Annotated in this window: 78 protein-coding genes, 1 tRNA gene and 1 riboswitch; of the genes, 33 read left to right on the top strand and 46 right to left on the bottom strand. The window is 68.8% G+C overall.

The window, feature by feature from the left end:
- Positions 1-85: 85 nt before the first annotated feature.
- The 3 genes from AAIL17_RS09710 to AAIL17_RS09700 form a co-directional block, all read right to left on the bottom strand.
- Positions 86-871 (bottom strand): sulfite exporter TauE/SafE family protein, encoded by a 786-nt coding sequence (locus tag AAIL17_RS09710; RefSeq protein WP_424682631.1) that lies wholly within the window; start codon positions 869-871, stop codon positions 86-88.
- 39 nt (positions 872-910) lie between these two features.
- Positions 911-1,336 (bottom strand): TIGR01244 family sulfur transferase, encoded by a 426-nt coding sequence (locus AAIL17_RS09705; RefSeq protein ID WP_424682630.1) that lies wholly within the window; start codon positions 1,334-1,336, stop codon positions 911-913.
- A 273-nt stretch (positions 1,337-1,609) separates the two neighbouring features.
- A complete protein-coding gene (locus tag AAIL17_RS09700) occupies positions 1,610-2,863 on the bottom strand; it encodes a porin (RefSeq protein ID WP_424682629.1) in 1,254 nt (417 codons plus the stop codon).
- A gap of 192 nt (positions 2,864-3,055) precedes the next feature.
- Here AAIL17_RS09700 and rnt point away from each other — a divergent pair, with 192 nt between their 5' ends.
- The 6 genes from rnt (at position 3,056) to phoU (ending at position 8,488) form a co-directional block, all read left to right on the top strand.
- Entirely contained in the window at positions 3,056-3,715 is a 660-nt protein-coding gene (gene rnt, locus AAIL17_RS09695) for a ribonuclease T (protein WP_424682628.1), read from the top strand.
- Between the two features lie 129 nt (positions 3,716-3,844).
- A complete protein-coding gene (gene pstS / locus AAIL17_RS09690) occupies positions 3,845-4,882 on the top strand; it encodes a phosphate ABC transporter substrate-binding protein PstS (protein ID WP_424682627.1) in 1,038 nt (345 codons plus the stop codon).
- 94 nt (positions 4,883-4,976) lie between these two features.
- The gene (gene pstC / locus AAIL17_RS09685; protein ID WP_424682626.1) at positions 4,977-5,987 is read left to right on the top strand and encodes a phosphate ABC transporter permease subunit PstC; all 1,011 of its coding nucleotides are present in this window, start codon (positions 4,977-4,979) and stop codon (positions 5,985-5,987) included.
- Positions 5,987-6,853 (top strand): phosphate ABC transporter permease PstA, encoded by an 867-nt coding sequence (gene pstA / locus AAIL17_RS09680; protein WP_424682625.1) that lies wholly within the window; start codon positions 5,987-5,989, stop codon positions 6,851-6,853. Before pstC ends, pstA begins: the two co-directional genes overlap by 1 nt.
- Positions 6,846-7,670, top strand: a complete 825-nt coding sequence (pstB, locus tag AAIL17_RS09675; protein ID WP_424682624.1) for a phosphate ABC transporter ATP-binding protein PstB — start codon at positions 6,846-6,848, stop codon at positions 7,668-7,670. Before pstA ends, pstB begins: the two co-directional genes overlap by 8 nt.
- Positions 7,671-7,768: 98 nt before the next feature.
- Complete coding sequence (gene phoU, locus AAIL17_RS09670; protein ID WP_424682623.1) at positions 7,769-8,488, top strand: phosphate signaling complex protein PhoU; 720 nt, start codon at positions 7,769-7,771, stop codon at positions 8,486-8,488.
- 150 nt (positions 8,489-8,638) lie between these two features.
- On the opposite strand, the gene AAIL17_RS09665 is transcribed toward phoU, so the two are convergent.
- From AAIL17_RS09665 to rnr, 3 genes are read right to left on the bottom strand one after another with little or no spacing between them, the layout of a single operon-like run.
- On the bottom strand, positions 8,639-8,920 hold the full coding sequence (locus AAIL17_RS09665; protein WP_424682622.1) for a CBU_0592 family membrane protein: 282 nt from the start codon (positions 8,918-8,920) through the stop codon (positions 8,639-8,641).
- Positions 8,917-9,669 (bottom strand): 23S rRNA (guanosine(2251)-2'-O)-methyltransferase RlmB, encoded by a 753-nt coding sequence (gene rlmB, locus AAIL17_RS09660; protein WP_424682621.1) that lies wholly within the window; start codon positions 9,667-9,669, stop codon positions 8,917-8,919. The genes AAIL17_RS09665 and rlmB overlap by 4 nt, the downstream gene beginning before the upstream one ends.
- Entirely contained in the window at positions 9,666-12,470 is a 2,805-nt protein-coding gene (rnr, locus tag AAIL17_RS09655; RefSeq protein WP_424682620.1) for a ribonuclease R, read from the bottom strand. The genes rlmB and rnr overlap by 4 nt, the downstream gene beginning before the upstream one ends.
- A gap of 136 nt (positions 12,471-12,606) precedes the next feature.
- Here rnr and AAIL17_RS09650 point away from each other — a divergent pair.
- Positions 12,607-12,691 (top strand) — tRNA-Leu (locus tag AAIL17_RS09650).
- A gap of 198 nt (positions 12,692-12,889) precedes the next feature.
- Here AAIL17_RS09650 and AAIL17_RS09645 read toward each other — a convergent pair.
- Positions 12,890-13,309: a VOC family protein gene (locus AAIL17_RS09645; RefSeq protein ID WP_424682619.1), complete on the bottom strand. Its 420-nt coding sequence runs from the start codon at positions 13,307-13,309 to the stop codon at positions 12,890-12,892.
- A 190-nt stretch (positions 13,310-13,499) separates the two neighbouring features.
- Positions 13,500-13,608: riboswitch (glycine riboswitch) on the top strand.
- A gap of 38 nt (positions 13,609-13,646) precedes the next feature.
- On the opposite strand from AAIL17_RS09645, the gene gcvP reads away from it, so the two are divergent.
- Complete coding sequence (gene gcvP, locus AAIL17_RS09640) at positions 13,647-16,535, top strand: aminomethyl-transferring glycine dehydrogenase (RefSeq protein WP_424682618.1); 2,889 nt, start codon at positions 13,647-13,649, stop codon at positions 16,533-16,535.
- An 82-nt stretch (positions 16,536-16,617) separates the two neighbouring features.
- Here gcvP and AAIL17_RS09635 read toward each other — a convergent pair whose 3' ends face one another.
- The 7 genes from AAIL17_RS09635 to AAIL17_RS09605 all read right to left on the bottom strand — a co-directional run bounded on the left by AAIL17_RS09635 (position 16,618) and on the right by AAIL17_RS09605 (position 27,297).
- Complete coding sequence (locus AAIL17_RS09635; RefSeq protein ID WP_424682617.1) at positions 16,618-17,019, bottom strand: VOC family protein; 402 nt, start codon at positions 17,017-17,019, stop codon at positions 16,618-16,620.
- 37 nt (positions 17,020-17,056) lie between these two features.
- Complete coding sequence (locus tag AAIL17_RS09630; RefSeq protein ID WP_424682616.1) at positions 17,057-19,825, bottom strand: TIM-barrel domain-containing protein; 2,769 nt, start codon at positions 19,823-19,825, stop codon at positions 17,057-17,059.
- A gap of 133 nt (positions 19,826-19,958) precedes the next feature.
- Positions 19,959-20,657: a response regulator gene (locus AAIL17_RS09625; protein WP_424682615.1), complete on the bottom strand. Its 699-nt coding sequence runs from the start codon at positions 20,655-20,657 to the stop codon at positions 19,959-19,961.
- Positions 20,654-22,204 (bottom strand): ATP-binding protein, encoded by a 1,551-nt coding sequence (locus AAIL17_RS09620; protein ID WP_424682614.1) that lies wholly within the window; start codon positions 22,202-22,204, stop codon positions 20,654-20,656. The genes AAIL17_RS09625 and AAIL17_RS09620 overlap by 4 nt, the downstream gene beginning before the upstream one ends.
- Positions 22,205-22,241: 37 nt before the next feature.
- A complete protein-coding gene (locus tag AAIL17_RS09615; protein ID WP_424682613.1) occupies positions 22,242-24,185 on the bottom strand; it encodes a potassium transporter Kup in 1,944 nt (647 codons plus the stop codon).
- Positions 24,186-24,300: 115 nt separating this feature from the next.
- The gene (locus AAIL17_RS09610) at positions 24,301-26,379 is read right to left on the bottom strand and encodes a putative bifunctional diguanylate cyclase/phosphodiesterase (RefSeq protein ID WP_424682612.1); all 2,079 of its coding nucleotides are present in this window, start codon (positions 26,377-26,379) and stop codon (positions 24,301-24,303) included.
- A gap of 501 nt (positions 26,380-26,880) precedes the next feature.
- Complete coding sequence (locus tag AAIL17_RS09605) at positions 26,881-27,297, bottom strand: hypothetical protein (RefSeq protein WP_424682611.1); 417 nt, start codon at positions 27,295-27,297, stop codon at positions 26,881-26,883.
- A gap of 165 nt (positions 27,298-27,462) precedes the next feature.
- On the opposite strand from AAIL17_RS09605, the gene AAIL17_RS09600 reads away from it, so the two are divergent.
- Positions 27,463-27,972 (top strand): cupin domain-containing protein, encoded by a 510-nt coding sequence (locus AAIL17_RS09600; protein WP_424682610.1) that lies wholly within the window; start codon positions 27,463-27,465, stop codon positions 27,970-27,972.
- On the opposite strand, the gene AAIL17_RS09595 is transcribed toward AAIL17_RS09600, so the two are convergent.
- Both AAIL17_RS09595 and AAIL17_RS09590 read right to left on the bottom strand, forming a co-directional pair.
- Complete coding sequence (locus AAIL17_RS09595; RefSeq protein WP_424682609.1) at positions 27,969-28,856, bottom strand: NAD(P)H-hydrate dehydratase; 888 nt, start codon at positions 28,854-28,856, stop codon at positions 27,969-27,971. The two genes, AAIL17_RS09600 and AAIL17_RS09595, sit on opposite strands and share 4 nt — an antisense overlap.
- The gene (locus AAIL17_RS09590) at positions 28,853-29,623 is read right to left on the bottom strand and encodes a histidine phosphatase family protein (protein ID WP_424682608.1); all 771 of its coding nucleotides are present in this window, start codon (positions 29,621-29,623) and stop codon (positions 28,853-28,855) included. The genes AAIL17_RS09595 and AAIL17_RS09590 overlap by 4 nt, the downstream gene beginning before the upstream one ends.
- 246 nt (positions 29,624-29,869) lie before the next feature.
- On the opposite strand from AAIL17_RS09590, the gene AAIL17_RS09585 reads away from it, so the two are divergent.
- Complete coding sequence (locus AAIL17_RS09585) at positions 29,870-30,097, top strand: hypothetical protein (RefSeq protein WP_424682607.1); 228 nt, start codon at positions 29,870-29,872, stop codon at positions 30,095-30,097.
- Positions 30,098-30,179: 82 nt separating this feature from the next.
- Here the strand turns inward: AAIL17_RS09585 and AAIL17_RS09580 are convergent, their stop codons facing one another.
- From AAIL17_RS09580 to miaA, 7 genes are all read right to left on the bottom strand, one after another.
- Complete coding sequence (locus AAIL17_RS09580) at positions 30,180-31,472, bottom strand: adenylosuccinate synthase (RefSeq protein ID WP_424682606.1); 1,293 nt, start codon at positions 31,470-31,472, stop codon at positions 30,180-30,182.
- 61 nt (positions 31,473-31,533) lie between these two features.
- Positions 31,534-31,719, bottom strand: coding sequence for a DUF2065 domain-containing protein (locus AAIL17_RS09575; protein WP_424682605.1), 186 nt, complete (start codon positions 31,717-31,719; stop codon positions 31,534-31,536).
- A 4-nt stretch (positions 31,720-31,723) separates the two neighbouring features.
- The gene (gene hflC, locus AAIL17_RS09570; RefSeq protein ID WP_424682604.1) at positions 31,724-32,590 is read right to left on the bottom strand and encodes a protease modulator HflC; all 867 of its coding nucleotides are present in this window, start codon (positions 32,588-32,590) and stop codon (positions 31,724-31,726) included.
- A complete protein-coding gene (hflK, locus tag AAIL17_RS09565; RefSeq protein WP_424682603.1) occupies positions 32,587-33,627 on the bottom strand; it encodes an FtsH protease activity modulator HflK in 1,041 nt (346 codons plus the stop codon). Before hflK ends, hflC begins: the two co-directional genes overlap by 4 nt.
- 242 nt (positions 33,628-33,869) lie before the next feature.
- Positions 33,870-35,204: a ribosome rescue GTPase HflX gene (gene hflX, locus AAIL17_RS09560; protein ID WP_424682602.1), complete on the bottom strand. Its 1,335-nt coding sequence runs from the start codon at positions 35,202-35,204 to the stop codon at positions 33,870-33,872.
- Between the two features lie 165 nt (positions 35,205-35,369).
- Positions 35,370-35,639 (bottom strand): RNA chaperone Hfq, encoded by a 270-nt coding sequence (gene hfq, locus AAIL17_RS09555; protein ID WP_424682601.1) that lies wholly within the window; start codon positions 35,637-35,639, stop codon positions 35,370-35,372.
- A 148-nt stretch (positions 35,640-35,787) separates the two neighbouring features.
- Positions 35,788-36,726 carry a tRNA (adenosine(37)-N6)-dimethylallyltransferase MiaA gene (miaA, locus tag AAIL17_RS09550; protein WP_424682600.1) on the bottom strand — a complete coding sequence of 313 codons (939 nt, stop codon included), beginning with the start codon at positions 36,724-36,726 and terminating at the stop codon, positions 35,788-35,790.
- 162 nt (positions 36,727-36,888) lie between these two features.
- Between miaA and AAIL17_RS09545 the strand changes: the two genes are divergently transcribed.
- From AAIL17_RS09545 to kbl, 3 genes are all read left to right on the top strand, one after another.
- The gene (locus AAIL17_RS09545; RefSeq protein ID WP_424682599.1) at positions 36,889-37,140 is read left to right on the top strand and encodes a hypothetical protein; all 252 of its coding nucleotides are present in this window, start codon (positions 36,889-36,891) and stop codon (positions 37,138-37,140) included.
- Positions 37,141-37,218: 78 nt separating this feature from the next.
- Positions 37,219-38,253 carry an L-threonine 3-dehydrogenase gene (gene tdh / locus AAIL17_RS09540; protein ID WP_424682598.1) on the top strand — a complete coding sequence of 345 codons (1,035 nt, stop codon included), beginning with the start codon at positions 37,219-37,221 and terminating at the stop codon, positions 38,251-38,253.
- Between the two features lie 124 nt (positions 38,254-38,377).
- Positions 38,378-39,574, top strand: coding sequence for a glycine C-acetyltransferase (gene kbl / locus AAIL17_RS09535; RefSeq protein WP_424682597.1), 1,197 nt, complete (start codon positions 38,378-38,380; stop codon positions 39,572-39,574).
- Between the two features lie 70 nt (positions 39,575-39,644).
- Here the strand turns inward: kbl and AAIL17_RS09530 are convergent, their stop codons facing one another.
- Positions 39,645-40,397, bottom strand: coding sequence for a hypothetical protein (locus tag AAIL17_RS09530; protein ID WP_424682596.1), 753 nt, complete (start codon positions 40,395-40,397; stop codon positions 39,645-39,647).
- 105 nt (positions 40,398-40,502) lie between these two features.
- Between AAIL17_RS09530 and AAIL17_RS09525 the strand changes: the two genes are divergently transcribed.
- Positions 40,503-41,390: a LysR family transcriptional regulator gene (locus tag AAIL17_RS09525; RefSeq protein WP_424682595.1), complete on the top strand. Its 888-nt coding sequence runs from the start codon at positions 40,503-40,505 to the stop codon at positions 41,388-41,390.
- On the opposite strand, the gene AAIL17_RS09520 is transcribed toward AAIL17_RS09525, so the two are convergent.
- The 3 genes from AAIL17_RS09520 to AAIL17_RS09510 all read right to left on the bottom strand — a co-directional run bounded on the left by AAIL17_RS09520 (position 41,377) and on the right by AAIL17_RS09510 (position 45,216).
- Positions 41,377-42,129 (bottom strand): pseudouridine synthase, encoded by a 753-nt coding sequence (locus tag AAIL17_RS09520; protein ID WP_424682594.1) that lies wholly within the window; start codon positions 42,127-42,129, stop codon positions 41,377-41,379. The genes AAIL17_RS09525 and AAIL17_RS09520 overlap by 14 nt on opposite strands.
- Positions 42,130-42,283: 154 nt before the next feature.
- A complete protein-coding gene (locus AAIL17_RS09515) occupies positions 42,284-43,429 on the bottom strand; it encodes an OmpA family protein (protein ID WP_424682593.1) in 1,146 nt (381 codons plus the stop codon).
- Positions 43,430-43,764: 335 nt separating this feature from the next.
- Entirely contained in the window at positions 43,765-45,216 is a 1,452-nt protein-coding gene (locus tag AAIL17_RS09510; protein WP_424682592.1) for a bifunctional 2-methylcitrate dehydratase/aconitate hydratase, read from the bottom strand.
- A 315-nt stretch (positions 45,217-45,531) separates the two neighbouring features.
- Here AAIL17_RS09510 and AAIL17_RS09505 point away from each other — a divergent pair, with 315 nt between their 5' ends.
- Complete coding sequence (locus tag AAIL17_RS09505) at positions 45,532-46,209, top strand: TerC family protein (protein ID WP_424682591.1); 678 nt, start codon at positions 45,532-45,534, stop codon at positions 46,207-46,209.
- Between the two features lie 39 nt (positions 46,210-46,248).
- Here the strand turns inward: AAIL17_RS09505 and AAIL17_RS09500 are convergent, their stop codons facing one another.
- The 3 genes from AAIL17_RS09500 to prpB all read right to left on the bottom strand — a co-directional run bounded on the left by AAIL17_RS09500 (position 46,249) and on the right by prpB (position 49,458).
- On the bottom strand, positions 46,249-47,022 hold the full coding sequence (locus tag AAIL17_RS09500) for a hypothetical protein (RefSeq protein ID WP_424682590.1): 774 nt from the start codon (positions 47,020-47,022) through the stop codon (positions 46,249-46,251).
- Positions 47,023-47,332: 310 nt separating this feature from the next.
- A complete protein-coding gene (prpC, locus tag AAIL17_RS09495; RefSeq protein ID WP_424682589.1) occupies positions 47,333-48,478 on the bottom strand; it encodes a bifunctional 2-methylcitrate synthase/citrate synthase in 1,146 nt (381 codons plus the stop codon).
- Between the two features lie 92 nt (positions 48,479-48,570).
- Positions 48,571-49,458, bottom strand: a complete 888-nt coding sequence (gene prpB / locus AAIL17_RS09490; RefSeq protein WP_424682588.1) for a methylisocitrate lyase — start codon at positions 49,456-49,458, stop codon at positions 48,571-48,573.
- Positions 49,459-49,653: 195 nt separating this feature from the next.
- Between prpB and AAIL17_RS09485 the strand changes: the two genes are divergently transcribed.
- From AAIL17_RS09485 to AAIL17_RS09470, 4 genes are all read left to right on the top strand, one after another.
- Positions 49,654-50,970, top strand: coding sequence for a dicarboxylate/amino acid:cation symporter (locus tag AAIL17_RS09485; RefSeq protein ID WP_424682587.1), 1,317 nt, complete (start codon positions 49,654-49,656; stop codon positions 50,968-50,970).
- A 167-nt stretch (positions 50,971-51,137) separates the two neighbouring features.
- Positions 51,138-51,701, top strand: coding sequence for an alkyl hydroperoxide reductase subunit C (gene ahpC / locus AAIL17_RS09480; protein ID WP_424682586.1), 564 nt, complete (start codon positions 51,138-51,140; stop codon positions 51,699-51,701).
- Positions 51,702-51,883: 182 nt separating this feature from the next.
- Complete coding sequence (ahpF, locus tag AAIL17_RS09475) at positions 51,884-53,464, top strand: alkyl hydroperoxide reductase subunit F (RefSeq protein WP_424682585.1); 1,581 nt, start codon at positions 51,884-51,886, stop codon at positions 53,462-53,464.
- A 354-nt stretch (positions 53,465-53,818) separates the two neighbouring features.
- Entirely contained in the window at positions 53,819-54,835 is a 1,017-nt protein-coding gene (locus AAIL17_RS09470) for a MerR family transcriptional regulator (RefSeq protein WP_424682584.1), read from the top strand.
- A gap of 284 nt (positions 54,836-55,119) precedes the next feature.
- On the opposite strand, the gene AAIL17_RS09465 is transcribed toward AAIL17_RS09470, so the two are convergent.
- From AAIL17_RS09465 to AAIL17_RS09430, 8 genes are all read right to left on the bottom strand, one after another.
- Complete coding sequence (locus tag AAIL17_RS09465; protein ID WP_424682583.1) at positions 55,120-56,106, bottom strand: malate dehydrogenase; 987 nt, start codon at positions 56,104-56,106, stop codon at positions 55,120-55,122.
- A 103-nt stretch (positions 56,107-56,209) separates the two neighbouring features.
- Positions 56,210-57,409: a pyridoxal phosphate-dependent aminotransferase gene (locus AAIL17_RS09460; RefSeq protein WP_424682582.1), complete on the bottom strand. Its 1,200-nt coding sequence runs from the start codon at positions 57,407-57,409 to the stop codon at positions 56,210-56,212.
- Between the two features lie 158 nt (positions 57,410-57,567).
- Complete coding sequence (locus AAIL17_RS09455) at positions 57,568-58,077, bottom strand: peptidylprolyl isomerase (RefSeq protein ID WP_424682581.1); 510 nt, start codon at positions 58,075-58,077, stop codon at positions 57,568-57,570.
- 73 nt (positions 58,078-58,150) lie between these two features.
- Complete coding sequence (locus AAIL17_RS09450; RefSeq protein ID WP_424682580.1) at positions 58,151-59,830, bottom strand: trehalase family glycosidase; 1,680 nt, start codon at positions 59,828-59,830, stop codon at positions 58,151-58,153.
- Positions 59,827-60,906, bottom strand: a complete 1,080-nt coding sequence (locus tag AAIL17_RS09445; RefSeq protein WP_424682579.1) for an alpha/beta hydrolase — start codon at positions 60,904-60,906, stop codon at positions 59,827-59,829. The genes AAIL17_RS09450 and AAIL17_RS09445 overlap by 4 nt, the downstream gene beginning before the upstream one ends.
- Complete coding sequence (locus AAIL17_RS09440) at positions 60,903-63,140, bottom strand: glycoside hydrolase family 65 protein (RefSeq protein ID WP_424682578.1); 2,238 nt, start codon at positions 63,138-63,140, stop codon at positions 60,903-60,905. The genes AAIL17_RS09445 and AAIL17_RS09440 overlap by 4 nt, the downstream gene beginning before the upstream one ends.
- A gap of 113 nt (positions 63,141-63,253) precedes the next feature.
- Entirely contained in the window at positions 63,254-65,509 is a 2,256-nt protein-coding gene (locus tag AAIL17_RS09435) for a glycosyl hydrolase family 95 catalytic domain-containing protein (protein ID WP_424682577.1), read from the bottom strand.
- Between the two features lie 77 nt (positions 65,510-65,586).
- A complete protein-coding gene (locus AAIL17_RS09430; protein WP_424682576.1) occupies positions 65,587-68,172 on the bottom strand; it encodes a TonB-dependent receptor in 2,586 nt (861 codons plus the stop codon).
- Positions 68,173-68,534: 362 nt separating this feature from the next.
- Between AAIL17_RS09430 and AAIL17_RS09425 the strand changes: the two genes are divergently transcribed.
- From AAIL17_RS09425 to AAIL17_RS09415, 3 genes are read left to right on the top strand one after another with little or no spacing between them, the layout of a single operon-like run.
- Complete coding sequence (locus AAIL17_RS09425; protein WP_424682575.1) at positions 68,535-68,834, top strand: hypothetical protein; 300 nt, start codon at positions 68,535-68,537, stop codon at positions 68,832-68,834.
- Between the two features lie 47 nt (positions 68,835-68,881).
- Positions 68,882-69,289, top strand: coding sequence for a VOC family protein (locus AAIL17_RS09420; protein WP_424682573.1), 408 nt, complete (start codon positions 68,882-68,884; stop codon positions 69,287-69,289).
- The gene (locus tag AAIL17_RS09415; RefSeq protein WP_424682572.1) at positions 69,286-70,419 is read left to right on the top strand and encodes a serine hydrolase domain-containing protein; all 1,134 of its coding nucleotides are present in this window, start codon (positions 69,286-69,288) and stop codon (positions 70,417-70,419) included. Before AAIL17_RS09420 ends, AAIL17_RS09415 begins: the two co-directional genes overlap by 4 nt.
- Before the next feature lie 47 nt (positions 70,420-70,466).
- Here the strand turns inward: AAIL17_RS09415 and AAIL17_RS09410 are convergent, their stop codons facing one another.
- Complete coding sequence (locus AAIL17_RS09410) at positions 70,467-71,345, bottom strand: pseudouridine synthase (protein WP_424682570.1); 879 nt, start codon at positions 71,343-71,345, stop codon at positions 70,467-70,469.
- A 75-nt stretch (positions 71,346-71,420) separates the two neighbouring features.
- Here AAIL17_RS09410 and AAIL17_RS09405 point away from each other — a divergent pair, with 75 nt between their 5' ends.
- Both AAIL17_RS09405 and AAIL17_RS09400 read left to right on the top strand, forming a co-directional pair.
- On the top strand, positions 71,421-71,975 hold the full coding sequence (locus AAIL17_RS09405; RefSeq protein ID WP_424682569.1) for a YaeQ family protein: 555 nt from the start codon (positions 71,421-71,423) through the stop codon (positions 71,973-71,975).
- A 13-nt stretch (positions 71,976-71,988) separates the two neighbouring features.
- Positions 71,989-72,561, top strand: coding sequence for a cysteine hydrolase family protein (locus AAIL17_RS09400; protein WP_424682568.1), 573 nt, complete (start codon positions 71,989-71,991; stop codon positions 72,559-72,561).
- Between the two features lie 12 nt (positions 72,562-72,573).
- Here the strand turns inward: AAIL17_RS09400 and AAIL17_RS09395 are convergent, their stop codons facing one another.
- Positions 72,574-73,233: a DUF899 domain-containing protein gene (locus AAIL17_RS09395; protein WP_424682567.1), complete on the bottom strand. Its 660-nt coding sequence runs from the start codon at positions 73,231-73,233 to the stop codon at positions 72,574-72,576.
- A 195-nt stretch (positions 73,234-73,428) separates the two neighbouring features.
- On the opposite strand from AAIL17_RS09395, the gene typA reads away from it, so the two are divergent.
- Together typA and AAIL17_RS09385 are read left to right on the top strand one after the other, a co-directional pair.
- Positions 73,429-75,258, top strand: coding sequence for a translational GTPase TypA (typA, locus tag AAIL17_RS09390; RefSeq protein ID WP_424682566.1), 1,830 nt, complete (start codon positions 73,429-73,431; stop codon positions 75,256-75,258).
- Between the two features lie 137 nt (positions 75,259-75,395).
- Entirely contained in the window at positions 75,396-75,710 is a 315-nt protein-coding gene (locus AAIL17_RS09385; protein WP_424682565.1) for a hypothetical protein, read from the top strand.
- A 76-nt stretch (positions 75,711-75,786) separates the two neighbouring features.
- Here AAIL17_RS09385 and AAIL17_RS09380 read toward each other — a convergent pair whose 3' ends face one another.
- Positions 75,787-76,839, bottom strand: a complete 1,053-nt coding sequence (locus tag AAIL17_RS09380) for a mechanosensitive ion channel family protein (RefSeq protein WP_424682564.1) — start codon at positions 76,837-76,839, stop codon at positions 75,787-75,789.
- Positions 76,840-77,052: 213 nt separating this feature from the next.
- Here AAIL17_RS09380 and AAIL17_RS09375 point away from each other — a divergent pair, with 213 nt between their 5' ends.
- The 4 genes from AAIL17_RS09375 to AAIL17_RS09360 all read left to right on the top strand — a co-directional run bounded on the left by AAIL17_RS09375 (position 77,053) and on the right by AAIL17_RS09360 (position 82,690).
- Positions 77,053-78,315 carry a phospholipase D-like domain-containing protein gene (locus AAIL17_RS09375; protein ID WP_424682632.1) on the top strand — a complete coding sequence of 421 codons (1,263 nt, stop codon included), beginning with the start codon at positions 77,053-77,055 and terminating at the stop codon, positions 78,313-78,315.
- Positions 78,316-78,325: 10 nt separating this feature from the next.
- Positions 78,326-79,129, top strand: coding sequence for an exodeoxyribonuclease III (gene xth / locus AAIL17_RS09370; RefSeq protein ID WP_424682563.1), 804 nt, complete (start codon positions 78,326-78,328; stop codon positions 79,127-79,129).
- 157 nt (positions 79,130-79,286) lie between these two features.
- The gene (locus tag AAIL17_RS09365) at positions 79,287-82,007 is read left to right on the top strand and encodes a M14 family zinc carboxypeptidase (protein ID WP_424682562.1); all 2,721 of its coding nucleotides are present in this window, start codon (positions 79,287-79,289) and stop codon (positions 82,005-82,007) included.
- A 263-nt stretch (positions 82,008-82,270) separates the two neighbouring features.
- Positions 82,271-82,690 (top strand): PepSY domain-containing protein, encoded by a 420-nt coding sequence (locus AAIL17_RS09360; RefSeq protein WP_424682561.1) that lies wholly within the window; start codon positions 82,271-82,273, stop codon positions 82,688-82,690.
- 4 nt (positions 82,691-82,694) lie between these two features.
- Here AAIL17_RS09360 and AAIL17_RS09355 read toward each other — a convergent pair whose 3' ends face one another.
- Entirely contained in the window at positions 82,695-82,850 is a 156-nt protein-coding gene (locus tag AAIL17_RS09355; RefSeq protein ID WP_424682560.1) for a hypothetical protein, read from the bottom strand.
- 48 nt (positions 82,851-82,898) lie between these two features.
- Complete coding sequence (gene thpR / locus AAIL17_RS09350) at positions 82,899-83,474, bottom strand: RNA 2',3'-cyclic phosphodiesterase (protein WP_424682559.1); 576 nt, start codon at positions 83,472-83,474, stop codon at positions 82,899-82,901.
- Positions 83,475-83,560: 86 nt separating this feature from the next.
- Here thpR and AAIL17_RS09345 point away from each other — a divergent pair, with 86 nt between their 5' ends.
- Positions 83,561-84,010 (top strand): cupin domain-containing protein, encoded by a 450-nt coding sequence (locus AAIL17_RS09345; RefSeq protein ID WP_424682558.1) that lies wholly within the window; start codon positions 83,561-83,563, stop codon positions 84,008-84,010.
- Positions 84,011-84,354: 344 nt separating this feature from the next.
- On the opposite strand, the gene AAIL17_RS09340 is transcribed toward AAIL17_RS09345, so the two are convergent.
- A complete protein-coding gene (locus AAIL17_RS09340) occupies positions 84,355-84,945 on the bottom strand; it encodes a YceI family protein (RefSeq protein WP_424682557.1) in 591 nt (196 codons plus the stop codon).
- Positions 84,946-85,134: 189 nt separating this feature from the next.
- On the opposite strand from AAIL17_RS09340, the gene AAIL17_RS09335 reads away from it, so the two are divergent.
- Positions 85,135-88,050, top strand: a complete 2,916-nt coding sequence (locus AAIL17_RS09335; RefSeq protein ID WP_424682556.1) for a PAS domain-containing protein — start codon at positions 85,135-85,137, stop codon at positions 88,048-88,050.
- 100 nt (positions 88,051-88,150) lie between these two features.
- Positions 88,151-90,361 carry a putative bifunctional diguanylate cyclase/phosphodiesterase gene (locus AAIL17_RS09330; protein WP_424682555.1) on the top strand — a complete coding sequence of 737 codons (2,211 nt, stop codon included), beginning with the start codon at positions 88,151-88,153 and terminating at the stop codon, positions 90,359-90,361.
- Between the two features lie 49 nt (positions 90,362-90,410).
- Here the strand turns inward: AAIL17_RS09330 and AAIL17_RS09325 are convergent, their stop codons facing one another.
- Both AAIL17_RS09325 and AAIL17_RS09320 read right to left on the bottom strand, forming a co-directional pair.
- A complete protein-coding gene (locus AAIL17_RS09325; RefSeq protein ID WP_424682554.1) occupies positions 90,411-91,682 on the bottom strand; it encodes a diguanylate cyclase domain-containing protein in 1,272 nt (423 codons plus the stop codon).
- A gap of 189 nt (positions 91,683-91,871) precedes the next feature.
- Positions 91,872-94,217, bottom strand: a complete 2,346-nt coding sequence (locus AAIL17_RS09320) for a response regulator (protein WP_424682553.1) — start codon at positions 94,215-94,217, stop codon at positions 91,872-91,874.
- Positions 94,218-94,250: the final 33 nt, after the last annotated feature.

Below are 94,250 nucleotides of genomic sequence, written 5' to 3'. Positions count from 1 at the left end.
GGCAGCGTGAAACGTAGGGTGGGCTTCAGCCCACCGCTCTCGGGTGCCGTCGAAGCGGTGGGCTGAAGCCCACCCTACGGTTCGCTCAGGCAATCTGCCCCAGCGACCGGTAAAGCATGTAGATCGCCACCAGCACGATCACGCCGGCGAACACCAGGTTGAGCGCGCCGCGCGTCCCCGCCAGGCGGTGCGCACCCATCGCCCCCAGCCAGCCGCCGACCACGCCGCCGCCGATGAACTCGGCGGCGATGCGCCAGTCGACCAGGCCGGATGCCGCATAGTTGCCGGCGGTGGTCAGCGCAAAGGTGCCGACGGAGAACAGCGAGGTGCCGATCGCGTTGATGATTTCCATGCCGCTGGCGAACATCAGCCCGGGCACGATCAGGAATCCGCCGCCGATGCCGAAGAAGCCGGCCAGGCCACCGGCGCCGACGCCCACCGCACCCAACCGCGGCAGCGTGTTCGGCAAGGGATAGCGATCCGGCCCGCCACCGCGGCGTCCACGCAGCATCAGGAAGGCGACCACCAGCATCAGCATCGCGAACAGCGCCAGCAGGTGGTGGCCATCGATCGCCTTGCCCACGCTCGAGCCCAGCCAGGCGCCGAGCACGCCGGCCGCGGCAAACACGAACGCCGCGCGCCAGCGAACGTGGCCTGCGCGCGCGTGCGGCCACAGGTTGGCGAAGGCATTGGCCGAGACCGCAAGCGCACTGGTACCGATCGCCACGTGCGGATCGCGCACGCCGACAACGTAGAGCAGCAGCGGCGTGGCCAGGATCGAGCCGCCGCCGCCGATCAGCGCGAGCGAGAATCCCACGGCCGAGCCGCAGAGCACCGCCAGCAGTTCGCCGGCCTCGGGCGACAGGCTCATCGTGCCGCGTGCCGGAGCAGCGATAGGCGCGGCGCTTCCTCAACCATGGCGCATCGCCCGCAACCGCGGCGCGAGTGCGGCGAGGTCGTAACCGGCCTCGCCGGACATCTTCACCAGCACCTCCGCATCGATATTGCGCGCGGCCTGCAGCGCCCACAACGACGTCGAGCGCGTGCCGGTGCGGCAGAACGCGAGCACGGGAGCAGGCAGTTCGTCGAGCGCTTGCGCCATGGCGTCGATGACCTCGGGCTCATAATGCCCCGGCACCACCGGAATGTGGCGGTAGGCCAGGCCATGCGCGGCGGCGGCCTGCGCCATCTCGGCGCCGTCCGGCTGCTCCTCGGCCTCGCCATCCGGGCGGTTGTTGATGACGCTGCGGAAACCGGCGGCCGCGAGGTCGGCCAGTTCCCCGGGCAGGATCTGCGGCGAAACACTGACCCGGTCGGTGAGCTTGCGGATGTGCATGGCGGACTCCGAATGGCTTGCGACGCGCGATGGTAATACCACGGCGCCTGCCCACCGGAAGCATGCACGGTGAAGATGCACGCCCTGCCCTGCGGCGGCAGGCAAGTCCCGGATGGACGGTTCGCACACCCAAAAAAATAACGGCGGGCTTGCGGCCCGCCGTTGTCCCTCCCTGGGTAGAACTCCCTTCCGATAACCACTCCTTGACACCCGGCTAATGATCCACGCGCCGTGTGAAGGTTTGTTCAAAAACTGTCCAAGGCAGCGTTCGCCTCAGAACGCGACCTCGCCGAATACGCCGATCTCGTTCGTCTTGACGTTTTGTACATGCGGCGGCACCGGATCGGTGACCGAATGGTCGGCCTTCTCGTGCTTCCACACGGCCGCCAGCTTGAAGCCCTTGGTCACCTGGTACTGCAGGCCGAGGTTGTAGTAGACGTCCTTGGCCTCGCCATCCAGGTCCTTGCTGAGCTTGGCGTTGTCGTAGCGGCCGAACACGGCCACGTCGTCGGTGAGCGCGAACGAGGCCCAGAAGGAATAGCCGTCGGCCTTGTCCTCGACCGGGCTCAGCACCAGGTTGCCCCAGTTCCTGGCGGTGAAGTACTCGGCGCCCACGCGCACCTTCTTGTCCGCGTAGGCGACCATCACGTCGCCGCGCTGGGCGGTCTGCGGCGCATCGATGCTCTCGGTTTCCTTGCCGAGGTGGCCGCTGTAGCCGCCCACCGCCACCACCATGCCCTCGAACGGCACGAAGCCGACGCGGCCCTCGACGTCCACGCCCTTGCTGCGGCTGGGGTTCTTGTAGCCGCCGCCGTTGACCACCGACACGGCGTAGTTGGCGACCTTGTTGGCGCCCAGATCGCCGCCCAGGTGCAGGCCCCAGTCGGCCGAGTTGGCGTACTTCAGGCGGTCGGTCAGGGTGTTCTCGACGTAGCGGAAGCCGTAGTAGTTCTCGACGAACGGGATCCACGGCATGTCCGCCGAACCGATGCGCAGCACCGCCGCCTGGTCGAACTTGCCCTGCACGTAGGCCTTCTTGACGAACAGGTTGGTCTCGCCGTCGGAGCTGACGTAGTTGAAGTCGGTGGTCAGGTTCGCCGACCAGATGTCGTTGAACTTGTGATCCACGCCCAGGTAGAAGCGCTTGACGTCCAGGCCCGTGCCGGAGGCGTCGGTCTTGCCGGTGTCGCTGTTCTTCTGGTCGATGTTCGAGAAGTCGAAGAACATCTTGCCGGAGAACTTGGTATCGGCCAGCGCCTGGTCGAGCGACGAGGCCGAACTGGCCTGCGTCTTCTGCAGCGCCTCGATGTTCCGGCCGGTGCTCACGTTGATGTCGGACTGCGCATCGGTGCGCTGCTCCAGTTCGTCCATCTTGGCCTGCAGTGCGGCCAGCTGGGCCTTGAGCTGCTCGACCTCGGCACTGCGCGCAGCCGACTGCGCATCCTGCGGGGCCGGTGCCGCGTGCACGCCGGCGCCTGCCAGGCCCAAACCGGCGGCGATCGCCACCACGAGCATCTTCGAACGCATGTGTCTCTCCACTGTTGGTAGGAACCCCTCGACCGCCCCCTTCGATCCGGATGGCCTGGCAGGGACGGCGGGCAGGATGCGTCGTTCCCTTTACGGTTCCGTGCCGTTTGCATGACAGGAAAAAGACAGTGCACGCGTTCGCGCAGACGCCGGTTTCGCGGGCGGCGCGCGCCGCGCTGATATGCTTGTCCGATGGAATACGTGAGCAACAGCATGGCCGCCCGCATGTGCGAGCGGTTCCGCGGCTTCATGCCGGTGATCGTCGACGTGGAGACCGGCGGCTTCGATGCCGAGCGCGATGCGCTGCTGGAAATCGCCGTGGTGACGCTCGCGATGGACGGCGAGGGGTACCTGCACCCACGGCCGCCCGCGTTCACCCACGTCGAGCCCTTTCCGGGCGCGCGCATCGATCCGCGCTCGCTGGAGATCACCGGCATCGACCCGGACAACCCGTTGCGCGGCGCGCTGTCCGAGCGGCAGGCGCTCGAGCACGTGTTCGCGCCGGTGCGCCAGGCCATGCGCGAGAGCGAGTGCCAGCGCGCCGTGCTGGTCGGCCACAACGCCGCCTTCGACCTGGCCTTCCTCAACGCCGCCGTGCGCCGCTGCGGGCACAAGCGCAACCCGTTCCACCCCTTCAGCTGCTTCGACACCGCCACGCTGAGCGGCCTGGCCTACGGGCAGACCGTGCTGAGCAAGGCGGTGCAGGCGGCCGGGCATGCCTTCGACGGGCGCGAGGCGCACTCGGCCATCTACGATGCCGAGCGCACGGCCGAGTTGTTCTGCGCCATCGTCAACCGCTGGCGCCGCCTGGAAACGCTCGAGCGCGACCACGTCGGATTGACGCTGGGCTGAGCCCGCGGATGACCGCCACATGCGGCGTGTCATCACGCTGCAACATTCATCTCATTTCATTGCAACACGCCTGACCTCAAATGCGGCCACGGGAATCCACCCGCGACGCACACCTTGAGAGGACTGACCGTGTTGAAAGCAACCACTACCGTCTCCCGCCTCGGTACGGCCGCCGTGCTGGCCGCTGCCACGCTGCTGGGCGCCAACGCCGCCCAGGCCACCGACATCACCGGCGCCGGTTCGAGCTTCGTCTACCCGGTGCTTTCCAAGTGGTCCGCCGCCTATGCGGAGAAGACCGGCAACCAGCTCAACTACCAGTCGGTGGGCTCGGGCGCCGGCATCGCGCAGATCAAGGAAGGCACCATCGACTTCGGCGCCTCCGACGCCCCGATGAAAGCCGAAGACCTGGCCAAGTTCGGCCTGGGCCAGTTCCCGGTGGTGGTCGGCGGCATCGTGCCGGTGGTCAACATCGCCGGCGTGCAGGCCGGCCAGATCAAGCTCGACGGCGCCACGCTCGCCGACATCTTCCTGGGCAAGATCAAGAACTGGAACGACCCGAAGATCGCCGCGCTGAACAGCGGCATGACCCTGCCCGCCGGCAAGATCACCGTGGTGCACCGCTCCGACGGTTCGGGCACCTCGTTCAACTTCACCAACTACCTGTCCAAGGTCAGCACCCAGTGGGCCAGCCAGGTCAAGTTCGGCACCTCGGTCGACTGGCCGACCGGCGTCGGCGGCAAGGGCAACGAGGGCGTGTCGCAGTACGTCAAGCAGATCAAGGGCGCGATCGGCTACGTCGAGTACGCCTACGCGGTGAAGAACAAGATCAGCTGGGTGAACCTGAAGAACGCCGCCGGCAACGTGGTCGCGCCGAACGCCGACAGCTTCGCCGCCGCCGCGGGCACGGCCGACTGGGCCAGCGCCAAGGACTTCAACCTGATCATGACCAATGCCCCGGGCGCCAAGGCCTGGCCGATCACCGCGACAACCTGGGTGATCATGTACAAGCAGCCGAAGAACGCCGAGCACAGCAAGGTCGCCTTCGACTTCTTCAAGTGGGCGCTGGAAAACGGCCAGCAGCAGGCCGCCCAGCTCGACTACGTCGCCCTGCCGCAGAGCCTGGTGCAGAAGATCGAGGCGTACTGGGCTTCGCAGTACAAGCACTGAGCCGCGGGCCTCTCCGCGTGCGGCAGAGGCCTCCCTCCTTCGCCGTCATTCCCGCGCGAGCGGGAATGACGGCTGATTTCTGACGAACCCATTGATGTCCGCCATCCCAGCCGCCACCGCCGATTCCGAACAGCGCTCCGCCCGCGACGCCCGCCACGACCGGCTGTTCGCCGGCGCGCTGAAAACCTGCGCGCTCATCGTGCTGGCGGCGCTGCTCGGCGCCGCCTTCGCCACGCTGTGGGGTGGACGGGACGCATTCCATACCTTCGGCTGGCACTTCCTGACCAGCTCCGCCTGGGATCCCGGCAACCAGGACTATGGCGCGCTGGTGCCGGTCTACGGCACCCTCGCCACCTCCTTCATCGCGCTGCTGATTGCGGTGCCGGTGAGCTTCGGCATCGCGCTCTACCTTTCCGAAGTCGCGCCGCGCTGGTTGCGCACGCCGGTCGCCTCGGCGATCGAGCTGCTCGCCGGCATCCCCTCGATCATCTACGGCATGTGGGGCCTGTTCGTCTTCGCCCCGTTCTTCGCCGAGCACGTCAAGCCGTGGCTCACCAACTACCTGGGCAACAACCCGGACGACGGCCATCCGTCGTGGGTGGCATCGCACGTGCCGTTCGTCGGCAAGATGTTCGCCAGCGACTACCCGTTCGGTGCGAGCATCCTCACCGCGGGCATCGTGCTGGCGGTCATGATCATCCCGTTCATCTCCTCGGTGATGCGCGAGGTGTTCCAGACCGTGCCCACACGCCTGAAGGAGTCCGCCTACGCGCTGGGCTCGAGCACCTGGGAAGTGGTCTGGGACATCGTACTGCCCTACACGCGCTCGGCCGTGATCGGCGGCGTCTTCCTGGGGCTCGGCCGCGCGCTGGGCGAAACCATGGCAGTGACCTTCGTGCTCGGCAACGCGATGGACCTGTCCGCTTCGCTGCTCGACCCGGGCGCCTCGATCGCCTCGACCATCGCCAACCAGTTCAGCGAGGCCGTCGGCCTGCAGAAGTCCGCGCTGATGGCGCTCGCCTTCCTGCTGTTCGTGGTTACCTTCATCGTGCTGCTGATCGCGCGGCTGATGCTGCGTCGGCTGGCCAGCCGGGAGGGCCGCTGATGAACGCGCTCTACCTGCGCCGCCGCCTGACCAACGCGCTCGCGCTGGCGCTGGGCACCGCCGCCACCCTGTTCGGCCTGGCCTTCCTCACCTGGATCCTGTGGGAAACCCTGCGCCAGGGCCTCGCCGCGATCGACTGGAAACTGTTCACCAAAATCACCGCCTACGGCGACCAGGGCGGCCTGTCCAACGCGATGGTCGGCAGCCTGATCATCAACCTGGTCGGCATCGCCATCGCCACACCGATCGGCGTGCTGGCAGGTACGTGGCTGGCCGAGTACGCCAACCGTACCAAGCTCGGCGAGAGCATCCGCTTCTTGAACGACATTCTTTTGTCGGCGCCGTCGATCGTGATGGGCCTGTTCGTCTACACCATCATCGTGCTGCCGAGCACGGCGCTGACCGACGGCAACACCACCTTCTCCGGCTTCGCCGGCGGCGTGGCGCTGGCGCTGATCGCGCTGCCGGTGATCGTGCGCACCACCGACGAGATGCTGCGGCTGGTGCCCTCGACCCTGCGCGAAGCGGCGCTTTCGCTGGGCGTGCCGCAGTGGAAGCTCACCTCGCAGATCCTGCTGCGCGCCGCGCGTTCGGGCATCGTCACCGGTGTGCTGCTGGCGCTCGCGCGCATTAGCGGCGAGACGGCGCCGCTGCTGTTCACCGCCTTCGGCAACAACTTCATGACGCTCAACCCGCTGGACAAGATGTCCAGCCTGCCCCAGGTGATCTACCAGTACGCCAACGACCCCGGCGAGACGATGCACGCGCTCGCCTGGGCCGGCGCCCTGGTGGTCACGCTGTTCGTGCTGCTGCTCAGCCTCGCCTCCCGCCTGCTGCTGTCCCGTTCCAAGGTGTCCCATGACTGATCCCGCCATCGACCTCAACGCCGCTGGTTTCAACCCGGCGCCCGGCGCGGCGCGGCCGCTGGTCGAGCCGAAGCTGAAGGTGCGCGACCTGCACTTTTATTACGACGGCTTCCACGCGCTGAAGGGGATCGAGATGGACGTCCCCGAGAAGCAGGTGACCGCCATCATCGGGCCGTCCGGCTGCGGCAAGTCCACGCTGCTGCGCATCTTCAACCGGATCTACGCGATCTACCCGAAGCTCAAGGCCGCCGGCTCGATCGAATTGGACGGCGAGAACATCCTCGACCCGCGCTACTCGCTCAACCGCCTGCGCAGCAAGGTCGGCATGGTGTTCCAGAAGCCGGTGCCGTTCCCGATGACGATCTTCGAGAACGTCGCCTACGGCATCCGCCACCACGAGCGGCTGTCCCGCGCCGAAATGGAATCGCGCGTCGAGCAGGCGCTGCGTGGCGCCGCCCTGTGGGACGAGGTCAAGGACAAGCTCAAGGCCAATGCGCTCGGCCTCTCCGGCGGCCAGCAGCAGCGCCTGTGCATCGCCCGCGCCATCGCGCTCAAGCCGGAGGTGCTGCTGCTGGACGAGCCGACCTCGGCGCTCGACCCGATCGCCACCGGCCGCATCGAGCAGTTGATCGAAGAGCTCAAGAACCAGTTCACCATCGTGATCGTCACCCACAACATGCAGCAGGCGGCGCGCGTGTCCGACCAGACCGCCTTCATGTACCTGGGCGAGCTGATCGAGTTCGACAACACCGAAAAGATCTTCACCAAGCCCGGCAGGAAGCAGACCGAGGACTACATCACCGGGCGCTTCGGCTGAAATGCGGACAAACAGGGAGCGGGAACAGCAGCTCTGCGGCAATCTGCATGTTCCCCATTTCCCGTTCCCTGTTCCCGCTCCATCCACGAGACAAGACCATGACCACAGCCAAAGACCACATCATCAAGAGCTACGACAGCGAACTGGCGCGGCTGACCGGCGAGATCGTGCGCATGGGCGAGCTCGCCGCCGCGCAGCTGGAAGCCGGGATCGACGTGGTCGAGCGTCGCGACGACCGCGCCGCGCAACGGGTGGTGGCCAACGACGACGCGATCGACGCCCTGGAGCAGGAGATCAGCCACGACGTGGTCCGCCTGCTCGCCCTGCGCGCGCCGATGGCCGGCGATCTGCGCAACGTGTTCGCGGCGCTGCGCATCGCATCCGACATCGAGCGCATCGGCGACTACGCCGCCAACGTGGCCAAGCGCTCGATCCCGTTGTCGATGGTTGCACCGGTGGCGCCTACCAGCGGCCTTGGGCTGCTCGCCAAGCTCGCCGCCGCCGAAGTGCGCGACGTGCTGGCCGCCTACGCCGCGCAGGACGCCGAACGCGGCTACCAGGTGTGGAAGCGCGACGCCGAGCTGGACGAGGCCTACACCGGCTACTTCCGCCAGTTGCTGACCTACATGATGGAAGACCCGCGCAACATCACGCCGTGCACACACCTGCTGTTCATGGCCAAGAACATCGAGCGCATCGGCGACCACGCGACCAACATCGCGGAGAACCTGTGGTACCAGGTGTACGGCGAACCGCTGGACAAGCAGCGGGACAAGCGCGACCTCACATCGAACCCAGAGATGCCCAGGCTGGGTTGAGGCAAGCCCTCCCCCATCCGCCTGTCGGCACCTTCCCCCGCGGAGCGGGGGAAGGCTCGGTAGGCGACGTCCCCGAATCCCGACGGGTAGCCGGCACTCGAATCCTTCCCCGTTCCACGGAGGGCGGATGGGGGAAGCCTTGCGACGAACCTACACGTCCGGCCCGGCCGCCTTTTTCGCCTGCCGCCGCCTCGCGCTGCGCACGATGCCGAAGATGCCGATCGCCATCCACGCCACCTCCAGCGCGAACGCCGAGACGTTGAAGCTGCCGAACAGCAGCGACAGCGTCACGCCCAGTGCGCCGAAGACGTTCATGAGCTGATAGGTCAGCCCGTTGCCATGCAGCTTGTGGGCCTGCAACAGCAGGAACGCAAGCAGCACCAGCACCACGCCGACGAATCCGGCCCAGTCGTACCAGAACAGCGTGCTCATCGCTTCTCTCCGCGCTGGCGCAGGGCCTCGAACAGCACCACGCCGGTGGCGACCGAAACGTTGAGGCTTTCCATCGTCCCAGGCATCGGGATCTTCGCCACGAAGTCGCACAGCTCGCGGGTGAGCCGGCGCATGCCCTCGCCCTCGCTGCCGAGCACCACGGCCACCGGGCCACGGAAGTCGACCTCGTAGACGGATGTTTCGGTGTCGCCGGCCAGCCCGGTGATCCACACGCCGGCGTCCTTCAGTTCGCGCAGCGTGCGCGCCAGGTTGGTGACCGCCACCAGCGGCACGCGGTCGGCGCCGCCGGCCGACGCACGGCGCACCACGGGCGTCAGGCCGACGGCGCGATCCTTCGGCACGATCACCGCGGTCACCTTGGCCGCCGCGGCCGAGCGCAGGCAGGCGCCCAGGTTGTGCGGGTCGGTGACGCCGTCGAGCACCAGCACCAGCGTTTCCATGCCGTCGCGCTCGATCAGGCCGGCCAGTTCGCCCTCGTGGGCCATCGGCGGCGGCTCGTACAGCGCCACGATGCCCTGGTGGCGCGCCTGCCCGGCCAGCTTGTCCAACTGCTCGCGCGGGCGATGGTGTACCGGGATGTGGTGCGCGCGCGCCCGGTCGACCAGCTCCTTGATGCGCGCGTTGCGCTGCGCGGTGGCAATGTCCACCAGCACCTCGCGCACGCGCGCGACGTCGTTGGCCAGTGCGCCCTCGACCGGGTTGATGCCGACGATCCAGCTTTCGCTCATGCCTTGCCCTTCGGTTTGCGTTGCCGGCCCGGGCGCTTGGCGGCGGCGGACGCGGCCTCCAGTGCCTTGCGCTTGCCGCCGCCGGTCGTGCCCGGCCCGCTGGGGTTGTTCCTTGCGCGGTTGCCCTTGGCCCGGTTGCCTGCCTGGCCGCCCTTCTTCGGCGACTTCGCCTCGGGCGGAATGGCCGGCCGGCCGAGCGCTTCGGAAGCCGTCTTGGTCACCTTGCTCCGCAGTTTCGGTTGACCGGAGTCGGATGGCACGGCCGGTCGGCCCGTGGCCTCGGATACCATCTTGGCCTTCCCCCGGAGCGCGCGATTATCGCCGATGGCGGGCACCGGCACCGCGGGCGCGGGCGCTGCCGGCGCGCCGCGCCCGAACGCCCGGCCCACCGCCCGGGCAGCGCGGCCGAACATGCCGGTCGGCTGGGCGGTCGGTGCAGCGGCCGGCCTGGGCAGTGAGTAACGCTCGCCGCTGGCGCTGTAGTCGTAGGCCTTGCGCGGCGCCTTGGGCGGCGGTGCCTGCTCGCGCCGCGGCGCCAGGCGGAAATCGATCTTGCGGTCCTCCAGGCTGGCGCGCAGCACCTGCACGCGCACGTGGTCGCCCAGGCGGAACTGCTCGCCGGTGCGCTCGCCCTTGAGCAGCTTGCGGACCGGATCGAAGTGGTAATAGTCGTTGGCCAACTGGCTGATGTGCACCAGGCCCGACACGCGCGACTCCTCCAGTTCCACGAACAGGCCGAACGAGGTGACGCCGGTGATCACGCCGTCGAACTCGCTGCCGACGTGCTTGGACAGCCATGCGGTCTTGAAGCGCTCGTCGACGTCGCGTTCGGCCTCCTCCGCACGCCGCTCGCGTTGCGAGCAATGCACGGCCATGGCGGCCATCTCGGCAGGCGTGTAGACGTAATCCTTCGGCTTGCCGCCGGTCAGCGCATAGCGGATCGCTCGATGCACCAGCAGGTCCGGATAGCGGCGGATCGGCGAGGTGAAGTGCGCATAGGCTTCCAGCGACAGGCCGAAATGCCCGCGGTTCTCCGGCTGGTAGGCAGCCAGGCTCTGCGCGCGCAGCAGCACCGACTGGATCAGCTCGCGCTCGGGCCGGTCGTGCACCATGCGCAGGACGTCCGCGAAGTCGCCGGGGGTGACTTCCTCCACCGGCGGCATGCGCAGCTTGAACTCGCGCAGGAACTGCTGCAGGTCCTCGTATTTCTCCGCCGGCGGCGGCTCGTGCGCGCGGAACAGCGCGGGAATCTTCTTCTTCGTCAGGAACGTGGCCGCCTGCACGTTGGCGGCGATCATGCACTCCTCGATCAGCTTGTGCGCGTCGTTGCGCTCGGTGGCGCCCATCGACTCGACCTCACCGCGCTGGTCGAGGCGGAACTTGACCTCCGGCGTCTCGAAGTCGATCGCGCCGCGGCGCTTGCGCTGCGCGGCCATCGCCTTGTACAGCGTGTGCAGGTGTTCGAGCTGCGGCAGCACGTCGGCGACCTGGTCGCGCGCCTCCGGGTCGAGCAGGCCCACCGCCTGCCACACGATGTCGTACGTCAGCCGCGCGTGCGAACGCATCACCGCGTCGTAGAACTTCGACTTCACCACCTCGCCGTCGGCGTCGATCTGCATGTCGCAGACCATGCACAGCCGCTCGACCTTCGGATTGAGCGAGCAGATGCCGTTGGACAACGTCTCCGGCAGCATCGGCACGACGAAGCCCGGGAAGTAGGTCGAGGTGCTGCGCTCGTAGGCCTCGCGGTCCAGCGGGCTGCCGACCTTGACGTAATGCGAGACGTCGGCGATCGCCACCACCAGCCGCCAGCCGCCGCCACGGCGCGGCTCGGCGTAGACCGCATCATCGAAGTCGCGCGCGTCGGCGCCGTCGATGGTTACCAGCGGCAGCTTGCGCAGGTCGGTACGGCCCTGGCGCTCGGCGGCGGTCACCTCCGGCTCGACCTGCGCGGCGTCGCGCAGCACCTCGGCCGGCCACTCGTGCGGCAGGTCGTGGCTGGCGATCGCCATCTCCACCAGCAGCGAGGGCTGCAGGCGCTCGCCCAGCACCGAGACGATGCGGCCCAGCGGGCCGCGATGGGGCGTGGGCGGATCGGTGATCTCGGCCACCACGATCTGGCCGGCACGGGCGCCCTGCTCCTGCCCCGGCGGAACCATCACGTCCTGATGCAGGCGCCGGTCGTCGGGCGACACCAGCGTCACGCCGTTCTCGACCACCACCCGGCCGACCAGTCGCGGCGAGCGCCGCTGCAGCACCTCGGCGATGGCGCCCTGGCGGCGGCCGCGACGGTCGATGCCGACCACGCTGGCAAGCACGCGGTCGCCGTGCAGCACGGTGCGCATCTGCTGCGGCGAAAGGTAGAGATCGTCGCCGCCCTCGTCCGGACGCAGGAAGCCGTAGCCTTCGGCGTTGGCGAGCACCACGCCCGGGATCAGGTCCAGCTTGCGCACCGGCGCGAAATCGCCGCGCCGACCCTGCAGCAGTTGGCCGTCGCGCACCATCGCGCCGAGCCGCTTGCGCAGCGCAGAGATCTCGTACTCGTCGTGGAGGCCGAGCGCCTCGGCGATGCGCGCTTCGCTGAGCATCTCGCCACGCTCGTCCAGCAGCGCCAGGATCGCCTCGCGGCTGGGAATCGGCCGCTCGTAGCGTTGCGCCTCACGTTCAGCGAACGGATCGCGCCCGCCCCTGGAGGCCGGTGCGGCGGCCGGCGGTGCGCGGCGTGAGCGGGGTTTCGGTGCGCGGGTGTCTGCGCGGGTATCGCCGCCCTTGCCGGTGCGGGATGTCTTCTTTCGGGTCACGTAGTGTCCTTGTGTCTGAGCGCCGCGCAGCATGGCGCGCGCGGCGATGAAATTCCTATCAACGAAGTGTTGACAAGCTTGGGGGAGGTGCCTACTCTACGCGGCTCGCGCAGCCCGAACGGGTCGCGCGACACCTGCCCAGGTGGCGGAATTGGTAGACGCACTAGTTTCAGGTACTAGCGGGTAAAACCGTGGAGGTTCGAGTCCTCTCCTGGGCACCAATTGTAGATGAAGCCCGCCGCAAGGCGGGCTTTTTCGTTTCCGCCCTTTGCTCCCTCTCCCCTCCGGGGAGAGGGCCGGGGTGAGGGGTCGGGGCTCGCGGGATTGGCCGCCACTGCCGCGCTTACATAAAGACCGCACGTAGCACGTCCACCGCAAGAGTGCCCCCTCACCCAACGCTCTCCCCGGAGGGAAGAGGCTCAGTTCGAGGCGGCCGGCGGCCCCTTCAGCTCCACCATGTTCCCCTGCGGGTCGTAGCAGTAGATCGACGGTCCTTCGCCCTGCGCGCCGTAGCGCGAACCGATGTCGCCCACGCGCACGCCGTGTGCCTTCAGGTGCGCCACGATGGCTTGCTCGTCGTAGCCCTCCACGCTCAGGCACAGGTGGTCCATGTTGTGGCCTTCCTTGCCCGGTCCAGCGCCGCCGAGGCGGCCGAGCTTGCCGTCCAGCGGCACCAGGTCGATCAACGAAGTGCCGGCACGCAGTTGCACCAGGCCGATGGCGTCCTGGCGCCGCTCCTCGGTACAGCCGAGCACGTCGCAGTAGAACGCCTGCATCGCCGCCAGGTCGTGCACGCGCAGCACCACGTGGTCGATCTGTTCGAGTCGGAACGGGGGCATGGAAAGCTCCTGTGGCGGGGGAAAAGCATCGTACAGGCGCCTGCCGCACGCTTCCGCCGTTAAGGTGATCGCGCACGCGAGGCAGTGGCCGGCCTGTATAATCGCCCCTTCGCACGCGGCGGGAGAAGCGGGGAACAGCCCGCTGCCGAAGACGCAACGCCCGTAATCGCTCAGGCCCGATACCGCCGCGTGCAAAAACTCTGGAGAGAGCGGTTGAATCCGCCGCCGAAGGGGCACGAAGCGACCGTCACCCGACGAGCAGCTTCCAAACTCTCAGGCAAAAGGACAGAGGGGCGCCCCGCGTGCGGCATGCACGCGTTGCCTTCGGACGCCCGCCATGAGCCAGACCAAGAACCCCTCGCTGCGCGACCTGGAACACCACGACGCCTTCATCGCGCGTCACATCGGCCCCAACGACGCCGAGATCGCGCAGATGCTGCGCACGATCGGCTACGACTCGCTCGAGGCGATGACCGACGCCATCGTGCCGGGCAAGATCAAGTCGCCCGCCGCGCTGGAGCTGCCCTCCGCCATCAGCGAGGTCGACGCGCTGGCGAAGATCCGCGCGATCGCCGACAGGAACCAGGTGTTCAAGAGCTTCATCGGCCAGGGCTACTACGGCACCCACACGCCCAACGTCATCCTGCGCAACATCCTGGAGAACCCGGCCTGGTACACGGCCTACACGCCCTACCAGGCGGAGATCTCCCAAGGCCGCATGGAGGCGCTGATCAACTTCCAGACCATGTGCGCCGACCTGACCGGCATGGAAATCGCCAACGCCTCGCTGCTGGACGAAGGCACCGCGGCGGCCGAGGCGATGACGCTGGCCAAGCGCTCGGGCAAGTCCAAGTCGAATGTGTTCTTCGTGTCCGAGCGCGTGCATCCGCAGACGCTCGAGGTGCTCAAGACGCGCGCCGAGGCGATGGGCATCGAACTGCACGTCGGCAGCGACCAGGACGCGGCCACGGTCGACAGCTACGGCATCCTGCTGCAGTACCCCGACACCCTCGGCCACATCGGCGACCACAAGGCGCTGGCCGACGCCGTACACGCGCGCGGCGGCATCGTCTGCGTGGCGACCGACCTGCTGGCGCTGACCCTGATCGCCGCGCCCGGCGACTGGGGCGCGGACATCGTGGTCGGCAACACCCAGCGCTTCGGCGTGCCCTACGGCTTCGGCGGCCCGCACGCGGCCTTCATGGCCTGCCGCGACGCCTACAAGCGCTCGATGCCCGGCCGCCTGATCGGTGTCTCCATCGATGCCGAGGGCAAGAAGGCCTACCGCCTGACCCTGCAGACGCGCGAGCAGCACATCCGCCGCGAGAAGGCCACTTCCAACATCTGCACCGCGCAGGTGCTGCTGGCGGTAATGGCGAGCATGTACGCGGTCTACCACGGCCCCGAGGGCCTGACCCGCATCGCCCGCCGCGTGCACCGCCTGGCGGTGATCCTGACCGTCGCGCTGCGCCGCGCCGGGGTGAAGGTCGGCGACGGGTTCTTCGACACGCTGCACGTCACCGGCATCGACGCCAAGGCCGTCCTGGCCAGGGCCGAGGCCGCGCGCATCAACCTGCGCCCGGTCGACGAGGCGAGCGTCTGCATCAGCCTCGACGAGACCACCACCCGCGCCGACGTCGTCGCGCTGGCCGGCCTGTTCGGCGCAGAGGCCGACATCGACGCGCTCGACGCCGCCGTGCACGACGCCCTGCCCCGCACACTGCTGCGCCAGAGCGCCTTCCTCACCCACCCGGTGTTCAACACCCACCACAGCGAACACGAGCTGCTGCGCTACATGCGCGCGCTGGCCGACAAGGACCTGGCGATGGATCGCACGATGATTCCGCTCGGCTCGTGCACCATGAAGCTCAACGCCACCGCCGAGATGATCCCGGTGACCTGGCCGGAGTTCGGCCAGATCCATCCGCTGGCGCCGGCCGCGCAGACCCAGGGCTACCAGGAGCTGATCGACGGCCTGGAAGCGATGCTGGTCGAGTGCACCGGCTACGACGCGGTGAGCCTGCAGCCCAACTCCGGCGCGCAGGGCGAGTACGCCGGCCTGCTCGCGATCCGCGCCTACCACCGCTCGCGCGGCGAAGGCCATCGCGACATCTGCCTGATTCCCGAGTCGGCCCACGGCACCAACCCGGCCTCCGCGCAGATGTGCGGCATGCAGGTGGTGGTGACCAAGTGCGACGCCAACGGCAACGTCGACGTGGAGGACATCCGCCGCAACGCGGAGAAGTATTCCGACCGCCTCGCCGCGCTGATGATCACCTACCCCTCCACGCATGGCGTGTTCGAGGAGGACATCGTCGCCATCTGCGACATCGTCCACCAGCACGGCGGCCAGGTGTACACCGACGGCGCCAACATGAACGCGCTGGTCGGCGTGGCCAAGCCAGGCAAGTGGGGTTCGGACGTTTCGCACCTCAATCTGCACAAGACCTTCTGCATCCCGCACGGCGGCGGTGGCCCCGGCGTGGGCCCGTGCGCGGTCAAGTCGCACCTGGCCCCGTTCCTGCCGCGCAAGCTCGGCGAGGACACGCCGGTGGGCATGGTTTCGGCGGCGAGCTTCGGTTCGGCCTCCATTCTGCCGATCAGCTGGATGTACATCACGCTGATGGGCCGCGAAGGCCTGCGCCGCGCCACCCAGGTCGCGCTGCTCAACGCCAACTACATCGCCAAGCGCCTGGCGCCGCACTACGAGACGCTCTACACCGGCCGCAACGGCCTGGTGGCGCACGAGTGCATCCTCGACCTGCGCCCGCTTAAAGAGAGCACCGGCATCAGCGCCGAGGACGTGGCCAAGCGCCTGATCGACTTCGGCTTCCACGCGCCGACCCTGAGCTTCCCGGTCGCCGGCACGCTGATGGTCGAGCCGACCGAGTCCGAGTCGCAGCAGGAGCTGGACCGCTTCATCGACGCGATGATCCAGATCCGCGACGAGATCCGCGCGATCGAGGACGGCCGCCTGGACCGCGAGGACAATCCGCTCAAGCACGCGCCGCACACCGCCACCCAAGTGTCGGCCACCGAGTGGACCCACGCCTACCCGCGCGAGCTGGCCGCCTTCCCGCTGCCCAGCCTGAAGTTCCAGAAGTACTGGTCGCCGGTGGCCCGCGTGGACAACATCTACGGCGACAAGAACGTGTTCTGCAGCTGCGTGCCAATCAACGATTTCAAGGAAGAGATCGAGGCGTTCAGCGAACCGAACGTGTCCTGACGGGTCGCTGGAAGACCGGAACGAACCAACGCCGCCGGCATCACCGGCGGCGTTTCCTTTTGTCGCGGCGCTGCCCGCGCGTTCAAGTCTCCTGAGGAGGCATCCGGGCGTAGCTCACCGTCAGCATTTCCCAGGCATGCCCATCCGGCTCGCTCCAGTACACGTTGCGGCCGCCGCCCGGCGAATTCCTCACCTGCATGTCCACTGCGCCCATCGGCGTGCTGCGGTAGGCGATGCCCTTGGCCTGCAGCCGGGCGAGGATGGCATCGAACTCGGCCTCGCCGACGCGGAAGCAGTAGTGCTGCATCGAGAATCCGCCGAGCTCGCCCACGTCCAGGGTGAGCTCATCGTTCACGTAGACCGGGGAGAACGGGCCCGCCGGGGTGTCCTCCGACCAGGGCACGTCCAGCAGACCGGCAAGCAGCCTGGCCGCCGCCTTGCGGTCGCGCGAGGGAACGATGATGTGGTCCAGGCGGATCGGCATGGCAAAACTCCGGTCAGATCGATTCCGGGAGTGTCTGTCACCAGCGGACCGTGAGCGTATCCCGCACGGAGCGGCTGTGCACGCGCAGCACCGCGGTCGAGCTGCGCTCGTCCCAGGTCCAGCCATCGGCTTTGCGGTCGTCGACGAGGATGTCGGCGGGCCTGGCGGCCGCATGGAGGCGCAACTCATAGGCGCGCGCCATGAGCTGCCCCGGATAGCGACCGTGCGCCGGCCCGATTACCAGCCGTTGCCCGCCGTTCGCCTCGCTGGCATGCGTGATCGGTGTCAACGCGTACTGGCCACTGGCGTAGCCCAGGGAGTGGCCGTCGTCCTCGTAGAGTTCGAATCGCCCGTCGCCAGAGCCGTAGACGTTGACGATGAGCGGGTCCAGCGGCTTGGCGTCGGAATAAGCCGCCGGTTCCTGTTCGGGCACGATCGCGCCCTCGCGCACGAACACGGGGATCTGGTCCACCGCATAGTGCGCGCGGAAGCTGCGGCCGCCCGCGTGGCGCTTGCCGGTGAAGAAATCGATCCAGGAGCCGGGCGGCAGCCAGATGGTGACGTCGCCATCGGGCGCGAGCACCGGCGCCACCAGCATCGATTCGCCGAAGAGGTATTCGTACGGGTGCCGGTAGGCCTCGTCCCGTTCGGGCCAGGCCAGGTAGAGCGGGCGCAGGATCGGCAGGCTGTCGCGGTGCGCCAGCCAGGCCTGCGTGTAGAGGTAGGGCAGCAGCTGCTCGCGCAGGGTGAAGTACTTGCGCATCAGCGCCACGCCCTTGCCGCCGTACACCCAGGGCATGCGCAGGTTGCCCTCGCGCGGGTTGGCGTGGGCGCTGTGCATGCGCAGGATCGGGCTGAAGGTGCCGAACTCGATCCAGCGCGCGTAGAGGTCGAAGTCGATCCTGCCGTCGTGGAAACCGCCGATGTCATGGCTCATGTAGGCCACGCCCACATTGCCGCCGCGCGCGGTGTAAGCCACCTCGTAGGCCAGCACCGGCCACTCCGACCAGGTATCGCCGGTGAAGAAGCCGGGATAGCGCTGGCTGCCCCAGCCGCCGTAGCGGCCCAGGATGAAGGCGCGTTCGCCGGTGGCGCGCTGCGCGTGGTCGTAGAAGACCTTGTTGGTCCACATCTGCGGATCGAGCCCCGGCATGCTCGCGGCGCCGCTGCCTCCGTCGACCCACCACAGGTCCACGCCCTGGCGCATCAGAGGCTGGTGCAGGTCGCGCATGAAGACATCGGCCTGCGCCTTGTCGGACAGATCGAACGCGATGCGTCCCGGCGCCGGCACGTCGCGCAATGCGACCGGCCCGCGCAGGATGCCGCCGCCGCGCTTGCCCGGCACCACCCGCAGGGCGATCACGTTGGGCTGGCCGGCCCTGGCGTAGGGCGCGATGTCCGCCGTGGTCAGCCGACGCGGCCACTGCACGTGGCTGTGCGGCACTTCCTTGCCGTTGACGAACAGCCGGTAGTCCTGCGCGACCTCGCCCAGGTAGAGGTACAGGTGCGCCGGCAGGCTGGGCGGGAGTCGAACCCGCGTGCGGTACCAGGCCGGTCCCTGGTAGTCCGGCCAGCCCTGTTCCTGCCAGGACAGGTCGGTGCGGATGGGCTTCCAGCGGCCGTCGTCGAAGCCCGGCGCGAACCAGCGTTGAGCGAGCCCTTCATCGTGCGGATCGGTGGCGAAGCGCCAGTGGCTGGAGACGTCCTCGTCGAACGCGGGCCTGGGTGGCTGCGGCTGGCCGAGATCCTTCAGCACCTGCGGCGCGTGGGTGTCGCTGAAGGAAAGAATGCTCTCCCTCGTGTTGGCGTAACCGGGATGGTCGTTGAGCGCGAGCCTGATGCCACGCGCGTGCAGCCAGTCGATGAACTGCCGTGGCCGTGGGATCAGCGGGCTCCAGTCGTAGCCACCGTCCCAACCGTAGTTGTGCCACGCGAAATCCAGCACCAGCGTGTCGACCGGGATGCCGTCGCCGCGAAGCCGCGTGACCTCTCCCTGCAACGCCTGCTGGTCGTAGCGGCGAAAATCCGGCCGGGCGGCTTCGGCGGTACCGGGGAAATACTCGAAATTGAAATCGGTGATCCAGGGACCGAACACGTAGCGCGGCACCATCGGGATGGCGCCGCACAGTGCCGCATAGTCGCGCAGCACGCGGTGGTAGTCGCTGGCATAGGTGAACAGGTACCAGTCCTGCCCGGAGGCGTCCGGCCGCGGCTCGATCCATTGCGTGCGCGCGTTCCACATCGGCGTGCGGCTGTCGTCGACGAGTGCCCAGCCGTTGCGGCTGAGCAGGCCCGGCGTGGCCTTGCGCAGCGGCACCTCGATGCCCGGGATGACCACGCCGTCCGGGCTGTCCCGCGTATCGGCGGGCACGTTCGCCGAACGCAGGTCGTCGAGCGAATAGGTCAGCCCGCCGAGGTTTTGATCGTCCACCTGGTCCGGATGCCAATGGCTCGGGCGGCCACCGGGACCGTGCCAGGTCACCTCGAGGTTGTCCGCCGAAAACGGGCCGCTGCCCTGCCGGTAGCGCAGCGTCACCGCGTCGGTAGCCAGGACCAGCCAGCCCTGCTCCTGTGTGGAACGGACCTGCACCGCAGGCCAGTCGCGCTGCTGCACCACCGCCGTGGGTGCATCGACGAAGCGCCCGCTGGGCGCGTACTCCATGCGCACCAGCGACGCGGTGAGGAATTCGAAGCGCGCCTTGCCGGCGATTACCGTCGAAGCGGTGGCGGCCTGCGCGAGGGCCGCCGGCATCCAACCGACGAACAGCCCGATGGCGAGCAGGCGAAGCATGCGACGAACGCTCATGGGGACCTCCTCCGGATGACAGGCAGCGTGGCCTTGTCGAACCACGGCGCGCCTCCCCGTCGCGCTGCGGTTGCCCGATGAAGGTACACCCAAGCCCCGGACGGTCGCCGACGCGGCCGGGCAGCCGCCGCCATCAGCCCAGGAAGCGGTAGCCCACGCCCGGCTCGGTCTTCAGCCAGCGCGGCGCGGCCGGATCGTCGCCGAGCTTCTGGCGCAGGCGGCCCAGCACGATGCGCAGGTAGTGCGTGTCCTGCACGTGGCTCGGCCCCCACACCTCGCGCAGCAGTTGCTGCTGGCTGACGACGCGCCCGGCATGCTGCAGCAGCATGGCCAGCACCGCGAATTCCTTGCGCGTGAGCGCCAGCGGCGCGCCATCCAGGCTCACCTCGCGCCGCGCCAGGTCCACCCTCAGGCAGCCGTCGTCAAAGCGGGGCACCGGGTCGGCGCCGTTGCCGGCGACCGCCTGTGCGCGCAGCAGCACGCGCAGCCGCGCCATCAGTTCCTGGATGCCGAACGGCTTGGTGACGTAGTCGTTGGCGCCATGGTCCAGCGCCCGCACCTTCTCGCCCTCGGCGCTGCGCACCGACAACACCAGCACCGGCACCGCGCTCCACTGGCGCAGGTCGGCCAGCACGTCCTGCCCGTCGCGATCGGGCAGGCCAAGGTCCAGGATCACCAGGTCGGGCGACTGCGTGGCGGCGATCGCCAGGCCCTCGGCGGCCGTGGCGGCGAGCAGCACGCGATAGCCTTCCGCGCGCAGGCCGATGTCGAGGAACCTGCGGATCTGCGGTTCGTCGTCGATCACCAGCACGCGCGGTGCGGCGGGATTCATGCGGTCGCCTCAGGCGCCGGTGGAAGCGGCAGCGTGATGCGCAGGATGGTGCCGCCGCCCTCCGCCGACAAGGCCGCCACGCTGCCGCCGTGGGCGCCGACCATGCCGCGGCAGATCGACAGGCCTAGGCCGGTGCCCTTCACCGCGCGGTCGCCACGCGACACGGAATGGAACATGTCGAAGATGCGCGCCCGCTCGGCCTCGGGAATGCCGGGGCCGCGATCGATCACCTCGATCTCCAGCTGCTCGCCGGCCACGCCGGCGACCACGCGCACCGGCGCCGTCGCCGGCGAGACGTGCGCGGCGTTTTCCAGCACGTTGAACAGCGCCTGCTCGATCAACGCCGGATGCACGTACAGCAGCACGGTATCGCGTGGCAGCACGGTTTCCACGCGCTGCGCGGGATGCAGCCGGCGCAGCCGCTCCACCGCTCCCGCCACGATCTCGCCGGCGTCGACCCAGTCGCGGCGGAGCGTCAGCCCGCCATGCCCGAGCCGGGTCATGTCGAGCAGGTTCTGGATGTAGCGATCCAGCCGCTGGCCTTCCTCGAGGATCGCCTGCATGAGTTCCCGACGCTCGCCGCGCGGCAGTTGCTCCTCGTAGCTCGCCAGCGTACCGGCGGCGCCGATCATCGCGGACAGCGGCGAGCGCAGGTCGTGCGATACCGAGGCTAGCAAGGCGTTGCGCAGGCGCTCGGTCTCGCCCTGCACGCGAGCCTCCTCCAGCGCCGCGGCAAGCCGGGCGCGCTCGAGCGCCAGGCCGATGTCGCGGGCCATGGCCAGGGCCAGGCCGCGACGGTCGGCATCCGGTCCGGCGCCATCGAAATGCAGCGCAGCCACGCCTGCCCGATGGCCGGCGTCGCCCAATGGCGCCATCCAGCAAGCGGCGTCCGGCAGGCCCCCTTCGCCGCGACCGGCGGGCCGGGCATGCCGTTCGCTCCAGTCGGCGGCGGCCAGGTCCTCCGGCTCCAGCGCCTGTGCCTCCGGCGCCGTGGCCACCACCTGCAGCGGCGCGTCGTCGCCCTCGCGCGCCAGGATCGACACCTTCACCTCGAGCGCCTGCGCCATCGCATCCGCCCCGGCCTGGCGGATGGCCGGCATGCCGAGGCTGCCGGCCAGGCGCTGGCCCAGTTGCAGCAGGGCGCGCGAGCGCGCCTGCGCCGCGCGCAGCGATTCCACCTGGCTGGCCAGCCGGGTCGCCAGCCGGCTGCACACCAGCGCCACCACCAGGAACAGGCTCACCGCCATCACGTCGTCGACGTCGGCGATCATCAGCGTGTGCCGCGGCGGGGTGAAGAAGAAGTTGTAGCCCAGGAAGCACAGCACGGCCGTATAGACGGCCACGGTCATGCGCGTGCGCACCGCCACCGCCAGCACCGCGGTGAGGAAGACCAGCGACAGGTTGGCCACCGAAAGGTAGCGATCCGCCACCGCAGCGAGGGCCAGCGCAAGCAGCGCCGCGAGCGTGGCGAGCGCGTACTCGCGCAGGACCGGCCGCCCCGGTGCAGGGCGGCGCGCGCGTGGTGGGTCGATCAGGCGATCTGCCATGGCCTGCCTACGGTAAAACATCGGCCCAGGCGACGTCCTAGATCTCCACCCGCGAGCCCAGCTCGACCAGCCGGTTGCCGGGAAGCCTGAAGAACGCCGTGGCCGGCAGGGCGTTGCGCGCCATGACCGTGAACACGGCATCCCGCCAGCGCGCCGGACCCGGGCGGCGGACGCCGGCCACGACGGTTTCGCGCGACAGGAAGAAGGTCGTGTCCATCAGGTCGAAACGGATGCCGGCGCGGCCGCCGTCGGCCAGCGCCGCGGGCACGTCCGGATCCTCGGCAAAACCGAAACGCAGCCGCAGCCGTGCGAAGCCGCCTTCGAGCGGCTCCCACGCCAGCCGCTCGTCGATGCCGGCGGTCGGCGTATCCAGGCTCTCGACCGTCAGCAGCACGTTGCGCTCGTGCAGCATCTTGTTGTGCTTGAGGTTGTGCAGCAGCGACGTCGGCACCACGCCGGGGTCGGCCACCAGGAACACCGCCGTGCCCGGCACCCGCAACGGCGGATGCGCCGCCAGGCTCGCCAGGAACGGCGCCAGCGCCAAGCCGCCCTGGCGGATCTCGCGCGCCATCCGTTCGCGGCCGCCCCGCCAGGTGGCCATCGCGGCGAACACGCACAACCCCAGCGCCAGCGGGAACCAGCCGCCATGTTCGATCTTGACGAGGTTGGCGCTGAAGAAACCCAGGTCCACTACGAGCAGTCCCGCGCCGGTCGCGAGCACCGCCGTCCGGCTCCAACGCCACTGGTAGCGCGCCACGACGAGCGCCAGCAGCGTAGTGGCCACCATCGTTCCGGTGACGGCGATGCCGTAGGCCGCGCCGAGGTTGTCCGAGGAGCGGAAGCCAAGCACCGCCGCCGCGATCAGCACCAGCAGCATGCGGTTGATCCACGGCACGAACACCTGGCCGGACAGCCGCCGCGAGGTATGCACCACCCGCATGCGCGGCATGTAGCCCAGTTGCACGGCCTCGCGGGTCATCGAGAAGGCCCCGGAAATCACCGCCTGCGAGGCGATCACCGCCGCCGTGGTGGCCAACGCGATCATCGGATAAAGCAGCGGTCGCGGAACCAGGTGATAGAACGGATTGGCAACGGCGCCCGGATCGGCCAGCACCAGCGCGCCCTGGCCGAAGTAGTTGAGCACTAGCGCCGGCAGCACGAAGTTGAACCAGGCCAGCCGGATCGGCTTCTTGCCGAAGTGCCCCATGTCCGCATAAAGCGCCTCGGTGCCGGTCACGGCGAGCACCACCGCGCCCAGTGCGAAGAACGCCTGGGCGTGGTTGCGCAGGAAGAAGTCGACGCCGTAAGCCGGGCTGAGCGCCAGCAACACCGAGGGATTGCGCACGATGCCCAGCGCGCCGAGCCCCGCGATCGCGAGGAACCACACCGCGCACACCGGCCCGAACACGGCGCCGATGCGCGCCGTGCCGTGTTTCTGCAGCCAGCACAGGGCGACGATCACCGCCAGCGTAACCGGCACCACCCAGCGTTCCAGCGCGGGCGTCGCCACCTGCAGGCCTTCGACCGCCGAGAGCACCGAGATGGCGGGCGTGATCACCCCGTCCCCATAGAACAGCGCCGCACCGAACAGGCCGAGGACGACCACCGCCCGGCGCAGGCGCGGCGCGTGGCGCACGCTGCGCTGGGCCAGCGCCATCAACGCCATGATGCCGCCCTCGCCCTTGTTGTCGGCGCGCATGATGAACAACACGTACTTCACCGACACCACGATGATCAGCGACCAGAACACCAGGCTGAGCGCGCCCAGCACGTTCTGTGGCGTGGCCGGCACGCCATGTGCGCCGAACACCTCCTTCAGCGTGTACAGCGGGCTGGTGCCGATGTCGCCGTAGACGACGCCGATGGCGCCGAGGGCCAGCGCCGCAAGATGCGACCTGTCCGACGTGCCCGGCCGCCCATCATCGGAATGGGCGCCGGACGAGGGAGCGGAAGCCAGGCGGAAGGAAGGGAGTGGAGGCATGGGCGAGGCGCGTGGAGAGACACGCGCACTCTAGGAACCGCGCCATAACAACGGGATAGCGCGCCTGTCCCGGCGCGCAAAATCCGCGTAAAAATCACCCGCGGACCGTGGCCGGCTAGGCCAGCGCGAAGTCGCCGGACAGGCAATGCCGTTCGAACTCGGCGGCCGGCATCGGCCGGGCCAGCAGGTAACCCTGGACCTGGTCGCAGCCCAGTGCGCGCAAGACCTCGGCCTGGGCGTGCGTCTCGACGCCTTCGGCCACCACTTCCATGCCCAGCGTGTGCGCGAGTTCGATGATCGCGGCGATGATCGCGCGCGGCTCGTGGCCGCCCTCGTCCAGCGCCTGCACGAAGAACTGGTCGATCTTCAGCTGACGTACCTGGAACTTCTGCAGGTAGGCCAGGCTGGAGTAGCCGGTGCCGAAGTCGTCGATGGCGAAGTCGAAGCCGTGCGCGCGGAAGTCGCGCAGGATCGCGGTGGTGCGCTCGGCGTCGCGCATGGCCATGCTCTCGGTGACCTCGAACATGATCTGCGAGGTGTGCAGTCCGGCCTCGCCGACGATGCCGGCTGCGACCTCCACCAGCCCGGGCTGCTGGATCTGCATCGGCGAGAGGTTGATCGCGATGCGCACGGTCGAGAGCCCGCGGTCGCGCCAGTCGCGCAGCTGGCGGCAGGCCTCGCGGATCACCCATTCGCCCAGCCGCGCGATCTGCCCGCTGCGCTCGGCCACGCCGATGAACTCCAGCGGCGACACCGCGCCCAGTTCCGGGTGGCACCAGCGCAGCAGCGCCTCGGCGCCGACCAGGGCGCCGGTGTCGCCGTGGTGCTTGGGCTGGAAGTGCAGCGAGAGGCTGCCGTCCTCCACCGCCGTCTGCAGGCCGCGCTGGATCTTCAGCACGCGCACCGCGCGCTCGCGCATGGAGGCGTCGTAGCAGCGATAGCCGTTGCGGCCGCCATCCTTCGCGTCGTACATGGCCGCGTCGGCGTGCGCGATCAGGTCTTCCACGCTATCGCCGTCGTGCGGGTAGAACGCCAGGCCGATGCTGGGCGTGACGCTCAGCTCGGTGCCGCGCACGGCGAAGCTGTCCTGCATCAGCGCGATGAGCTGCTGCGCGATGCGCAGCGCCGACTCCGGGCTGCGCATGTGTTCCAGTACCGCCACGAACTCGTCGCCGCCCATGCGCGCCAGGCTGTCCGGGTGCAGCACACTGGCCAGACGCGCGGCTACTGCGCGCAGCAGTTCGTCGCCGAAGCCGTGGCCGAGCGTGTCGTTGATGGTCTTGAAGCCGTCCAGGTCGATGTACAGCACGGCCAGGTGGCCATGGCCGGCACGCGCGCGCGCCAGCGCCCGCTCCATCCGCTCGGCCAGCAGGTGGCGATTGGGCAGGCCGGTCAGCGGATCGTGCGTGGCCAGGTGGTGCAACTGGTGGTTGAGCGTGTCGAGCGAGCCGGACAGGCGCTGGGTGCGGATGTACAGCCGCGTCACCAGCTCGGACACGATCAACGCGGCGCCCATCGACAGCACGGCGACCAGGCTGACCACGCTGCCCAGCCAGATGGTGCCCGGCGAATCCTCCGGCGAGAGCATCGGCTGGCCGGCGTATGAAAGCCGCGTGGACAGGTCCAGCAGCACGCAGATGAGCAATCCCATCGGCACGGACAGGAGCGCGCGCAAGCCCATCCGGCGAGCCTTCGCGCGCGGGCGGAACCCATGCATCAGGCGCAGGCCGCAGGCCACCCCGAAGGTGCACAGGACCACCCAGCCGAGCCATACCGTCGGCTTGTAGCGGGTGCCGCCACCGAGGTTCAATGCGCCTTCGCTGGCCATGTGCACGAAGGCCACGCCGATGCCCAGCGCCAGCGAGCCGGCCAGCCAGCGGGCCCGCCCCAACGTGGGGCAGTCGGCCACCCACAGCAGGCCCAGGCCCACCGCCAGTGCGGCCAATCCCGAGGCCACGCTCAGCAACGGATCGAACGTCCCGACCGCCTGCGGCAGGCGCGCCAGCATGCCGACGAAGTGCACCGACCACAGGCCCAGGCCCAGCATCCAGGCGCCGACGCCGTACCAGATGCCCCGGTGCAGCGGCGTGCGCGAGGCGGCGATGCGGGCGGTGGCGTCGACGGCCTGATAGGCGATCAGGCTGCCGATGAGCAGCGAGAAAAGCTCCAGACTCAGGCGATAGCTACCGACCATGGCGCACTCGAAGCCGACAAGCCGGCACTTCCCGCGTTAGCGGCCGGGGATGGGGATTCTTTAGATGCTGCGGGCTTGCTCGGTCAGGCGGGACCGGCCACTTTTGGAGCAGCACGGACCGCGTTTTGCAGTTCCAGCCCCCCATGGACAGGCAGCCGGCAGCCCTCCGGCAGCGCATGCATCCAGGACATGCGCCTAATGCTCGAGCGCGTCTCCGCGCATCGCCGGAGACTCCGCGTGCGCGCCGGGGGCGAACATCGGCGGCACGCCTCCGGGCGCGGCTGCACCCTTCGCCCAGAGAGGTGGCGGGAGCCGGATATCGGGATGGGGACCTTCCGCCGGCGGACGGGAGGTAACCAGGGACTCGTCGTCGTGCATGGCGGGTTCCGGTGTGGCGGTCCCGGCACTATGCCGCCGCGCCAGTGCAGCGCGCGTGTGCGGGATGGCAAGGCAACGCCGACACGCGCGTACGCCTGCTTCCCGAGAAACGCGCGGCCCGGCTCAGGCCCTTCCACCACGGCTGGGCGCACCCGGCGGTGGATCGAGTCCGCCGGCCTGGCCGCCGACGCCATGGCCCTTGGTGGAACCCACCCCGCTTTCGCGCTGCTTGCGTTCCTGGATGTGCTGGGCGCGGTCCTGGCCGACGCCGCCGGTCTGGTAGGTGGGGCCGGTTTCCGGCTCGGGCAGGATCGCCTCCGGGTCGAGCGGCTCGCCCGTCGCCTTCCGTGCGTGCGGATCGCCGAAGCCGTGGTGCGGGCGCATCTGCCCGGTGCCGCTTTCGCCGCCGGTGCCACCCGCGGGCTCGATCGCCTCCCGGGCCTCGCCCTCGTCCTGGATCTGGCTTCGCCCGGCGCGCTTGCCGATGGCGTCCTGGAGGTTGGCATTGGTGCGGCCGCGCGGGTCGTCGATGCTGCCCATGGGGTTCTCCCGTTCCGGATGGCTGGCACGATCCTGCCCGAGCAAAGGTCAGCAGGGCGTGCAGCGACGATGGCCGGCGCGTTAGGCAATCCATACACATGGCGCGCAAATCGTGCACATCTGGCGCGCGAAGCTCGGCCAACGCATCGTGCAGAGGCCGATCCCATGCAGACCGAAGCCTTCCGGCTCGCCCGCCACGACTGGGTGCCCAACCATCCGCACCTGCCCGTGCTGCTCTATCGCCAGGCGCTGGCCGAGCTGGACGGAGACGACAGCGCCGCCGCCATCGAGCAGCGCTTCGACCGCAACGGCTGGCCGCCGCAGTGGCGTTCGGGCGTCTACGATTTCCACCACTACCACTCCACCGCCCACGAGGTGCTCGGCGTGGCCAAGGGCGCGGCGCGCCTGGTGCTGGGCGGACCGGGCGGACGCGAGGTCGAGGTGAGCGCCGGCGACGTCGCCCTGTTGCCGGCCGGCACCGGCCACCGCAGCCTTTCCTCCAGCGACGACTTCCTGGTGGTGGGCGCCTATCCGCCAGGACAGAAGTGGGACATCTGCCGCGAGGCGCCGGACCAGACCATGCTCGAACGCATCGCGCAGCTGCCCTTCCCTGCCTGCGACCCGGTGATGGGCGAGCAGGGTCCGATGCTCGCGTGCTGGAGTGCGCCGTCCTAGGCGGTCCGCCGCGGGCACTGGATGCGGTCGAGGATGCCGGGCACGGGCGTGGCGATTTCGCGCGCCAGGAAGCCGAGCGAGCCCATCGAAGTTTCGAGCGTGCGCCCGGCTTCGCCATGCGCGAACACGCCCCACAGCGCCGCCTGCACCGGATCGCCGCAGCGCGCGGCCAGCCCCGCGATCAACCCCGCCAGCACGTCGCCCGAGCCGGACGTGCCCAGCCCATGGCAGCCGCCGGGGTGGATCCATAGCCGGCCGTCCGGTGCCGCGATGTAGGTGGTGGCGCCCTTGAGCACCAGCACGCTGCGTGTACGTTTCGCGAAGGCGCGCGCCAGCGCCTGCGGCTGCTGTTCCACCTGTTCCTTCTCGCGGCCGCACAGCTTGGCCATCTCGCCCGCATGCGGGGTGAGCACGAACGGCTTGCCGGGCGGCGCGCGCAGCTCGGGCGAGAGGGCGCCGGCGTCGAGCACCAGCATGCCCCGCGCATGGCGGACCACCCGCTGCACCAGCGTGGCGGTGGCCGGCGAGGGGCTCATGCCCGAACCGATCAGTGCCGCATCGCAACCGACCAGTGCGTCGTCCAGCGCCGCACTGCCACGCGTGATGTTGCCCTGCGCGTCGACCGGCAGCCCGAGCACCAGCGCCTCGGGCACGGCGAGCGCGAAGGACGGCGCCACGTCCTGCGCGGTCGCCACCTGCAGCTTGCCGGCACCGGCGCGCAGGGCGGCGGTACCGGCGAGCAATACCGCGCCGGGCACGCGGCTGGAGCCGCCGATCACCAGCACCCGGCCACGCTGCTCCTTGCCGCCATCCGGATCGGGCAAGGGCATGCTGCGCAGGAGCCGCGCAGCCAGGCGCCGCGGCTTCGCGCCCTCGGCGTTCATCGCGCGCCCTTGGGCCGGTCCGATTCGATGGTCACCGGCGATCCGGCTTCCACCAGCGGCGCGACGAAGTTGGTGCGTTCGAGCACCAGGCCGCCACCGTCCGCCGCCTCGACGTACTCGGTGATGCCGCAGTTGGGCACGTCGCCGTTGCGGTCGATCGCCAGGATGGTGCCCTCGTCCATGCGCTCGATCAGGTAACGGAAGCAGTTCACTATCACCTGGTGGGCGACGATCATCACCCGCTCGCCCGCGTGGTTGCGCTGCAGATCGCCGAGCATGCTGCGCAGGCGCAACACCACGTCGCACCAGCTCTCGCCGCCGGGCGGGCGGAAGTAGAACTTGCCGACCAGTTGGCGCTGCTCGGCCAGCTCGGGGAACTTGGCGCGGATGCCGGCGCGGGTGTAGCGGTCGAGCACGCCGAACTCCTTCTCGCGCAGGCGCTCGTCCACCACCACTTCGTCGCCTACGCGCCCGAGCGCGGCGGCCACCGCCACGGCGGTCTCGCGCGCCCGCCTGTATGGCGAGGCCATGAAGGTGGTGGGCCGGTCCTGCTCGGGCAGCGCGCGCGCCCATGCCCCCAGCGCCTGCGACTGTTCCAGGCCCAGCGGCGACAGCGGCACGTCGGCATCGCGGTGCTTGAGATCGATCAAAGGCGCGCCGGAAGCTTCCGCGCGGTCGCGCGCGACGTTCCCCGCACTTTCGCCGTGCCGGATGATCCACAAACGCCGGGGCCAGCCGACGTTGCCCTGTATGACCGCTGCAGCCACGCGCTTCTCCCGTTCGATGGAACGAGCTTTGGCACGGGCCGCGTGAATGACCGGTCGACCGGCCGCTGCTCCGGCGCGCCATCCCGGTCCCGGCCGCCGCACGCCTGAGCTTTTTGCTAGCGCCAGTTAGACAACGGCCTCACGGTCGCTCGGCCAACATCATCCCTGCGATCGGCGGTCCTGCGGCCGACCGTTCGCACCGCGTGCCGAGCCCACCCGCGCCTGACCGTCGAACGAGAACCCGCCATGCGACATCCCCTGCAACTGCGCTGCAACCAACTGGAGCGCTCGATGCGCGCCCTGCACGACGAATGCGACCGCCTGATGCGCGAGAACGCGTTGCTGCGCGAACGGATGCAGGGCACCGGCCAGGCGGTGCAGCAGCTCGACGACGAGCTGGCGCGCATCGCCTCCGGAGTGGAGGCGGAGTCCGATCCCTTCGTGATCCGCGCCTCGTCGATGCGGATGTACTGAGCGGTACCGACCGCAGCAGAGCCTCCCATCGAAACGAAAAAGCCCCACCGAGGCGGGGCTTTCGTGGCTTGCGCGTGGCCGCTCAGGCGAATGGATCGTCCAGCACGATGGTGTCGTCGCGGTCGGCGCCGGTGGCGACGATGGCCAGGCGGCAGCCAGACAACTCCTCTACCGCGCGCAGGTAGGCACGCGCGGCGGCCGGCAGCTTGTTCCAGTCGCGGATGCCGGCGGTGGATTCCTCCCAGCCCGGAAACTCCAGGTACACCGGCTTGCACTCGGCCCAGCCGTCGGCGTCCAGCGGCGCCAGCTCGCGGCGCTTGCCGCGGTATTCGTAGGCCACGCAGACCTTGATCGACGGCAGGCCATCGAGCACGTCCAGCTTGGTGATCGCCAGGCCGTTGATGCCGTTGATCTGCACCGCGCGCTTCAAGGCCACCAGGTCGATCCAGCCGCAGCGGCGCGGACGGCCGGTGCTGGCGCCGAACTCGTTGCCGACCTTGCGCAGGCGCTCGCCCATCTCGTCCTCGAGCTCGGTCGGGAACGGGCCACCGCCCACGCGCGTGGCGTAGGCCTTGCAGATGCCCAGCACATAGTCGATGTCGCAGGCGCCCACGCCGGTGCCGGCCAGCGCGCCGCCGACGGTGGTGTTGGACGAGGTGACGTAGGGATAGGTGCCGTGGTCGATGTCCAGCAGCGCGCCCTGCGCGCCTTCGAACAGGATGTTGCCGCCTTCCTTGCGCACGTCGTGCAGGATGGTGGCCACGTCGTCGACCAGCGGGCGGATGTATTCACCCCAGGCCAGCGCGTCGTCGAGCACCTTCTGGTAGTCGACCGGCTCGCTTTTAAGCCACTGGGTCAGGATGAAGTTGTGGTACTCGACCGCGGCCTTGATCTGCGCCGGGAGTTCGTGCGGGTACATCAGATCGGCCACGCGGATCGAGCGGCGGGCGACCTTGTCCTCGTAGGCCGGGCCGATGCCGCGGCCGGTGGTGCCGATCGCGCTCTTGCCGGCCGCCGCCTCGCGCGCCTTATCGACCGCGATGTGGTACGGCATGATCAGCGGCGTCGCCGGGCTGATCTTCACGCGCGGGCGCACGTCCACGCCCTGCGCCTCGAGCTCGGCGATCTCGTTGATCAGCGCCTCGGGCGAGAGCACCACGCCGTTGCCGATCAGGCACAGCGCGTCGTCGCGCAGGATGCCCGAGGGGATCAGGTGCAACACGGTCTTCTTGCCCTTGATCACCAGCGTATGGCCGGCGTTGTGGCCGCCCTGGAAGCGCGCCACGGCACTGACCCGCTCGGTCAGCAGGTCGACGATCTTGCCCTTGCCTTCGTCGCCCCACTGGGCTCCAAGGATGACGACTGACTTGCCCATGAAAGTTCTCGCTCGTTGGGTGCTCCCGCAGGAGCCGTGAGTGTGGGAAACAGGAAAAGCTTCAGCGCACCAGTTGCAGCACGGCGAGCCCGGCGATCACCGCCACCGCGCCGAACACGCGCAGCGTGCGCGGCCTGAGCTCCAGCGCCTGGCGCACCATCGACTGCCAGTGGCGCGGGGCGGCGAACAGCATCAGGCCTTCGAGCACCAGCACCAGGCACAGCGCGAGGGTGAGTTCGTGCGGCATGGCTTCAGCGCTTGGCGGCGCCGTTCTCGAAATAGCGCAGCAGTTCCGAGTCGGGCTTGAGCACCAGCGTGCCCTTGCCATCGGCGAAACCCTGCTTGTACGCCGACAGGCTTCGATAGAACGCGAAGAACTCGGGATCCTGGCCATAGGCCTGCGCGTAGATCGCCGCCGCCTGGGCGTCGCCCTGGCCGCGCACGGTCGCCGCGTCGCGCTCGGCATCGGCGCGCAGCACCTGGCCCTGGCGGTCGGCATCGGCCTTGATCTTCTCGGCCAGCTCCTGGCCGGTATAGCGCAGCTCGTTGGCCAGTTGCAGGCGCTCGGCACGCATGCGCTTGTAGACCGACTCGCTCACTTCCTCGGGCAGATCGATGCGCTTGATGCGTACGTCGACCACGGCGATGCCCAGGTTCCTGCGCGCGATGGTGTCGGTCTGCTTGCGCACGCGCTCGGTGATGTCCTTGCGGCCGCCGGCGATCAGGTCCTGCAGGGTGCGCGAATTGAACTCGAAGCGCAGCGCGTCCTTCACCACCGGGCTCAGCCGCTGTGCCGCCTGGTTGGCGTCGCCGCTGGTGGCGCGGTAGTAGGCGGCGTTGTCGGCGATCTTCCACTTCACGTAGAAGTCGACATTGACGCTCTTCTTCTCTGAGGTGAAGTAGCGCTCCGGCGGCGCATCCAGGCCCTGGATGCGGCTGTCGAAACGCACCACCTGCTGGATCAGCGGCGCCTTGAAGTGCAGACCGGGCGCGTAGTCGGTCTGCACGATGCGGCCGAACTGCAGCAGCAGCGCGCTCTGCCCCTCGCGCACCACGAAGGCGCTGTTGAGGCCCAGCAGTACCAGCAGTACCGCGATCACGATGCCGACGATCTTCATGGCTGGCTCCCCTTGTCGGCGGCGTCATCGGTGGTGACGGTGGCGGCGGTCGCAGGGCTGGCCGCCGGGGCGGGCGGCAGATTGATGATGGTGCGGCCGCCGGAGCCGTCGATCACCTTGCGGTTGCCGGCCATCACCTGCTCCATCGTTTCCAGCCACAGGCGCTTGCGGGTCACTTCCGGCGCGGCCTTGTATTCCTTCAGCAACAGGTCGAAGCGCGCGGCGTCGCCTTGCGCACGGGCGACGCGCTCGGCCTTGTAGCCGGCCGCCTCGGCGGCTATGCGCGAGGCGTCGCCGCGGGCCACCGGCACCACCTTGTTGGCGTAGGCCAGCGCACCGTTCTCGATGCTCTGCTTGTCCTCGCGCGCCTTGTTGACGTCGTCGAAGGCGTCCTTGACCTCGGCCGGCGGCGACACGTTCTGGAAGCTCACCGCGGTGACCTGCAGGCCGCAGTGGTAGCCGTCGAGGGTCTTCTGCAGGGCCTGGCTGGCCTCGCCGACCAGCGCGGCGCCTTCGCCGGAGAGGATCGTGTCCATGTCGCTGCGGCCGATCACCGAGCGCACGGCAGCCTCGGACGCCGCGGCGATGGTGTCTTCAACGTCATCCACCGCGAACAGGTAGGCGCGCGCATCGGACACCTGGTACTGCACGGTGAAGTCGATGGTGATGATGTTTTCGTCGCGGGTGAGCATGCGCACGCTGTCCTGCAGCGAGCGCACGCGGGTGGTCTCCACCTTGGTCACCGTCTCGACCGGCTGCGGCAGCTTGAAGTGGAAGCCCGGCGGCAGCGTGCGGCTGTACTGGCCGAAGCGCAGCACCACGCCGGCCTGGCGGGCGTCGATGACGGTGGCGCTGCTGAGCAGCAGCCAGGCCAGCACCAGCGCCAGCACGATGGTGATGATGCCGCCGGGGCCGCCATGCTTGCCGAGGCGTGCGCGCAGCCGCTTGAGGGCATCGTCGAGGCCCTGGTTGCCGCCGCCGGGGCGCTTGTTGCTCCAGGGATCGCGCTGGCCGTTGCCGGGCTCGTTCCAGGCCATCTCAGTCTCCTCGGGGCAAGGGGCAGGCCGGCGGGAGGGGCCGGTGGATGCGTTGCAGAATCAGGGCCATAGAGCGCAGCGTCGAGGTCGGGGTGGGTGAATCGCGGCGCGCCGCGATCGATCTCGGTGCGGGCGGACGAACGCCGCACAAACGCCGGTTAGTCTAGCAGAGGTGAATTGGCGCGTGGCCTGGTGGGCATTCCCGCGCGGCCGGTGCGGCCTCTGTCCGTGGGGAGCGGCAGCTACGGCGCGTCCGGCGAACCCAGCACGTCGCGCAGCAGCGCGGCATCCTGCGGATGGCCGCCGCCCAGCGGCGCGATCACGCTGCGCGGCGCATCGATCTGCAGGCGCCAGCCGTGCTCGTCCACCGATTCCCCGGCGATGGCGCCGGCGGCGCGCAGGCGCGCATGCAGGCGCCCGGCCGAAAGCGGCAGTTGCAACTCGGTCTGCACGCGCTCGCCGCCGAGCCGCTCGCCCAGGGCCTGGCGCAGCAGCTCCAGTCCTTCGCCGGTACGGGCGGAAAGCCAGACCTGGGTGGGCCGGCCCTCGCCGTCGCGCACGATGCGCGGCTCGGTGCCGGGGCGGGCGCCGGCCTCGCCTTCCCGCAGCACATCGATCTTGTTCATCACATGGAGTTGCGGCACGTCGCCGGCGCCGATCTCCTCCAGCACGCCGTCGACCACGCGGTGCAACCGCTCGCGCTCCTCGTCGGCCGCGTCGCTGACGTGCAGCAACAGGTCGGCGTCGCGTGCCTCGGCCAGGGTCGCGCGGAAGGCGGCCACCAGGTCGTGCGGCAACTCGCGGATGAAGCCCACAGTGTCAGCGAGCACCGCCGGGCCGCAGGACAGGTCCTCGATCTTGCGCACGGTCGGGTCGAGCGTGGCGAACAGCAGGTTCGCGGCGAACACGTCGCCTTCGGTCAGCGCATTGAACAAGGTGGACTTGCCGGCGTTGGTGTAGCCGACCAGCGCCACCCGCGGCACCGTGTTGCGCAGGCGCGCGCGGCGCTGCTGGGTGCGCTGCACCTGCACCCGCTCCAGGCGCCGGGTGAGCATCTTCACGCGCTCGCCGAGCAGGCGGCGGTCGGTTTCCAGCTGCGTTTCGCCGGGGCCGCGCAGGCCGATGGCGCCGCCGCGCTGGCGCTCCAGGTGGGTCCAGCCGCGCACCAGCCGCGTGGCCAGGTGCTTGAGCTGGGCCAGCTCCACTTCCAGCTTGCCTTCGTGCGAGCGGGCGCGCTGCGCGAAGATATCCAGGATCAACCCGGCACGGTCGACCACGCGCACGGCGAGCAGCTTTTCCAGGTTGCGCTCCTGCACCGGGGTCAGCAGATGGTCGACCAGGACCACGTCCGCTTCGGTGGCGCGCACGGCCTCGGCGACCTCTTCGGCCTTGCCGGTGCCGATGTAGTAGCGGGGGTTGGGGTCCTCGACGCGCGCGGCGACGCTGGCGAGCACCTCCGCACCGGCCGAACGCACCAGTTCGGCGAACTCCTCCGCGCGGCGGGCGGCGTCGCCCTCGCCGCGGGCGTGCGGCAGGACGAGTACGGCGCGTTCGCCTTTCTTTTGTCTATCGAACACTAGGTTGGCGTGGCCTGTGGATGCATGCCGTCGGCGCAGCGCCGGTGGCTGGGGTCGGGGGCGGCATTGTATGCCGATCGCCGCCCCCACGACGGCAAGGCCGCATGCGCGACCGCCGCCGACGGGCCAGGCAACCCGCCGGCGGCATGCAACGCCTTGCCTGGGTCAGTCCTCGCCCTCGGCGGACGTGGCGTGTGCGTCGACGTGGCCTTCGTGGCCGTTGCCCATGCGCACGTTGCGGCTGGGTACGACGGTGGAGATGGCGTGCTTGTAGACCATCTGGCTCACCTGGTTGCGCAGCAGCACCACGAACTGGTCGAACGATTCGATCGTTCCCTGCAGCTTGATGCCGTTGACCAGGTAGATGGCGACCGGAACGCGCTCACGGCGAAGTGCGTTGAGAAACGGATCCTGCAATGACTGCCCTTTGGACATGTTGTTGTACCCCCTCGCGAACCTGCGCGGGCCGGAGAAAAGTCGCGCACGTGGCGACCGGCCCAAGTCGAGGGGATATTAACCGCTTTTAAATGGCGGGCGGAAGCTGGGGAACCGCGACGCATGCCGCTTTTGCCAGAAGCGGCCTCTACAGGAACAGATCCAGCGCGCGGCAGGCACGGCCGGGCAGGTCCGCCTGGTCCGGATCGAGCACGCGCGCGTCCAGTTCCGCGCGCAGCCAGGTGATCTGCCGCTTGGCCAGCTGGCGGGTGGCGAAGATGCCCTTGTCGCGGAAGGTCGCCGTATCGGTGATGCCGTCCAGGTGCTCCCAGGCCTGGCGGTAACCGACCGCGCGCAGCGCCGGCAGGCCCGGATCCAGGTCACCGCGCGCGCGCAGCGCACGCACCTCGTCCAGGAAGCCCGCCGCCAGCATGGCGTCGAAGCGTTGCTCGATGCGGGCATGCAGTTCGCCGCGGTCGGCCGGCAGCAGCGCCAGCTTGAGCACGCGCCAGGGAAAACGCTCGCCGCTGCCGCCGGTCTGCTGACCGGAAAGCGGCCGGCCGGTCAGCTCGATCACTTCCAGCGCGCGCTGCAGGCGCTGGGCGTCGTTGGGACCGATGCGCGCCGCGGCGACCGGATCCAGCGTGGCCAGCCGCGCATGCAATGCGGGCCAGCCATGCACGGCCGCCTCGCCGGCCAGGCGCGCGCGGATTCCGGGTGCCGCATCGGGCAATGCCGAAAGTCCACGCTGCAGCGCACGGAAATACAGCCCGGTGCCGCCGACCAGCAGCGGCACGCGGCCCTGTGCCTGGATGCGCGCCATGGCGGCCAGCGCATCGGCGCGGAAGTCGGCCGCCGAGTAAGGCTCGGCCGGATCGCGCAGGTCCAGCAGCGCGTGCGGGTGTCGCGCCAGCGTGGCGGCATCGGGTTTGGCGGCGCCGATGTCCAGCCCGCGATAGACCAGCGCCGAGTCCACGCTCACCAGTTCCACCGCAAAGCGCTCGCGCAGCGCACAGGCCAGCGCGGTCTTGCCCGATGCGGTCGGGCCCATCAGGAATACGGCAGGCGGGCGCGCATCGGCAGGCATCGGCGCATTGTAGGTGGCGCGCGCAGGGACTCCACCGCGGCGTGGAAAAGCTTCTTCGAGTGAAGTGGATCACGTTCTCGGGGGTGCCTTGCCCGCCAGCGGCTTGCCTGCGCACCTGCGGGGGCGCACCATCGACATACGGCGACACATAGAATTCACGCCATGGCGCACCGAATCGACGCGGAACACGACCAGGAAGGTGGGCACGGGGCTGTCATCAGTCATCGTCCAGGCGCTGCCGCGCCCGCAGCCAGCGTCCGTCCGGCGGCCCAGCCCGTTCCCCTGCGCCCCGCGCAGGAGGAGCCAGAGGCGAGCCGCAAGCCGATCTGGGACAAGAACAACTTCGGCTTCTGGCTGACGGTGTGCGTCCTCATCAGCCTGGCCTTCTCGATCGTCTGGCGCTCGCTCGGCTGAGTTGCACGGCCGGCTTCGCGGCGGCCCTATAATCATCGTCTTCCCCGCCCGCCTTCGCGGGCCAGACGATGGTGTCCCATGCCGCAGACGATGAAAGCCCTGGTCAAGCGCAAGCCCGAACAGGGCATCTGGATGGAAGAGGTGCCGGTTCCGCAGATCGGCCCCAACGAGGTGTTGATCAAGGTCGAGAAGACCGCCATCTGCGGCACCGACCTGCACATCTACAAGTGGGACGAATGGTCCCAGCGCACGATCCCGCAGGGCCTGACCATCGGCCACGAGTTCGTCGGCCGCATCGCCGAACTCGGCAGCGCGGTGACCGGCTACAAGGTGGGCGACCGCGTCTCGGCCGAGGGCCACATCGTCTGCGGGCACTGCCGCAACTGCCGCGCCGGCCGCCAGCACCTGTGCCCCAACACGGTGGGCATCGGCGTCAACCGCAATGGCGCCTTCGCCGAGTTCGTTGCGGTGCCGGCCTCCAATCTCTGGCCGATTCCCGACCAGATCCCATCGGAGCTGGCCGCCTTCTTCGATCCCTACGGCAACGCCGCGCACTGCGCGCTCGAGTTCGACCTGATCGGCGAGGACGTGCTGATCACCGGCGCCGGCCCGATCGGCATCATCGCCGCAGGCATCGCCAAGCACGTGGGCGCACGCAACGTAGTGGTCACCGACGTCAACGACTACCGCCTGAAACTGGCCGCCGACATGGGCGCCACCCGCGTGGTCAACGTGGCCAACCAGTCGCTGCGCGAGGTGGTCAAGGACCTGCACATGGAAGGCTTCGACGTGGGCCTGGAAATGAGCGGCAACCCGCGCGCCTTCAACGACATGCTCGACGTGATGTACCACGGCGGCAAGATCGCCCTGCTGGGTATCCAGCCCAAGGGCGCGGGTATCGACTGGGACAAGGTGATCTTCAAGGGGCTCACCCTGCAGGGCATCTACGGCCGGCGCATGTACGAGACCTGGTACAAGATGACCCAGATGGTGCTGACGGGCTTCCCGCTGCAGAAGGTACTGACCCACCAGATCGCCATCGACGATTTCCAGAGGGGCTTCGACCTGATGGACGCCGGCCAGTGCGGCAAGGTGGTCTGCTCCTGGACCTGAGCCAGGGCTGCCATCCGCGCCACCAACCGCCTTTTTGCCGGATGTCGTTCTCGCCTGTCCAGGATGTGATGTCCGGGCCGGCGCACTTCGCCCTTGCCGCCGCATTCGAGACTGGAGACCCACCGTGACCTACACCGCCCGCGACCGCTACGCCGCCGAACTGGAGTCCATCCGCGAGCAGGGCCTGTTCAAGGGCGAGCGCATCATCGTCTCGCCGCAGTCCGCGGAGATCGAGCTGGCCAACGGCCGCAAGGTGCTCAACTTCTGCGCCAACAACTACCTGGGGCTGGCCGACCACCCGGACGTGATCGCCGCCGCCAAGCACGCGCTGGACACGCACGGCTTCGGCATGGCCTCGGTGCGCTTCATCTGCGGCACGCAGGACCTGCACAAGCAGCTCGAGGCGAAGATCGCCGCATTCTTCGGCACCGAGGACACCATCCTCTACGCCGCCTGCTTCGACGCCAACGGCGGCCTGTACGAGCCGCTGCTGGGCGAGGAGGACGCGATCATTTCCGATGCGCTCAACCACGCCTCGATCATCGACGGCATCCGCCTGTGCAAGGCCAAGCGTTTCCGCTACGCCAACTGCGACATGGCGGACCTGGAAAAGCAGTTGCAGGCGGCCGACGCCGCCGGCGCGCGCACCAAGCTGATCACCAGCGACGGCTCGTTCTCCATGGACGGCTTCATCGCGCCGCTGGACCGGATCACCGCCTTGGCGAAGAAATACAACGCGATGGTGCACATCGACGAATGCCACGCGACCGGCTTCCTCGGCGCCACCGGCCGCGGTTCGGCCGAGGTGCATGGCGTGATGGACCAGATCGACCTCTTCACCGGGACGTTGGGCAAGGCGCTGGGCGGCGCACTGGGCGGCTTCACCACGGGCCCTAAGGAAGTGATCGAGCTGCTGCGCCAGCGCTCGCGGCCCTATCTGTTCTCCAACTCGCTGCCGCCACATGTGGTGGCCGCCGCGATCAAGGTAGTCGACATGCTGGTCTCGGCTGGCGAGCTGCGCACGCGGGTGCAGGACAACACCGCCTACTTCCGCAAGGCGATGACTGAAGCCGGTTTCGACATCAAGCCGGGCGTGCACCCGATCGTGCCGGTGATGATCTACGACGCGCCCAAGGCGCAGGCGATGGCCGCCGCATTGCTGGAGGAAGGTATCTACGTCACCGGCTTCTTCTATCCGGTGGTGCCGCAGGGCCAGGCGCGCATCCGCACGCAGATGAGCGCGGCGCATACCCGCGAGCACCTGGACCGCGCGATCGCCGCGTTCACCAAGATCGGCAAGCAGCTTGGCGTGATCGGCTGAGCAGGCCCCGTCCGCCGGCCCTGCCGCCGTTTGGCCGCAGGGCCAGGCGCGCACGCCCGGCACGTCGTCCTCATTTGTTCCCTGGAGGGAACAGGCTCAGTTCGGGGCGATAGCGCCACGTTTCGGTCTCCGCCGAGCGCACGGCCGAGGCATAGTCCGCCAGCGCGGCATCGTTGCCCGCCAGCAAGCCGGCAACGTCGAGGTCGAAGCGATCGAAGCTGGCCCAGTCCTCGCGCGAAACCATCAACATGTATTGCGGGGTCTCGCCGCCGGCAACCAGCCGGTACCAGGTGTGCACCGGCGCGCCGGGCGACGATGCCAGTGGGTGGCGCGTCGCGCGCACCGCGCGTTCGAAGCGCGCCTCGGCTCCGGGGCGCAGGTGGAACACGGTTACCTGGACCGTCGCGGCTGGCGTGCCCTGCTCCAGCGGCGTGCCGGTGCCCAGTCCGGGCAGCAGCGCGTAGGTGGGCCGCGCCAGCGGAGTGGCAAGCGGCAGTACGTTCGCCTCCGCATCGGTCGCGTCGCCAGCCGGATCCACCCGGTGGTCGAACGCGGCGAAGGGCCGTCCCACGCTGGCGTCCACGAACTGGCCGGCACGGGGTCCATCGACAATGGTCCAGCCGTACCAGACGAGTGGATCGCGATGCTGCCGATGCCAATCCAGGTGCCGGCGGTAACCCTGTTCGAAAGCCTGCTGCATGCCGGCCATGGGGCGGTAGAAATAGAAGTGCGCCGCGCCTCCCTCCTTGGCGGCAAGCGAAGAGGCGGCGGACAACAGCGCCAGGGCCAGCAGTCCCCGTCGAACGGAATGGCGAATCGGCATGGCAAGCTCCGTTGAAAAGCATGATGGCTGCAGTGTCGGCTTGTCCCTCACCGGCGGCCATGCGAATCTTTTTGACGCCCGCGAAAAACGTTTTGAGGCGACGTCGTGAACCTGGAACTGCGCTACCTTCCCGCTTTCCGCGCCGTCTGCGAGACGGGCAGCCTGCGCGCGGCCGCCGCGGTCATGCACCGCACCGAGCAGGCGGTGAGCTACCAGCTCAAGCGGCTGGAGGAACGCCTCGGCACGACCTTGTTCGACCGTGGTGTGGGCCGCCTCGTGCCCAATGCACGCGGCAAGCGATTGCTCGACTTCTGCCGCGACATGCATCGCGACTGGTCGCGTGTGCTCGATGAACTGGACGATCCGGCAGACAGAGACACGCTGCTGCGCATCGCCGCCGTCAGCGGCTTCGGCCGCTACGTGCTGCTTCCGATGTTCCGTGACGGCCCGCTCGCGGAGGTGGCGCTGCGCATGCATTACCCGGCGGCTCCGCAAGTAATGCGCAGCGTCGCGGACGGCACCGCGGACCTTGGCTTCGTGCATTGCCCGCAGCCGTCCGGGTCGCTCGCGTGCGAGGTCATTACCGAGGAGGAACTGGTCCTTGTCGCGCCCGCCGGCGTGAATCCCTCCCCGCTGGAGCAACTGCCCGCGCAATCCTTCGTCACCTACGACGAGAGCGACTACGTGTTCGCCACCTGGTTCGCACAGGTAAGCGGCACGGCCACGCCCATCCTGCGATGCACGGCGCACTTCGAGGAACTGGAAGAAGTGCTCGAATGGGTGGCGGATGGGCGGGGGCTGTCGATCGTGCCGGCAGACTGCGCCGCGGCAGCCGTCGCCGACGCCAAGCTCGCCCTGCTGCGCTGGCCGGGACGGCGTTGCTCCAATGCCATCTACGCCGTGCGCGACCCGGCGGTCACGCTGCCATCCGCTGCGGAAACGCTGCTGCATCTGCTGCGGACGCGTGAGGGCATGGCGCTCAGCGTCGCCTGAGCGCGACGACCTCGTCTTCCGTCAGGTGCCGCCACTGCCCCTTGGGCAGGTCTCCCAGCACAAGCGGGCCGATCGCCACGCGGACCAGCCGCAGCACGCCAATTCCGTGGGCAGCGAGCAGGCGACGAATGTGCCGGTTGCGCCCCTCGTCCAGCACGATCTCCAGCCAGGCGTTCTTCCCGCCGGCGCGCAGCGGAACGACCCGGCGCGCGGCGAGCCGCTCGCCCTGGTCGATCACGCCCGCGCGCAACCGCTCCAGCAACGCCTCTTCCGGAATGCAATCGACCTGCACGTGGTAGGTCTTGTCGCAGTGCATGGCGGGATCGGTGATGCCGGCAGCCCAAAGGGTGTCGTTGCTCAACAGCAGCAGGCCCTCGCTGGCCTTGTCCAGCCGGCCGACCGGACCGAGCCAGGGCAGCCCGGCGGCGGCAAGCGCATCGTAAACGGTGGCGCGGCCATGCTCGTCCGCCGCGCTGACCACCAGGCCGCGCGGCTTGTTGAACATCACATAGAACGATTGCGCAACGCCGAGTGGCTGGCCGTCGACGGTGATGCCGCCCTGCCCTGCGCGCACGGGATGCTGCGGATCGCGCACCACCCTTCCTTCCAGGGCGACCCTGCCTGCGCGGATCCATCGTTCGGCCTCGCTGCGCGAACAGACGCCCTGCTTCGACAGCACGCGCGCCAATCCGTGGCGTGGGACACCGGCTGATAGGGGTGGGCGTGGAATGCGGGACATCCGGGGCAAGCGTATCGGCGCCGCGGGAGCGGTCGCAAGGATGATGGCTTCATGCCCGGCGCAGGCGGCATTCGCAGGCGACCGGCAACCTGCAGGCGAGGCAAAAGAAAAGCCCGGCCGAAGCCGGGCTTTTCCTGTTGCGTGTGCAGTCCTGTTACTGCTGGACCTGCAGTTCCGTGCGGCGGTTGCGCGCGCGGCCCGAGTCGGTGTCGTTGCTGTCGATCGGGTCGGCCTCACCATGGCCGATCGGGCCTTCCAGGCGGCTGGCATCGATGCCATGCGAGGTCAGGTAGTCGTACACGATCTTAGCGCGACGCTCGGACAGCGACTGGTTGTAGGCGTCGGTGCCCACCGAGTCGGTGTAGCCGGCGACGGTCACGTGCACCTGCGGATAACGCTGCAGGGTGTCGACGGCCTGGTCGAGGATCGCCACCGAGTCGGAGCTCGGCTCGGCCAGCGACTTGCTGATCTCGCTGGCGTCGACGTGGCCCTTCTTCGGATAATCGAACTTGAAGTTCACGCCGCGCAGGTCGATCACGACCTTCTGCGGGCAGCCATCCGGACCGACGATGGTGCCGGCGGCAGTGGCCGGGCACTTGTCGTCGCAGTCGTTCACGCCGTCGTTGTCGGCGTCCTGGGTGGAGCAGTCGTTGACCGGAGCCGGCGGCGGAGCGGCGGCCGGCTGCGGGGCAGCGGCAGGCTCACCGAAACGCGACACGATGCTGAAGCCCAGGAACCAGTCGCCGTAGCCGTCTTCCGCAGGCTGGCTCTTGTCGTCGAAGTCATAGCGGTAGCCGGTCTCGATGCGGATGTCCGAGCTCTCGGCGACGGTCTTGGACACGCCCACGCCCAGTTCGGCGGCCGGCGACCAGCCATGGTCGCCCGAGTTCAGGTGGTAGCTGCCCATCACGCCGGCGAGCACGTACGGACGCCAGGCATTCCAGTCGCCAGCGTAAAAGCGCGCGGCGACGCCGACGTTGTTGTTCGCCCAGTTGCCGCCGCCCACCGCGGTATCACGGTTGCGCTTGGTGCGGTCGAAGAACAGGTCGATGGAGGCGTTCGGAGCGACGAAACGACCAACGCCCAGGCCGTAATAGAACTGGCGGCTGTTGGTGTTGCGATCGGTGTCGTTGTAGTAACCGCCAAGGGTGGGGGCGATATACCAACGGCCGTCATAATCGCCCGTGCTGGACGTGGCGGCGGCGGCACCGGCGGCATCGGCAGTATTGTCCTGCGCGTGAACGGCACCTACGCCGCCCAGGGCCAAGGCAATAAGAAAATACAAGCCCTTACGTTTCATCAGGTGTCTCCTTCATTTATTGGTGTTCGCAGCCGTTTCACCTCATACGGACCGCGCGTCAAACTCACTTTGACTTTCTGGAAGCTTGAGCCGCCCCCTCGCTTCTGTCCCTACGGGCAAGCGGCACGGATTGTAGCAAAACCGTTAAGCCGTTCACGCCCGCGTAGGTTCCCTGGTGAGGACTTGTTCAGCAAAGCCCTTTATCCATTGCCGCCTGTGTGGCGTGGATATGGCGTGAAAATGAGAAAGCCCCGGCCGCAGCGGCCGGGCTTTCTGTGGAACGCATTACAGATGTCTGGCTGATTCAGCCGGACCGGCAATAGCGCTAACTGTCCTCAAAGCGTGAAAAGACCGAGGAAGCGCTGGATCGGCATCGCGTCGAGCGTCGCCGCGTCGGCCGTGGCCTCCAGGATGGCCTTGACGCGGTGTGCCGGCAGGTGGCCGCGCAGGGCCGCCTCGAACTTCCTGAGCAACACCGGGATGCCCTCGGCGCGGCGCTTGCGGTGACCGATCGGGTAATCGATCGAGACCTTCTCGGTGGACGATCCGTCCTTGAAGAACACCTGCACCGAATTGCCGATGTAGCGCTTGTCCGGATCGAAGTAATCCTTGGTGAACTGCGGGTTCTCGCGGACTTCCATCTTCGCGCGCAAGGCATCGATGCGCGTGTCCGCGGCGACGTCGTCGTTGTAGTCCTCGGCGGTAAGCCGGCCGAAGATCAACGGCACCGCCACCATGTACTGGATGCAGTGGTCGCGATCGGCGTAATTGGCCAGCGGGCCAGTCTTGTCGATGATGCGCACGCCCGCTTCCTGCGTCTCGATCACCACCTTCTCGATCTGGTCGATCCTGCCGGCCACCTGCGCGTGCAGCTGCATGGCGCATTCGACGGCGGTCTGCGCATGGAACTCGGCCGGGAAGCTGATCTTGAACAGCACGTTCTCCATCACGTAGCTGCCGAAGGGGCGCTCGAACTCGAACGCATTGCCCTTGAAGGCGACGTCGTAGTAACCCCAGGTCTTGGCGCTGAGCGCCGACGGGTAGCCCACCACGCCGCGGTACACCGCATTGATCGCATGGGTCACCGCACGGCGGCAGGCGTCGCCCGCGGCCCAGCTCTTGCGCGGCCCGGTGTTGGGCGCGTGGCGGTAGGTACGCAGCGCGCCGTTGTCGATCCAGCTGTGCGACACGGCGGTGGTGATCTGCTCCTTGCTGCCGCCGAGCATCGCGGTGGCGACCGCGGTCGAGGCCAGGCGCACCAGGATCACGTGGTCCTGGCCGACGCGGTTGAAGCTGTTCTTGAGCGCGTAGCAGCCCTGGATCTCGTGCGCCTTGATGGCGTAGCCGAGCACGTCGCGCACGGTGAACGGCTGGCCGCCCTCGCGTTCCGCCTTGCGGCTGAGGTAATCGGCCACCGACAGGATGGCGCCCAGGTTGTCCGACGGATGGCCCCACTCGGCCGCGAGCCAGGTGTCGTTGAAGTCGAGCCAGCGGATCTGCGTGCCGATGGCGAAAGCACCCTGCACCGGATCGAGTTCATGGCTGGTGCCCGGCACGCGGGTGCCGCCCGGCAGGTCGGCGCCCGGCACCAGCGGCCCCAGGTGCTTGACGCACTCCGGGAACTTCATCGCCAGCATCGCCGTGCCCAGCGAATCCAGCAGCATGTAACGCGCGGTGTCGTAGGCCTCCTTGGACTCGATCCGATAGTCGGCCACGTAGTTGGCGACGTCGACCATCGGCTGGTCGGGATCGGGGCGGACGGCGGAGCGGATGTCGTGGGCACTCATGGGGCTTCTCGCGGCGGGAAAAACCGCCATTGTATCCGGCCATCCGCACGACTGCCGCATCGGCCACCCTTGCAGCCGCCGCGTCCGCGGCCGACGAGCGCTTGACCGTCACCGGCGCCGCCCCGACAATCGCCACACCCAAAGGGGAGTAGTTCCGGAGCCGTCACGGCTCCGTGCGGTGGTCGTCATCACGGGCGCGTTTCGTGCCCCGGTCACCCCGGCGAGTTCCTTTCGCGAACGAGACTTTTGCGGTGGCGACGGGCCTTTGCGCGTGTCCTTCGTCATCGCCACGAGTCACGCGCGGACATCCCATCGATGGAACTCAGCGGCACCGACTTCTTCTCCGGCCTCCTGGCCATCATCCTGCTCGACCTCGTGCTCGCCGGCGACAACGCGATCGTGATCGCGCTGGCCGCACGCAACCTACCCAAGACGTTGCAGAGGAAGGCCGTTTTCTGGGGCACCTTCGGCGCCGTGGCCGTGCGCGTGGCGCTGACCGCGATCGTGGTCTACCTGCTCAAGCTGCCCGGCCTGATGCTGGCCGGCGGCCTGCTGCTGCTGCCGATCGCGTGGAAGCTGATCAAGCCGGGCGAAGAAGGCGGGCACGAGGTGGATGCCGCCAACAGTTTCTGGGCGGCGCTGCGCACCATCGTGGTGGCCGACGCGCTGATGGGGCTGGACAACGTGCTGGCGATCGCCGGCGCATCCAAGGGCCACCTGGGACTGGTGGTGCTCGGCCTGCTGATCAGCGTGCCGCTGGTGGTGTGGGGCTCGACGCTGATCCTCAAGCTGATCGAGCGCTTCCCGGTCATCGTCTACATTGGCGCAGGCGCCATCGCGTGGACGGCCGGCCGCATGATTGCCCATGATCATCTGCTGAGCGGATGGTTCGAGCCACGCCCGTGGTGCGGCTACGCGCTGGATGCGCTGCTCATTGCACTCATCTGCGGCGGCGGCTGGCTGGCGCAGCGCCGCCGGGCGCGAGCCGCCTGATGGCAAAAGCGCGGCCGCTCTCGGCCGCGCTTCTCTCTCTCACCAGCGCAGGTTGACGAACGCCGACGGCCCGCTCAGTGTCATGTCCAGGTCTGCGTCGTACATGCGCCTGTTCCAGTGCAGCTTGATCTGGCTGTAGCCGTATTCCAGGCCGAAACCCAGGTTCTGCCAGGGCAGCCATTCCACGCCGAGCGCGGCGTTGTAGATATGCCCGCTGATGCGCCCGCCGTTCTTGCGCACGCCCGAGGCATCGAGGTACATGCGCCAGTTGTCGTTGAAGGCGTGCCGCCAGCCCAGCTGCAGCATCGGCGCCCATGCGCTGTCGTTGCTGGTGCTCGTCACCGAGACCGGCTGCGGGCCGCCCGGGCCCGGGTCATAGGCACCATCGCCCGCCAGTGCGGTCTTCACCCGGTACCAGCCGGCCCCCAGGCCTACGCCGTAGGCATCGTTGCCCTGCCCGAACCACCAGCGCCAGGCGGCGCTGCCGAAGTCGAAATCCAGCTTGGCGCGCACGTCGGCGTTGGCGCTGTAGTTCACACCGTCGTAGGTGATGTCGCGCGCCAGCACCTGGTGGCTGGTGCGGTCGATGCTGTAGTAGTCCAGCGCCAGGCCCTGGTGATCGCCGAGCAGGAAGTCGGCGCGCACGCGCGGCACGGTCTTGTCCTGCTTGAAGCCCAGGTCGTCCTCGAGATTGATCTTGCCGCTGAGCGTGTCGCTCGGGTCGGCCAGGGTCACGTCGGTGTCCATGTTGGCGAAGTAGCCGCCCAAACGCACGCTTACGCGATCCGGCAGCGCGGTGGAATCCTGTGCCATGGCGGCACTGCTCGCCAGCGCGAGCGGAACCAGCAAAAAGCCCGCGCCGAGCGCGGACCGAGATGGACGCTTCGTTGTATGCGGCATGCGGAGACTCTCTCGGGGAAGGCGTGCCATGGTGACGGCCTCCCCGTGGACAGGCCGTGGATATGGCAGTCCCTCCGCAGTGCTCCAAAACAACGGCGCCGATGGTTTGCGGCGCGAGCTGCGGTTCTCTCCATGGGACCTTGGGCGAGTTCCCCCGCGAGCCCCGCCCCTCACCCCAACCCTCTCCCCGCAGGGGAGAGGGCTTCATGGCAACTGCAACGCGTCAGCGCTTCTCGATCGGCACGTAGCTCTGGTCTTCGGGGCCGGTGTAGTTCGCGCTGGGGCGGATGATCTTGCCGTCCTGGCGCTGCTCGATCACGTGCGCGCTCCAGCCGGAGGTGCGTGCGATGACGAACAGCGGCGTGAACATGGCGGTGGGCACGCCCATCATGTGGTAGGCACTGGCCGAGTACCAGTCGAGATTCGGGAACATCTTCTTGAGCTCCCACATCAGCTTCTCGATGCGCTCGGACACCTCGAACAGGGTCGGGTTGCCACCCTCGGTGCAGAGCTTGCGCGAGATCTCCTTGATGATCTCGTTACGCGGATCGGACACCGTGTACACCGGATGGCCGAAGCCGATGATGATTTCCTTGCGTTCCACGCGCGCGCGGATGTCCGCCTCGGCGTCGTCGGCATTGCGGTAGCGGGCGATGATCTCCATCGCCACCTCGTTGGCGCCGCCGTGCTTGGGACCGCGCAGCGCGCCGATCGCGCCGGTGATGGCCGAGTACATGTCCGAGCCGGTGCCGGCGATCACGCGGGCGGTGAAGGTCGAGGCGTTGAACTCGTGCTCGGCGTACAGCACCAGCGACTTGTCCAGCGCGTTGGCGTGCAGCTCGCTCGGCGCCTTGCCGTGCAGCAGGTGCAGGAAGTGCGCGGCGATCGACTCGTCGTCGGTCTCGGTCTCCACGCGCTTGCCGTTGTGGCTGAAGTGATACCAGTACAGCAGCATCGAACCGAAGCTCGCCATCAGGCGGTCGGCGATGTCGCGCGCGCCGGTGAGGTTGTGATCTTCCTTCTCCGGCAGCACGGTGCCCAGCACCGAGCAGCCGGTGCGCAGCACGTCCATCGGATGGGTCGCCGCCGGCAGCAGCTCCAGCGCGCCCTTGACCGGCGCCGGCAGGCCGCGCAGGCGCTTGAGCTTGGCCTTGTAGTTCTGCAGCTCGCGCCAGTTCGGCAGCACGCCGTGCACCAGCAGGTAGGCCACTTCCTCGAAGCAGCCCTTGGCGGCCAGATCGTGGATGTCATAGCCACGGTAGTGCAGGTCGTTGCCGCTGCGGCCGACCGTGCACAGCGCGGTGTTGCCGGCGGGAACGCCGGACAGTGCGACGGATTTCTTCGCCTTGGGGAGGGTTTGCTCGGTCATCGGGGGTTCTCCTTGAGACTTGCGTATGCGGAGACGGAACCAGCGCCCGTCCGCGCGAATGGCTGCAGGCCAGGGGCCTGCGGGACTGCCGGTCAGCCCTTGCTGTCGGCGAACAGCGCGTCGAGCTTGTCCTCGTAGGCGTGGTAGCCGAGGAAGTCGTACAGCTCCTCGCGCGTCTGCAAGGTGTCGATGATGCCCTTCTGCGTGCCTTCGCGGCGCACGGTCTCGTAGAAGTTCAGCGCCGCCTTGTTCATCGCGCGATAGGCGCCGCAGCAGTAAAGCGCGATGTCCACGCCGGCCGAGCCCAGCTCGTCGGTGGTGAAGAACGGCGTGGATCCGAACTCGGTGAGGTTGGCCAGGATCGGCACCTTCACCGCCGCCTTGAAGCGGCGGTAGTCGTCCAGGGTTTTCATCGCCTCGGGGAAGATCATGTCGGCGCCGGCCTCGACGTAGGCACAGGCGCGCTCGATCGCCGAGTCGATGCCTTCGACCGCCGCCGCGTCGGTACGCGCCATGATCACGAAGCCCGGGTCGGTGCGCGCATCGACCGCCGCCTTGACCCGATCGACCATCTCCGCCTTCGACACCACCTCCTTGCCGGGGCGATGGCCGCAACGCTTCTGGCCGACCTGGTCCTCCATGTGCACCGCTGCCACGCCGACGTTGATGAAGGAGCGGATCGTGCGCGCGATGTTGAACGCGCCGCCCCAGCCGGTATCGATGTCCACCAGCAGCGGCAACTGTGTGGCGTCGACGATGCGGCGCGCGTCGGTGAGCACGTCTTCCATGGTGCTGATGCCGAGGTCCGGCATGCCCAGCGAATTGGCGGCCACGCCGCCGCCGGAAAGGTAGAGCGCCTTGTAGCCGACGCGCCTGGCCATCAGTCCGGCATAGGCGGTGATCGCGCCCATTACCTGCAGCGGCTGCTCGGCGGCGAGAGCGGCGCGGAAACGCGCGCCGGGGGATGCTTGGCTTGCCATGTCGCCTCCGGGGAAAAGGGCATTTTAGCGTACCGGGGGCGCAGGGCTTCGCGGCGCCCCACCGGGACGGGACGGTTCATACCGCACGGGCCTCGGCTCGCCTTTGTGGGAAGCGCTTCTCCCGTCATCCCAAGGGCGTCGTCCACCCGTCCGCAGGATCTTGCGAACCCTTCCCACATTGGCCACAGTCGCCCCATGAGCACATCGACTCCGCTGGCGACACGCATTCTCTGGGGCCTGGTCATCGGCGTGGTGGCCGCCGTGGCCACGCTGGGCATCGGGCAGTTCCATCCGGCCACGCTGCAGGCCATGCAGGCGGTGTCCACGGCGGTGCTGGACCCGTTCGGGCAGGTCTTCCTGCGCATGCTGTTCTTCGTGGTGATCCCGCTGGTGTTCGCCTCGCTGGCTTCCGGCGTGGCGCAACTGGGCCGACTGGACCGACTCGGACCACTGGCGCTGCGCACGTTCGGGTTGTTCGCGGCGAACATGCTGATCGGCGTGGCGATCGGCCTGCTGATGATGAATCTGCTGCAGCCGGGCCATCACCTGGCCGAAGGCGCGCGAGCGCTGCTGATGCAGGAGTACGGCGGTGGCGCCATGCAGGCCGTCCAGCGCAAGGCCGAACAGCCGGGCCTTAGCCTGGCCGTGTTGGTCGAGATGTTCATGCCGCGCAACCTGTTCGGCGCCTTCGTCGGCAACAGCCGAAATGCGCTGGGCGACGTGCTGCCGCTGATCGTCTTCGCGATCCTGGTGGGCGCGGCCGCCACCGCCCTGCCCGAGGACAAGCGCCGCAAGGTGCAGGACGGGCTGGATACGCTGAGCGAGCTGATGACCGGCATCGTCGGCTTCGCCCTGCGCCTGGCGCCGTATGCGGTGCCTGCGATGATCTACAGCGTGATCGTCAAGGTCGGCGTGGACGTGCTGCTGATCCTGTCGGTGTTCGTGGTCGGTTGCGCGGTGGCGCTGATGCTGCACCTGTTCGGCACCATGTCGCTGTGGCTGCGCTTCCTGGCCCGGCGCTCCCCGCTCGGCTTCTTCCGCCAGATCCGCCCGCTGCTGGTCACCGCCTTCTCCACCAGTTCCAGCAGCGCGTGCCTGCCCGCCTCGCTGGCGGTGGCGCACGACGAGCTCAAGCTCTCGCCCAGTACCGCCGGCTTCGTGCTGCCGCTGGGCGCGACCATGAACATGAGCGGCACGGCGCTGTTCGAGGGCTGCGTGGTGCTGTTCGTGGCGCAGGCGTTCGGCATCGAGCTGTCCTTGCTGCACCAGGGCGTGTTGATGCTGCTGGCGGTGCTGAGCGCGGTCGCGGTCGCCGGCATCCCGGGTGGCTCGCTGCCGCTGATTGCGGGCCTGCTGGCCACTTTCGGGGTGCCGCCGGAGGGCATCGGCATCGTGCTCGGCGTGGATCGCATCCTTGACATGTTGCGCACCACCGTCAACGTCGGCAGCGATATCGTTACCGCCGCGGTGGTGGACCGGCAGGTGCGCCCAGCCGCCGCAGCCGCCGCCTGACGGCAAACCCCGCGGCAGGCCGGCACCACCGGACCGGCACGCCAGCCCGGCCACCGCCAAGCCATAGCCTTTATCAATCGGTACCATCCCGACAATCAATTGGATTGATCGGTTATGGAAGCCTATGCTTTGTCGGGCCAACTACTACCACCAACGAGGAAACAGCGATGTCCTTGATCAACACCGAAGTCAAACCCTTCAAGGCACAGGCCTTCAAGAGCGGCAAGTTCATCGAAGTGACCGATGCCGACCTGAAGGGCAAGTGGTCGGTCGTGTTCTTCTACCCCGCCGACTTCACCTTCGTCTGCCCGACGGAGCTGGAGGACCTGGCCGACAACTACGCCGAGTTCCAGAAGATGGGCGTGGAGGTCTATTCGGTCTCGACCGACACCCACTTCGCGCACAAGGCGTGGCACGACACTTCCGACGCGGTGAAGAAGATCCAGTACACCATGATCGGCGATCCGACCCACGCGATCTCGCGCAACTTCGATGTGCTGATCGAGGCTGACGGCATCGCCGACCGCGGCACCTTCGTGATCGACCCGTCGGGCAAGATCCAGATCGTCGAGATCAACGCCGGCGGCATCGGCCGCGACGCTTCGGAGCTGCTGCGCAAGGTCAAGGCCGCGCAGTACGTCGCCGCCCACCCGAACGAGGTCTGCCCGGCCAAGTGGAAGGAAGGCGAGAAGACCCTCGCTCCGTCGCTCGACCTGGTCGGCAAGATCTGATCCACCCGCAAGACCGGCATCCGGGCGCCCGCCGCCCGGATGCCTCCCGCGGCATCCGACCGGGTGCTTGCAGCAGCGGCCTGGGCCGCATGGCGCCTCTCTCCCGGCGCCTCCCCTCCCTGCACCGCGACTCAAGGCTGCTCCTGCAAGCGCCCATCCCCTTCGACCGTCTGGAGCCCACCATGCTCGACACCAACCTCAAGACCCAACTCCAGGCCTATCTCGAGAAGCTGGTCCAGCCGATCGAGCTGGCCGCCTCGCTCGACGACAGCGCCAAGTCGGCCGAGTTGAACGAACTGCTGACCGAGATCGCGTCGCTGTCGGACAAGATCAGCCTGGTGCGCCGCGACGACGATGCGCGCAAGCCGTCGTTCGCCATCAACCGCGCCGGCACCGACGTGAGCGTGCGCTTCGCCGGCATCCCGCTGGGCCACGAGTTCACCTCGCTGGTGCTGGCGCTGCTGCAGGTGGGCGGGCATCCGTCCAAGGCCGCCGCCGAGACCATCGAGCAGGTGCGCGACCTGGATGGCGACTTCCGTTTCGAAACCTATTTCTCGCTGTCCTGCCAGAACTGCCCGGACGTGGTGCAGGCGCTCAACCTGATGAGCGTGCTCAACCCGCGCATCCAGCACGTGGCCATCGACGGCGCGCTGTACCAGGACGAAGTCGAGGCCCGCCAGGTGATGTCGGTCCCGACCGTGTTCCTGAACGGCGAACTGTTCGACCAGGGCCGCATGAGCCTGGAGCAGATCGTCGCCAAGCTGGACAGCGGCTCGAGCGAGCGTGAGGCCGAGAAGATCAAGGCCAAGGACGCGTTCGACCTGCTGGTCGTCGGCGGCGGTCCGGCCGGCGCCGCGGCGGCCGTCTACGGCGCGCGCAAGGGCATCCGCACCGGCCTGGTGGCCGAGCGTTTCGGCGGCCAGGTGCTGGACACCATGGGCATCGAGAACTTCATCTCGGTGTCCTACACCGAGGGCCCCAGGCTCGGCACCGCGCTGGAGCAGCACGTGCACGACTACGACGTCGACGTGATGAACCTGCAGCGCGCGCAGGCGCTGATCCCGGCCAGCGACGCCACCGACGGCCTGGTCGAGGTGCAACTGGCCAACGGCGCCACGCTGAGGTCGAAGACCGTGGTGCTTTCGACCGGTGCGCGCTGGCGCCAGATGGGCGTGCCCGGCGAGGACGAGTACCGCAACAAGGGCGTGGCCTACTGCCCGCACTGCGACGGCCCGCTGTTCAAGGGCAAGCGCGTGGCGGTGATCGGCGGCGGCAACTCGGGCGTGGAGGCGGCGATCGACCTGGCCGGCCTGGCCAGCCACGTCACGCTGATCGAGTTCGACAGCAAGCTGCGCGCGGACGACGTGCTGCAACGCAAGTTGCGCAGCATGCCCAACGTGGACATCGTCGTCAGCGGCCAGACCACCGAGGTGCTGGGCGATGGCAAGCGGGTGACCGCGCTGGTCTACAAGGACCGCGTGGGCGGCGAGATGCGCACGCTTGAGCTGGAAGGCATCTTCGTGCAGATCGGCCTGCTGCCGAACACCGAGTGGCTCAAGGGCACGCTGGAGCTGACCCCGCGCGGCGAGATCATCATCGACGACCGCGGCCAGACCTCGCTGCCCGGCGTGTTCGCCGCCGGCGACGCGACCACGGTGCCATACAAGCAGATCGTCATCGCCATGGGCGCCGGCTCGACCGCCGCACTGGCGGCCTTCGACCACCTGATCCGCACTTCGGCGCCCACCGCCGTCGCGGCATGAAGCTGATCCTTTCCCCCGCTTGCGGGAGAAGATGCTCGAAGGGTGAATAGGGGAGCCTTGCCGGATCACGCAAGGATGCCCCCATCCGCCTGTCGGCACCTTCCCCCGTGAAACGGGGGAAGGCTCGATTTCGGGGGCGTACGGCACGCCTTTGATCCTTACCCGTGGGGAAAACTCGGTCCCGGGCGCGCGGCACGTCGTGGATCCTTCCCACGCCTGCGGGGGAAGGTGCCCGAAGGGCGGATGGGGGAGGCCTTGCCGGATCCCGCGAGAATGCGGCTGGCCACAACGCTTGACCCTCACGTAACGTCATCCCGGAAAGTGCCCGCCACGCACCCGAGGAGACCTGAAGCCATGCCGCTGACCGTCGGCGAACTCGCCCGCCGCTGCGGACTGACCGTCCGCACGCTGCACCACTACGACGCCATCGGCCTGCTCCGGCCCTCGCTGCGCTCCGATGCCGGCTACCGGCTCTACGACCGCGCCAGCGTGGAACGCCTGCACCGCATCCAGGCACTGCGCCAGCTCGGCCTGTCGCTGGCCGACATCGGAACCGCCCTGTCCGGGCCCGAGCAACCGCTGGCCGAGGTCATCGACCGCCAGATCGCCCAGCTCGACCAGGAGCTCGAGCGGGCCACGCGCCTGCGCAATCGCCTGGTCGCGCTCGGCGGGCAGCTCGCCGCCGGACAGTCCCCCGACCTGGCCGACTGGCTGGACACGCTGGAACTGATGACCATGTACGAAAAGTATTTCTCGCCCGAAGAATTGAAGAACCTGCCGCTGCACAACGATCCGGACGTGGCGGCGCACTGGCATGCGCTGGTCGGTGAGGTACAGGCCGCGATGGATCGTGGCGTCACGCATCGGTCGCCGCATGCGCATGCGCTGGCGTTGCAGTGGATGGAAGCGGTCCAGCGGGGCACCGGCCACAACCCAGGCTTCATCACCCGCCTGAAGGCCATGCAGGACAACGAGCCGGAACTGCGCGAACGCAACGGCATCACGCCGGCGCTGGAACGCTTCATCGAGGAGTCGCTGGTCGACGCGCGGCTGGTGATCTTCGAGCGTTACCTGCTCCCGTCGGAGATGGAACGCATGCGCGCGAACTACGGCCGGCAGATGTACGACTGGCCGCCGCTGATCGCCGGCGTGCGCAACGCCATGAACGCCGGAACGCCGCCTTCCGATCCGCACGTGCGCCAGCTCGCGCAACGATGGATGGAACTCTTCCGCGCCTACGCCGGAGACGATCCGGCCACGCACGCGCGCGTCCGCGAGGCCTACGCGAACGAGCCGGACCTGCGCAGCGGCAGCACGGTGGATCAGGCGATGCTGGCGTATGTGCGGCAGGCTTCGCAGGCTGCGGCGTAGCGGGCCGTCCAAGGCAGCGTTCGCTGCGCATGGAGTTCCTCGCAAGAGCGCCCCCTCACCCCAACCATCTCCCCGGAGGGGAGAGGGAGCAAGGAGTGAGGGTGACCGGACATCCCGCGGCGTGCTGGATCCACTCCCTCTCCCCTCCGGGGAGAGGGCTGGGGTGAGGGGCCAAGGCTTGCGGGAAATCCCGGTCAAGCCCCAACCCGCGTCCGCTTCTGAGGCGCGCGCGGCCACGAAAAAGGGCGGCCCGAAGCCGCCCCTTTCAACCATCACCGATGGCGTTACTTCTTCGCGAACAGATGCTCCACGCCGCCGCGCTCCTCGCGCAGCTCCTTGTCGGTGGCATCCATGCGGGCGCGCGAGAAATCGTTGATCTCAAGGCCCTGTACGATCGCGTACTTGCCATCCTTCACGGTGACCGGATAGCCGTAGATCACGCCCGGCGCGATGCCGTACGAGCCTTCCGACGGGATGCCCATCGAGACCCAGTCACCTTCGGCCGTGCCCAATGCCCACGAGCGCATGTGGTCGATCGCGGCGGAAGCGGCGGAGGCGGCCGACGAGGCGCCGCGGGCCTTGATGATCGCCGCGCCGCGCTGCTGCACGGTCGGGATGAAGTCGCTCTCGTACCAAGCCTGGTCGACCAGCGACAGCGCTGGCTTGCCGTCGACGGTGGCGTGGTGCAGGTCCGGGTACTGGGTCGAGCTGTGGTTGCCCCAGATGGTGACCTTCTTGATCTCGGTCGTGTGCTTGCCGGTCTTATCAGCCAGCTGCGAGAGCGCGCGGTTGTGGTCCAGGCGCACCATCGCGGTGAAGCACTTCGGGTCCAGATCCGGTGCGTTCTGCTGAGCGATCAGCGCATTGGTGTTGGCCGGGTTGCCGACCACCAGCACCTTCACGTCGCGCTTGGCGTGGTCGTTCAGCGCCTTGCCCTGCGGGCCGAAGATCGCGCCGTTGGCTTCGAGCAGATCCTTGCGCTCCATGCCCGGGCCGCGCGGACGCGCGCCGACCAGCAGCGCGTAGTCGACGTCCTTGAAAGCGACGTTGACGTCGTCCGTGGCAACCACACCGGCGAGCGTCGGGAACGCGCAGTCGTTGAGCTCCATCACCACGCCCTGCAGCGCGGGCAGCGCCGGGGTGATCTCGAGCAGGTGCAGGATGACCGGCTGGTCCTTGCCCAGCATGTCGCCGGCGGCGATGCGGAACAGCAGCGCGTAGCCGATCTGGCCAGCGGCGCCGGTGACGGCAACTCGGACGGGGGCTTTCATCATTGTGTCTCCATGGAAAGTTCGATTCTTTGCGTAGGGTGGGCTTCAGCCCACCGGCCGTCGCCGGAAAGCATGGCGGGCTGAAGCCCACCCTACGCCGGCACTATTGAAGTTCGGCGAAGAACTCCTGGATACGCTTCAGGCCCGGCTCGAGCTGAGCCGTCGGGCAGGTGTAGGAGATGCGCAGCGAATGCGGCTCGCCGAAGGCCGAGCCGGGCACGCAGGCCACGCCCTTGGCTTCCAGCAGCGCCGCGCAGACGTCGACGTCGCTGTTGATCGGCGTGCCGTTGTGCGACTTGCCGAAAGCGACGGAGATGTCCGGGAAGGCGTAGAACGCGCCCTGCGGGCGCGGGCAGACCACGCCGGGGATCGCGCGCAGCGCGGCGACCACGATGTCGCGCTTGGCGGCGAACTCGGCGCACTTGGCCTGCGGCACATCCTGCGGACCGCTGAAGGCGGCCACCGCGGCGGCGGTGATCACTTCCGGCACGCTGGTGATGTGGTTGGAGTTGAGCGTCGTGACCGCCTTGGCCACCGGTTCGGGACCGGCCAGCATGCCCACGCGCCAGCCCGGCATGCCGTAGGTCTTGGACACCGAGTCGACGAACACCAGCCGCTCGCGCAGTTCGGGACGCGCGAACACGAAGTTGTGGTAGCCGATGCCGTCGAACACCATCGAGTTGTAGATGTCGTCGGTGACGATCCAGGTGTCCGGATAGCGCACCAGCACGTCGGCCAGCGCGGCGATTTCCTCGGCCGTGTAGACCATGCCGGTCGGGTTGGACGGATTGTTGAAGAGGAACACCTTCGGCTTGCGTTTCAGGGCCTCTTCGAGTTGCGCCGGCGCAAGCTTGTAGTTCTGCGTCGACGGGCACGGCAGCACGTTCATCTTCGCGCCGACGATGTCGGCGATGTCGCGGTAGGTGGTCCAGTACGGCGCGGCGAAGCAGATCTCGTCGCCCTCGTCGAGCAGCGCCTCGGCCAGGTTGTAGAGCACCTGCTTGGCGCCGATGCCGATCGAGAGGTTCATGCGGCCGTAGCCGGAGAAACCCAGCGCCTCGATGTGCTTGAGGAAGGCGTCCAGCAGCGGCTCGGCGCCGCGGTTGCTGCCGTACTGGCCGGAGTCGTGGCTGAGCGATTCGCGCGCCGCGGCGTAGACGTGCTCGCCGGGGAGGAAGTTGGGCACGCCGATGGAGAAGCTGATGATGTCCCTCCCCTGCGCCTTCAACTGCTTGGCCTTCTCGGCGATCACCATGATCGCGCTGGGCTTGGCGCGACCGACACGCTGGGCGAGCTGGGGCATGGCTTCCTCGGGGATTGGGAGTGAGGTAACCGACGGATTTTAGCACGCGCCCCGCAGCCGCTTGGCGGACAGGCCGGGGAGCCTTGCCAGCGGCGGCGATCCGCGCCCCCGTGGTCGCGGGGCACCCTCCCCGTCGCAGGGAGGGCGCCCGGGCTGGCTCACCCGCGCTGGTCGAGGGCCGTGTTCCATTCCTTGACGCGGTCGGCCTGGGCGGCCAGCAGCGCGTCGACGTCGCCTTCGACGGTGACCTTCTCGATGGTGTCGCCCTGGCGGATCGCATTGACGACCTTCTGGTCGTCGCCGCCGATCACTTCGCCGAACACGCTGTGCTTGCCGTCCAGCCACGGGGTCGGGCCGTGGGTGATGAAGAACTGGCTGCCGTTGGTGCGCGGGCCGGCGTTGGCCATCGACAGCACGCCAGGCTTGTCGTGGCGCAGCGAGGGATGGAACTCGTCCTCGAACTTGTAGCCCGGGCCGCCGGTGCCGGTGCCCAGCGGGCAGCCGCCCTGGATCATGAAGTCGTTGATGACACGGTGGAACGCCAGGCCGTCGTAATAGCCCCTGCGGGCGAGATTGACGAAACTGGCGACGGTCACCGGCGCCTTGTCCTCGTGCAGGCGCAGGTGGATCGGGCCGCGGTTGGTCTCGAACGTGACGTTGATGGTCATGGCAATCCTGGGCTAGGGGCGAAAGGCCGGCAAGGATAGCGCAGCGGCCGGCCGTCGCCCGTGAACAATCGCGTCAGTGCACCGCCCCTGCGCTGCGCGCGGCGGCAGGCGCCGGTGCCGGCGCACCCTGCAGCAGTTGGTGCAGCTTGAGGTAGACCGCGTTGGTCCAACCGAAGCCGATCACGTTGGTGGTGTAGCCCGCAGTGATCTTTACGTCGGCATTGCCCAGCGCCATGTTGTATTTCTCGCGGATGGTGCCGTCGTGGGCGAAGCCGGTTTCCACCGTGCCCATGAACTTGCGGGCCAGCCGCCGCGCATCGCCGTGGAAGCCATAGGCGTCCAGCCCCGAGATCGCCAGCCAGTTGGTGGGCGCCCAGCCGAACGGTTCGTCCCACTGCGCGCCGCTGCCCAGGTCGTCCATCGACAGCCCGCCCTTGCGCTCGAACACCGCCAGGTGTCTGTCCAGCGCGGCGGCCTGCGCCTTCGAGGCGAGCCCGGCCCACAGCGGCCAGTAGGTGGTGACGTAGGGTTGCCCGGAGGATTGGCCGCGGGTGAAGTCGTAGTCCATGAACATGCCGCGCTGCTCGTTCCACAGGTACCTGTCCATCGCGGCCTTGCGACGGGCCGCGGCCTCGGCCCACTGCTGCGCCTCGGCCACCTTGCCCAGTTGCAGGGCGAGGTCGTGCAGGTCGCGCTCGTAGCGGTAGAGCAGGCTGTTCAGGCCCACGCCGGCGTAGTGGTGGGTGGTGCCGCCGTAGGGACCGAAGTGGAAGTTGGTGTCGAAACCGGACTCGCGCATCGCGCGGTCGCCGAGGTAGTAGTCGGCGCTCAGGCGATAGCCCTTGGCCCAGGCGCCGGCACAGACCGGAGAGGCCTGGATGTCGCAGCTCGCGTTCTTGAGCTTGGCCGCCTCGGCCGCGTCGGGATGCTCGGCAGCCTTCACCAGATAACCGGGATCCTGCTTCGGATGCGCCAGCACCCAGTCGATCACGCCCCGGTAGTACTCGCTGCCGTGCATCTCCGGTACCGGCCCGGCGCCCAGGTCGAAGTAGCGCGCCAAGCCCGTGTCGCCCGCACGATGCTCGGGCCGCGTCCAGATGTGGTAGTTGGCCACCACCAGCGGATAGGCGCGGGCCAGCCAGGCGTGGCGTTCGGCCTCGTCCTTGAAGGCGCCGGGCGCGGCCAGCACGTCGGAGACCATGCGGCTCAAAAACGGCGGCTGCGAGCGGGTGAGGTAGTAGGTGCGGTTGGCGTTGAGCACGCCGCCGTAGTGCTCGACCTCGAACAGCATATTGTCGGTCATGTCGCGGGCGAGATCGTCGCGCTTGTCCGCGAGCAGGCCCAACTGGATGAAGTAGCTGTCCCAGCCGTACATCTCGTTGAACTGGCCGCCCGGGACGACATAGGGCTTGGGCAGGTAGAGCAGGCCCTCGGCGGGCAGCGCCGAAGGCATCAGCTCGCCCAGCTTGCCGATGCGCTTCGGCAGCGTGCGCACCTCGACCTTGCAGCGCCTGGCGATCTCGTCGATGCCGGAAGGCTTGCCGATGCCGGCCGGCAGGTAGAGCACCGGACGCGCGTCCATCTTCGGGTCGTGCAGCGCCGAGCAATCCTCCAGCGAGCGTGTGAGCGTGTCCCAGGCCTTGTGGATGTAGGCCTGCGTCTTCGCCGGGCTCGGCGTGGCGGCGCCGGCCGCGGTGGAGAGGACCAGCGCCGTGGCGCCGAGCAGGGAGACGATCCGCGGACGGGTCTTCATGGATGGGCTTCCTCTTGCGGTGGGGCGAGGTGGCGCTCGAAGAACGCCACGATGGTGCGGTAGGCCTGCCGTGACTCGGGCAGCTCGGGGTCGGAGAAGAACGAATGCCACATGCCTTCCCAGACGTGCAACTCGGCCTCGACGCCGGCCTGGGACAGCAGCGCCTGGCTGTGCACGACCGAACTCAGCGCCATGTCGCGCGTGCCGGTGATCAGCAGGGTCGGCGGGAAATGCTTCAGCAGCCCGGGCGACAGGCCCGGCTGAACCATCGGGTCGTTCGCGTCGACGCCGTGGAAGTACGGCAGTTGCACCAGGTCCAGCGGCTCCTGCGGCACGCCCTGCCCGTTGAGCAGCGGGCCGACGTACGCCGAATCGCCCGCGATGGTCACCAGCGAGCCGCAGAACGTGCCGATCGCGCCGGGCACCGGCAGCTTGTCGGCGATGAAGCGGGCCACCGCCTCGCCGGTGAGGATGCCGCCGGCCGAGCAGCCGTAGATGCCGATCTCGCCCGGCCTGTGCGTCTCGAGCAGCTTGCGGTAGATCGCCTCGACATCCTCGCTCGCCGCCGGAAAGCGGTGTTCCGGTCCCTGCCGATAGTCGAGCGTGATCACCTGGATGCGACCGAGGCTCGCGATCGGGATGGCCTCGACCAGTCCGCCGCTGCCCGCGCCCCACAGGAACGCGCCGCCGTGCAGGTTGATCAGCACCCGATGGCGATTGGCGGCGCTCACGCCTTGCGCCGGCGTGACGACGTCGGCACCGACGCCGGCGATCGTCTCGTGGCGCACGGTCACTGGGTAGAGCTTGCGCATGCGCGCGGCGCGGTCGGAGTTGAGGCGGTCGTAGAAGCGCCGGCTCTGTTCGATCGGCGCGCCGAGCGGCGGCGCCTGGGCACCGGCAGCAAGCATCTTGGGGAAGAACGCACGCGCCTGTGGCGAGGCGAAACGCGAATACGGGATGGTTACCGACGGAGCGGTGACTGCGCCGTCGGGCCTGACGCCCGCCTTGTCCCCGGCCCGTGCCGAGGCCGCGAACAGGCAGGCCAGCACGACCAAGCCCAGGGCGCGGACGTTCATGGCATTTCCTCCGCGGGTCGCCGCGTGAGCTCGGCGCGGCCGTCGCGGCCGCGGCTCACGGTGATGTCGTAGTAGGCGCCGCGCAAGGCTACGTGGGTCAGCGTGAAGGACTGCCACGCCGGCGGCAGCACCGGCGGATAGGCCTGCACCAGCCCCTCCTCCCGCAGGCGTAGGCCGGTGAAGCCGTACTGGATGTTCTGCAGCAGCCCGCCTGCGGCGGTGAGGAAGTAGCCGGTGTTGTTGGTGGCGGTTTCGGTCGGCACGTCGAAAGGCGGCTTGATCACGCCGGCGGTGAGGTTGCGCTGGAACCACGCGCCGGCAGCGGCGGCATCGCCCTGCGCGGCGGCGGCGATCGACATCGGCGACAGGCCCATGCTGTTGAGTGGCTGATGCGAGCGCTCGATCAATCCGGTGGCATAAAGGAAATCGTTGCGGCGTACCGAGACATCCATCGGCAGGTCGAGCGAGGGATAGACCAGCGCAGCCACCGCGGTATCGCCCCAGGCGTCGATGTCGCGGGCGACGCTGGGATCGAAGTCGAGATGGTGCCGGTCTTTTTCGGAAAACGGGATGTACAGGCGATCGGCCACCTCGGCCCAGCGCGGGTCCGCCTGCGCGCCGACCACGCCGGCGGCGGCCGTGGCGATGCGCAGCGCCTTGCGCGCCGAGGCATTGGTGAAGGTGTCGTTGGGCACGTCGTTGTACGCCTCCAGCACGGAGGTGACGTGGTGGATCTCGTAGCGCTGCCGGGCGGCGATGTAGGTGGCGCGGCTGACCCAGAAGTCGGCGACGTCGCGGATCACCGGCCAGCCGTGGCGGGCCAGCCAGTCGCGGTCGCCGCTGGCCAGGTAGTACTGCCACTGCGCGATGGCGACGTCGGCGTTGACGTGGATCTCGCGCTCGCCGAGCACGTGGGCGGAGAACGGCACCTGCTCGGTGCCGTTCTGCGGATCGGATTCCCAGGGGAACTTCGCGCCGCGCAGGCCGCTCGCCTTCGCGCGCGCCCGGGCGGCAGGCAGGGTACGGCTGCGGAAGTCCACCAGCGACCGCGCGCGCTGCGGATGCAACAGCAACAGCGCCGGGAACACCCAGGTGTCGTTGTCCCAGAAGACGTGCGCGGCGTAGCCCGGCGTCAGGCCGCAGGCGCCGCTCGGCCAGGCAGTGCCGGGCGTGGTGTTGGACAGCAGGTAATAGAGGTCCGCATGCACGACGCGCTGCATCTGCGGATCGCCGGCGATGCGGATGTCCGAGCGCCACAGCGCATGCCAGGCGGCGACGTGTGCCTCGCGCAGCCGGGCGAAGCCGTCCTTGCGCGCGGCCCTGGCCAGCGCCAGGTCCGCTTTCGCATCGTCGCCCCAGCCTTCGCGCGACAGGGCGACGAATTTGCCGAAGGTATAGGTGCGGCCCTTGTGCACCCTCGCCTTCAGTTCCAGGGAAAGCCGCCAGGGACTGCGGTACACGCGCGCATCGGCAGGTGCGAGGCCCTCGGGCAGCGCCACGGCCACCGCCTCGCCCATCGCCAGGCCCTGCTCGGCGCGGCCGTCCAGCCACAAGGTCAGGTCGCGCGCATCGCCGTCGGCGGCAAGCACGTGGGTATCGCCGTGGTACCACAGCGCGGCGCGGTCCGGCGTGGCGGGCGGGACCGCCTGGAGCTTCAGGTTGTTCGCCGCCACCGCCTCCAGCACCTGCTCGCCGGTGAGTCTGGCCAGGTCGAAGCGCGGCTGGTGCGGCGCCCACAGGTCGAGCGGGAAGGAAAGCTCCACCTCGCCGTCGAACTCCGGCGTGATCGACAACTGCGTCGCCGCCAGGTGCGGCGAGGCCTGGCTGACCAGCGAGGTCACCTCGATGCGCGTCGCGCGGCCGTGGTCGTCGTAGCGGTAGCGGGTGGTCAGCGTGCCGTCGTGCAGGTCGAGCACCTGCCGGTAATCCTGGAACGTGGCCGAATCGAGCGCCGCCTGGTTCAGCCAGAAATGGCCCGAAGGAGCGTTGCCGGTGCTGTAGTCGATGCCGCTCCAGCCCGGCACGGCGGCGGGCCGCGAGATGTCGCCCTGGGCGTAGTCCATGAAGGCGACCATGTAGGCCAGGTTGCCCTCGGTGCCGCGCGGAGCGCTCAGGGTGCTGATGTAGCCGTTGCCGAGCTGGGTGGGAAAGTAGCTGTGGAAGTCGCGGGCGGTGGCGCCGAGCAGGAAGCTGGGATCGGTCGCGGCGGCCGGCGCGGAGAGCGCCATCGCCATGCAGGCGAGCAACCACAACAGCGATCGCGCGAAGTCCGCGATCGATCCGCTGCTTTCGACGAGGCTCCCCGCTCCCGGTCGCGCGCACGCTGTGTTCCGGCGGGGGATTCGCTTCACGGCAGCGCCTTGCGCACCAGCCGTGCCTTGCTGTCGGCGCCGCGCTCCACCCGGATGTCATAGCGCTGTCCACGGAAGTGCACGCCCTTGAGCGTCAAGCCGTTCCAGCCCGGCGGCAGCACCGGCGCGTACTTCTCGCTCAGGCCGTCGTCCTCGATGCGCAGGCCGGTGAGGCCGTAGAGCATGCTCTGCAGGAAACCGGCCGAGGTGGCCAGGATGTAGCCGGCGTTGTTGGCCGCCGTCTCCGTACGCACGTTGAACGGGGCTTTCAGGAAGCCGACCAGGTTGCGATCGATCCATTCGCCGGCGGCCTTGCCGTCGCCCAGTTCCGCGGCGCCGACGGCGAGCATCACCATCATCATTTCGTTGGGGTCGTCGCCGTGGCTCTTCAGCGCCTGCAGCTGGAAGTCGAAGTCGTTGCGGCGCACCTGCGGCGACATCGGCAGGTCCAGGTTCGGATACATCAGCCAGACCAGCGACGAGCCCATCCAGGTGATCTTGTCGTGCGGCACCGATTTGTCGAAGTCGAGGTGGCGCTGCTCCGCCTCGTCGAACGGGATGTACATCTTCGAGGCGATCTCGCTCCAGCGCGGGTCCGCCTTGGCGCCCACCACGCGCGCCGCCTTCACCGCGATCTCAAGCGCCTTGCGTGCAGCGGCGTTGGTGAAGGAGTCGTTCGGCACGTCGTTGTAAGCCTCGTCCGGCGAGGTGACGTGGTGGATCTGGTAGCGGTCGTGCGCCTTGTCGTAGCTGACCCGGCTGGTCCAGAACGTAGCGATGCCTTGCAGCACCGGCCAGGCGTGGGTCTTCAGCCAGTCCCTGTCGCCGGTGGCGAGGTAGTACTGCCATTGGGCGATGGCGATGTCGGCGTTGACGTGCACCTCGCGGTACACCTCATAGGCGAAGTGCGGGGTGACGTCCACGCCGGTCTGCGGATCGGCCTCCCACGGGTACATGGTGCCGGCCACGCCGTGCTGGCGGGCACGGGCGCGCGCCGGTTCGGTGGTGCGGCCGCGGAACATCACGATGGGTTTCGCGCGATCCGGATGCAGCAGCAGCAGCGCCGGGAACACCCAGGAGTCGCTGTCCCAGAACGCGTGCCCCGCGTAGTTGGGCGTCAGCGCGCAGGCGCCCATCGGCCAGGCGGTGCCGACGGTGGAATTGGACAGCAGGTAGTAGAGGTCCGAATGCACCGCCTTCTGCACGGCCGGATTGCCGTCGATCACGATGTCGGACTGCCACAGCCGGTGCCAGGCGGCCTGGTGGTCGGCCAGCAGGCGGTCGAAGCCGGTCGTGCGCGCGGCGGTGGCCAGGGCGAGCACGTCCTCGTCGTCGCCCCAGCCGTCGCGCGAGAGCGCCAGGTACTTGGTGAAGACGTAGCGCTGGCCCTTGTGCAACGTGGCCGTGATTTCCAGCGAGAGCTTGGTCGGTGTCCGCTCGAGCTTGACCGTGTCGGGCGACAGGCCTGGCGGCAGGCCGACCGCCGCTGCCTCGGCCATGCCCAAGCCATGCTGCGCCTTGCCCTTCAACTGCAGCGTCAGCGCTTTGCTGTCGCCGCCGCTGGAAAGCACCTGCGTATGGCCCGGATACCACACCGGCGCGCGGTCGGGCGTGGGCACCGGCTTGTTGTCCAGGTTCTGCCCGCTGGCGATCACCGCCGCGATCATCTCCTCGCCGCCCATGCTGGCGATCGGGAAGCGCGGCTGGTGCTCGGACCACAGCCGGATCGGGAAGCTCAGTTGCACCGGGCCGTCGAACTGCGGGGTGATCGCGATGCGCGTGGCCGCCAGGTGCGGCGAGGCCTGGCTGACGAAGGTGGTGACTTCGATGTCGCTGGCCTTGTTGGCGTAGGCGAAGCGGTAGCGCGTGGACAGCGTGGCATCGTGCATGTCCAGCGTCTGCGCGTAGTCGCGGAAGATGCCCGCGTCCAGCCGCGTGCGGTTGAGCCAGCCGCCGCCGGGGTTGTAGTCGATCTCGCTCCAGCCGGGAATCGCCGCCGGCCGCGAGATGTCGCCCGGCTTGTAGTCCATGAACGCGACCATGTACGCGGCGTTCGGCTCGGTGCCGCGCGGCGAGGTCATGGTGGAGAAGTAGCCGTTGGCCAGGTAGCTGGGGAAGTAGCTGCCGAAGTCCCTGGCGGTGGCGGTGAACTGGAAGCTCGGGTCGGTGGCGGCGAGCACCGGGGCGGCGGCCGCGGCGACGACGCACAAGGCGACCCGGAACAAGGTGGCAAGCAGGCGACCGGATTTCATCGCGCCTCCATCGTGAGGTCGGAAAAAAGATGCCTGCGCCCGCCATTAACTGCGGGACGCAGGCAATCCGGGGTGCTTCAGAACAGGTACTTCACCTGCAGGTTGACCTCGCGACCCTCCAGCGGACGGGCCAGGATCACGCCGGTGGTGCCGGCCGCCGAACCGAAGATGCGCGAGTTGCTCTCGGTCAGGCCCAGCTCGTTGGTCATGTTGGTGCCCTGCAGCCGCAGCTGCCAGCTCTGCTGGATGTTGGCGACGATGCCGAAGTCCCAGGTGTGGTAGCTGCCCAACTGCTGCAGGCCGGAGATGTCCTGCGTGTGCGGGCCCACGTGGGTGAAGGTGACGAAGGCCAGCACGTCGCCCCAGCCGAACGGGATCTTGTAGCTGGGCGTGAACATGTAGCGCACCTTCGGCTGGCGCTGCAGCTGCACGCCATTGATCAGCGCGCAGCCGTCGCCGGCCACAGGGTTGGTGTACGGCAGGCACGAGTTGTTGTGCGAGTAGTGGCCGTCCAGGTAGTTGCCGACCAGTTGGAACTTCAGGTTCTCGGTCGGGCTCCAGGCGGTGTTGACGTTGATGCCCTTCGAATCGGAACCGTAGGTGCTCTGCGGGCCGTTCGGCACGCCGGCCGCGTCGGTGGGCTGGTACAGCAGGCCGATGAACTGGCGGTGGTAGGCGCTCAGGTCGAGGAACCACTGCTCGCTCTGGTATTTGAAGCCGCCCTCGAAGTTCTGGATCTTCTGCATCGGCGCGGTATTGCCCGTGGTATTGCCACGGATGCCGTTGTCGAAGTCGTCGAAGTGGCCGCCCTGGTTGGCGCGGATGTACACGCTCATGTTGTCGGCGAGCTCGTAGTTCACGCCGAAGGTCCACGACGGGTGGGTCTTGTCGTAGTTCGTACGGGCGAAGGTGCCGTCGCAGACCGGCACTGCGTTGTTGTAGAGCGTGTAGGGGTTGCCGTCGGTGTCGATCACGCCATTGACGGGATTGCCGTCAGCATCGACCCGGCCGTCACTCTGGAAGTTGCACACATTGTTGGTGGCGTCCTGGTTCTCGATGCGACCGGACAGGTCGATCAGCCACTTGCCGATGCGCCAGATGTCGGAGAGGTAGAACGCCTTGTTGGTGGCGGTGCCATGCTGGGCGATGTTGAAGCCGCCGTTGTCGAGGAAGCCCTGGTTGTCGGTCAGGTAATAGGTCTGGCCGCCGTCGACGTAGGTGACCGTGATCGGACGCGCGTTGGGCGTATTGGTCATCAGCATCTGGTTGCCCAGTGCCCACTGGTCGTCCATGGTGTAGTGGGCCAGGTACACGCCGGCGGTGAGGGTGTTGCCCTCGAAGATTTCCTTGCTCAGGCGGAAATCGTTGCTCATGTTCTTCAGGTGCTTGTGGATGAACCACCAGCCCTGGTGGATCACGCTCTGGTTCGGATCGACCGCGCCGCCGCCGACGTAGCTGGCGGTGGCCGAACCGGGCGCCAGGTTGAACGCGCCGATCTGGCTCTGGTCGGTGTAGAGCATGTCGTTGAGGCTGCCCGGGTTGGTGCCGGAGAACAGCGCGTTGGTGTCGGCGTCGCCGCCGTCGATCAGGAACTTGTCCGAGATGTTCCAGCCGTTGCCCAGGTCGTAGTCGAAGTTGCCGCCGAAGAAGCCGAACTTGGCGCCGCGTCCGTTGGCGAGGTTGGCGTCGCGTCCTCCTCCCGGATAGCCGGCAAGGAACACGTGCTGGATGGCCGGCCCGTTGTAGGTATCGGTGAGCGGATCGAAGCCCGGATAGGCGCTGAAATGGTCGGTGCCGCTCTGGATCAGCGGAATCGGCGTGATGAACTGGTTGCGGTCGTTGAGATAGCGCGCGTACAGCGTCATCGTGCCGTTGTCGCTGTCGTGCGTGAACGTGCCGGTGAGCTGGCCGCCCTTGTCCGCGGCGAACTTGGGATCGCGCACGCCGTCGGAGTCGCGGTAGAAGCCGCCGATGCTGCCGTAGGTGTCCTTGCCCAGCGGGAAGCCGAAGAAGCCGTCGAGGCGACGCAGGTTCTCGTTGCCGTAGGTGACACCGACGCTGCCCGAAGGCACCTCGGTGCCCTGCTTGAGGATGAAGTTCTCGCTGGCGCCGATCTGGCCGTCGGCGAACACCACCGACGGACCGCCCTGGATGATTTCCGCGCGGTCGACGGTGTCGTCCAGGCGAAAGATGGAGGTCTGCTCGAAGAACGACAGCGTGGGCATGCCGTAGAGAGGCGAACCCATCAGCTGCACGGTGTTGAACGGCGCGTCGCCGCCGCCGGGGAAGCCGGCGATCTCGATGTTGGCGCCGGTCTGGCCGCCGGTGGATTCAGGCCACAGGCCCGGCGCGATCTTCAGCAGGTCGGCCGTGCTCTTGGGATTGGCCATCTTGATCTGTTCGGCGGTGGCCGTGGTCACCGTGTAGCTGGTGTCGATCTTCCGCAAGCCGCCGGTGGCGGTGTTGCCGGTCACCACCACCTGCTCGAGGCTCTTGGCGTTGGCGGCGCTCGGTTTTTGCTGTGCCTTGGTACTGGCTGGCGGCACAGGGGTGGACTGCGGCGCGGTGCCCTGCGTCTGGTCGTCGTTCTGCGCCAGCGCAAGGCCGGGCATCAGGCAGGCGGCGATCGCCGCGGATAGGGCCACTTGTACGTACTTGTTCATCAGCTTCGCTCCCCGTCAGGTCTGTTACACGACGGTGGGCTGCCCGGCGGGCAGCCACGCCGCTTCGCCGTTCTTATTGCTTGTGCCTGCGGCATTTCGCCACGGCCGAGGCAAATACTTACCCCCGCGTGAGCGTGCTGTAAATGCGCGCTGCACTTTCGCGCGCATGTTGCACCGCATCACGACGCGCCTCCGAACACAGGCAGCCGGCCAGCCAGCCTTCGAGCCAACCCGTTTGCAAGCAGATGTTGCCGGCCTCCCCGGCCTACACAAACGCTCACAGATCCCACGCCGCCGGAAACATCCTGCGGAGGCCACGGCCATACCGTGCATGCATCCCACCCAACCCTCGAGGCAACAGCATGCGTATCTCTCTCCGGCCCACCCGACGCCTGGCCACGACCCTGCTCGCCGTGCTTGCGCTGGGCCTCAGCGGCTGCGCGGGCGCGCGCGAGGCCCGCTCGCAACAGATGATGGAACGGGCCCAGCAGCGTTTCGCCGACGCCGATTCGAACCATGACGGTCGCTTGAGCCGGGACGAGGCCAAGGCGGGCACGCCACGCCTGGCCGACCATTTCGACGAGATCGACAGCGACCACGACGGCCAGCTGACGACGGCGGAAATCGTCGACTACATCAAGCAGCGCCGGGGCTCCCGCTGATGGAGGCGTGCGTCCCATCCGCATCGGGACTCGCGCGCAACCGCTCGATGCCTGCCGCTACGATCATCCCCGTATTGGACTATCCCGACGTTCGCGCCGCCGTGCGCTGGCTGGAGCGCGTTTTCGGTTTCCGCGAGCGCCTGCGCATCGCCGACCACCGCGCGCAAATGGAATTCGGCGGCGCCTGCATCGTGGTGCGCGAAGGCTTTCACCCCGGCGGCGTCGGGGCTCGCCCCGCCCAGGCGGTGATGGTCCGGCTGGTCGGCATCGAACGGCACCACGCGCATGCGCTTGCCGCGGGCGCCCGGATCATCAGCCCGCCCACGCGTTTCCCCTATGGCGAGATCCAGTACAGCGTGTTCGATCCGGGCGGGCATGCCTGGGTGTTTTCCGAAACCTTCCAGGACACCGACCCGGCCGAATGGGGCGGATGGCTGTGCGGTGGCGATGCATGAAGATTTCCGATACCGCGCGACTGCTGCTCGCGATCTTCGTCATGGCCGGCCTGTCCGGGTGCGTGGCCCTGCTCATCCATGCGGGCAAGCGCGCGTACCTGGCCAGCAGGAAACCCGCCGCCGCCCAGCCCGCGGCGCGGGCACCCGCAGCCGCGGAGCAGGCGCTGCAGGATGCGATTCGCCACGGTGCGCCCGGCCTGACCGCGATCGTGATGAGGGACGGCCGCGTGCTGTTTCGCGAGGACCTCGGCGGCATCGATCCGGCTGCACAGTTTCCGGTGGCCTCGGCTTCGAAATGGATGACCGCGGCGCTGGTCATGACCGTCGTCGACGAGGGCAAGCTCTCGCTCGACGCACCGATTTCCCGCTACCTGCCTGCCTTCACCGGTGCCGTCGGCCGCACGACATTGCGGCAACTACTGGCGCAGACCTCCGGCGAAGGCAGCCTGCTCGACCGTGTCGACCTGCAACAGGATCCGCGAATCACCCTGGCCGCTTCCGCGGACGCGGTCGCACGCCGGCCGTTGCAGGACGCGCCGGGCACGGTGTTCCGCTACGGCGGACCCGGCTTCCAGGTGGCGGGGGCGGCGGTCGAGGCGGTGACGGACGAGCGCTGGTCCGCGCTGTTCGACCAGCGTATCGCCGGGCCGCTCGGCATGACCCACACCTACTGGGAACACCTGCCCACCCGCGGCGTGGCGCCCTCGGACACGCTCGACCCGCTGCTGCAGGGTGGCGTGGTCACGACCGCGCAGGACTACGCGCGCTTCCTCACGATGCTCGCGCAGGACGGCAGCGCGGATGGGAAGCGCATCCTCTCCACCGGCGCGGTGGATGCCATGGAAACGGCGCAGACGCTCGGCCTGCCGATGGCCTACAAACCGCCCGGAGCCGGGCATGGCGGCCCGCAGTACGCGCTGGGCAACTGGTGCGAGCGCTGGTCCGCCGACCGACGCTGCACGCTGGTGTCCAGTCCCGGCGCGTTCGGCACGTATCCATGGATCGACCGGCAAAGCGGCCTTTACGGCATCTTCTTCACCCGCGCGCGCTTGCCGCGCATCGTCGACGACCTGGTCCGCGCACGCACGGCCATCCTCGAGGCCTACGGCGGACGCGACCGGCATGCCTGACACCGCGGGTGACGTTGGGCGCGAGCCGGAGCGGCTCCATCCGGCGCCTACGCGACCGGATCCAGCGACAGCCTGCTGCGGAACTCCCGCGGCTGTCCGCTCAGGGGATCGACGAACGTGAGGGCGCGCGCGAGCAGTTGCAGGGGCCGGCTGAAGTCATCGCCGCCGCGCTCCTGCAGTTGCGGGTAGAACCGGTCGTTGCAGATCGGCGCGCCGAGCGACGCCATGTGCACGCGCAACTGGTGCTTACGTCCGGTATGCGGCTCCAGCGCATAGCGCCACAGCCGCGTGCCGCGCTCGATCACCTCCACGCGCGTCTCGCTGTTCGCCTCGCCGTCCACCTCGCACATGCGGAAGAACGGCTCGCCGCGTTGCAGCCGCGAGCGGCGGACGTGTGGAAAATCCAGGCCCGGCAACGGCGCGGCCAGCGCCTCGTAGCGCTTGGCGATGCGCCGTGCGCGGAACGGGCCGAGATACGCATCGCGCGTGGCCGGCTGCGCCGAGAACAGCACCAGCCCGGCGGTCTCGCGGTCGAGCCGGTGCAGCGGCACCAGCGATGGATTGCCCAGCCTTCGAACCAGCCGCGCCAGCAGGGTCTGCCGCACGTATGCGCCGGCCGGGATCACCGGCAGGAAGTGCGGCTTGTCGACCACCACCAGGTGCTCGTCGGCATGCAGCACCACCTCCTCGCCGGGCACGGACGGCTCGCTGGCCACCTCGCGGAAATAGCGCAGCTTCATGCCGGCCCGGTGCGGCGTGCGCTCGTCGATCGGCGCGCCGTCGGCATCCAGCACGCGGCCGCGGCGCACGCGGTCCAGCCACTGCTCGCGCGGAATGCGCGGGAAGCACGCGCACAGGCCATCGAGAGCGGTCGGCCAGTCGCCTTCGGGCAGGTGCACGGTGCTGGGGGCGTCGGCGTGGATCATCGACGGCGAGCTTAGCGCCGGCCGCCAGGGAGCCGGGGCGTACAATGACCGATTGCACTGCAACCAGGCACGTCCATGGCCCTCAACGCCACCATCCACAAAGCCGAACTGTCGATCAGCGACATGGACCGGCATTACTACGCCACCCACGCACTCACCCTCGCCCGCCATCCGTCCGAAACCGAGGAGCGGCTGATGGTGCGGCTGCTCGCCTTCGCGCTGCATGCCGACGAGCGGCTCGAATTCGGCAAGGGCCTCAGCGACGAGGACGAGCCCGCCCTGTGGCGGCGCGCGTACAGCGGCGAGGTGGAACAGTGGATCGAGCTCGGCCAGCCGGACGAGGCGCGCCTCCGCAAGGCCTGCGGCCGCGCGCAGCAGGTGGTGGTGCTCAACTACGGCGGGCGCGCCGCCGACATCTGGTGGGACAAGGTGGGCGGCGCGCTCTCGCGCAACGAAAACCTGACCGTGCTCGACATCGACGAGGCCTCCGTGCGCCAGCTCGCCGCGTTGTGCGAGCGTGGCATGCGGCTGCAGTGCCTGATCCAGGATGGCGAGCTGCAGCTGATCGCCGGCGATGCCACCATCGCGATCCGGCCACGCGCCCGCATGGGCGAGTACGCGGCCGCCTGAGCGGGAGCCAGCCATGCACGCCGACCCGGGTCCGCGCACTGCCCTGTTGCTGATGGACCTGCAGCCATCGATCCTGCAGAACTATCCGGACGAGGGCCTGCTCGGGCGCATCCGCACCGCCCTCGCCGCCGCGCGGCGTGCCGGCCTGCCGGTGGTGTGGGTGCGGGTGTGCTTCCGGCCGGGCTATCCCGAGGTGTCGCCCAACAACATGCGGTTTTCGGAAATGCGCCGGACCGGCCGCCTGGTCGAAGGGGAGCCGGGCAGCGACCTCCACCCTTCGCTCGACGTGCAGCCGCAGGACGTGGTGGTGACCAAGCGTCGCATCGGCGCATTCGCCGGCAGCGACCTGGAGATGGTGCTGCGCGCGGCCGGCATCGAGGCATTGGTGCTGGCGGGCGTGGCCACCAGCGGCGTGGTGCTCTCGACCGTGCGGCTGGCGGCCGACCTGGACTACCGCCTCACCGTGCTGGCCGACGGCTGCGCCGATGCCGATCCGGAAGTGCACCGCGTGCTGACCGAGAAGGTGTTCCCCCGCCAGGCCGCCGTGCAGACGATCGCCGCCTGGGTGGAAAGCCTCTCCCTGTAGCGCGCCGTGTCCTCACGCTTCGCCGTACTCGTCGTGCCGGCGCCACCAGCGGTAGGGCTCGGTCTGCGGCCAGCCGGACGGCGAGTCTTCCCAGCTTTCCTGGCGGCCGAACGGCGTGAGGTCGAGCAGGTTGAAGTCCAGCCGCAGGCGGTCGACGCCGCGGGCATCGGTGAAGTAGCTGCGGTACACCACCTCACCCTCGCGCAGGAACACGCTCAACCCGAAGCCGCCTCCGCCCAGGCCGCAGGCTTCGTTGAAGGCCGGGCCCAGCGCGGCGTACCAGGGCACCTGCCAGCCCATGCGTGCGCGGTAGGCGGCCAGCCGCGCGTACGGCGCCGGCGTGACCAGGGCCAGGGTGGTGTCGCGTGCGTGCAGGTGCTCCAGCCGGCCGATGTTGTCCGCGAAGCCCGAGCAGCCCACGCAGAAGTCCTCTCCCGGCGGCATGAAGTGATAGACCACCAACTGGCGCCGGCCCTCGAACAGGTCCGCCAGGCCGAGCTCGCCCGCCGGACCTTCGAAGCGGTAGCCGCCCGCGAAACGCACCATCGGCAGCCGGCGTCGCTCGGCCGCCAGCGCGTCGAGCGCACGGGTGGCCTCTTTTTCGCGGACACGCAGCCGGTGGAGGGCTGCCTGCCAGTCCTCGGGGGACGCCACGGGGGGCATGCCATTCATCGTTGGTCTCCTGTCGTGGCCCGCTGCGGGCCGCCCTCTCCACGACGGCCGGAAGGCCAGTTTTTCGACCGATCGGGCCCGCCAGGGCCGTTCAGACCCGGCACGGGCAAGTTGTCGCGCAAGTCCGTATAATTCCCGGGTTAACCCCTCCGAAACTTACGTGGCGGCTTTCCACGCGCCGCCCGGGCCTGTGCCATGTCCATCGAAAAACTGCGCAACATCGCCATCGTCGCCCACGTCGACCATGGCAAGACCACGCTTGTGGATCAGCTTCTCAAACAATCGGGCACCCTGTCCGAACGCACGGTGCTGGCCGAGCGCGTGATGGACTCCAACGACCAGGAAAAGGAACGCGGCATCACCATCCTGGCCAAGAACACCGCCATCAGCTGGCAGGGCAACCGCATCAACATCGTCGACACCCCCGGACACGCCGACTTCGGCGGCGAGGTGGAGCGCGTGCTGTCGATGGTGGACACCGTGCTGATCCTGGTCGACGCGATGGACGGCCCGATGCCGCAGACCCGTTTCGTCACCCAGAAGGCCTTCGCGATGGGCTTCAAGCCGATCGTGGTGGTCAACAAGATCGACCGCCCCGGCGCCCGCCCCGAGTGGGTCGTGGAACAGGTGTGGGACCTGTTCGACCGCCTGGGCGCCACGCCCGAGCAGATGGACTTCCCGATCGTCTACGCCTCGGCGCTGAACGGCTACGCCTCGCTGGACGAGAACGCCCGCGAAGGCGACATGACCCCGCTGTACGAAGCCATCATGCAGCACGCGCCCAAGCCGGAAGTGGATCCGGAAGGCCCGTTCCAGATGCGCATCAGCCAGCTCGACTACAACAACTTCGTCGGCGTGATCGGCATCGGCCGCATCCAGCGCGGCACGCTGAAGAAGAACATGCCCGTCGCGGTGATCGACCGCCACGGCAAGAAGCGCCAGGGCAAGGTGCTGCAGGTGCTGGGCTTCATGGGCCTGGAGCGCATCGAGCAGGACAGTGCCGAGGCCGGCGACATCGTCGCCATCTCCGGCATCGCGGAGCTCACCATTTCCGACACCGTCTGCTCGCTGGACAAGCCCGAGGCGCTGCCGGCGCTGACCGTCGACGAGCCGACCATCAGCATGACCTTCCAGGTGAACAACTCGCCGTTCGCCGGCAACAAGGACCTCTCCGGCGGCAAGTTCCTCACCAGCCGCCAGCTCAAGGACCGCCTCGAGCGCGAGCAGGTGCACAACGTGGCGCTGCGCGTCGAGCAGGGTTCGGACGCGGACAAGTTCCTGGTCTCCGGCCGCGGCGAGCTGCACCTGTCGGTGCTGATCGAGAACATGCGCCGCGAGGGCTACGAGCTCGCCGTGTCGCGCCCGGAAGTGATCGTCAAGGAGATCGACGGCCAGAAGATGGAGCCGTTCGAGCAGCTGGTGGTCGACGTGGAAGAGATTCACCAGGGCCCGGTGATGGAGCGCCTGGGCATCCGCAAGGGCCAGCTCAAGAACATGGAGCCGGACGGCAAGGGCCGCGTGCGCCTGGAGTACATGATCCCGGCGCGTGGCCTGATCGGCTTCCAGAACCAGTTCAAGACCCTGACCCAGGGTTCGGGCCTGCTGTTCCACGTGTTCGACCATTACGGTCCGAAGGAAGAAGGCCAGATCGCCAAGCGCCCCAACGGTGTGATGATCGCCAACGCCGGCGGTACCACCCCCGCCTACTCGCTGGGCCCGCTGCAGGAGCGCGGCAAGCTGTTCGCGGCCGAGGGCGACAACGTGTACGAGGGCCAGCTGGTCGGCATCCACGCCAAGGACAACGACCTGACGGTCAACGCGATCAAGCCCAAGCCGCTGACCAACATGCGCGCCTCGGGCAAGGACGACGCGATCCAGCTCACTCCGGCGATCAAGTTCTCGCTGGAGCAGGCGCTGGACTTCATCGACGACGACGAGTTGGTCGAGGTCACGCCGAAGGAAATCCGCCTGCGCAAGAAGCACCTGACCGAGAACGACCGCAAGAAGGCCTCTCGCGCGGCGTGACCGCCGTCGCATCCGGGACACGATCAAGCCGCCGCGAGGCGGCTTTTTCGTTCCCGTGCACATGGCGACCACGGTGGCGGGTGCAACGTCCGGACGACCGGCGCGGGGACGCCGGCGCGAGAGCCAAGGGAGCTGTCATGGAGATTCCGAGCAGCCGGCCGGTGTCCTTCACCCAGGTCGGCAACGAGCTGGACGGCTTGAAGAACGAAGTGGAAGCCATGTCGCTGGTGCTGCGTGCGCTGATCGAATCGCATCCGGCGCCGGCCGAGCTGGTCAAGCGCTGGCGTGCGCTGAGCCGCGACCCGATCGACCAGACCCGGCCCAAGGGCTGCCACCAGGGCGTGCTCACGCGGCAGGAGCGGCTCTACCAGACGCTGCAACGCTGGTCGCACACCGTCCACAGCGCCGAGATATCCGGTTCCCTCTCCCCGCCCGGGAGAGGGCTGGGGTAAGGGGGCCTCTGGCTCCCTCTCCCCTTCGGGGAGAGGGCTGGGGTGAGGGGCCGCGCTTGCCACAAGATCGCCCCCCCTAGCGATTGTCCCCCTTCGGAAACTTCACCCGCTCCGGCTCCGCATTGAGCCGCGCCAGCATGGTGCCGATCAGCCGTGTCTTGACGCTGCCGGCATGGCGCGGATCCACCACGTAGCGCACGATCGCGTCGACCCAGGTATTGGCATTGATGCGGAACAGCACCGACGGCCGCTCGTTCACCTGCAGCTCGTCCACCGGCGTCCTGGCCAGCACCTCGCGGAAGGTGCGTACACGATCGAGCATCGCCTCGCCCAGCTCCTCCTCGGCCGCCTCGCGCATCACCTGCGCCACGAAGGCGAAATCGCTGTCGTAGGCGACCTGGAACTTGATCTCGTTCCAGACGTAGGGGAACACCGGCCAGGAATAGTTGTAGACCGCGCTGGTCAGCACGTTGGCGTTGGGAAACTTGATGATCCGTCCGCTCGGGTGGTCGGAGGACAGGTACGGCCCGCCGACCTCCCACAAGGTGGTGTCCAGGTAGGTCACGTCGATCACGTCGCCGGTGGCGTCGCCGATCTGGATGCGGTCGCCGACGCGGTACGGCTCGCGCACCAGGATGTAAACCCAGCCAATGAAGCTGGTGATCGGCGTCTGCAGTGCGAAGCCCAGCACCAGCGAGATCAGCCCCAGCGACGCCACCGCCGCGTACCAGTTGGCGAACAGCACCGACACCACGATCAGCGCCAGCACGACGTAGATGACCAGCCTCAGGATGCGCTTGAGGTTGTAGCGCGTGACCGCAGTCTGCGCCCGCTCGATCGCGAAGGCCCGCACCAGCCGCGCCGCGGCCAGCGTCAGCACCACCGCCATCGCGCCCACGGTGGCGCGCCGGGCCATCGGCAGGTAACGGCCGAGGATGCCGAAAAGCTCCAGGCGCAGGAGATAGAACAGCACGCACAGCACGGCCAGCACCAGCGCGTAGATGCCCAGCCAGAGCTTGTGCCCCGAGCGCACCGGGCGCTTGTGCTTGTGGTGCGTGGCCGTGCTGGTGGCCAGCGCGCGGCGCACGTCGGCGCGGCGCTCCACCCGGCGTACCGCCTTGTCGGTCATGCGTTCTCCCAGGAACCGGTCACCGCACACAGCAGACAACCGCGGCGGTGCCGGTCGGGTGAAGACGTTGACCCCCGCTGCACGCCAGCGCCGGATGATGAGTCCGGTAGCAATGCGCTGCACCGACACCGTGGTCCAGGAGAAGAGATGCCGGCCGAATCCGCGAGCACCGGCGACAGATGTCCGCCGCCACGACCGAACTGGAAGCGGCGCCTGACATGGGCGGCCCTGGGCGCCTTCGCGGCGCTGGCGATCGGCGTGCTGGTGCTCAACCTGATCCCGCAAACCCAGCAACTGGTGCATCCGCTGGGACCCCTGAGCCCGGTCGACAGCCCGCAGTTCCGTCGCGAGATCGGCAACCTGCTCGGCCCACCCATCATCGAGGGCAACGCGGTGGAGGACTTCCAGAACGGCGCGGAAATCTTCCCCGCCATGCTGGAGGCGATCCGTTCGGCCAGGACCAGCGTGGACATGGAGACCTACATCTACTGGTCCGGCCACGTCGCCGACGAGTTCGTGCAGGCGCTCACCGAGCGCGCCCGCGCCGGCGTGCGGGTGCACGTGATTGCCGACTGGGTCGGCTCGGTCAAGATGCACCACGACGTGGTCCAGGCGCTGCGCGACGGCGGCGTGCACTTCGAGTACTTCCATCCGCTGCGCTGGTACGACATCGACCGCTTCAACAACCGCACCCACCGCAAGCTGCTGATCGTCGACGGCCGCGTGGCCTTCACCGGCGGCGTGGGCATCGCCGACGAATGGAACGGCCACGGCGACCGGCCGGACATCTGGCGCGACATGCAGATCCGCATCACCGGCCCGGGCGCGTTGCAAATGCAGGCAGTGTTCGAGGACAACTGGATCACCACCACGGGCCAGGCGCTGCTCGGCGCGGAGTACTACCCCGAGGTGCCGCCGGCCGGGGACGTCGCCGTGCAGACGGTCGCCAGTTCGCCCGAGGGCGGCGGCGAAAACCTGCAGTTGATGTACCTGATGGCGATCGACGGCGCGCGCCGCTCGATCGACCTGGAGGCGGCCTACTTCGTCCCGGACGACCTGACCATGGCAGCCCTCAAGCGCGCGCTGGCGCGCGGCGTGCGCATCCGCATGGTGGTGCCGGGTCCCTATGTCGACAGCGAGATCATCAAGAGCGCGTCGCAGAACCGATGGGGCGAAATGCTGCAGGCCGGCGCGCACATCTGGCGCTTCCAGCCGGCCATGTTCCACAACAAGCTGATGATCGTGGACGACTACCTCACCATCGCAGGCAGCGCCAACTTCGACAACCGTTCCTTCAGCCTCAACGACGAATCCAACGTGCTGGTGTTCGACCGCGGCTTTGCGGCGAAGATGACAGAAGTCGTCGAACGCGACATCGCACAGTCGCAGGAACTCTCCCTCGAGCAGTGGCGACACCGCCCGTGGACGCGCCGCGTGCTGGACTGGCTCTCCGCGCTGGGCGCGACACAGTACTGAGGAGGACGCCGTGGCCACCCGCAAGCCGCTCAAGGTCGCCACCTTCAACATCAATGGCGTGCGCACGCGGCTGGCCTCGCTGCTGGCCTGGCTGGAGCGCGAACAGCCCGACGTGGCCTGCCTGCAGGAACTGAAGGCCCCGGACGAGGCCTTTCCCGTCGGCCCGATCCGCGACGCCGGCTACGGTGCGATCTGGCACGGCCAGCGCTCGTGGAACGGCGTGGCGATCCTGGCCCGCGGCGCCGAGCCGCTGGAAAGCCGTCGCGGCCTGCCGGGCGATCCGCAGGACATGCAGAGCCGCTATCTGGAAGCGGCCGCGCACGGCCTGATCGTCGGCTGCCTCTACCTGCCCAACGGCAACCCGCAGCCGGGCCCGAAGTTCGACTACAAGCTGGCCTGGTTCGACCGCTTCCTCGACTACGCGCACGGCCTCATCGACAGCGAACACCCGGTGGTGCTGGCCGGCGACTACAACGTGGTGCCCACCGACGAGGACATCTACAACCCGCGCTCCTGGCGCAAGGATGCGCTGCTGCAACCGGAAAGCCGCGAGCGCTACGCCGACCTGCTGGCGCAGGGCTGGACCGATGCGCTGCGCCACCGCTTCGGCGAGGAACGCGTGTACACGTTCTGGGATTACTTCCGCCAGCACTGGGAGCGCAACTCGGGCCTGCGCATCGACCACCTGCTGCTCAACCGCGCGCTGACGCCGCGGCTGAAGGACGCCGGCGTGGACCGCTGGGTGCGCGCCCTGCCGCATCCGAGCGACCACGCACCGACCTGGATCACGCTGGGCCGCAGCAAGACCCGCTAGCCCGCCGCCGGCATGGGGGAAACCGCCGGTCCGCTCGTCCCGTGTAGATCGTGGGACTGGCCGCTGCCTTGCCGCCCGGCGCGGCCGCAGCCCGGAGACTACCCTTGCGCCACCCGCCAATGGCAGAGTGGCCCCGCCATCGCATTCCGGAGCATCCATGCGCTTCCTGCCCTGCCTTGCCGGCCTCGCGCTGGCCGCCACCTGCCTCTGCGCCCATGCGGCCGATACCCTGGCCGCCAGCGCCTTCGCGCGCGACCCGGCGCAGCCGGTCGACCCGGCCTACACCGCGCAGATCGGCAAGTTCACCACCGACCCGCAGTTCAACACGCCGCTGACCGACTACCTGCCGGCCTCGCCCGGCGTGCCCACGCCGCTGCAGGTGCTCGGCCACATCGCCGGCGCGGCGGACTGGCTGCCCTATTCGGCCGACGTCTACCGCTATTTCCGCGCACTCGATACCGCGAGTCCCCGGGTGAAGGTATTCAGCATCGGCAAGACCGAGGAAGGCCGCGAGATGATCGCCGTGGCGGTCGCCGACGAGTCGCTGCTGGCTAACCTCCAAGCCAACGACGCCCGCCTGGCGCAACTGGCCGACCCGCGCACCCTCGGCATGGACGACGCCAGGGCCGACGCGCTGATCAGGGACACCACGCCGGTCTACTACATCACCGGCTCGATCCACTCCACCGAGACCGGCGCACCCACCGCACTGATGGAACTGGCCTACCGCCTGGCGGTGGACGACGCGCCGTACATCCGCAACATCCGCTCGCATGTGATCACGCTGATCACGCCGATCGTCGAGGTGGACGGCCGCGACCGCATGGTCGACCTCTACAACTGGCACAAGGCCAACCCCGGCAAGAACTATCCGCGCCTGCTCTACTGGGGCCACTACGTCGCGCACGACAACAACCGCGACGCGATGGGCATGACCCTGGCGCTGACCCGCAACGTCGCCGATACCTACATCGGCTGGCACGCGCAGGTGCTGCACGACCTGCACGAGTCGGTGCCCTTCCTCTACGACAACACCGTCGGCGACGGCCCCTACAACGCCTGGATCGACCCGATCCTCACCAGCGAGTGGCAGCAGCTCGGCTGGGACAACGTGCAGAAGATGACCCAGCTCGGCCTGCCCGGCGTGTTCACCCATGGCGACTTCGACACCTGGAGCCCCGGGTATCTGATGTTCATCGCCGCCATGCACAACGGCGTCAGCCGCCTGTACGAGACCTTCGGCAACGGCGGCGCCGACACGCGCAAGCGCATCCTCGACCCCTCCGAGTACGAGCGCACCTGGTACCGGCCCAACCCGCCGCTGCCGGAGGTGACCTGGTCGCAGCGCAACAACAACAACTACGAACAGACCGGCGTGCTCACCGCGCTGGACTACTTCGCGCGCAACGGCCAGGGCTTCCTGAAGAACTTCTACCTGAAGGCCAAACGCTCGATCGAGAAGCCCACCGAGGCCGGCCCCGCCGCCTACGTGCTGCCGGGCGACGACAAGCGCCGCGGCACCCAGGCGCAGTTGCTGCGCGTGCTCGAGCGCCAGCACGTGGAGATCAGCCGCGCCAGCGCGGCCTTCAGCGTGACCCTGCCCGCCAGCGGCGGGGACAAGAAGCCGCGCACGCGCCGCTTCCCCGCCGGCAGCTACGTGGTGCGCATGGACCAGCCCTACTCGCGCATCGCCGATACCCTGCTCGACCGCCAATACTGGTCGCCGAAGGACCCGCAGCAGCATCCCTACGACGACACCGGCTGGTCGATGGGCGACCTGTTCGACGTCGAGGTGGTGCGCGTCACCGACCCGGACGTGCTCAAGGCGCCGATGGCGAAACTGGACGCGCAAGTGGACGTGCCGGCGGGCTTGGCCGGCATCGACGCGGCCAACGCGAAGCTGCCGCGCATCGCGCTAATGCACACCTGGCTCAGCACGCAGACCGAAGGCTGGTGGCGCATGGCACTGGACCAGTTGGGCGTGCGCTACGACTACATCAGCACGCAGGACGTGGCGCGCATGCCCGACCTGCGCGCGAGATACGACGCCATCCTGTTCGCCCCCGTCGGCGGCGCCAGCCTGCGCCGCATCGTCGATGGCCTGCCGATGTGGGGCAACCCGATGCCCTGGCAGACCAGCCCGCTCACGCCCAACCTGGGCCACATCGACAGCACGCCCGACATCCGTCCGGGCCTGGGCGAGGCGGGCCTGGCCAACCTCAAGCGCTTCGTGCACGAGGGTGGCCTGCTGGTCACCGCCGAGGACACCGCGCAGTTCGCCATCGACGCGGGGCTGGCGCCCGGCGTGTCCGTGACGCCCACAGCCAAGCTCAAGGTGGTCGGCAGCGTGCTGCAAGCCGACGTGGTCGACCGCGACAGCCCGGTCGCCGACGGTTACGGCGAGCACCTGGCGCTGTACAGCGCGGACGGCCAGTCCTTCACCGTGTCCAATCTGCTGACTGGCGACCACGGCCTGCCCAGCGCCCGCGACGCCGAACGCCCCACCGGCCGCGGCGGCCCGCAGGACGAAGACGTCCCCGAAGGCCGTCCGTTCGCCCCGCCCCCCGCACTGCCCGATGCCAAGCCCTGGCAGGCGCTGCCGCTCAACGAGGACCAGGCCTACAACAACCCCTGGGTGATTCCGCAGAAGCAGCGGCCGCGGGTGATCCTGCGCTTCGCCGACGCCAAGCGGCTGCTGGTCTCGGGGCTGCTCGACGGCGGCAGCGAGATGGCCGAACGCGCGGCCGTGGTGCAGGCGAGCTACGGCAAGGGCCACGTGCTGCTGTTCGCCGGCAACCCGATCTGGCGCGGCGAGACGCTGGGCAGCTATCCGCTGGTGTTCAACGCGCTGACGCATTTCGACCGTTTGGACCGCTGACCGCAGCCTCACCTGCCGAGCCTTCCCCCGCGAACGCGGGGGAAGGTGCCGACAGGCGGATGGGGGCGCTTTTGAGCGCAATGTCCGGGCGGGCCTTTCGCAAGGCCTCCCCCATCCGCCCTTCGGGCACCTTCCCCCGTGAACGGGGGAAGGTCCACGCGAGGCGCCTGCTGAATACACGCCATGCGCCTCACGGCTTCTTCATCGTCCATTGCCGCTTGCGCCCGAAAACTCGGACGCATCACTCCCATGGAGGAACGGCCATGAAAAAGCTCGCTTCGACGACCTTCGCGCTGGCCCTGGGCGTCTCCGGCGCGGTGCTGGCGCAGCAGGCGATGACCGAAGCCCAGGTGCGCGAGACGCTGATCCACCAGGGCTACACCGACATCGACGACCTCAAGTTCGACGGCGGCGTGTGGCGCGCCAAGGCGGACAGCGCCGACGGCAGTGACGTCAAGCTGCGCATCGATCCGAAGACCGGCAAGGTGTACCCGGACAAGGAAGTCTCGCGCCTGAGCAAGGACGACGTGCGCGCCGCGCTCGCCACCCAGGGCTACACCAACGTGCACGACGTGGACTTCGACGACGGCGTCTGGCACGCCAAGGCGGACGACAAGAACGACCACCGCGTGAAGCTGACCGTCGACCCCGCCAACGGCCAGGTGATCGACAGCAAGGACTGATGGCTCAGCGCGCCGACGCGCCCGCGGCGGGGTTGAGCGCCTCGTCCGTGGGCGCCGCGCGGAACTGGTGCCGCCAGCGCAGCGCACCCAGCACCAGCAGCACCAGCAGTGCCACCAGCAGCAGGATCAGGCCGCGCCGTCGCTTGCCCTTGTTCTTCATGCCCGCACCGTAGCCCGGGGGTTGTCGCGACCGTGTGCGCGCCGATCGCTAGCGGCCCAGCGCCCAGCGGCCCAGCACGCGGTATTCGGTGCGCCCGAGCAGGCTGTGCACCAGCACGAACTCGCGCGCCGTCCAGCCCAGCGGATCGACCGGCCGCACCGCCACGTTGCGCGCGTCGTACAGCAAGGTCACGTGCGGCACGAACGCCCGCTCGCGCCGCCCCAGGCCCGCTGCGGCGAGCCGCGCGCCCAAGCTTGCATGCAGTTCGCCCAAACCGGGGGCGTCGCCTGCGCCGAGCAGCACGAACGGATGCTTGCCGGGCCGCCCGGCGAAGCTGCCCACGCGGTCGAAGCGCGCCTCGAACGCGTCCAGCGCCACGCCTACGGCCGCAGCGCGTGCATCCTCCACTCGCTGCTGCGGCAGGCCGGCGAAGTCGCCCAGGTGCTGCAGGGTCACGTGCAGGTGCGTGGTCGGTCGCGGCCGGCCCCTCAGGCCGAGGCTTTCGCGCAGGCCATCTGCCAGCCGTGCCAACTGCGTGGCCTCCTCCGGCGGCGGCATCACGGCGAAGAACAGGCGGTCGGTGGGATGCGCCGCGGCAAAGCCGCCGAGGGAAGTCTGTTGCATGGCAACCGGTACGGGACGAGGAGCCATCCATTGTAGGAGCCGCGGGCGGTGCACAATGGAGGCTTCCCCGCAACGAGCACCCCACCATGCCCAAGATCGACCTTCCCAGCGTTCCCGAGCGCCGCGGCTCGGGCTATCCCGCCCCCTTTGCGCAGGCAGCGCAGGGACGCATCAAGCAGGCGCTGGGCCATGCCGGCGGGCTGTCCGACTTCGGCGTCAACCTGACCCGGCTGCCGCCGGGCGGCTGGTCGAGCCAGCGCCACTGGCACACCCGCGAGGACGAGTTCGTCTACCTGCTCTCCGGCGAGCTGGTGCTGGTCACCGACGCCGGCGAGCAGCCGCTGCGCGCCGGCGACTGCGCCGCCTTCCCGAAGAACGTGGCCGACGGCCACCACCTGATCAACCGCGGCAGCGAGACGGCGGTATACCTAGAGATCGGCACGCGCTCGGCCGAAGACGCCTGCCACTACCCGGACATCGACCTCTACGTGGAAGGCGATGGCGGCTTCACCCACAAGGACGGCACGCCCTACTAGCGCGTCAGTCGCCGCTCCCGCGCAGGTCGCCGTCGGGATTGCTGCGGCACGGCAAAGGGGGCCGCTGCAATACACGTCGCTCCCGGACGTGGCGATGTACTGGGGCGCGTAGCCGCAGCGAATAGCCGTTGTCGGACCAGAGCTTGTCTCCGGTGTCGGACGCCGCGATGCCGTCGAAAGAATCGGCGCATCGCGCTTCCCTACCCTGACTTCAGCCATGGGCTGCCGCAAGGGGTTGCGGGGAGCCGGGGTGCCACCACCGGCGAGGAAAGCACGATGCGCCAACGCTTCGGAGCGTGCGCGCGCCGGCGTGAAGGCACCGGCGAGGAATCGCGCAGCGCGCGTCACTTGTCGCGCAGCGCCTCGACCTGGATGCGCAACGCTACCTGCATGTCGAAGCCGTACGCCTTGCCTGCGTCGAGCCCGTAGGCACCGCGGTCGAAGCTGCCCAGTGCATCGGCGCCGCACCATTCGCGCTTGAGCATCGGATGCGGCATGCACTTGAAGTGGTCGATGCGCAGTTCCAGCGGACGGGTGACGCCATGCAGCGTCAGCGTGCCTTCCGCGCGCGTCGGCGCACCGTCGACGAAGCCGGCCAGGCGCCCCTTGTAGACGGCGTCGTGCGGGCGATGGGCGAGGTCGAAGAAATCCTTGCCGCGGGCCCAGGCATTGAGCGCGTCCTGTCCGAAATCGATGCTGTCCAGCGCGATGCTCACCTCGAAGCTGCCGCTGCCCCGGGCCTTGTCCAGCTCAACCCAGCCCTTGCTGCGGTTGAACTTGCCACGCCAGGTGGAGATGCCCATGTGGTCGGCTTCGAAGCTCGGATAGGTGTGGTCCGGATCGAGCGTGTAGCGCACGGTCGCGGCGGAGGCGGCGGCGGGGACCAGCAGCACGATCGGCAGCAGGCGGCGGAGGGTGTCGGCGAAAGTGCGCATGACGGTTCCTGGTGGCGGGGCGCCGGCGGCGCCTTCATCGAGACGACGGGCGGGCAAGGTAGGAATCGACAGGCCACCGTGGCACGCCGCCACCCTGGGGGCGCGGATGCAAAAAACCTTCCGCGTCAGCTTTTTACCGCAAAAACTTGCTGCCATGATGCCGGTGCGGTCGACACCTTGGAGCTTTCCATGGTCCAGAGCACGCGCCATGCTTCCTCCTGGCCGGTAGGTCCGGGCGAAATGGTGGAGTGCATCCGCCGCCACGACTGGGCCGCTACCGCGCTGGGACCGATCGCCGGCTGGCCGCCGCACCTGCGCACCGCGCTCGACATCTGCCTGGCCTCGCCCATTCCCACCGCCATCCTGTGGGGCGACGAGCGCCTGCAGCTCTACAACGACGCCTATCGGCCGATCGCACGCGAACGCCATCCGGCCATCCTCGGCCGCCCCGTGCTGGAGAACTGGCCGGACGCGCGCGAACTGATCCGTCCGATGCTGGACCGGGTCTTCGCCAGCGGTGAGCCGACCCTGGCGGAAAGTTGGCCGGTGCTGCTCGACAGCCCGGCGGGCGTGCCGGACGAGCGCTTTTTCACCTTCAGCTTTTCCGCCATCCGCGACCGCTATGGCGTCGTCGTTGGCGCGTTGCACACCGCCATCGAAAGCACCGCGCAGGTCCGCGCCGGACAACGCCTGCGGGAACTGATGAATGACACTGGGCTGGGCGCGAACTTCCACGCGTTGTTCCAGTCCGCACCGGTGCCCCTGCTGCTGCTCGCCCCGCCGTCCTTCCACGTGGTGGCCGCCAACGCCGCCTCGCTGCGTGCGCTCGGCGAACCGCGCGAAACCCTGGTGGGCCGCCCGGTTTACGAGGTTTTCGCCCGCTGGCCCAACCGCCGGCCGATCGAGGCTCAATTGCGCGCGTCGCTGGAGCGCGTCCTCGCCAACCGCACCCCGGACACTCTGCCGATGGTGGCGCAGGAAGGATCGCCCGGCCAACGATGGTGGAGCGTGATCAACACGCCAATGCTCGATCCGCGCGGCGAGGTCGCGCTAGTGATCCACCGTGCCGAAGACGTAACCGAACTCGTCCGCTTGCGCAGCGCCACCGAGGCAAAGGCCCAGCTCGACTGCGAACAGCGGGCGCTGATGGAGCGCCTGTGCGGGGCCGCCACCGCCTTCACGGACGGGCGGACCGACGACGGCGGCGTTGCGAAGCGGCAGTCCCGCCTGATCGCCGGCATGCTCGACTCGATCACCGACTATGTCTATGCAATCGACCGCGAGCACCGCTTCGCCTACGCCAACCATGCGATGCGCCGGCTGCTCGGCACGGCACACGATCCGATCGGCAAGACGTTCAGCGAGCTTGGCTATCCGCAGGCCCTCGTGCAGCGGCTGGACAGCCACATCCGACTCGTCTTCGAAACAGGAGAGGCCGTCGACGATGAGCTATCCCTGACCAGCCCTACCGGCACGCGCGCCTATTACCAGTTCGTCTGGAGCCCGGTACGCGGCGAAGACGGCCGGGTCGAACGCGTGGTCGGCGTCTCGCGCGACACCAGCGAGCGCCGCCGCATGGAAGAGCGCCTACGCCAGGGCGAGGCGCGCCAGTCCTTCCTGCTGCAGCTCGGCGACCGCATCCGCGGGCTCGACGACGCCGCCCGGCTGATGGCAAGGGTCACCGCGATGGTCGGCCGCCACCTGCGCGTGGGCCGCTGCGGCTATGGCGAGGTGACCGACTGCGGCCAGTTCTTCGTGGTCGAACGCGACTGGACCGACGGCGCCATGCCCAGCCTGGCCGGCCGCGTGGCACTGGCCGACTTCGGCGAGGCGGTGGTGGCGCAGTACCGCGCCGGCCAGACCGTGGTGCTCGACGACACGCTGGAGGACGCACGCACGCGCGGGGCCGCGAAGGCCTACGCCGGCGCCGGCCACCTGCGTGCGGGCGTGAGCGTGCCGCTGATCAAAGGCGGCCGCTTCGTGGCCGCCTTCTACGTCCACCAGAGCCAGCCGCGGCGCTGGCGCGACGAGGAGGTGGCCCTGCTCGGCGAGGTCGCCGAACGCACCTGGGCGGCGGTGGCGCGCGCGCGCGCCGAACGCGCGCTGCGCGAGAGCGAGCGGCGCTACCGCGCGCTGTTCGACGCCATCGACGAGGGCTTCTGCCTGGTCGAGAAGGTCGACACCGCGCCGGGCCTGCCGTCGGACTACCGCTACCTGGTGACCAATCCAGCCTTCGCCAAGCACACCGGCATCGAAGGGGTGGTCGGGCGGACCATGCGCGAGGTGTTCCCGGACGCGGCGGCGTCCTGGTACGACACTTTCGACAGCATCATCGGCAGCGGCGAAGCGTTCCGCTTCGAGCATGGCCTGATCACCCACGGACGCGTGTTCGACGTCTACACCTGCCGCCTGGATGACGGCACGCGCCGGCGCGTGGCGGTGATCTTCAACGACATCACCGAACGCAAGCGCCACGAACAGCACCAGCGGCTGCTGCTCAACGAACTCAACCATCGCGTGAAGAACACGCTGGTGACGGTGCAGTCGATGGCGATGCAGAGCTTCCGGCCCGGCACTGAGCCGGAGCAGGCGCGGCAGCAGTTCGAAGGACGCCTGATGGCGCTGTCGCGGGCGCACGACATCCTCACCCGCGAGAGCTGGGGCGGCGCGCCGCTGGAAGGCATCGTGCAGGAGGCGATCGCGCCGTACCGCGACCAGCACCACGACCGGTTGCACGCTGCCGGCCCACAGGTCTGGCTACCGCCACGGCATGCGCTGGCCTTCGCCATGGTGCTGCACGAGCTGGGCACCAACGCGGTCAAGTACGGCGCGCTGTCCAATGCGGATGGCCGCATCGAAATCAGTTGGACCGCCAACGGCAGCCTGCGCCTGCGCTGGACCGAGTCCGGCGGCCCTGCGGTGGTGCCACCGGCGCGGCGCGGCTTCGGTTCGCGCCTGATCGAGCGCGGCCTGCGCCACGAGATCGGCGGCAGAGTCGCCCTGGAGTTCGCGCCAGGCGGCGTGGTCTGCACCATCGAGACGCCGCTGGGCGATTCCGGCGCGGTGGCCAACATGGCATGGGCCGAGGGAACCAACGCGGCGTGAGGCAGCAGGTGCGCCGGCCTCGCGTCATGGCGGCCGCTGCTGTGCGGCCTGCCGCAGTTCGGTTATCGTGGGCCGGCAGCCCTTTCATGCAGGGGGGAGCATGATCGACACGGGTCCCGTCATCTTCGGCTACTACACCGCCGCGCTGGTAGCCACCGCCGGCATCGCGCTCGCGTCGGGGACCCAGTTCGCCGTCATCGGCCTGTGGCGCAGGCGCGAGGCGGTGTACCTGTCCTACGCGATGCTCTGCCTGTGCGTCGCCATCCTGTCCTTTTCCAACGCCTTGCTGCACACCGCGAGCAGCCTGCCGGTGGCGACCGCGGCGATGCGCGCGATGATCGGTGCGGCGGCGATCTCGTTCCTGCCGTTCGTGGTGTTCATCCGTGCCTATACGGGCGGCCCGGCCCAGCCGCGGCTGCAACTGGCGGTCGGCGCGGCGGCCGGCTTCTTCAGTTGGCTCAACCTGGACCTGCCCGGCACCTTGTTCTTTACCCGCGTGACGCCCGGTGCGGGCATCGCGCTGCCGTGGGGCGAGCAGTTGTATGGCCTGGCCGGCGTCCCCTCGAATTGGGGGCTGCTGTTCCACGCGCTGACCTACGTCGCCTTCCTGTGGGCGCTGTCGCTGGCCGTCACGCAGATGCGCGGGGGCGAGCGGCTGCGCGGCGCGCTGCTGGCGATCTGCCTGCTCTCGCAGTTCGCCGCACTGCTGTGGGGCGACATCGTGGTCGACGCGCTGGGCCACCACTATCCCTACCTGGACGCTTTCTCGTTCCTGCCCTTCGTCCTGCTGATGGGCGTGTCGCTGGCCACCCAGTTGCACCAACGCACGGTGCAACTGGAACAGACCACGCGCCGGCTCGAGGCCGAGGCGCACATCCGCCGCGAGGCGGAATTCAACCTGCGCCACGTCGCCTACCACGACAGCCTCACCGGCCTGCCCAACCGCCTGCGCGCGCTCGACCACCTGGCCGAACTGCACACCGAGACGCTGGCCCGCGGCCAGCATGGCGCGGTGCTGCTGATCGACCTGGACAACTTCAAGACCATCAACGATGCACTGGGCCACCCGATCGGCGACCGCATGCTCGAAGCGATCGCCGACCGCCTGCTCGCCGCCGCGCCGACCGATGCGATGCTCGCGCGGCTGGGCGGCGACGAATTCGTGCTGGTGCTCGGGCCGCTGGCCGGCTCCACCGCGGCGGTGCAGGCGCAGGCACAGCAGGCGGCCGAAAGCATGGTCGCGCGGCTGGCCGAGCCGGTGATGGTGGACAGCCGCATCCTCGCGGTCGGCGCCAGCGTCGGCGTGGCCCTGTTTCCCGCCGGCGAACAGGACGTGGCCGACCTGCTGCGTCGCGCCGACATCGCGCTCTATCGCGCGAAGGCGGCCGGGCGCAATGCGGTGCGGCTGTTCCTGGAGCCTATGCAGCAGGAGGCCGACACGCGCCTGACGCTGGAGCGCGGCCTGCGCACGGCGCTGGAGCAGGAGCGCATGCCCACCCAGTTCGCCCTGCACTTCCAGCCGCAGGTGAACCGCCGCGGCGAACTGGTCGGCGCCGAGGCGCTGCTGCGCTGGCACCACCCGCAACTGGGCGAACTGTCGCCGGCCGTGTTCATTCCGTTGGCCGAGGAAACCGGCCTGATCCACGCGCTCGGCGCCTGGGTCATCGGCGAGGCGTGCGCGCACATCCGCGGCTGGGACCGCGACGGCGTGCCCTTCAGCGGGCGCCTGGCCGTGAACGTGAGCGCCTGGCAATTGAGCCAGCCGCGCTTTGCGGAACAATTGGAGGCGCAAGTGCGCGCGGCCGGGATCGAGCCCTCGCGACTGGCACTGGAGCTGACCGAGAGCGCGCTGCTGCGCGATTTCGACAGCGCGCTGGAAACGCTCGAGCAGCTTTCCGCGGCCGGCTTCCGGCTGGCGCTGGACGACTTCGGCACCGGCTATTCCTCGCTGAGTTACCTGCAGCGGTTGCCGCTGGACGTGCTCAAGGTCGACCGCGCCTTCGTCAGCGAACTGACGCCCAATACGACCAACCCGCTGGCCGGCTTCATCATCGACGTGGCGCACCGGCTGGGCATCGCCACGGTGGCCGAGGGCGTGGAAAGCGTGCCGCAGCGGCTGGCGCTGGAGCGGCTCGGTTGCGACGGCCTGCAGGGCTACCTGATCTGCCGCCCGGTGGACGAAGCGGGCTTCCGCCGCTGGCTGGTCGAGCACCAGCAGGCGCGCGCGCTGCCGCAGGCGCAGCGCAATGCGCACGACGCGCCGGGCGCGCATGACGCCTCGGCGCACGACAGGAATTCCTCGGGCGACTAGCGCGCCACGCGGCTGGCAGCAAAGTCCTGCCGCCGATCCGAGCGACGGCCTATGCCGGCTCCGGATCCGCGCCGCCGGGTTGCCCCGGCCGCTCGGCCAGCTTGCTGGCATACATCGCGCGGTCGGCGGCGGCGTACAGGCGCGTCTCGTCCTGCCCGTCGTCCGGGTACAGGGCCATGCCGATGCTCGCGCCGATCGACAGTCGCTGCCCCTGGAATTCGGTGCTGGCGTCGAAGGCCCGCGCCAGGCGCTCGGCACGGGCCTGCGCGGCGTTGCGGTCGGCCACCTCCGGCAGGATCGCGGCGAACTCGTCGCCGCCCAGCCGCGCCAGCGTGTCGCCCGCGCGCACGCCCTGCTGCAGCCGCTGCGCCACGAAGTGCAGCAGCGCGTCGCCCGCCGCATGGCCCAGCGTGTCGTTGATGCGCTTGAAATCGTTGAGATCGATGACCAGCATCGCGATGCGCCCGCCGCTCTCCCGCGCGCGCTTGAGCGCCTGTTCCAGCCGGTGCGTGAACACGCGGCGGTTTGGCAGGCCGGTCAGCGCGTCGTGCTGGGAGGCATGCTCGGCATGGCCGATCTGCTCCTCCAGCAAGGTAAAGATCATGCCGGTGGCGACCAGGAACTTGGGCAGATTCCACGCCTCGTTCTCGATGCCCCAGCCGGTCAGCCACGGATCGAGCGCGGCCGCCACCGGGAACACCGCCGCCCAGGCGACGAAGCTCACCGTGGTGAACACCGCGCCCACCGAGGGCGCGGCCGCGCCGCGGTAGAAGCAGAACGCCACCGCCAGGTAGTGCCAGAACAGCATCCAGTTGAGCGCCTGGTCGATCGCACCGTGCCAGGCGAACACGCCTTGCAAGGCATAGATGCCGACCAGCGCCGGCACGCACCAGCGGGGTCTGCGCCGGTCGCGGCAGAACACCCAGGCGGTCGAGCCCAGGCCGATGGCGGTGCAGGCGAGATAGGGCAGCCGCGCCTCCACGCCGTAGGCCGCGAACACGAAGAACGCCACGTCCGGCATCGCCGCCAGCAGCGTGATCCCCAGGGCGCGCCACCAGGCCAACCGCGTGTCCGAGCCGGCCCAGATGAAGGCCACGCTGGTCAGCAGCAGCATCGAGAGCGAAACCGCCAGCGCTGCGTCGGCCGCGGCACCCGGTGCGAGGTTGCGCTCAATGAACTGCGCGACGATGTGCACCAGGATCATTGCCCAACCGACCAGCCAGTAGCGTGGAAGGATCTGCCGGGTGCGCTTGAGCAGTGCGGCGAACACCAGCACCAGGCCGCCGATGGCGAGGAAATCGGGAACGACAGACAGGTTCAAAACCAGGGCTCTCCGCAAGCGCCCGGGTACCGCCCGGGGACGAGGCTCCAGATCGTTGTATCGGCGGTGCGGTAGCCAGCTTGAGCCCGGCGTCGGGCAGATGCAACGCATGGGGCCGCTCGGTCCGCCCCGGTCGCCCGGCGCGCAGGCAAGGTCCCTGCGCCGTGGGAAACCCGAGTGCGCATGGCGCTACGCATGCGGGCGAGGCGCGCCATCGTGCCGGACCGCGCCGAGCACCGCCTGCACCTTGGCAAGCAGGTCCTCTTCGCGGAACGGCTTGCTGACGATGTGGTCGTCGCCGATTTCCTTGAACGCGGCGAAATCGGCATAGCCGGTGAGGAACACGATCGGCAGCGAAGGCCGTTTGGCGTGCGCCTCGCGGGCCACCTCCGAGCCGTTCATGCCGGGCATGGCGTAGTCCATCAGCATCAGGTCCACCGAGGCGCCCTCGCGGTCGAGCACGTCCAGCGCCGAACCGCCGCTGCCGGCCTCGATCACCTCGTAGCCGCGCTCGGCGAGGATCGCGGCAGTCACCTCGCGCACGTCGGTGTCGTCGTCGACCAGCAGGATGCGTTGCCGCGCCGTGTCGGTCCGCGCGTGCGACAGCGGCGGGGGCACGTCTTCCACCCCGGTCACGGCGCCGGCCGCGCGCGGCAGGAACACCCTGACCGAGGTGCCCTCGCCCAGCCGCGTACGGATCTGCACGCCGCCGCCGGACTGCTTGGCGAAGCCGTACACCTGCGCCAGGCCGAGCCCGGAACCCTTGCCTACCTCCTTGGTGGTGAAGAACGGTTCGAACGCGCGCGCCAGCACCTCCGGCGCCATGCCGCTGCCGTGGTCGGTGACCGCGACCATCACGTAGTCGCCCGGGCACGGCTCCTCCGGACGCGCGGCCGGCTCGCGCAGCGCCACGTTCGCGGTTTCCACGATCAGTTCGCCGCCGACTGGCGAAGCGTCGCGTGCGTTGATCGCCAGGTTGAGGATCACCAGCTCGATCTGCGTCGGGTCTACCAGCGCGGGCCACAGCGCCGTCTGCAGCTTCATCGTCAGTTGCACCGAGCCGCCCATGGAACTCTGCAGCAGGTCGCGCATGCCGGCGACGATGCCGTTCAGGTCGACCGCCTTGGCTTCCAGCCGCTGGCGCCGCGAGAACGCCAGCAACTGCGCCGTGAGCTTGGCGCCGCGCGTGGCGGCGTCGCGCATGTGGCCCAGCCGCTGGCGCAGGTGCGGGTCGACCCCGGGCGCGTCGAGCGCGCGGTCGAGGATGCCGATGTTGCCGCTGATCACGGTGAGCAGGTTGTTGAAATCGTGCGCCACGCCGGACGTCAGCTGGCCCACCGCCTCGAGCCGCTGCATCTGGCGCAGCGTGGCCTCCACCCGCTCGCGCTCCTCGATCTGCGCCAGCAATTGGCGGTTGGTCGCGGCCAGCTCGGCGGTGCGCTCGGCCACGCCGCGCTCGAGCGCCTCCCTGGCATGGTGTTCGAGCGTGCGGTCGCGCAGCACCTTGAGGTAGCCGAGCAGCCGGCCGCCGCCGTTGCGCAGCGGCATCATCAGGCCGCTGGCGAAGAAGCGCGAACCGTCCTTGCGCACGTGTTCGCGGTCGTCCGCCGCGCGGCCGGTCTCGGCGGCGCGCTTCATCTCCAGCTCGGGCACGTTCCTGGCGCGCTCTTCCGGGGTGAAGAAGATGTCCGCCGGCTGGCCCAGCACCTCTTCCTCGCGCCAACCCAGCAGGCGTTCGGCACCCGGGTTCCACAGCGTGATCCGGCCCTCCAGGTCGATGGTCAGGATGCCGTAGCCGGTGGTGCTCTCCAGGATCAGCTTGAGCCGGTTGCCGGTGGCACGCAGCGCCGCCTCGGCGCGGGCGCGCTCGACGTTCGCCCAGGTGCGCTCGGCCACCTCGCGCACCAGTTCCTCGTCCTCGTCGGTCCAGCGCCGCGGCTCGCGCTGCTGCACGGAAAGGAACGCCGCCAGCCTTCCGTTCTTGACCAGCGGCACGGTCAGGCTCGCGCGCAGGCCGCCCAAGGCATGGTGGGCCTGCGCCTCCTCCGGGTCGACGCGCGGGTCATCGAACGGGTCGTCGACGCGGATGGTCGCGCCAGTCAGCGCCTCGGCGACCAGCCTGGGGCCGAACTCGCTCAACCGATGCCGCCCGACGCCGCTGGGCATGTCGCCGCTGACCCAGTCGCGCTCGACGGTGAAGTATTCGCCGGTGTCGTCCACCTCCGCATAGCCCACGCGATCCGCGCGCAGGTGCCGGCCCAGCCGTCGTGCGGCGGCCGCCATGACCGCGCGCGGATCGGTCAGGTCGCGCAGCGCATCGCCCAGCCGCGTGCGGAAGCGCTGGCGCCGGTCGGCCAGCACGCGCTGGGTGGTCTCGATGGCCTCGTTGATGACGCCCATCACCTGCCCGCTTTCGTCGCGCACCGGGCTGACCCAGTAGTCGAAGTAGGCGCGCTCGCGGTAGCCGTGCCGCTCCAGGTGGAAACGGGCATCGCGGAAGCAGCTTGGCTTGCCCTCCAGCGCGCGCAGGATCACCGGCTCGGTGATTTTTTTTGCTCATGGTCCGAA

The sequence above is a fragment of the Frateuria sp. YIM B11624 genome (assembly GCF_049727805.1).
In the GTDB taxonomy this organism is placed as follows: Bacteria; Pseudomonadota; Gammaproteobacteria; order Xanthomonadales; family Rhodanobacteraceae; genus Frateuria_A.
This window is presented reverse-complemented; position numbering and strand designations above follow the sequence as displayed.

What these genes read in the sequence shown, in the direction of transcription:
- AAIL17_RS09460 (WP_424682582.1), bottom strand. Translation starts at nt 57,409, where the DNA reads ATGCCCCAGCTCGCCCAGCGTGTCGGTCGCGCCAAGCCCAGCGCGATC.
- AAIL17_RS09600 (WP_424682610.1), top strand. Translation starts at nt 27,463, where the DNA reads ATGCAGACCGAAGCCTTCCGGCTCGCCCGCCACGACTGGGTGCCCAAC.
- AAIL17_RS09405 (WP_424682569.1), top strand. Translation starts at nt 71,421, where the DNA reads ATGGCCCTCAACGCCACCATCCACAAAGCCGAACTGTCGATCAGCGAC.
- typA (WP_424682566.1), top strand. Translation starts at nt 73,429, where the DNA reads ATGTCCATCGAAAAACTGCGCAACATCGCCATCGTCGCCCACGTCGAC.
- AAIL17_RS09610 (WP_424682612.1), bottom strand. Translation starts at nt 26,379, where the DNA reads ATGGTCGGTAGCTATCGCCTGAGTCTGGAGCTTTTCTCGCTGCTCATC.
- AAIL17_RS09435 (WP_424682577.1), bottom strand. Translation starts at nt 65,509, where the DNA reads ATGAAATCCGGTCGCCTGCTTGCCACCTTGTTCCGGGTCGCCTTGTGC.
- AAIL17_RS09705 (WP_424682630.1), bottom strand. Translation starts at nt 1,336, where the DNA reads ATGCACATCCGCAAGCTCACCGACCGGGTCAGTGTTTCGCCGCAGATC.
- pstA (WP_424682625.1), top strand. Translation starts at nt 5,987, where the DNA reads ATGAACGCGCTCTACCTGCGCCGCCGCCTGACCAACGCGCTCGCGCTG.
- AAIL17_RS09635 (WP_424682617.1), bottom strand. Translation starts at nt 17,019, where the DNA reads ATGCCGATCCGCCTGGACCACATCATCGTTCCCTCGCGCGACCGCAAG.
- AAIL17_RS09485 (WP_424682587.1), top strand. Translation starts at nt 49,654, where the DNA reads ATGAGCACATCGACTCCGCTGGCGACACGCATTCTCTGGGGCCTGGTC.
- thpR (WP_424682559.1), bottom strand. Translation starts at nt 83,474, where the DNA reads ATGCAACAGACTTCCCTCGGCGGCTTTGCCGCGGCGCATCCCACCGAC.
- prpB (WP_424682588.1), bottom strand. Translation starts at nt 49,458, where the DNA reads ATGGCAAGCCAAGCATCCCCCGGCGCGCGTTTCCGCGCCGCTCTCGCC.
- tdh (WP_424682598.1), top strand. Translation starts at nt 37,219, where the DNA reads ATGCCGCAGACGATGAAAGCCCTGGTCAAGCGCAAGCCCGAACAGGGC.
- AAIL17_RS09700 (WP_424682629.1), bottom strand. Translation starts at nt 2,863, where the DNA reads ATGCGTTCGAAGATGCTCGTGGTGGCGATCGCCGCCGGTTTGGGCCTG.
- AAIL17_RS09345 (WP_424682558.1), top strand. Translation starts at nt 83,561, where the DNA reads ATGCCCAAGATCGACCTTCCCAGCGTTCCCGAGCGCCGCGGCTCGGGC.
- AAIL17_RS09530 (WP_424682596.1), bottom strand. Translation starts at nt 40,397, where the DNA reads ATGCCGATTCGCCATTCCGTTCGACGGGGACTGCTGGCCCTGGCGCTG.
- AAIL17_RS09430 (WP_424682576.1), bottom strand. Translation starts at nt 68,172, where the DNA reads ATGAACAAGTACGTACAAGTGGCCCTATCCGCGGCGATCGCCGCCTGC.
- AAIL17_RS09450 (WP_424682580.1), bottom strand. Translation starts at nt 59,830, where the DNA reads ATGAAGACCCGTCCGCGGATCGTCTCCCTGCTCGGCGCCACGGCGCTG.
- AAIL17_RS09385 (WP_424682565.1), top strand. Translation starts at nt 75,396, where the DNA reads ATGGAGATTCCGAGCAGCCGGCCGGTGTCCTTCACCCAGGTCGGCAAC.
- AAIL17_RS09360 (WP_424682561.1), top strand. Translation starts at nt 82,271, where the DNA reads ATGAAAAAGCTCGCTTCGACGACCTTCGCGCTGGCCCTGGGCGTCTCC.
- pstB (WP_424682624.1), top strand. Translation starts at nt 6,846, where the DNA reads ATGACTGATCCCGCCATCGACCTCAACGCCGCTGGTTTCAACCCGGCG.
- rlmB (WP_424682621.1), bottom strand. Translation starts at nt 9,669, where the DNA reads ATGAGCGAAAGCTGGATCGTCGGCATCAACCCGGTCGAGGGCGCACTG.
- rnt (WP_424682628.1), top strand. Translation starts at nt 3,056, where the DNA reads ATGGAATACGTGAGCAACAGCATGGCCGCCCGCATGTGCGAGCGGTTC.
- AAIL17_RS09365 (WP_424682562.1), top strand. Translation starts at nt 79,287, where the DNA reads ATGCGCTTCCTGCCCTGCCTTGCCGGCCTCGCGCTGGCCGCCACCTGC.
- pstC (WP_424682626.1), top strand. Translation starts at nt 4,977, where the DNA reads ATGTCCGCCATCCCAGCCGCCACCGCCGATTCCGAACAGCGCTCCGCC.
- AAIL17_RS09645 (WP_424682619.1), bottom strand. Translation starts at nt 13,309, where the DNA reads ATGCCCCCGTTCCGACTCGAACAGATCGACCACGTGGTGCTGCGCGTG.
- AAIL17_RS09425 (WP_424682575.1), top strand. Translation starts at nt 68,535, where the DNA reads ATGCGTATCTCTCTCCGGCCCACCCGACGCCTGGCCACGACCCTGCTC.
- AAIL17_RS09545 (WP_424682599.1), top strand. Translation starts at nt 36,889, where the DNA reads ATGGCGCACCGAATCGACGCGGAACACGACCAGGAAGGTGGGCACGGG.
- hfq (WP_424682601.1), bottom strand. Translation starts at nt 35,639, where the DNA reads ATGTCCAAAGGGCAGTCATTGCAGGATCCGTTTCTCAACGCACTTCGC.
- ahpC (WP_424682586.1), top strand. Translation starts at nt 51,138, where the DNA reads ATGTCCTTGATCAACACCGAAGTCAAACCCTTCAAGGCACAGGCCTTC.
- miaA (WP_424682600.1), bottom strand. Translation starts at nt 36,726, where the DNA reads ATGCCTGCCGATGCGCGCCCGCCTGCCGTATTCCTGATGGGCCCGACC.
- AAIL17_RS09575 (WP_424682605.1), bottom strand. Translation starts at nt 31,719, where the DNA reads ATGCCGCACGAACTCACCCTCGCGCTGTGCCTGGTGCTGGTGCTCGAA.
- AAIL17_RS09455 (WP_424682581.1), bottom strand. Translation starts at nt 58,077, where the DNA reads ATGACCATCAACGTCACGTTCGAGACCAACCGCGGCCCGATCCACCTG.
- AAIL17_RS09340 (WP_424682557.1), bottom strand. Translation starts at nt 84,945, where the DNA reads ATGCGCACTTTCGCCGACACCCTCCGCCGCCTGCTGCCGATCGTGCTG.
- AAIL17_RS09505 (WP_424682591.1), top strand. Translation starts at nt 45,532, where the DNA reads ATGGAACTCAGCGGCACCGACTTCTTCTCCGGCCTCCTGGCCATCATC.
- AAIL17_RS09380 (WP_424682564.1), bottom strand. Translation starts at nt 76,839, where the DNA reads ATGACCGACAAGGCGGTACGCCGGGTGGAGCGCCGCGCCGACGTGCGC.
- AAIL17_RS09400 (WP_424682568.1), top strand. Translation starts at nt 71,989, where the DNA reads ATGCACGCCGACCCGGGTCCGCGCACTGCCCTGTTGCTGATGGACCTG.
- AAIL17_RS09500 (WP_424682590.1), bottom strand. Translation starts at nt 47,022, where the DNA reads ATGGCACAGGATTCCACCGCGCTGCCGGATCGCGTAAGCGTGCGTTTG.
- AAIL17_RS09620 (WP_424682614.1), bottom strand. Translation starts at nt 22,204, where the DNA reads ATGGCAGATCGCCTGATCGACCCACCACGCGCGCGCCGCCCTGCACCG.
- AAIL17_RS09710 (WP_424682631.1), bottom strand. Translation starts at nt 871, where the DNA reads ATGAGCCTGTCGCCCGAGGCCGGCGAACTGCTGGCGGTGCTCTGCGGC.
- AAIL17_RS09665 (WP_424682622.1), bottom strand. Translation starts at nt 8,920, where the DNA reads ATGAGCACGCTGTTCTGGTACGACTGGGCCGGATTCGTCGGCGTGGTG.
- AAIL17_RS09465 (WP_424682583.1), bottom strand. Translation starts at nt 56,106, where the DNA reads ATGAAAGCCCCCGTCCGAGTTGCCGTCACCGGCGCCGCTGGCCAGATC.
- AAIL17_RS09515 (WP_424682593.1), bottom strand. Translation starts at nt 43,429, where the DNA reads ATGAAACGTAAGGGCTTGTATTTTCTTATTGCCTTGGCCCTGGGCGGC.
- hflC (WP_424682604.1), bottom strand. Translation starts at nt 32,590, where the DNA reads ATGAAGATCGTCGGCATCGTGATCGCGGTACTGCTGGTACTGCTGGGC.
- gcvP (WP_424682618.1), top strand. Translation starts at nt 13,647, where the DNA reads ATGAGCCAGACCAAGAACCCCTCGCTGCGCGACCTGGAACACCACGAC.
- AAIL17_RS09510 (WP_424682592.1), bottom strand. Translation starts at nt 45,216, where the DNA reads ATGAGTGCCCACGACATCCGCTCCGCCGTCCGCCCCGATCCCGACCAG.
- AAIL17_RS09415 (WP_424682572.1), top strand. Translation starts at nt 69,286, where the DNA reads ATGAAGATTTCCGATACCGCGCGACTGCTGCTCGCGATCTTCGTCATG.
- AAIL17_RS09445 (WP_424682579.1), bottom strand. Translation starts at nt 60,906, where the DNA reads ATGAACGTCCGCGCCCTGGGCTTGGTCGTGCTGGCCTGCCTGTTCGCG.
- ahpF (WP_424682585.1), top strand. Translation starts at nt 51,884, where the DNA reads ATGCTCGACACCAACCTCAAGACCCAACTCCAGGCCTATCTCGAGAAG.
- AAIL17_RS09585 (WP_424682607.1), top strand. Translation starts at nt 29,870, where the DNA reads ATGCGACATCCCCTGCAACTGCGCTGCAACCAACTGGAGCGCTCGATG.
- AAIL17_RS09420 (WP_424682573.1), top strand. Translation starts at nt 68,882, where the DNA reads ATGCCTGCCGCTACGATCATCCCCGTATTGGACTATCCCGACGTTCGC.
- AAIL17_RS09615 (WP_424682613.1), bottom strand. Translation starts at nt 24,185, where the DNA reads ATGCCTCCACTCCCTTCCTTCCGCCTGGCTTCCGCTCCCTCGTCCGGC.
- AAIL17_RS09330 (WP_424682555.1), top strand. Translation starts at nt 88,151, where the DNA reads ATGATCGACACGGGTCCCGTCATCTTCGGCTACTACACCGCCGCGCTG.
- AAIL17_RS09580 (WP_424682606.1), bottom strand. Translation starts at nt 31,472, where the DNA reads ATGGGCAAGTCAGTCGTCATCCTTGGAGCCCAGTGGGGCGACGAAGGC.
- AAIL17_RS09335 (WP_424682556.1), top strand. Translation starts at nt 85,135, where the DNA reads ATGGTCCAGAGCACGCGCCATGCTTCCTCCTGGCCGGTAGGTCCGGGC.
- AAIL17_RS09410 (WP_424682570.1), bottom strand. Translation starts at nt 71,345, where the DNA reads ATGATCCACGCCGACGCCCCCAGCACCGTGCACCTGCCCGAAGGCGAC.
- AAIL17_RS09355 (WP_424682560.1), bottom strand. Translation starts at nt 82,850, where the DNA reads ATGAAGAACAAGGGCAAGCGACGGCGCGGCCTGATCCTGCTGCTGGTG.
- AAIL17_RS09440 (WP_424682578.1), bottom strand. Translation starts at nt 63,140, where the DNA reads ATGGCGATGGCGCTCTCCGCGCCGGCCGCCGCGACCGATCCCAGCTTC.
- AAIL17_RS09395 (WP_424682567.1), bottom strand. Translation starts at nt 73,233, where the DNA reads ATGAATGGCATGCCCCCCGTGGCGTCCCCCGAGGACTGGCAGGCAGCC.
- hflK (WP_424682603.1), bottom strand. Translation starts at nt 33,627, where the DNA reads ATGGCCTGGAACGAGCCCGGCAACGGCCAGCGCGATCCCTGGAGCAAC.
- phoU (WP_424682623.1), top strand. Translation starts at nt 7,769, where the DNA reads ATGACCACAGCCAAAGACCACATCATCAAGAGCTACGACAGCGAACTG.
- AAIL17_RS09595 (WP_424682609.1), bottom strand. Translation starts at nt 28,856, where the DNA reads ATGAACGCCGAGGGCGCGAAGCCGCGGCGCCTGGCTGCGCGGCTCCTG.
- AAIL17_RS09625 (WP_424682615.1), bottom strand. Translation starts at nt 20,657, where the DNA reads ATGAATCCCGCCGCACCGCGCGTGCTGGTGATCGACGACGAACCGCAG.
- prpC (WP_424682589.1), bottom strand. Translation starts at nt 48,478, where the DNA reads ATGACCGAGCAAACCCTCCCCAAGGCGAAGAAATCCGTCGCACTGTCC.
- AAIL17_RS09605 (WP_424682611.1), bottom strand. Translation starts at nt 27,297, where the DNA reads ATGGGCAGCATCGACGACCCGCGCGGCCGCACCAATGCCAACCTCCAG.
- AAIL17_RS09630 (WP_424682616.1), bottom strand. Translation starts at nt 19,825, where the DNA reads ATGAGCGTTCGTCGCATGCTTCGCCTGCTCGCCATCGGGCTGTTCGTC.
- AAIL17_RS09470 (WP_424682584.1), top strand. Translation starts at nt 53,819, where the DNA reads ATGCCGCTGACCGTCGGCGAACTCGCCCGCCGCTGCGGACTGACCGTC.
- AAIL17_RS09520 (WP_424682594.1), bottom strand. Translation starts at nt 42,129, where the DNA reads ATGTCCCGCATTCCACGCCCACCCCTATCAGCCGGTGTCCCACGCCAC.